We start from the raw sequence: 106,016 nt of genomic DNA on the forward strand, positions 1-106,016 counted from the left end.
ATCTCGACAGGCGTGAGGTCGGAGATTGGCCTCTGCATGAGCGGCTTTGCGTGGGCAATCCGCTTGCGCATTCCGGCGATGGTAGCTGGTGCCTTGCCTTCCCGCTGCTTCTTTCCGATCAGCTCCTCAACGATCACCGAGAAGGTCACCGCGCTCGCTGCGACACGCTCGCGCTCCAGGCGCTGCTTTTCCTCGCTGGGATCTCTCCCGGCTGCCAGGACACCCAACGCTTCATTGCGTTTGCTGCGAGCCGCAGCCAAACCGACCTCAGGATATCGGCCAAGGGAAAGTAGCTTCTCGCGTCCTTCGAAGCGATATTTCCAGCGCCAAAGGATCGAACCGCTTGTGGCGACCTGTGCAAAAAGACCGTCGCCGTCGGTCACCTTGTAAGGCTTGTCCTTGGGCTTGAGCGAACGCAGCTTGGCATCAGAGAGCGGCATACGTAGTTCCCCTTGGGGTATCATCATCAGGGGTATAGTGACGATACCCCCAAATTATACCCCCAGCCCAACTTGCTCGCAAGCGAACGCCAACAAACTGCCTTGAACGACAGTCGAGCGTTATGTCATGATTTTTAAGGAGATTTTTGACGTCTCAGTGGACTTTTCCGAACCACCGCGAACGCTCTCAAACGGAAACTTGGTGCCCCAGGCCGGACTCGAACCAGCACATCCTCGCAGATAACAGATTTTGAGTCTGCCGCGTCTACCATTTCGCCACTGGGGCAGCGGTGGCGGACTATAGCCAGAGGCGGTCGCGCGTCAATAGCCAAGCGGCGGAGAAAATGTCGATTGTGACGGTGACGAGCGCGCCGAACCGTGCGGTTAAACCAAAGTAAAGAACAAGAGCGTAAAACGAGCGAAAAAGCGCGTCAGTTGCGAGTCCGCCATGCTCAATCTCGTTCGTCCCCACACGTCGCCCGAGGCAAGGGCCCGGCAACCGGACCGTTTGGGCGCCAAGCAGTTGGCCGTGCTGGGCCATGAGTTGCGCAATCCCTTGGCCGCCGTCAGCGCACTGACCGAGCTTCTGGCGCACAAGCCGCTGGATGCCGACACCGCAAATCTCGTGCAGCTCATCCGCCTTGCCACCACGCAAGCCATTGGCGTCGCCGAGAATTTCGTGACCGATGGAGCCCTTTCGGCCGGGCGGCTGCGCCTCAACCCCACTGACGTGGAGCCCGCGGCGATGGCGCGCGAGGTGGCCGGCCTGTTCGCCCCCGTGCTGCAGCTCAATGGCCGCGCCATCCACGTGGAGATTGCCCGCGGAACGCCGAAGACGATCGTCACCGATCCTGTCCGCCTGCGGCAGGTGCTCCTCAATCTCGTCTCCAACGCCATCAAGGCGAGCGCGGACGGCAACATCACCTTGCGCGTCACCAAGGCGCCCAAGCGCATGCGCATCGCCTTCGAAGTGGAAGACACCGGACCGGGCCTGCCCGACGATTTCGCCATCGTTCCCTTCCAGGCATCGGCCAACCCCACGGGCACCGGCCTCGGTCTCTGGATTTCCTCCTCCATCAGCAAGGCTCTCGGCGGCGGCCTCGAGTTTGGCTCGGCCGACAGCGGCGGCACCATCGCCCGTCTGTCGATCCATCGCGCCCTCGACCGCCTGCTCGGCCGCAAGACCCAGCGCCAGGGCAAGCCGGCCGAGCCCGCGCCTGCGGATGCCGATGACATCAGCGCGGCGGATGCCGACGGTCCCTTGAAGGCGCTGGTGGTTGACGACAGCCCGGTCGCCTGCATGCTGATGACCGCCATCCTCGAATCCTTCGGCATCACCGCCCTGCTCGCCGCCTCCGGCGAGGAAGCCCTGACACAGCTGGAGACCGAACAGCCCGACGTGATCTTCATGGACTGGGCCCTGCGCCAGGAGACCGGCGAGGACGTCATCAACCTCCTGGCCGACAGTTGCGGCGGTACGCTGCCGCCGGTGATCGTGACCTCGGCCAGCGAACAGGTGCCCTACAATCCGCATGTGAAGGCCTTTCTGCGCAAGCCCTTCACCCCGCGCGAACTCTACGCCCTGCTGGAAGACGTGTTGTCCGCCGACGGCCGCAGCGTTCTGGCCGGCTGAAGCCCCTTGGCCGGCACGCCGAAGGAAACTTGATGCTCACTCCCTTCAAGTTCCTGCCTGGGATCCTGCGCGCTCCGCTCGAAGCATTGCGCCGCGCCGTGCCGCAGAGCGCAGGCACGGCGCTGGCTGCCTTCTGCATTCGTGTCGCCGGCGCCGCCATTGCCTATCTCACCCAGATCCTGCTCGCCCGCTGGCTGGGGGCCGCAGAATATGGCCTCTATGTCGTGATCTACGTCTGGATCACCATCCTGAGCCAGATCGGCAACCTCGGCTTTTCGAGCGCCGCCATCCGCTTTGTCCCGGAATACCGCACCCGCAACGAGCCGGCCCTGCTGCGCGGCTTCCTGCGGGTGAGCCGCCTGTCGGCCCTCGCCTTTTCGTCCCTGTTTCTGATCGCCGGCGGCGTCGCGGTCGCCGTGGCACCGACGGGATTGTTCCCGAGCAACACCGCCGTGCTGCTCGCCGGCGGCCTCACCCTGCCGCTCTTCTGTCTGACGGAGGTGCAGGATGGTCTGGCGCGGGCCTATAACTGGATATCCCTCGCCTTCGGCCCAACCTATATCTGGCGGCCGCTGCTGATCATCGCCCTGCTGGCCGCAGCGCTCGGCGCCGGCATCGAGGCCACCGCCCTGACCGCCTGCATCGTCACGGCCGTGGCCACCTGGATCACGGCGCTGACGCAGGCCGTGGCAATCTGGCGCCGCCACCCGGTCGAGGCCGGCCCCGCGGCCTATGATCTCCGCCACTGGTTCGCCACCGCCTTGCCGATTCTCGCGGCGGACGGCTTCTATGTGCTGCTGACCTCGGTCGACGTGGTGATGGTCTCCTGGCTTGCCGGACCGAAAGAGGTGGCGATCTATTATGCCGCCACCAAGACGCTGGCACTGGTCCATTTCGTCTATTACGCGGTGCGCGCCGCCTCCGGCCCGCGATTCTCGGCCTTGTTCCACGGGGGCCAGCAGGAGGATCTCGCGCGCTTTGTCCGGCAGACGGTACGCTGGACCTTCTGGCCGTCCGTCGGTGTCTCCATCGTCGTCCTCGCCTTCGGGCGCCTGCTGCTCAGCCTGTTCGGCGGCGACTTTGTCGAAGGCTCCATGGTACTCGCCATCCTCGTCACCGGCATTCTCGCCCGCGCTTCCGTCGGAACCTCCGAAACGCTGCTGACCATGGCCGGTCACCAACGTGCGGTCGCCGGCATCTTCGGCATCGCCTTCCTGTGCAATCTTCTGTTCTGCAGCCTGCTGATTCCGCAGTTTGGTCTGCTGGGCGCAGCCACCGGCACGGCACTGTCCCTTGCCGTCGAAGCAGGCCTTGTCGCAACGGCCGTACATAAGTATTTTGACATAAGTGTCTGGATCTTCCATCCGGACAACTGGTCCGCGCGTCCTGCGGGCGAAGAGCGCGCGGATGACGAAATATGACCGAGCCCCCCCAGCCAGCGCCGTCGCTCGCCTTTCGCTGCGAACCGCTGGAAACCGCCATTTACTCCATGGAACGCTGGTACGAACTCGCCGACACGGCGATCGAACCCAACATGTTCATGGAGCCCGCCTTCGTCGCCACCGCTGCCGGGCGCATCGAGCCCGCAGAATGGCTGATTGCCTCCGTCGGCCGGGAGGACGATCCCTTGAGCGGGCTGCTGGTGGTGCGCGAGCGCAGCGGCCTGCCCGGCTATCTGCCTCCCTGGCTCGATGGCTTCAGCAGCGCCTACGGCCCACTGGGGACGCCCCTGCTGCGGCAACCGCACGATGGCGCCGCGCTTGTGGAGGGCCTTGCCACGCTCGCTCCCCTGCTGCGCCTGCGGGACGTCAACCTCGATGGACCGGTCGCTCGCGGTCTGCTGGACACCCTCAAGGCACGCAACTGTCACGTGGTGACCATCGGCGAACACGCCCGCGCGGAACTCGACGCCGGCGCCACACCGGACAAGGCACTCGGCAACGACCTGAAGGGCCGACGGCGCCACGATCTCAATCGCCGCCTGCAACGGCTTGAAGAGACCGGCCCGGTCACCTGGAAGCTGGCCACCTCGGAGACCGACGTCGATCACGCCCTCGGGGCCTTCCTGCGCCTCGAGGCCGGTGGCTGGCGCAAGCGATCGGGGCTGGCAGCGCATTTCAAGCGGTTGGATTTCGCCCAGCGCTTCCTGCCGGAGCAGGCCCGCCGGGGTCGCGTCCGTTGCGACGTCCTGCTGCATCGTGGCACGCAGGTGGGCGTGCTGATCAGCCTGATCGCCGGCCGGCAAGCCGCCATCTGGAAAGTGGCGCATGACGCCGACGCCGCCTTCGCCTCGCCCGGCGCCCAGGTGCTGGCCCACGCGACCGAGGCCTTTCTCGCCAGTCCCGACATCGACCGCGTCGACAGCCTTGCCGTCGAGGGCCATCCCCTCATCGAGCGGCAATGGGCCGGCCGCAAGCGCATGGGCACGCTGATCGCGGCGCTCGATCCCGATGCCAACGATCTCGTCGATCGCCTGGCAGATGTAATTAGCCGGATAAATAACATGCGAACCAGCCTGCGCAACCTGCTTCGCCGGTCATGAGTTGTCGCGGAAATGGCGCCGGATCAGCTTGCCGGACGTGGTGATGGGGATGTGATCGACGAAATCCAGTTCGCGCGGATATTCGTGTGCCGACAGCCGCGAGCGCACGTGCAGCTGGATCTCCTGCCGCAACACGTCAGACGGCACTTGGCCCTCGTTGAGCACGACGAAGCCCTTGACGATCTCCGTTCGGATCGGGTCGGGCTTGCCGACGGCGACCGCCAGCCGCACGGCCGGATGCGACATCAGGCAGTCCTCGATCTCCCCTGGACCGATGCGATAGCCTGAGGAGGTGATCACGTCGTCGTCGCGGCCGATGAAGTGGAAATAGCCGTCCTCATCCATCATCGCCGTGTCGCCGGTGGTCATCCAGTCGCCCTTGAACTTGGCAGCGGTTGCCTCGGGATCGCCGGCATAGCCGAGGAACATCACCGGATCGGGCCGTGCGACGGCGATCTCGCCGGCGGTGCCCGGCGGAACCTCCTTGCCAGCCTCGTCGATGATCGCAACCACATGGCCGGGGATCGCCTTGCCCGTGGCGCCGGCGCGACCGCAGCCGAGCGCATGCGCCGAACCGATCACCGCATTGCACTCGGTCTGCCCGTAGAACTCGTTGACCGGAAAGCCGAAGGCCTCGGCGGCCCAGTCATAGGCTTCGCGCCCCAGCGCTTCGCCTGCCGAACCGATGGCCCGCAGCGCAAGCGGGTGGCGCCCGCGGATGTCACCCAGCTGCCGCATCAACTTGAGCGCCGTCGGCGGCAGGAAGCTGTTGGTGACCCGATGCGTCGCCATCAGCTTGAGGGCGAGATCCGGATCGAACTTGTCGAAGCGATGGGCCAGCACGGGAACACCGGCATGGAGCGCCGGCAACAGCGCGTTGAGGAGCCCGCCCGCCCAGGCCCAGTCGGCCGGCGTCCACATGAGATCGCCCGGCCGCCCCAGCATGTCCTGCGCCAGATTGATGCCCGGCAGATGCCCAGCCAGAACCGATTGGCCGTGCAGGGCCGGCTTGGGATTGCCCGTTGTGCCCGAGGTGAAGATCATCAGCGCCGGATCGAGCGGCCCGCTGCCAACCGGCGTGAAGGCATCCGATGCCGCCTCGATGAGGGCGGTCCAGCCAAGGGACGAGGGGCCGACGCCATCGGTGGTGATCACACGGGCGAGCGCTGGCAAGCCGCTCCTGAGCGGCTCGATCCGTTCCGCCCCGGCCACCGTGGTGACCACCGCCTTCACCTCGGCCCGCCGCAGCCGATATTCCAGCGCGTCGGCGCCGAACAGGATGGACAGCGGCAGGGCCACAAGCCCGCCCTTGTAGGCCGCCACATGCGTTGTCACCGCCTCGACGGTCTGCGGCAACAGGATTGCCACGCGATCGCCGACACCGAGCCCCAGTGCCGCGAGGGTGTTGCAGAGGCGGTTGGAGGTGAGCGCCAGCTCCCGAAAGCTGGTCAGCCCATGCCGGCCGTCGTCTGCGTGGGTGATGATGGCGACGCGATCCGGATCGCGGACGGCCCAGGCGTCGGCCACGTCGACGCCCATGTTGAGACGCTCGCCGAGCGACCAGCGAAAGGCCTTGCGATAGTCATCGAAGGCCGTCCATTTCTGCAGATTGTCAGCCATTTGCCCGATCCTCCTCGATCGGTTCGCGGCTGCGAATGTGCACTTGTGCGGCGCACAAATCAAGGACCCGCCGCTACACCCTTCGCCCTAGCATCGCGCGCCGGCGTTCGCCCAAGAAGGCGCGAACCGCAGGGTCCGTGGCAAGACAAAGCGCACGGTCATAGGCGCGATCTGCCTGCTCGACCTGCCCAAGCCGATCGTGGAACGCCGCACGCGCCGCCCAATAGGGCTGGTAGTCCGCTGCCAGGCTCTCGTCGATGGCGGCCAGCGCTTGGCCTGCCCGGTCAAGATCATCCATCGCCAGAAGGCATGCGAGCCGACCGACCAGCGCCCCGACACTCGGCGCGAGCGCGACAAGCCCGTCGTAGAGCAGAATCATCGCGTCATCGGGCACCACCGAGCCCAGGCGCCGGCAGGCGTGAGCCGACTGGATCGCCGCCTCCAGCTGGAAACGTCCCGGCACCCCAAATCGCGACGCCGCAAGCAGGAGCCTTTCGGCTTCGGCGATCATCCCGGCGTCCCAAAGCGCGACGTCCTGAGCATCGAGCGGCACATAGCCGATCTCGGGGTGAAAGCGCGCCTTCCGCCTTGCGGTGCCATGCAGCATCAGCGCGAGCAGTCCCTTGACCTCCGGCTGATCGGGCAGCAGCCCGTCGACCACGCGCGCCAGCGACAGCGCCTCCTCGCCGAGCCAGCGCATGCGGAGATCGGCACCGGCAATGTCGTCCTGTGCCGCACCGAAAGCCACGTAGATGGCGTCGAGCACGCCTGCCAGCCGCTCGGCCAGGCGACCGGACTCGGGGATCTCGAAGGCAATGCCGGCCGCCTTGATCTTTGCTTTCGCGCGCGACAGCCGCTGCCCCATGGTTGCGGGCGCGACGAGAAAGGCGGCGGCAATGGCCGCCGCGTCGAAGCCGAGCACCACCTGCAGCATCAAGGGCGCGTGCACGGCGGGATCGATGGCCGGATGGGCGCAGGCGAACATCAGCTCCAGCCGCCAATCCGGCAGGCGGTCAACCTCCCCGCCGAGATGGTCGCCGACCGACAGCAGCGGCAACAGCGACAGCGCCGCCTGCGCCGTTTCGCGCCGCCGTCCGCTGTCGATCAACCGACGCCGCGCCGTCGTCATCAACCACGCCTCCGGCGACACGGGGACGCCGGTTTCGCCCCAGCGCTCCAGCGCGATCCGGAAGGCATCGGCCAGCGCGTCTTCGGCAGCCGCGACATCGCGCGACTGCCGGCTGAGAAAGGCGACCAGTCGCCCGTAGCTCGTGCGGGCGACCCGCTCCACTTCGGCTGCGGGCGAGACCATGTCAGTTCGGTCCGACAATGGCGGGGCGCACCTCCATCACGCCACCGTCAGCGATCGGGGACTTTCCCGCCCATTCGATCGCCTTGTCGAGGTCAGGCACATCGATCTGGAAGAAGCCCGCCAGTTGTTCCTTGCTGTCCGCGAACGGCCCATCCTGCACCTGAACCTTGCCAGCCGCCTTGCGCACGGCGGTCGCCGTCTCAGGCAGTTGCAGGCCCGCGCCGCCGGCGAAGACACCGGCGTCCACCAGCGCCTTGGCATAGGCGCCCCAGGCGCCCATATACGGGCCGCAGCGTGCCGGATCGCGCAAGGTCGCAAGACCTTCAGGCCCTTCGTGCACAACCAGTACATATTTCATCTCTGTGCTCCCTCAAGGATTCGGACATGATCTCTGTCCGCCACTATGACGCAGCGCCGACCGTCATTTCGACAGCGCGCGCGCCCGGCGGCAGACTTTTTTTGCCGTCGTCCCGATGTCCCCCGGACATTTGACCCAGACGGCCTCCCTCCGGACAAAGTGTCGCCGCAGACAAGAGCCACCGCCATCCGCGAAATCGTGAAGAGCCGTTAACCATTCGTTGGGTCTCTTCGTGCCAAACCCGGCTCACGTATCCTGAAACCCGGAGTTCTCCGTGTCCTACCGCGCCCTTCTGCTCGCCGCCGCCGCGGCTCTCTCGCTTGCCGCCTGCCAGAGCGAGCCGCCGCCGAGCCCCAAGCCCAGCTTCTACGAGGATCTGGCCTCGCCCACCGCCCAGATCGACCAGCGCAAGATGCTGGAGATGATCAACCAGTATCGCGCCCAGTCGGGCATTGCGCCGCTGCAGCTCGATCCGCGCCTCAGCCAGATCGCCGCCGACTATGCGCGCAAGATGGCCGCCCTCGACGACCACGGCCACAATGTCGACGGCCATTCCATGCTGGGCGACCGGCTGAAGTCCTACGGCTATGCCTTCGCCAATGCCGGCGAGAATGTCGCGGCCGGCTATCACACCATCGCCGAAGCCTTCTCCGGCTGGCGCCAGTCGCCGCCGCATGACCGCGGCATGAAGGACCCGGAGATGACCTTGATGGGCATCGGCACGGCCTACAACCCCAACTCCAAGTACAAGGTGTTCTGGAGCCTGATCTTCGCCCATCCGCCGATCACTCCGCCGGGCGCCCCCGTCGCCGCCGCCGTGATGCCGGTGACGCCGGGCAAGACCACCGTCACCTTCGGCGGTGCCGTGGTCAACTGAGCCCCGGCAAAGGGAGAAGCCGGCCGAGGTCGGCTTTTCCCTTTGCTTTCAGCCGTCCGTCGCCTATGAAGAGCGCCATAGCCTTCAGCCCTCGGACCGCTCTCCCATGACCGACACCGCTCTTCGCCCGACCCCTCGCTCCGGCATCCTCGACATCGACATCTACGTGCCCGGCGCCTCCAAGGCCGCCCCTGGCAAGAAGCTGCACAAGCTGTCGTCGAACGAAACGCCGCTCGGACCGAGCCCCAAGGCGATCGAAGCCTATGGCGACGTGGCCCGCGCGCTGGAACTCTACCCGGACGGCAACTCGACCGCTCTCCGCGCCGCCATCGCCGATACCCACGGCCTCAACGTCGATCGCATCATCTGCGGCAACGGCTCGGATGAACTCCTGCACCTGCTGGCCGAGTGCTACCTGTCGCCGGGCGACGAGGGCATCTTCACCGAACATGGCTTCCTGGTCTATCGCATCGCCATCCTGGCGGCTGGTGCCACGCCGATCGTGGTGCCCGAGCGCAACCTGACCACCGATGTCGACGCCATCCTCGCCGCGGTCACCCCGCGCACCCGCATCGTCTTCCTGGCCAATCCCAACAATCCCACCGGCACCTATATCCCCATGTCGGAAGTGCGCCGCCTGCACGCTGGCCTGCCGGGCAACGTGCTCCTGGTGCTGGACGCCGCTTATGCGGAATATGTCCGCCGCAACGACTATGAGAGCGGCCTCGAGCTGGTCGCCTCCTCGGGCAACGTGGTGATGACCCGCACCTTCTCAAAGGTCTACGGCCTTGCCGCTCTGCGCATCGGCTGGGCCTACGGCCCCGACGCCATCATCGGCGTGCTCAACCGCGTGCGCGGCCCCTTCAACCTGTCCGCCGCCGCCATCGCCGCCGGCGCCGCCGCGGTCAAGGACAAGGCTTTCATCGCCGCCGCTGTCGATCATAACGAGACCTGGAACGGCTGGCTGACGGCCGAACTAACCAAGCTCGGCCTCAAGGTCACCCCGTCGGTCGGCAACTTCCTGTTGGTGCATTTTCCTGAAGGCGCCAGGAATGCCGACGCCGCCAACGAGCATCTGCTCAGCGAGGGCATCGTGGTGCGCAAGGTGGCAAGCTACGGCCTGCCCGGCGCCCTGCGCATGACCATCGGCTCGGAAGAGGCCAATCGCGCCATCATCGCCGCGCTGACCGCATTCATGGGCGGCAAGTGATGGCACCCGCGCTTTTTCGCAAGCTGACGGTCATCGGCATCGGCCTGATCGGCTCGTCCATCGTGCGTGCGGCGCGCGCCTATGAACTGGTCGAGGAAATCACCATCGCCGATCGCGACCCCGCCCATCTTGAGCGGGCGCGCGAACTGGGCATTGCCGACCGCTACTGTCTTGACGCCGGCGAGGCGGTTGAGGACGCCGATCTCGTGATTGCCTGTGTGCCCGTCGGCGCGGTCGAGCAGGTGGCGCTGGCCATAAAGGACCATCTCAAGCCCGGCGCCATCGTCTCCGACGTCGGCTCGGTGAAGGGTTCGGTGGTCCGGCAGATGCAGCCGCACCTGCCCGCCGGCGTGCATTTCATCCCGGCCCACCCGGTGGCCGGCACCGAGTATTCCGGTCCTGATGCCGGCTTTGCCGAGCTGTTCCAGAACCGCTGGTCCATCGTCTGCCCCTTCGAGGACAGCGATCCGGCCGCGCTTGATCGCCTGGTCGGCTTCTGGGCCGGCATGGGGGCGAATGTGGAATGCATGAGCGCCGAGCGCCACGACCTGGTGCTGGCGATCACCTCGCACCTGCCGCATCTCATCGCCTATAACATCGTCGGCACGGCTGCCGATCTCGAGAAGGTGACCGAGGGCGAGATCATGAAGTTCTCCGCCGGCGGCTTCCGCGACTTCACCCGCATCGCCGCCTCCGACCCGACCATGTGGCGCGACGTCTTCCTGCACAACAAGGACGCGGTGCTGGAAGTACTCGGTCGCTTTCAGGAGGATCTCTTCGCCCTGCAGCGGCAGATCCGCTGGGGCGAGGGCGACAAGCTGTTCAACCTGTTCACCCGCACCCGCGCCATCCGCAAGGGCATCGTGACCATGGGACAGGACGCCGCCGCCCCCGACTTCGGCCGTTCCGGCAAGAAGTAACGCGACCGGACAGAACCGCTTCAGAACAGCGGCGCGACACGGCCAAGGGCCATGGCGCCCGCGCTCACCTTGCCGCCATCGGCGATGGAGAGATCGATCTGCCGGTCGCCATTCACCGGCTTGCCCATCAGCAGCATCGCCGTGCCAAGCCCTGCCACCGCCGGATTGAGCGGCTTGCCGGATGTCTTGGCCAGTGCGATCAGCGCCTCGGGCTTGTGGCCGGTCAGCGTAACGCTGCCCGTGGGATAGCCGTCGGCGTCCACACCGCCCTGCCCCACCGCCTTGAACGTGGTTTCGCCCAGCGACAGCGTCACGTCCCGCACCAGCAACTGCCCTCCGGCCGCGCTCCAGCTGGGCAGATCGCCACCGGCGACCATGACCTTGGTCAGGGACAGATCGGCGCTGCCGTCCGCCGGTGCCGGCAGCAGCGTGTCCGGCGCGCGACCAATGGTCAGCCCCTTGAAGCTGGCGGCAAGATCGGCGTCTTCCGGCTGGTCCGGGTTGCCGCGCACATGCGCTTCGGCATGGGCCATGGCCGTGGCGAAACGGCCCGCGCCGGCCACCTCGCCCTCCACGTCCAGACCGTCGCCGGCGAGCGACAGGCGCTCGAGCCGCTCCTTCTCGAAACGCAGGCTCGCGACCAGGGAAGAGAAGGTGGCAACGGCCGTGCTGCCGTCGGGGGCCGCCACACGCACCGGCGCCTCCACGGCAAAGCGCAGGAGATGCCAGTCGTCGATGACGCCGGTGCCCACAAGGCGCGCCATTTCCACATGCGTGCCGTCGGGCATGTCGACGGTGGGATGAAGGCAGGTCAGATCCATGCGGAAGGGCCAGCCGGAGATCTCGCGCTGCGGACAGGTGAGACGCACGCCGGCATTGCGCTCCAGATCGGTCAGGAAGGGCTCCACCTGGCCGGCGAGCCAATGTCGGGCATAGAGCCAGGCCCCCGTCCAACCGCCCGCAACAACGACGATCGCTCCGGCGAGCGCAATCCACTTTCCACGCATTCGCTGTCCCGTTTCCACTCAAGCGCCGAACTTCCGGCCCTCAGACCAAGCCCGGGGCCTTTTCCGGATAGCCAAGGTGATGTAGGAGATCGCGCCTGCGACAGCCGGTCACCGACGTTCATCCCTGACATTGCAAATCAGCCCGTTGAAATGTCTGATATAGAGGTGTTGCGGCGAAAGGAAGGTCATGAGCGACAATCTGTGGGTCTTCGGCTATGGCTCGCTGATGTGGAACCCCGGCTTTGCCCATCGGCGTGCCGTCAAGGCGAAGCTGCATGGCGCGCACCGGCGCCTGTGCATCTATTCGACCCACTACCGCGGCACCAAGGAAAAGCCCGGCCTCGTCTATGGCCTCGATCGCGGCGGCAGCTGCATCGGTCTGGCCTTCGAGGTTGACCATGCCGAACGCGAAGAGGTGGTGGACTATTTGCGCAAGCGCGAGCAGATCTCCGACGTCTATCTCGAGGTCCTGCGCCCCGTGCGTCTCGCCGATGGCGCCATCGTCAACGCCATGACCTATGTGGCCAATGCCGCCCATCCGCAATATGCGCCGCAGATCGCCCACGAGGCGACCGTCGACATCCTGCGGCAGAGCCGCGGCATCGCCGGCCCCAACTGTGATTACGTGATCGCCACAGCCCTGCAGCTTCGCAAGCTCGGCATCGTCGACCGCAGGACCGAAGCCCTTGCCCGCGAGCTTGAACGGACCCTTGAGGCCTGATCAGGCCGACGGTGCCTTGAGCGCGTCGACACGGGCGAGGGCCGACGGCGGCAGGTCGTCGCCGCGCGCAGCCGCCTCCAGAATGAGACGATCGCAACCGGCTTCGAGATCGGCCTGCAGACGCTTCAGCATCTCCTTGAGCCCCAGACCGGGCGGAATGGGCGCCAGCACTTCGGCAACGATGGTCCCGCGCCGGTGCACCAGCGCCTTGCGCGGCCAGCAGGTGCCCGAGTTGAGCGCGATCGGCACAACGGGCACCTTGAGCTCGCCATAGAGAAAGGCGATGCCGCTCTTGTAGGCCGGCTCTGCTCCGGCCGGGCGCCGCGTTCCCTCGGGAAACAACACCACCTTCTGCCCGGCGTTGACGCGTGCGCGCGCTTCCTCCGTCATCTGCTTCATGGCGGACGCGCCCTTGCCGCGGTTGACCGGAATCATCCGCGCCGCCGCCAGCCACCAGCCGAACAGCGGAATCCATGTGAGCTCCCGCTTCAGGATGAAGGCGGGGTCGCCGATATGGGGCATCAGTGCAATGGTTTCCCATGTGGACTGGTGCTTGATCGCCAGGATCGCGCCGCCCTTCGGCAGACGGTCGAAGTTGCGGAACTCATGGCGAATGCCGGTGATCACCTGATGACCGCCCATGATGATCCGCGCCCACAGCCGCGCCGCGGCCATCGCGCCCGACCTGCCGAACAGCATGGCCGGCGAGAGGAGGATCATCAGGACCAGCGTGCCCACAAAGAAATAGACGCTGTAGAGGAGGGAGCGAACGAGCATTGCAGGAAATCCAGGGACGTAAGACAAACCAGGCGATCGTCGGGCCGGCGACTCATCCCGCCGCGTTGGCCAGCGCCTCCGCAAGCCCTTCGATGCCGCCGAGGCTGAGACGAACGCGTGTGGCCATATACTTCACGTATTCGGCCAAGAGAAGGGTCATGGTCTCCTCATTGCTATACCAGCGGTCGAGGCCCAGTCGCTGTCGCGACACCGGATAGGCAATGAGGCGAATGTCCGGCATGGCATGCGACAGTTCCAGCATGGCCCGCGGCATGTGATAGGCCGATGTCACCACGATCAGCGACAGAAAGCCGTTGCGACGCGCCCATTTGGCGGTCTCCAGCGCATTGCCGACGGTGTTGGCGGCGCGGTGATCGAGATCGACGCAGCATTTCATGATGTCGGGGCCGGCATCGACCATGCGCCCGATCTGCCGGGCATTGGTGTCCGGATGCACGCCGGAGATCAGGAGGCGCCGCGCCTTGCCTTCGGAGATGAGCTCCACCGCGCCGGCGATGCGTTCGGCCCCGCCCGTCAGCACCACGATGCCGTCGGCCACCAGCGGATCGGGCGGCACCTGGGACGCCACGATATCGGCGAACTTGAAGAAGCCGCCGATGAAGAAGCCGGACAGCACCAGACCAAGACTGAGAAGAAAGGCGGCCAAACCCCTCAGAAGATGCCGCCGGGACGACCGCGGCGGCTCTGCCGCCACCCCGCGCGCACCCGTCCCGACGTCGGGGACGGCGGGCGAATCAGGGCCGGTCTGGTCGGGCGCCGAAAGCATCATGGCCAACATGATATGAAATGCCCGACCCGTTGACAAATCGGGCGGGATACCGTGGGTCGCCAGCCTGCCTCAGGCCATGGCCTGCAACGAACGGCGCACCGCAAGGCGCGACGTGGCGGCCGTCAACGCCGCCACCGCCACCACCAGTGCGCCGATCCAGCCATAGGCACGCCAGCCGATTTCGAAACTGCCGACCAGCGCTTCGATCTGATCGGCACCTGGGCGGCCGGCCGCCCCGCTCAGCCACCAGCTGAGCAGCCCCAGGACAGCCACGGCACTGCCGCCGCCGATCGCGCCGCCCTTCATGCCCAGCAGCAGGAAATGCCGCTGGAACTCGCCGGCAATGAAGCGATCCTCGGCGCCGCAGAAATGCAGCACCTCGATCACGTCGCGGTTGCCGGCCATGGCCGCGCGCGTGGCAAAGACGATCGACAGCACCATGGCCGTCAGCATCAGCACCAGCACGCCGAGGCCGGCGAACACCATGGAATTGGCCATGGCCGCCAGACGGTCCACCCAGATCGCGTGGTCATCGACACTGCCGCCGCGCACCTGCGCCGTCACCTGGGCCGCCAGATCCTTGACGCTGAACGCTCCGGGATCGTCGATGGTGACAACGACCAGACGCGGCACCGGCAGGCTGCCGAGATCGACGCCCGCCCCGAGCCAGGGCTCGAGAAGCCGCGAGGTCTCCTGATCGGTGAGGCCATGCGCACTGCCCACGCCCGGAAATTCCTGCGCCAGCGCCACGGCCTTGGCCACCTCGGCGGACATGTCGCTGCCGTCGATGGGGCGCACCTCGATGGTCACCTCCCGGCCGATCTCGGACTCCCAGCCTTGCGCCGCCTGCGAAACCAGCGACACGCCGGCAATGGTCAGGCCGGCCAGAAAGGCCATGATGGAGATCACCAGCACCAGCGCCCGCCCGGCGATGGTCTGTGGCGGCACCAGCGGCAGACGCCCGCGCTGCGGATGTTCGACCGCCTTGACCGGGCGCGCCAGCTTTTCGGAGGCCGGCTTGCTCATTCGTAGATCTCCAGCCGTCCATCGGTGAGCACGAGACGGCGTGCGTCCACCTGCTCCATCAGCGTCAGATCATGGGTTGCGATCACCACCGCCGTCCCGAGGCGATTCATCTCGTAGAACAGGCGCAGCAGCCGCTTGGCGAGCGGCGGATCCACGTTGCCGGTCGGCTCGTCCGCCAGCAGGAATTCCGGCTTGGTGATCAGTGCCCGCGCAATCGCCGCCCGTTGCTTCTCACCGCCCGACAGGACCGGCGGGTAGACATGCTTGCGGTCCCCAAGGCCCACCCAGTCAAGAAGATCCACCACGTCGGCGCGATAGCTTGCCTCATCCTGCCCGAGCACGCGGTAGGGTAGCGCCACATTCTCATAGGTGGTCAGATGGTCGAGCAGGCGAAACTCCTGGAACACGACACCGATACGACGGCGCAATCCGGGCATCTCGCGCGGCGTGATGCGCGCCGTGTCCTGATTGAAGATGGAGATCAGCCCCCGCGTCGGCTTCAGGTTGAGAAACAGGAGCCGCAGCAGCGTCGTCTTGCCCGCACCGGACGGCCCGGTCAGAAACTGAAAGGAATGCGGATCGATGCGGAAGGTGAGATCACTCAGCACTTCCGGCCCCATCCCATAACGCAAGCCGACATTCTCAAAGCGAATCACAGTCTGGTCTCGTCCCGGCTGGCCCGTCGCGCGGCAAATATCTTGACGTCAATGTCGCTCCCAACCGCGCCGAATCGATGGCCGGCGCAGCGGAAGCCGCAGGATTTTATCCTTCGGGCATTGTTCTTAACGTTTCATTAAGCATGTTCGCTCTCCTTGGACACAAGTCAGAAAACCGTGTGCGCGCGGGCGTGATTCGCGTGCGGCGATCAACCAGGCAGGCGAGCCGGCGGATGAGGATTGTTTGCCCAAGTTGCGAAGCAAGTTACCAGCTGGCCGATGGCGCTCTGGGCTCCACCGGCCGCAAGGTGCGATGCGCCCGCTGCGGCAACGTCTGGCACGCCTTTCCGGCCGAACAGCCACCGCCACCTGAACCCGACGCCTGGGCCTCAGCCTTCGAATCTGCCCCTCAGCCGGAGCCGTCGGACGACGAGTGGAAGGAAGCGATTGCCGGAGATCAGCAACCGACCCGCAAATCCGATCCCTTCGACGATATCGACGTGGACGCCGAGCCGGATGCGGCCGCAAGCGAGCCAGATCCCCTGCCTCCCGTGCCATCGGCTCCGGTCCCGGTTGCCCCTGCGGTCTTTGGCAATGCAGCCGGCGACACCGACGAGGCTGCCGGTCCGGACGGGCCGACCATCGAGCCCACACCGGCCGGCTTCGAACCGGAAAAGCGCATCAAGCTCGGGGCAAGGAAGAAGAAGTCGTCCACGCGCCAGCGCAGCGCCGCCGCCGTCTGGGCCATAGACAAACATCTCTCGACGCCGGTGGCAGGCGCGCTGCTGCTCGGCTTTCTCATGATGCTGGTCGTCACCGCCCTGTTTGCGCGGGTCAGCATTGTCCGGGCCTTCCCCGACTTCGCCGGCCTCTATGCGTCGGTTGGCCTGGAAGTGAACCTGCGCGGCATGCGCTTCGACAGTGTGCAGACCCATCGCGAATCCGATGGCGCCACCCCGGTGCTGGTGATCGACGGCAACATCCAGAACCTCACCGTCGACACCCAGAAGCTGCCCGCCCTGCGCATCACCCTGAAGTCGGCCACCGGTCGCGACGTCTACGCCTGGAACTACGCCCTGCCGCAGACCACGATCGATCCGGACGCCACCTTGCACTTCAAGACACGCCTCATGGCCCCGCCCGATGCGGCCACCATGGCGGAAGTGCGGTTTACAGACGATCGTGCGCCGTAATATAGCTCTGCCATTGTGGCTGACGGTCAAGGATATGTGATGCCGGCGAAAAAAGTGGACGTGCTGTTTTCGGAAGACGTGATTTCCGAGCGCATCAATGCCTTGGCGACGGATATCGCCACCTGGGCGCCCAAGGATCTGATGGTCATCGCCATCCTCAAGGGCAGCTTCATGTTTGCCGCGGATCTGCTGCGCGCCCTGCATCGCGAGGGCCTGGAGCCGCAGGTGGAGTTCATGATGCTCTCGAGCTACGGCACGGGCACCACCTCCTCGGGCATCGTCAAGATCGTCCGCGACATCGACACCGACGTCGCCGGCCGCTCGGTGCTGATCGTCGACGACATCCTGGAATCGGGCCGCACGCTGGCCTTTGCCAAGCGCCTGACCGAGGAACGCGGCGCCAGCAACGTAAAGATCGCCGTGCTGCTCGACAAGCCGGGCAAGCGCAAGGCGGCCATCGAGGCGGATCTGGTGGGCTTCGAATGCGCCGACGTCTTCGTTGTCGGCTATGGCATGGATGCTGCACACGCCTATCGGCAGCTGCCGTTTGTCGGTGTCGTGCGCGAAGGCTAACCTGCCTTTAATCATGCCGATCTATTGGGGTTTGATAAAAGCTGGCTCATAATGGGCGGCGCAAACACGGTGGAGACAAGGCAATGGCGCGCATTCTTCTGACCGAGGACGACGAATCGGTTCGCGCCTTCGTCAAGAGAGCGCTGGAGCTCGACGGCCATGACGTCACGGCCGCCGAGGACGGCGGCATGGCGCTCGAGATCCTGCAGGAGCGCCGCGCCGACTTCGACCTCTTGCTGTCCGACATCATGATGCCGGTGATGGACGGCATTGCCCTGGCGCTTGCCACCGCCCGCGACTGGCCCGATCTCACCATCCTCCTGATGACCGGCTTTGCCGACCAGCGCGAGCGCGCCCATGGTCTCGACGCGCTCGTCCATGACGTCATCCCCAAGCCCTTCACGCTGAGTGAGATCCGCCGGGCCGTTGCCAGTGCGCTGGCGGCCACCGACGAGACCTCCATGCTGCGCTCTGCCTGAACGGCGCCCCTTCGCCTCAGCGCGTCTGCCCGGGCACCCAGAGCACGTCCCCCGCTCCTTGGGCATTGACCCAGCGGCTCGCCACGAACAGGAAGTCCGACAGGCGGTTGAGATAGCGGACCGCATCCGGGTTGACCCGCTCGCCGGCAAGCGAGGCCAGTTCCACCGCGTCGCGCTCGGCGCGCCGGCAAACGGTGCGGGCCAGATGCAGGCAGGCTGCCGCCGGAGCGCCGCCGGGCAGCACGAAGGATTTGAGCGGTTCGAGATCGGCGTTGAGGAGATCGATCTCCTCTTCGAGCCGCTCCACCTGCGCGGCCACGATGCGCAAGGGCTCCCACTTGGGCGGCTCATCGCTTTCCGGCAAGGACAGGTCGCCGCCGAGATCGAACAGATCGTTCTGGATGCGCCCGAGCATCCCATCGAGGTCCGGCATCGCCGCCGTATGCAGGCGCACCAGACCGATGGTCGCATTTGTCTCGTCAACCGTGCCGTAGCAGGCCACGCGCAGATCATATTTCGGCCGGCGCTCGCCCGAGGAGAGCCCCGTCGTACCGTCGTCGCCCGTGCGGGTATAGATGCGGTTGAGACGAACCATCAGTCTTGTCCTTCCACCTGACGCCTGTCGACCAAGCTCACTTGTTCATCAGCCACAGCGTGATCATGATGATCACCACCGCGACGAACTGCAAGCCGACACGCCAGCGCATCAGCATCTGCGACCGGGTTGCCGGGCCGCGACGCAGCATGTTGGCCAACCCCAAGAGCAACACGATGGCGACGGCCGCAAGGGCGACCGGCACCAGATAAAGCATGAAAGTCGTCATGGTCCCTCCTCCTCGACGACACTAGAACATCCGCCGATCCTGTTGAACCAACATGATCGGAAAGCGGCTGCTCGAACTTTTGAATCCGGAGCGATTTCCTTTCGATCAGGTAAGTCCACCTGATCGGAAAGCGCTCCGGGCTGCGTCGGCCGCAGCCTCAATGCGTCATGGCGATCGCGGCAGGGCGATGTCAAGGGCACCCCCGATCGCCTCGAGGCCGAGCACCAGACCGGCATGGTCGATGCCATGACCGAGACCGGGCCGCAGATGCAGCCGCACGGGAATGCCGGCAGCCTCCAGCGCCTTGGCGGCGCTCTCGCTGCTGCGCACCGGCAGCACCTGATCATGCGTGCCATGCACCAGGGTGATGGCCGGCTTGCCGGTGGCCTCGTGCAGGTGGTCGGCACCGGCGAGATAGCCCGAATAGCCGACGATCGCCGCCGGCGGCACCGGCCGGCGCAATCCCACATGCAGCGCCATCATCGTGCCCTGGCTGAAGCCGACGAGAACCAGGCGATCGCCCGTCAGGCCATGGCGCGCCAGTTCGGCATCGAGAAACGCATCGAGCGACGGACGCGCGTCGAGCACCCCGTCCCAACGCTCCTCGTCGTCGCGCAAGGTGAGCGGAAACCACTGCCGCCCCATGGGGGCCATGCCGCAAGGCTGCGGCGCATGCGGCGAGACGAAGACCACGCCCGGCAGATAGGGCGCCCAGGATTGACCAATGTCGATGAGATCGTTGCCGTCGGCACCATAGCCGTGCAGGAACACCACGAGCGCCGTCGGGGCGCCGTCTTCGGGCATTATGCGCGGTCCGTCGATTTCAGTCATACAGGCAGCTCCTCGCCGGATGAATCAGGCGGGAAGCGCGGCGCGCCCTTCCCGAACCGCCTTGTAATAGGCCCAAAACAGCTTGGCCGCAACGCCGCGCCAGGGGCTCCAAGCCTCTGATATCCGTCGCATTTCCTTCTCGCTTGGCCGCGTTTCCAGACCGAGCCCTTCCTGTGCGGCGATCTGCAGCGCAAGATCCCCCGCCGGAAAGATGTCCGCATGGCGGGCACAGAACAGCAGGAAAATGTCGGCCGTCCAGCGTCCGACCCCGGGCAGGGCCGTCAGGCGGGCGATGGTGACGTCAGGCGCTTCCCCGGCCAGGCCCTCGAGATCAAGCCCCGCCTGAGCTGCCTCGGCTGCCGCCCGCAAGGTCCGCACCTTGCCGCCCGACAGGCCGCAGGCCCTGAGGTCCGCCTCTTCCATGGCAAGAAACCGTTCCGCCGTCACGCATCCCGTCCCGAGCAGCGCCTCGTAGCGCTGCCAGATGGCCGCGGCGCTGGCCACCGACAGCATCTGGGCCACCACGATGCGCGACAGCCCCTCGAAGCCGGGCGGGCGATAGCGGATTTCGACCGTGCCGGCCACGGCCCGGACGCTCTCAAGGCGCTTGTCGGCCGTCACCAGCCAATCCAGCCCCTCGCGCATGTCGTCGTCACAGAGCAGCAGGCGCATGCAATCCTCCCCGGCTTCCCGATGGTCCCCGCATGCTATATGACCTTGCCCATCGCGCAAACCTGTCAGCAGACTGCCTGCCAATCCCGCCATGGCCGCCGCCCCCGTCTTCCGCTTCGCGCCCTCGCCCAATGGCCCGCTGCATCTCGGCCATGCCCGATCGGCCCTCCTCAATCACGACATGGCCCGCGCCATGGGCGGACGGTTCCGCCTGCGCATCGAGGATGTGGACGGAACCCGAGCCCGCGCGGAGCATGTCGCCTCCATCCTCGCCGACCTCGACTGGCTTGGCCTTGCCTACGAACGTCCGGTGCGCCGACAGTCCGAACACAGCGCCGACTATCGCGCGCAGCTCGACCGCCTCCAGGCCATGGGTCTCGTCTACCCGTCCTTTCTGAGCCGTACCGCAATCAAGGCCGCGGTGGATCGGCTGGAGGCCGCGTCCGGCCAGCCCTGGCCGCGCGATCCCGACGGGGCGCCCGTCTACCCCGGCACCGAGCGCGATCTTGCGCCAACGGTTGCCACCACGCGGATCGCCGCCGGCGAGCCCTTTTCGCTGCGCCTCGACATGGTCGAAGCCCTGAAGCGCGTCGGGCCCCTCACCTGGACCGAATACCCGGATGGATTTGCAGCGCCACCGAAAACCATAGCCGCCGATCCGGCCGCCTGGGGCGACGTGATCCTTGCCGGCAAGTTCACGCCGGCAAGCTATCATCTCGCCGTCGTCACCGACGACGCCATCGAAGGCGTCACCCATGTGGTACGCGGTCACGACCTCTACCCTGCGACTTCCGTGCATCGCCTGTTGCAGACCGTGCTCGACCTGCCCGAACCGGTCTATCACCACCACAGCCTGATCCTTGACACCGACGGTCGCAAGCTGTCCAAGTCCCGCGGTTCGCGCGCCCTTCGCGCCCTCGCCGACGACGGGCTGACACCGGACGATGTGCGCCGTCTTGCCGGTCTCGGCGGCTCCTGATGGCGGCGGATGTTGCACAACATATGCATCCTGCATACAATTGGTAGACTTTTAATCAACCTGAGAAATAATGCGGTCGCCGGCAATTGCCGCCTCTCCCGATCGGCAGGATAATGCGGCACGTAGGATCCGATGAACCCTACGCCGGCCGTGGTCCCCATCTCGGGGGATCGGAGGTGCCCCATGCGCGTTGCACGATCAGCCCTGCTCCTCGGTCTCCTCTTCGCGAGCCCCGCGTTCGCCGGCGAGTTCGACGCGCCGCCGCTGCGCGAATGCGGCCCCACCTCGGACTCCAGTTGCGCCTATGAGCGGCAGGTGCTCGCCGACCAATGGCCGAAGGCGCTCGGCGGTGACTATCAGTCCCAGCGCAACATCGCCTTCTGCCTGTCCGACGGCTGCTATGACGCCATGCAGGTGGACAAGGTGGCCGCCTGTGCCTGGCGCATGGTGATCGTCGCCAGCGGCGATCCCTCCGTCGAGCGCGGCGATCTCGACAATTACGTCAGCGCCTGCCGCATGGGCCTGTCGACCGACGAACAGCAGGCCGCCAGAACGACGGCCGAGCGCATGTTCATCCTGATCTACGCTCGCCGCCTGCCGCAGTTCAACGAGTGAGCGCGGCGGTGATGACCGCGGTCCGGCTTTGCCCCGACGGCGTTTTTCCCCGTTTGGCTTGACATTGCCCGTCGGCGCTTCATAGCTTGCCGCCCCACCGACATGCGGAAGGCCGGACACCGTTCATGCAGGATACCCTCGAAACCGACACCGACGCGCAGGAAAACCTGCGCCAGCGCGAGGCCGATCATCCCACTAGCCTCGTCATGCGGTTCGGCATGGAGTCCCCTCTGCAGCTAGACGGCGGTGCGTCGATCGCCCCCTGGCAGATCGCCTACCAGACCTACGGCACGCTCAACGCCGACAAGACCAACGCCATCCTGGTCTGCCATGCCCTCACTGGCGACCAGCATGTGGCGAGCGTCAATCCGGTGACCGGCAAGCCCGGCTGGTGGAGCCAGATGGTCGGCCCCGGCAACCCCATCGACACCGAACGCTTCTTCGTCATCTGCTCCAACGTGCTCGGCGGCTGTCTCGGCACCACCGGACCGGCGTCGACCAATCCGGCGACCGGCAAGCCCTATGGCCTCGACCTGCCCGTCGTCACCATCCCCGACATGGTGCGCGCCCAGGCCGCGCTGGTCAGCGCGCTCGGCATCGACCGACTGTTCGCCGTGATCGGCGGCTCCATGGGCGGCATGCAGGTGCTGCAATGGGCCTCGGCCTATCCCGACCGGGTGTTCTCCTGCGTCGCCATCGCCACCAGCTATCGCCATTCCTCGCAGAACATCGCCTTCCACGAAGTGGGGCGTCAGGCGGTGATGGCCGATCCCGACTGGCTCGCCGGCCATTACCTCGACGACGGTCGCAATCCGCGCAAGGGCCTCGCCGTGGCCCGCATGGCCGCGCATATCACCTACATGTCCGAGCAGTCGCTGCACCAGAAGTTCGGCCGCAACCTGCAGGATCGCGAGCGCCTGACCTTCGGCTTCGACGCCGACTTCCAGATCGAAAGCTACCTGCGCCACCAGGGCATGACCTTCGTCGATCGCTTCGACGCCAACTCCTACCTCTATGTCACGCGCGCCATGGACTATTTCGACCTGGCAGCCGCTCACGGCGGCGTGTTGGCCAACGCCTTCCGCGCCTCCAAGACGCGCTTCTGCCTGATCTCCTTCACCTCGGACTGGCTGTTCCCCACCTCGGAAAGCCGCGCCGTGGTGCATGCGCTCAATGCCTCGGGCGCCTCGGTCTCCTTCGTGGAAATCGACAGCGACCGCGGCCATGACAGCTTCCTGCTCGACATCCCCGAACAATATCGCATCATCAGGGGCTTCCTGACGGGCGCCGCGCGCAGTGCCGGCATCCCGGGCCCGACACCGTTCAGCGAGGAGAGCGCGCGATGACCGACCTTCTCGATCCCATCCTGTCCGACGTTCGCGTCGACCTGAAAGAAATCGCCGCCCTGGTGGAACCGGGTTCGCGTGTCCTCGACATCGGCTGCGGCGACGGCGATCTCCTGGAACTGCTGACCCGCACCCGCGACGTCGACGGCCGGGGCATCGAACTCAGCCAGCGCGGTGTGAACGACGCCGTGGCGCGTGGCCTCTCCGTGATCCAGGGCGACGCCGACAGCGATCTCTACCAATATCCCGACCAGAGCTTCGATTACGTCATCCTCAGCCAGACCATCCAGGCGACGCGCAACACCAAGCTGGTGCTGCAGGAGATGCTGCGGATCGGTCGGCGGGTGATCGTGTCGCTGCCCAACTTCGGCCACTACGACGTCCGCCTGCAGCTGATGCTGCGCGGCCGTATGCCCGTGTCCAAGCGCCTGCCCTACTCTTGGTACGACACGCCGAACATCCACTTCTGCACCATCCGCGATTTCGTGGAACTATCGCAGGAGGTGGGCGCCACGGTGGAAAAGGCGCTGGCCTTCAACGGCGCCGCCAAGAAGCTGCCCTTCAACGCGCCCTGGTGGGTGTGGAACCTCATCGCCACGCAGGCGGTGTTCCTGCTGTCGGGACGTTGATGCCCTCCCGGTGCGGCGTCGGCAGCGGCGCCGGCAGCAGAACCGGCCGGATCGGCTCGGCCACCTTCAGGCGGCGGATGTTGGGAATGCCCTGGTAGAGATGCTTGGTCGCCTCCACCATGATCACGCCGGCAAAGGCCGGCCACAGCCGTGCGCCCACCTTCTCCCAGCGCGCGCCTGACTTCAGGAAGCGCTGGCGCGGCACCGGCATCATGTAGAGCGCCTCATCCCAGCCATTCGGCGAAAACATGGTCTGGCGCAACAGGTTGGTGAGCTGCCGCCGCGAATAGGGGCGACCGTAGCCGAAGGGCGAGGTATCCACCCGCGCCCACAAGCCGCGCCGGTTGGGCACGATCGCCAGCATGCGGCCGCCGGGCGACAGCACCCGCCAGATCTCCTTCAGCATGCCCTCGGGATCGTTGACCATCTCGAGCGCATGCACCAGCACCACCCGGTCGACCGACGCGTCCGGCAGCGGCAGCATGTCCTCGACCACAAGCGACACCGCATTCGGTCCACCGGTCGGCCAGTTCACCGCCCCCTGCGTCGAGGGCATGAAGGCGATCACCCGTTCGGCTTCGCCCGAGAACTGGCCGATATAGGGCGTCGCAAAGCCGATGCCGAGAACGCGATCGCCCGACACCTGCGGCCAGATCTTGCGCACATGCCCCGCCAGGATCGGCTGCACCACCCGCCCAAGCTCACCGGAATAGAAGTCTCTGAGGTCGACAACATCTAGGAACATGGCTCAGGTGATCAGCTTTCCGATTGGCAGACGGACCCGTCAGCCCCATATTGGACGACAATCGTGCCGAAGCAATGGGATTGCCCAAAAATGTCCGCCATCGAAATCGTCACCGTTCCCTGTCTCTCGGACAACTACGCCTATCTGCTGCACGACACGCAGAGCGGGGCCACAGCCGTGATCGATGCGCCCGAGGCCGCCCCCATCCTCGCCGAACTCGAGCAACGCGGTTGGCGGCTCGACCACATCCTGATCACCCACCATCACGCCGACCATATCCAGGGTGTCGCCGACATCCTCGCCCGCCACAAGGCCTCGGTCACCGGCGCCGCCATCGATCGGCATCGGCTGCCCCCGCTCGATCGCGCCCTCGCCGACGGCGACTGCTTCACCGTCGGCACCGTCACGGGGCGCATGTGGGAAACGCCGGGCCACACGCTCGGCCACGTCGTCTATTACTTCGAGGCGGCAGGCGCCGTCTTCACCGCCGACACGCTGTTCGCCCTCGGTTGCGGCCGGCTGTTCGAGGGAACGGCCGCGCAGATGTGGCAGTCGCTCAGTCGGCTCGCCAGCTTGCCTGAGGACACGCGCGTCTATTGCGGCCACGAGTACACCGCGTCGAACGCCCGCTTCGCCCTGACCATCGAACCCTTCAATGCCGAGCTTGCCGAACGCGCCAAGTCGATCACGCTGTTGCGCGCAGAAGGGCGACCGACGGTGCCCACCACCATCGGCGAAGAGAAGGCCACCAACCCCTTCCTGCGCGCGGGCAACGAGAGCATGTCCGCGCGGCTCGGCCTGACCGACGCCACGCCGGATCAGGTCTTTGCCGAAATCAGGCGGCGGAAGGACGTCTTTTGAACAGCATGTCCTTGGCGGCGATCAGCGCGCCGACGGTCACCAGCAGGCTGGCAAGCGCTGTGACCGTGTTCAGCGTGCCGTAACCGGTTGCCGCCAGCAGCAAGGTGGAGAGCACCGGCGCCGCATAGGCCGCCGCGCCCAGCACCTGGATGTCGCCATTCTTGATGCCATAGTCCCAGACGAAGAAGGCGAGCCCCACCGGGAAGATGCCGAGCAGCGCCACCATGGTCCATTCGGTCGCCCCCTGCGGCAACACGGTGGTTTCAAACAAGAAATGCGCCGCAAGACTGAGCAGCGCCGTCAGCAGGCAGAAGCCGCTGACCGCCTCGGTCGGCACCTTGGCCATGCCGCGCGAGATCACCGAATAGCTCGACCAGGTGAGCGCCGACGCGATGGCCGCGCCATAGCCGAAGGCGTAACCGCTGTCGATCGACAGCACGCCGCGCGAGGCGATCAGCAAGGCAGCCCCGGCAAAGCCGACCGCGACACCGATGAGATGATGCGGCCGCAACCGCTCGCCCGGCAGCAGGCCCGACATCAGCACGATCAGCAAGGGCCAAAGATAGTTGATCAGATTGGCTTCCAGCGCCGGCGCATTGCGCAGGGCCGTGAAGTAGAGCGCATGGAAGCCGAACAGGCCGCCCGTTCCCACGATCCAGACCTTGAGCGGCTGGCGCAAAAGGCCGATCCGGCCGGAAGCGGCGAGCCAAGACACAGACAATCCGCCGGAAATACCGAAGCACAAGGCATTCAGCAGGAAAGGGGGGACATGCCCCGATCCCGCAGTGAAGACCCCGAGCAGCGCCCACATCAAAATGGCGAGCATTCCCAAGGCGGTTGCAGCTTTGCTACCAAATTGCAAGATCTCATCCCCTATAATGCGCTCTCAGCGGACCGGCTTCGTCTCCCATTAACGAAGTGGGACGTATGTGGATAGCCACATGTGATGAGGATATCAGGTGCTTTCGGCTCGAAACAGGTGGGGGGAGTTTGTCTTTGGGGTGGCCCTCCCGGCCGCCCTGACCGTATTTGCGACAATTTCTGTCATCTACCTCGCATTGAACCGCATGGCGACCGAGGTCAATGAAGTTGATTCCGCCCATCTTCATCGCTCGGTCGAAGTCCTGAAATCCGAGATCTTGAACCAGCTCGGCAACTCGGTCAGCGACTATGCCGTCTGGGACGAGGCGGCCAAGGCCTTCTACGGCCCCATCGACCGATCCTTCGCCGAGAGCAACCTGAAGGCGAGCAGTGCCACAGGGATTCTGTTCGATGCGGCAGTCGTCTTTGATGAGACCGGCCAACTGCAGATCGGCTATCGCAATGGCAGCGACATTACTCCGAATCAGCCCTTCATCGATCCCAAGGACGTCCTCGCCCTGATTGCCCTCCAGACCCGGCAACCGGACGAAGCAGCCACCGCCTTTGTCGACTCCACCACCGGGCCTGTGCTGGCGGCGCTCAGAACCGTGCTCACCAACTCTGGAGAAGCCCCCGAGGGCGTCAAGCCCCGCTACCTCCTGGTGACGCAGACACTCAAGCAGCAGCGGCTCGCAGCCCTCGCCGCCCTGTTCGGCGTGGAACAGTTGTCGCTGGTGAACGGCGAAAGCAGCTCCAAGGGCAACTCCATCGACATCGTCTCGCCGTCCGGCCAGACCATTGGCGCGCTGGCCTGGACCAAGGCAGATCCGGGCAGCCTCGCCTTCAATCGGGCCAAGGAACCGCTCTATGTGGTCCTCGGCCTACTGATGCTGGTGATCGGCTTTCTGGTGCTCACCATCTGGAAGATCCTCGCCGCCATGCAGCGCGGCGAGGATGACGCCCGCCGCGACGCCAACCATGACCCGCTGTCGGGCCTGCCCAATCGCGCCTCCTTCAACAAGGCGCTGGAGAGCATGGCGCAAAAGTCGGGCCTGTCCATCCTGACCGTGATGTTCGTCGATCTCGATGGCTTCAAGGAGGTGAACGACACCTTCGGTCACGAGGTTGGCGACCGCCTGATCAAGACCGTGGCGGCAGGCTTCCATTGCCTGGTCAACGGCAAGGGCATTCTCGCCCGTCTGGGCGGCGATGAGTTCGCCCTGGCCCTGCTCGGCCAGGACTCCCTGTCGGAAGCAACCGAACTTGGAACGCGCATGATCGAGTTCCTCGCCGAACCCTTCGATTTCGAGGGGCGCATGGTGAAGGTCGGCAGTTCCATCGGCGTTGCCTCCACCTATGACGGCCCCCTGTCCAACATCGAACTCATCCGACAGGCCGACGTCGCCATGTACGCGGCCAAGGCCGCCGGCAAGAACCGGGTAACGCTCTACGACGCCAACATGGACGCGGACCGCAAGCATCGGGCCGAACTTGAGCTGGCCTTGCGCGAAGCCCTCGACCGCAACGAACTGCAAGTGCATTTCCAGCCCACGCTGCGCGCCTCCGACAACCGGATCGTCGCCGTCGAGGCCCTGCTCCGCTGGATCCGTCCGGGCGTGGGACCGGTCAGCCCGGCCATTTTCCTGCCTGTCGCAGAAGAAGCCGGCATGACCGATGCGCTCGGCACCTGGGTGCTGCGCCGCGCCCTGCGCGAAGGCAAGGCCTTTGGCGACTGCCGCATCGCCGTCAACATCTTCAGCGCCCAGTTCCGCAACCCGCTGTTCAACGACCAGCTGGCCGCGCTGCTGAAGGAAGAGGACTTCCCCGCCAATCGTCTTGAGCTCGACATCAACGAGAGCTATCTCGTCGCCTATCCCGAGCGAGCCCAGCGCGTGATCTCGATGCTGCATGATCTCGGGGTCCACGTGGCGCTCGATGACTTTGGCACCGGCTTCTCGTCGATCGGCTACCTGCGCCGCTTCGCCTTCGATCGCGTCAAGATCGACCGGTCCGTGGTCATCGACGTGGCGACGGACCCAGCCTCGCAACAATTCGTCGAGTCTACCGTTGCCCTCGCCGATACCCTCGGCGTCGAAGTCACCGCCGAGGGCATCGAACGGCCTGACGAAGCCCAGGCGCTCCGTAAGGCCGGCTGTCACGAGCTGCAGGGCTTCCATTTCGGGCCGCCCACCGTCAGCGAGGAAATCCTCCGCCGCCTCAAGCAGCAGGATGCCCGCCTCGCGCGGCAGCCGGCGGACGATCGCAAGCTGGCCGTCGGCGGCTAACCCTATCGGGAGAGGGTCAGACCGCCAGATCCGGAATGTCGGTGATCAGCGTTTGCGCCCCGCCGGCAATCAGCTGGCGTCCTCGTGTCAGATCGTTGACCACGGCCAGCCCGTATTCGATGCCGCTCGCAGACACGCGCGCCTCGGCATCGGCGTCAAAGAGATCGACGATGCAGTGCAGCAGCTGGCAGCGGGTCTCCTCGAGGAGGGCACGGGGATCGCGCGGCGGCACGCAGACGGCAAAGCAGCGCGGCACCTCCGGCATCAGCCGCGCCGCGGCATGGATCGACCGGATCGAGAAGCTCGACACGAACAGCCGACCACGCGAGGCGGGCCAGATGTCCTTGAGCTGCGCCAGTGCCACTTCCGCCGTCTCCACATCGTCGCCGGCCGTCGGCTTCAGCTCCAGCTGCAAGCCGAGGTCGAGCTCCAGCACGGTCTCCAGGAGTTCGCGCAAGGTCGGGATCTGGATCCCGGCAAACTCCGGGCCGAAATGCGCCCGCGCGTCCAGCCGGCGAATGTCCTCGAAGCCGAGACCGGCCACAAAGCCCTTGCCATTGGTGGTGCGGTCGACCTTGTCATCGTGAATGATCACCGGCTGGCGATCGGCCGTCAGCTTGACGTCCACTTCCACCCAGCTCGCCCCGGCAGCGGCCGCGGCCCGGATGGCGGCAAGGGTGTTTTCCGGCGCCACACGCGGCGCGCCGCGATGGGCAATGACGCGGGTATCCACAACAACCGACGGCCTGGCGGTGTTACCGCCACCCAACTCTGAACGCATGCTTGATCCTGCCATTCGACAAAGGGAATGGCAGCGCTATAGGAGCCCTTCGTGACAGCGCGATCACAGACCCGCTCACCGTGAAAATTACGGATCGAGTTCGGCGTCCCAGTAGAGGAAGTCGAGCCAGCTGTCGTGCAGGTAATTCGGCGGGAACAGCCGGCCGTTATTGTGCAGATCCTGCACCGACGGCGCAAAGGGATGGCTGTGCAGCGTCATGCCCACTTCCATCACCGTCTTGCTGCCCTTGCGCAGATTGCACGGCGAGCAGGCGGTTATCACGTTCTCCCAGGTGGTCTGGCCGCCCTTGGAGCGCGGGATCAGGTGATCGAAGGTCAGGTCATCCTTCGAACCGCAATACTGGCACTGGAAGCGATCGCGCAGGAACACGTTGAACCGGGTGAAGGCTGGATGCCGCGACGGCTTGATGAAGGTCTTGAGAGACACCACCGACGGCAGGCGGAACTCGAAGCTCGGGCTGCGCACCAGCACGTCATATTCCGAGACGATGTTCACACGGTCAAGAAAGACGGCCTTGATCGCGTCCTGCCACGACCAAAGCGACAACGGATAGTAGCTCAGCGGACGATAATCCGCATTCAATACCAGCGCCGGGTGTGCGTCCGGCGAGACGGCTATCGTCACCTTACGCTCTCCATAACCGGAGCGGCGGCCGTTCCGCCACGCCGTATGGACGATACTGTACGCCCATCATGTCGGAGATGTGAAGGTCCAAAGACTCATAATATTCGCGTGACAAACAATTTCGCCACACCGGTAAACACTGACGCCGTTGCAGCCCGGTACGCCGAATTATTGTTTCAAAATGAGACCTTGAAGCAAAAGCCGGCTCACGTCTCGCGCGAAGCGGCCCAGGCACTGAAGGCGATGAAGGCGCGCGCAGGCAACAGGCGCTTGACGACCGCCATGAACTTGGTCTGCAGCGTCACGCGGTAATAGGGCTTCGGACGAGCCGATTCGCAGGCGTGGATCAGGCATTTGACCACCGCTTCCGGCGGCAGCTTGAAGGCCGACGCGCCGCCGCGCCCCATGCGGTTGAGGCGCTGACGATAGACCTCGCGAAAGGCCGAGGCCTCGATGTCGATGTTCTCGTGGAACTTCTTCATCGATGTCTTCACGAACTGCGTGGCGATCGGCCCGGGCTGGATGCTGATCACCTCGATCCCCGTGCCGCGCAGCTCAAGGCGCAGCGTGTCGGTCAGCCCCTCCACTGCATGCTTGGCGGCATTATAGGCGCCACGATAGGGCATGGAGACAAAACCGAGGATCGACGAGCATTGCACGATCCGCCCGTGTCCCTGCCGTCGCATGATCGGGATCACCCGCCGCGTCAGGTCATGCCAGCCGAAGACGATGCTGTCGAACTGCTGGCGCAACACGTCAACGGTCAGATCCTCGACCGCGCCCGGCTGCCCGTAGGCGCCGTTGTTGAACAGGGCATCGATGCGTCCGCCACCCTTGGCGAGCACTTCCTCGAGCGTCGCCGCGATGGTCTCCGGACGGCCGTAGTCGAGGATCGTCGCGGTGACGCCGGGGATCGCCTCCAGCTTCACCCGATCGGCCTCGGTGCGAACGGTGGCGAACACCTTCCAGCCGCGCGCCGCAAAGTCGCGCGCCGAGGCATAACCGATACCGGTGGATGCCCCTGTGACCAGGAGAACGCGGGGGTCTGACGACACGGAGCTCATTCTTCCACCTTCAGTGACAAAGCGTCTTTCTCAGCACACCGCTTCTTACTATATGAAGAAGTCCCGGAGAGAGAAGCGCGTGCTGGATCATCACGATCACGATCACCAGAAATGCCACGACGACGCCCTGCGGCGCGCCGAGGCCCGCTGCCAGGCCGAAGGCCTGCGCCTGACCGCGCAGCGCCGGCAGGTACTCGACATCATGCTGGAAAGCCACGCCCCGATCACCGCCTATGAGATCATCGACCGCATCGCCGCCGTGGCGCGCCGGCCGAGCCCGATCTCGGTCTATCGCGCGCTCGACTTTCTGGTGGCCAATCACTTCGTCCATCGCATCGAGAGCCGCAACGCCTTCCTCGCCTGCAGCCACGATCACGGCCCGGCCAGCGCCGATCGCGAGCCGGTGCTGATGTTCCTGCTCTGCGAGGCCTGCGGCGCTGCCATCGAGGCCGAGCCGCCGGCACTCACGAGCCTCATTTCCGACGTGTCGGCGGCAGCCGGCTTCACCGTCACCTCCTCCGTGCTGGAAATTCGCGGCCTTTGCGCAAGCTGCCGCACCGCCGGACGCCACGCGCCGCACGCCACCCCGCATGCCGACGACCACGAGGATCATCCATGAGCTTCCTGACCGCCCCCCTGCCCCGCCGCCGTTCCGTCGCGGTGAAGGTCGGCCATGTCATCGTCGGCGGCAACGCCCCCGTCGTTGTGCAGTCCATGACCAATACCGACACGGCCGACATTGACAGCACCGTCGCCCAGGTGGCGGCGCTCGCCCGCGCCGGTTCGGAACTCGTGCGCATCACCGTCGACCGCGACGAGAGTGCCGCCGCCGTGCCGCGCATCCGCGAGCGGCTTGACCGCCTCAACGTCGACGTGCCGCTGATCGGCGACTTCCATTACATCGGCCACAAGCTCCTCGCCGACTTTCCCGCCTGCGCCGATGCGCTCGCCAAATACCGCATCAACCCCGGTAACGTCGGCTTCCGCGACAAGCGGGACAAGCAGTTCGCCGACATCATCGAGATCGCCATCAAGCATGACCGGCCCGTGCGCATCGGCGTCAACTGGGGTTCGCTCGATCAGGAGCTGCTCACCCATCTGATGGATGAGAACCAGGCCCAGGGCTCGCCGCTGACGGCGCAGGAAGTCATGCGCGAGGCCATCGTGCAGTCGGCGCTTCTGTCCGCCGCCCGCGCCGAGGAGATCGGCCTTTCGCGCGACAAGATCATCCTGTCGGCCAAGGTCAGCAACGTGCAGGACCTCGTCGCCGTCAATGTCGAGCTCGCCAAGCGTTCGGATCATGCCCTGCATCTCGGCCTCACCGAAGCGGGCATGGGCACCAAGGGCGTCGTGGCCTCATCGGCCGCCATGGGCATCGTGCTGCAGCAGGGCATCGGCGACACCATCCGCGTGTCGCTGACCCCCGAACCGGGCGGCGACCGCACGCGTGAAGTGCGCGTGGCGCAGGAGCTGTTGCAGACCATGGGCTTCCGCTCCTTCGTGCCCATCGTCGCCGCCTGCCCCGGCTGTGGCCGCACCACCTCCACGGTGTTCCAGGAACTGGCCAAGACCATTCAGGATCAGATCAACGACGCCATGCCGCTCTGGCGCACCCGCTATCCCGGCGTCGAGGAGCTGCAGGTGGCGGTGATGGGCTGCATCGTCAACGGCCCCGGCGAATCCAAGCACGCCCATATCGGCATTTCCCTGCCGGGCACCGGCGAGACGCCGGCCGCCCCCGTCTTCATCGATGGCGTCAAGGCCACCACCCTGCGCGGTCCCCGCATCGCCGAGGATTTCCAGGCCATGGTGCTCGACTATATCGAGAAGAACTACGGGCAGAAGTCCGACGCCGCCGAGTGATCCGAATCCGGCAAAGGGGTTGCTTTGCCGGGTAACCGGTATCAAGCGGAACGGTGCGCGATGAAATGGGCGGCTGCGGCCAGCATCTCGGCAGCGGCCCCATAGGGTGACAGAAGCTCGGACGCTTCGCGCACCAACGCGTTGAGTTCCGCCTCCACCGCCGCGATCCCCATCAGCGACACCAGCGTCCCCTTGCCCGCCGTCGCGTCCTTGGCGGTTGCCTTGCCGGCCACCTTGGCGTCGCCGGTGGCGTCGATCAGATCGTCGGCCAGCTGGAAGGCAAGACCGACGATTTCGCCATAGCGCGTCAGCCGGGCAACGTCCTCGGCGGTTCCTTGCGCAAGGCGCACGCCCATGACGCAGGACGCGCGGATCAAGGCACCGGTCTTCATTGCCTGCAAGGCCCGGATCTCCGTCCCCGTCAGCGGCGTGGCCAGCCCGAAACGGCCTTCGGCGGAGAGGTCCAGCATCTGCCCCCCCACCATGCCGCCGGGACCGCTGGCGCGCGCCAGATCCAGAACCAGGGCGGCCCTTACAGCCGGATCGGGATGGCAGGTCGGATCGGCCAGGAGATCGAAGGCCAGCGTCTGCAAGCCGTCGCCGGCGAGAATGGCCGTCGCCTCGTCAAAGGCCCGATGCACCGTCGGGCGACCGCGCCTGAGATCGTCATTGTCCATGGACGGCAGATCGTCATGGATCAGAGAGTAGCAATGCAGGCATTCCACCGCTGCGGCGGCCACGAGCGCCGCCTTGTCGTCGCTTGCTGGATCGATGAGCCGCGCCGCTTCCACCACCAGGAAGGGGCGCAGCCGCTTGCCGCCGCCGAGCACCCCGTGCTGCATGGCGGCGAGCAGGCGCGGCGGCACCGCCCGTTCAGCACGGCGCGCCAACCCGTCGAGACGGCCGGCCAGCACCGCTTCCACGGCGCTCGCCACCCCTGCAAGCCGCTGTTCGAAATGGCCCATCCTGCCGCCCTCGCCCATATGTGTCCGGGCTGAGAGCTATCCCCACGCTCCCCGGGCGTCAAGACATCGCCGGCTACCCGTCACAAGGGCAGGGCCGTGGTGTTCTTCACCTCTTCCATCACCGGGTAGGTATGGGTTTCGCGCACGCCCGGCAGCGCCATCAGCACGTCGGACAGAAATTCGCGATAGGCCTCCATGTCCCGCACGCGCGCCTTGACGAGATAATCGAACCCCCCGGCAATCAGGTGGCATTCCAGCACCTCCGGCGCCTTGGTCACCGCCGAGGCGAAGGTGGTGAACACTTCCGGGTTCATGCGGTCGAGCTTGATCTCCACGAAGACCAGCAGCCCCCGCTGAAGCCGCGTCGGATCAAGCCGCGCGGTATAGCCGGCAATGAACCCGTCACGCGACAGCCGCTTCACCCGCTCCGCCGTCGCCGTCGGGGAAAGGCCCACCTTGTCGGCAAGCTCCAGATTTGTGATGCGCCCATCCGCCTGCAAGGCGCCGAGAATCCGCCGGTCGATCTTGTCGAGACCGGGAATATCCGTGTCGATGCGCTGACTTTGTCGATCCGTGGTCCACGAACTCACTTTTGCCCCTCCTCCCGACACCCTGCCGCCTGCCCGCGGCGCGTGTTCTCGTTACTCTGCCTGCGCCCAAAACCTCTGTCGAAGCCGACCAACGTCCTGTTCTGACACGTCTCCCGCCTGTCACCGCTGCCGTCGCCAGCTGTCAGGGCATTCCGCCAAGACAGGCTGCAAGGATACCAGAGAAGCACGAACGCGTGCAGGCCGCCATGCGACACGTCCGAACGCTCGTGGTCCCGCTGTTATCCCCTGATCGCCGCATGAAAGGCAAACGGCCCCGCGCCCGGAGGATCGATGCCGTTCAGCGGGAGCCTTGCGGTCGCAACGAACTGCCAGCCTCGCCACCCGAAACCGCATGGATCTCACTCAGGACGTGCCCCAGCCAACGGCCAAAGCATCCTCGAGACGCGCAAACATCGATCTAATCATATGAAAACGCTCGATATTCTATACGACGCAATCTAGCGCAAAATGAAGCGGTCTCAAGAGCAGCTCCGTCCGCACACGCCGCTGCCGCAGGCTCGACCGACTGCCAATGTCATGCGGACCCCTTTGGCTTCAACACGACGATCAGCACATCGACCAGGCCTATGAGGCAATTGGTCGCTGCTCAAAAAAAGACAGGCCGGTGTGGCCGGCCTGAGTTCTGGGAGGAAAGCTGGAGTGCCACGAACAGATCAGGAGGGCGATCTGCTTGCTGGATAACCGGCGGGTAGCGCTCACAGGTTCAATGTCTCATTCTGCCTCAAAACGCGCCATGTCAAACTTTATGCACGCCCGCCCAAATGGCCGGCATCTGCTCAAATTTTTAGCTCCGGAGGCAACAAACCTGAGACTGGTCCACTTAAATCCCCCGATTGCCCGAACAATGCACCCGCAGTTTTCACCTGAAAGCAGGCATTTCCGGCGTTACATCCCTTTGTCAGGCGGCATGATTGTTTTATGAATGCAGCTGAAACGGGGATGGGCGGGCATAGATGAGCAGCGGCGACGACACTATCGCCCTCGACGGCACGGTCGAAGGCGACGAGGGAGACACTCAGGCAATGGCCGCACGCTCAGGCATGAGAAAATGGCTGCGCCTCGCTGCCCGCATTGCCGTCATCGCCATCGCCCTGCCGATCCTGCTGACGCCGGTCTACCGCTTCGTGCCGCCGATCTCCACGCTAATGCTCTGGGATCTGATGACCTTCCAGGGTTATTCCCGCTCCTGGGTCTCGCTCGACGACATCTCGCCCAACATGGTGCAGTCGGTGATCATGGGCGAAGACGGCAAGTTCTGCAGCCACGACGGCGTCGACTGGGACTCGCTGATGTCGGTGCTCAAGCATGCCGGCAAGGACGGCCCCTCGCGCGGCGCCTCCACCATCACCATGCAGACCGTCAAGAATGTCTATCTGTGGAACTCGCGCAGCTATGCGCGCAAGGCGCTGGAGATTCCGCTCGCCCTTTACACCAATCTCGTCTGGCAAAAGCGGCGAACCATGGAGATCTATCTCAACATCGCCGAGCTCGGCCCCAATCTCTATGGCGTCGAAGCCGCCTCGCGCGCCTATTTCAACAAGCCGGCCTCGCAGTTGAGCCGGCATGAGGCCGCGCTGATCGCTGCGGCCCTGCCCAATCCCGCCTTGCGCAATCCCAAGAAGCCGAGCAGCGAGCAAAAGATCTATGCCCGCACCATCGAGCGACGGGCCGCCATGTCCGGCGCTTACGTCACTTGCATTTACGACTGACCAACCCTGCGGCTTGGTACAAACCCGGCTTTAGGCTTTTGCGTCAGAAAAATCGCGTCAGCCTCTGGCAAAATGCGTCTGTCCTCTGTATAAGGCCGCATCTTTAGGAACGAGCGCCCGCGCGCCCGGCAGATTGCGTATGGACGCAATCGTCACAATGCGGGGCGATGGAGTTAAGAGAATGGCAGTCCCCAAGCGAAAGACCTCGCCGTCCAAGCGCGGCATGCGTCGCTCCGCCGACGCGCTGAAGCAGCCGACCTACGTGGAAGACAAGACCTCGGGCGAGCTGCGCCGTCCGCATCACGTCGACCTGAAGACCGGTATCTACCGCGGCCGTCAGATCCTGACGCCGAAGGAATCGGCCTGATTGTTTCCGGCCGCGTGCAACGCGGTCGAAAGCCTTCGCCTACAAGACCGGCGCCAGCGCAAGCTGCGCCGGTTTTGTTTTTTGGCAAAGGCGCAGCAGCCGGCAAGAACCGGTTCAAGTCAGAAAGAGGAAACCGGAAGGGTTCAGTAGACGACGGTCGAGAGGAAGCCGGGCTCGATCGCCGTGTTCAGCCGTCCGACCGAGCGATAGGCCGCCTCGGCGCGCCCGCTCACCAGCGACACATCGCGCCGGACCCGCCGTTCGCCGCTCGCCGCATCTCCGAGATGCACGGCCGCCAACTGCGCCATGAAGCCGGCGGACGCCAGCGTCTTCACATAGGACTCGGTGGCGGAAAACTTGGCCTCGCCCTCGGCAGGACCTGCGTCTTGAGAGCTGCCGGAGGACGCGCGGAAGCGCTCGTCCTGGGTATCGCGGCTGCCCGACGAGGCGTGAACACGACGACCCGCCACAAGGCTGGTCCCCTGTCCCAACGTTCCCGAAGAGCCGATCGCCGAGATCACCGTCTTGCCTGCCTTGCCCGTCTCGTTTTGACACGCTTTCCGCGTCCCGAACGAATAACTGCAACAGGCGCGCCAACCCACAATATGGTTAACGTTTCGTTAACGCACAAGGCCCTGACAAATATACCTATAAGTAGATTTTCGACCGGGCGTTAAGACTATGCCAATGACAATGCGCTATAATTTGTCCTTGAAAAGCATATTGCAAAAATAACACTTGCCCAGGATGGGCCCGCCCCGGTCGCGACGCCGCTGCCCTGTCGAGCGGTGAAGCACCGAATAACGGACGATCCAGACATGGACGAACCCCTTTCCATCGCCTCGTCTTCGAACCGCCATCAACTGGAAGCGGCAGATTGGGCCACGGCTGCGGAGGCCCTCGGCTACGCGGCCTATGAACTCGACTATGTCGGCGATCGCATGATCTGGTCGGCAAACGCCCACGAAATCCTGGGCGTGCACCCCTATGAAGTGCCCCGCACCGGCCGAACCTTCGCCCGCTTCCTGTCGCCTGGCGCCGCGTCGGCGCGCCTGCCGGCAACCCCGCCGGCCACCCTTCCGCAAGCGCCGGAAGACCGACGCTTCCGCGTCGCCTATGAACTGCTGCCGCGCGGCGGCCGCGCCTATGGTGTCTACCTTGAAGAGGAAGGCTACTGGTTCGGCACCGACGATGGCCGCGTGACCGGCTGCCGCTGCATGCTCCGCTCCGTGGTTGCGACCGTCACGCCCGCCGCCGACGCGACACGTGCGGCGAGCTCCGATGCCCTGATCAATCGCGACGAGCTTCTCAACATCCTCGACGGCGTGGTTCGCAATCTCGCGCGCGACGGCACCGGCTCGGCCGCCTTCATGATCATCGCCGTCGCCGGCCTCGCCCGCATCAACGCCAATCTCGGTTACGAGACCGGCAACACCGTCATCGACGTCACGGCACGCCGCATCCAGCGCCGCATGCGCCAGGGCGACATCATCGGCCATCTCTCCGGACACAAGTTCGGTGCCATTCTGCTCAACTGCAGCGAACAGTCGGTCGGCATCGCCGCGGAGCGCTTCCGTCAGGCCATCGTCGACGAGCCCATCGACGCCGGCCACGCGGTCATCCGCGCCGACATCGCCATCGGCGCGGTCGTGCTGCCGCGCCATGCCGACAGCGCCGGCCTCGCGGCCATCCGCGCCGAGGAAGCGCTCGCCGAAGCCCGCAGCGATCCGGATGTGCATCTCAAGATCTACGAACCGTCGCCCGCCCGCGACGCCGAGCGTCGGCGCAATCTGGAAATCGCCGACGAAATTCACCGCGGCCTCGCCGATGATCGCTTCGTGCTCGCCTACCAGCCGGTTGTGGACGCCAAAAGCCGCAAGACACTGTCCTTTGAAGCGCTGCTGCGTCTGGCCCGGCCGGACGGACAGATCGTTTCCGGCGGGCCTTTCGTTGCGGCCGCCGAACAGCTGGGCCTCATCCGTCGCCTGGACATCCGTGCGCTGACGCTGGTGCTCGCCGACCTCACGGCCAATCCGCGCCTGCGCCTGTCGGTCAACGTGTCGACGGACACCATCCTCGATTCGTCCTGGCTCTCGACCCTGATCGAGGCGGCCCGCGCCAACCAGAACGTCATGCGCCGCCTGACCATCGAGATCACGGAGACAGCCGCCATCGCCAGCATTGGCGATCTCGTGCACATCTCCGGCACGCTCCGCGACATCGGCTGCCGCATCGCCATCGACGATTTCGGTTCCGGCCACACGTCCTTCAAGATCCTGCGCGACCTGAAACCCGACTGGCTGAAGATCGACGGCTCCTATGTGCGCAACATCACCACCGATGCCGACGACGCCGTCTTCGTGCGCGCGCTGGCAACGCTGGCCGATCATTTCGGCATCCGCACCATTGCCGAGTTCGTGCAGGATGAGGAGGCCGCGCAAATGCTTGAGAGCATGGGCATCGCAGCCCTGCAGGGACGCCTGACTGGCGAGCCGGCGCTGCGCATCAGCGATCAGACGCGCTCGATCCTCAAGGGCGCCACGCACTTGCGCTCGGCGCGAGAGTCCGACGGCTATGCCGCCTATTCGGCCATCCTGGACGGCCCGCTGGAAGTCGACATTCTCTGACAGCGGATTGGCCGGACGACAGCATCGCGCGCCCGGCCGTCACACTCACTTCTTCTCGGGCGCCAGCTGATCGAGCCGGCGCTGCATGGCTTCCAGCTGAGACTTCAGGGCATCGAGATCGTCGGCGCGCTTCTCCGGCGCCTTGGCAGCGGCCGGCGCTTCCTGGGCGGCATTGCCGAAGGGCAGGAACATGCGGAAGGCGCGTTCGAACACTTCCGTATTGCGGCGAATGGTCTCGTCCATCGCTTCGAAGGCCGGCGCATTGCCGAAGGCCTGGCCGAGCTGCTGGCGGAACTTCTCCTGCTCGCGCGACAGCTGGTCCATGGAATGCTCGAGATAGCTCGGCACCATCGCCTGAATGCTGTCACCGTAAAAGCGGATCAGCTGCCGCAGGAAGGTGATCGGCAGAAGGTTCTGCCCCTTGTTCTCCTGCTCGAAGATGATCTGCGTCAGCACCTGATGCGTAATGTCTTCCGCGCTCTTGGCATCATATACGACGAAGTCCTCGCCAGCCTTCACCATGGTCGCCAGATCTTCCAGCGTCACATAGGTGCTCGTGCCCGTGTTATACAGCCGGCGGTTCGCGTATTTCTTGATGATCGTGGGTTCTTCGGCCTTGGCCATGATTGCTTGCTTCCCCCCAAAGTCCAGCCCGCGTAACAGCCCTCGCTCGCGGATCATTCCCGGCATCTTGGATCGGCGCGGGATGAATAAACATAAGATCATTTGTGCGCCGCAGCCAAATGTTTTTTGCGCAGCAAAGTTGTGATTGTGCAGCGCCGGTATCAGGCACCAAACCCACTTTCCTTGCCCCGATGTGAGGCTCCGTCATTTGGGACTACACTCACGATATGATTCGCGCCGGCAACAGCTCTGGAGCGAACCGGGGCGCGGGCATTGCCGTTCGCGGGGGGAAGACTGATGCGCAGATTGATCGCCGTCCTCATCGGGCTGCTGGCCCTTGGCGTGGCACTGGTGGCCGCCATTCCCCTCCTCGTCTCCTCCGACTGGATCCGTGATCGCATCCTCGCTCAGATCGAGAGTGCCACCGGCCTTGCCGTCAACATTGACGACGCCTCCCTGTCAGTCTTCCCCTCGATCGCCCTTGAGGTGAACAACGTCGTTGCCGCCGTCCCCGGCAAGGCGCCTTTCGCCAAGGCGGAAAGCCTGCGCGTCGGCCTCGCCGTCGGCCCGTTGCTCGAGGGACGAGCCGAAATCACCGGCATCTCCCTGATCGTCCCGCACCTGGACCTCGCCATCGACGCCGCCGGCACACCCAACTGGAAGCCGGACCAGCCCGCTGGCGCCCCCTCCTCAGCCGCGCCATCCGCCGATGCACCGGCCAGTGGCGCACGCCTGCCGATCGCCATCTCCGGCCTGCGCATTCTAAACGGCAGCCTCACCTGGAGCGACCAACGCACCGGCACCAGCCAGACCGTCACCGACATCAGCCTCGACACCGCGCTGGTCCCCGACGCCCCGCTGAAGGCCACCGGACACCTGGTCACCCAGGGCCTCGCGCCTGACTTCGACATTGCCGTCGCCGAACCGGACGCCCTCCTCGCCTCGGGGACGAGCGCCATCGAGCTCGCCCTCAGCCAAGGCAAGACGAGCCTCAGCGCCAAGGGCGAACTTGCCCTGTCGCCGCCAGCCTTCGCCGGCCATGTGGAGGCTGCGAGCGGGGACGTGACGGAACTTGCCTCCGCCTTCGCCCTCACGCTGCCCGTCACCATCGACAAGGCCGGCCTCGCCGCCGACCTGCACTATGGCGGCAGCCGCGTCGAGCTGACCAATGCTTCGCTCACCGCCGGCTCTCTGTCCGGCACCGGCGAGGCCGCGCTCGACACTTCCGGCGCCCGCCCGCGCATCGACCTGCGCGCCCGCCTCGACACGCTGGATCTTCAGGCGCTCTCCGATGGTGCCGCTTCGGCAAAGACCGCCAGCCCCTCCAAGGGCGAGGGCAGCTCGCCGCTCGACCTCAGCCCTCTCGCCGCCTTTGACGGTGGCGTCGACCTCTCCGTTGCTCAGCTGAAGCTGCCCATGGCCGAGACGGCCGCCCCGGCCGGGCTGCATCTCATCGCCGTGGTCTCCAATGGCGCTCTGCAGGTGGCCGTCGACAAGCTGGCCTTCGCCGGCGGATCGGCGGGCGGCCAGCTGGCGCTCGCACCAGCCGGCAAGGCCGTGCGCCTGACGGGCAAGCTCAACGCGAAAGGCCTCGACCTGGCCGCACTCGCTGCCCTGGCCGGGCAAAGCCCGCCGCTCACCGGCAACGTCGGCGCCGCACTCAACCTCGACGCCCGAGGCCGGACGTCGGCCGAACTGATCGCCGGCCTTGGCCTCTCCGGAACGCTCTCCCTCGACAAGGGCGAAGCCTCTGCGCTTGGCCTTGCGATAGCCTTCGACGATCCCGCCGCCGACAAGCTGCACAACATCTCCGCCGACGTCACGCTCACCAGCCTCACCGCGCCGGTCGACGTCTCCGGCAGCGCCGACTTCCGCAAGGAGCGGCTCAACTTCGCCCTCACCCTGTCGCCGCAACAGATCATCGATGGCTCGCGCACGGCGATTTCGGCACGCCTCGGCGGCAAGCGGGTCCAACTGGCCTTCGATGGCGACCTCAGCCTCGGCGAGTCCGCGCTCTCCGGCCATGTCAGCGTGAAGTCCCCGTCCGCCGGTGCCTTCGCCGCCTTTCTCAACCGCCCGGCAACCGGTCTCCCCGCAGATCCCCTGAGCCTTGATGCCAGCCTCGATGCCAGCCCCGCTCGCGTCCGCCTGAGCGACGCCGCCTTCGTCTTCGGTGGCAACGAGATCGACGGCCTGATCGAGTTCACCGCCGGTGATCGGCCCAAGATCGTCACCCGCCTGTCCGGCAACAAGATCGATCTCGGCAGCCTCATGGGCGCCGGCGCGTCCGGCGGCGCAAACGCCAAGCCCGCGCAATCCAAGGGCTGGAGCCAGGAGCCTTTCGACCTTGCGATGCTCCGGGCTGTGGATGTCGATGCCACCTTCGACGCCAACTCCATCGCCTTTGGCACCATTGCCACCGATCGCGCCAAGGCCGCCCTGAAGATGGCAAGCGGCAAGCTCACCCTTTCCATGCCCACCTTTGGCGCCTATGGCGGCACGGGTTCGGCCAAGCTGGCGCTCGACGCCAGCGGCAAGGTGCCGACCCTCGCCACCACCGCGACCCTGGATGCCGTCCGGCTGCTGCCGCTGCTTCAGGCAAGCCTCGGCACTGGCCGGATCGACGGACAGGCCAGGATCGCCTTCGACATCCAGGGTTCCGGGGCGAGCATGGCCAGCCTGATGGGCGGCCTCTCCGGCACCGCCGCCCTCGACGTGGCCAAGGGCCAGTTCAACGGTGTCGACCTGCCCGCCTTGCTGCGCAACATCGCCGTCTCCGTCGTCACCGGCTTCGGCCAGTCGCCGGACGCCGTGACGCCCTTCGATCGCCTCGGCGCCAGCTTCGCGATCGACAAGGGCGTGGCCCGCACCAAGGACCTCGCCTTCAAGAGCGCCGTGCTCTCCGCCACCGGCAACGGCCTGGTGGACATCGGCGCCAAGGCCGTGAACCTCACGCTTTCGCCCAAGCTCACGCTGCCCAACGGCAAGAAGTCGAGCGAGTTCGAGGTGCCGATCCGCATCGACGGCCCCTGGGCCGCTCCGCGCATCTATCCGGATATCCAGGGCATCCTCGACAACCCGGCCGCCGCCTTCGACAAGCTGCAGTCCATGGGCGGCATGTTCGCCTCCATCGGCAAGCTGCCCAAGGGCGCCAATCTCGACAGTGCCCTCAACGCACTGGCGCCTGGCCTCGGGGCACTGACGGGTACCGCCCCGCAAGGCGGTGGTACAGCCGACCCCATCGCCGGGGTCGTGGACACGCTGGCCGGCAACACGGGCGGGGGCGACGCGCTCGGCGGTCTCGTCAACCAGCTGGCCGGCGGCAATCAGACCAATGACCCGACGCAGGCCGTGGCCGGCCTCGTCGGCGCTCTCGCCGGTGGCGGCAACAATGACCCGGGCGCGGGCGCCCTCGACGCCCTGGTCTCCGGATTGGCCGGCCCTTCGGCCAAGGGAGGCGTGCGCTATCCCGACGGCCGGATTCCCACGCCACCGCCACGCCCGGGAGAAATCGCCCGTTCGAGCGCGCCCGGTCAACAGGCCGTCGACGCCCTCCCCCCGCTCGATGCACCGGCCGACGTGGCACCGGCGGCCCCGAACAAGCCCGCCAAGCCCAAGCCAAACAAACCGGCGGACAAACCGGCGGACAAACCGGCGGACAAACCGGCGGACAAACCGGCGGACAAACCAGCGGACAAACCAGCGGACAAACCGGCGGACAAACCGGCGGACAAACCGGCGGACAAACCGGCGGACAAACCGGCGGACAAACCGGCGGACAAACCGGCGGACAAACCGGCGGACAAACCGGCGGACAAACCGGCGGACAAACCGGTCAAGGCTGAAAAGCCTCCGAAGGCCGATAAGCCCGCCAAACCGGACGCGCCAGTCAAATCCGACAAGCCGGTCAAACCCAAGCCTGACAAGCCGCAAACCGAAAAACCAAAGACCGAGAAACCCAAACCGGCCAAGCCTGCGGCCCCCAAACCGGACGCAGCCAAAGCCGGCATCGACAGCGCGCCTCTGGCGCCGCCCTGCGTGGTCGATGCGCAGGGCGCCTGCGTCGCGCCGCAGTAACGGGAAAAACAAGCAAGCGCAGCTCCCGGCAACAGGCGCTGCGCTCTCGCGTTCAGGTTCCAGGCAGTCAGGCGGCGCTGCGGGCGCGGGCGATGATTGCGTCCCCAAGGCTGTCGGCCGACATCCAGGCCGCTTCAAGGCGCGGCGCAATCAGCCAGTCGCCGCAACAGCCGAGCCGACCATCGGACGACAGCAGGAAGCTGGTGCCAACCGGCACTTCGGTGAAGGCATCGTCCCAGAAATAGACCTGCGTCGCCTGCGGCCACGCGGTCTGCCCCAGCAGATTGCCGAGGGCCGCGACCAGGAGATTGCGCGCCTCATCCGGACTCACGGAGCGATGCGCCTCCGACCAGTCGGTGCTCGCCTGCGCCACCCAGTGGCTGCCGCTGCGCTCCGGCCGCGAAGCATTGCGCGCCACCCAGGTGAAGGGCCCCTGGTGCCGCAGAATGTCGAAATCGACGTCCACTTCGCCATAGTCGGCGGTCAGCGTCCAGCAGGGGCGCATCACCGCCGCCTTGGCCTGATCGAACGGGGTTCCGAGCGGTCCGAGCAGCCGCTTCACCGTCTTGGCAGGCGCCGCCACCACCACCCGATCAAAGCCGGCGGCAACGCTGCCGTCGGCAAGTTCGAGCGCGCAGCCCTCCTCGCCGGATGTCACGCCGACCACTTCGCTGCCGGTCTTGAGCGTGAAGGAGTCGGCCATCGACCTGAGCAGACCGCCCATGGCCGGCAGGCCCACCAGCCATTCCTCGTCCGAGGTCTTGCCGCGCGGCGCCCAGGCGGTAACCACGCCCTCGGCCTTGGCGCGCGCAACCCAGGCCTTGAAGGCCGGCAGCCGCGCCGTGAAATACTGCGCCCCGCGATCGGCCGTCACCGCCGACGGATCCGCCGTGCCGAGCCGGCCGCCAACCGCATCGGACGCCTCGAACACCGTCACCTCAGCGCCCGCACGCACCAGCTTGCGCGCAACGGTCAACCCGGCAAGCCCCGCTCCCACGACCGCAGCCCGCGTGCCCGCAAGCGTCATTTGACCCAGATCCGACATGGCTTCGCGTTCCCTTCCCCGTGGCCCGCCGGAAATGAGCTCCGACGTCGGCCGCCTCCATTCGAAACTTACGGGCAGCGCCCCTGCCCTGCAAGCAAACCTTGAACCCTGGCACCCACGCGTTCAGCACAAAATTCCTCAGGGCAGCCGTGGCTTCCAACGCGTCAGCAGCCCGGCATTGCTGACCACCGACACCGAACTCATGGCCATCGCCGCTCCCGCCAGCGCCGGCGTCAGCAGGCCAAAGGCAGCAAGCGGAATGCCCACCACGTTATAGACGAAGGCCCAGAACAGATTTTGACGGATCTTCAGCGACGTTGCCCGCGCCACGTCGAGCGCCGCGCCCACCAGGCGCGGGTCCGGCCGCATCAGCGTGATGGCCGCCGTTTCCATCGCCACATCCGTGCCCGATCCCATGGCAATGCCCACATCGGCCGCCGCCAGTGCCGGCGCATCGTTGACGCCGTCCCCCACCATGGCGACCCGCTCCCCGCTCGCCCTCAGTGCCACGACCTCGGACGACTTGCCATCGGGCAGAATACCGGCCCGCCAGGAATCGAGCCCCAGCTGTCCGGCGACAACGGCTGCGACAGCGCCATTGTCCCCCGTCAGCATCAGCGTCCTGATCCCGCGCGCCTTCAGCTCCCGCACCGCCGCCAGCGCCGTGTCGCGCAAGCGATCGGCAAAGCCGAGCCGGCCGATCAGCCGTCCGTCCGCCGCCACGAAGGCCACCGTCAGCGCGTCCTCCGCAGCGCCGAGATCACCCAGGTCGATGCCGCGTGACGCCATCAGATTGGCGGTGCCCACCAGAACATTCACGCCCTGCACCGTCGCCTCGATCCCGCGCCCCGGCAATGCCGTGACGGCACTCGCCGGGCTCACGGTCAGGCCGAGCGCTTCCGCCCGCCGGATCACAGCCCGCCCGAGCGGATGCTCGCTGCCCGTCTGCGCGCTGGCCGCCAGCGTCAGGAGCTCGGCCTCCTCTGTGCCCGCGGCGAGCACCGTCGAAACGAGCTCCGGCCGCCCCTCGGTCAGCGTCCCCGTCTTGTCGAATACCACTGCGCTCACCCGCGCCGCCCGCTCCAGCGCCTCGATGTCCTTGATGAGAATGCCGCTGCGCGCCGCCGCTCCCGTGCCGGCCACCAGCGCGGTCGGCGTCGCCAGCCCCAGCGCGCAGGGACAGGCGATCACCAGCACCGCCACCGCCGCCGCCATGGCCGGCTCGAAGCCATGCCCGCTCGCCATCCACAGGACAAAGGTCAGAACCGCCACGCCCACCACCGTCGGCACGAAGATCGCGCTGATCCGGTCGACGAGACGCTGCAGCGGCGCCTTGCCCGACTGGGCATTCTCGACCAGCCGCGTGATCTTGCCCAGGGTCGAATCCTCGCCCACCGCGTCCACGGACACCGTGAGCGCGCCCTCGCCATTCATGGCGCCGGTCACCACCTTGTCGCCCGCCTTGCGCAACACCGGCAGGCTCTCCCCGGAGATCACGCTTTCGTCGCAGCTGCTGGCGCCCTCGTTCACCGTGCCGTCGACGGGAACCCGCTCGCCCGGCAGGATCTGCACCCGATCGCCCGGCAGGATCGCCGTCACCGGAACGAGCTCGACCGCCCCCGACGGGGAGATCCGGCGGGCGGTCTCAGGCCTCAGCGCCATCAGCGCCCGCACCGCCCGCGTCGTGGAGGCCTTGGCCCGCTCTTCCAGAAGCTTGCCGAGCATGACCAGCGTCAGCACCAGGGCGGAAGCCTCGAAATAGAGATGCCCCATGGCCGCCATGGAGCCGAGCGCGATCAGTTGATAGACCGAAAAGCCGTAGGCCGCGGATGTCCCCACGGCGACCAGCACGTCCATGTTGGCGCTACCGCCGCGCAGACTGTTGAAGGCACCGCGATAAAAGCGCGTTCCGGCCAGCACTTGCACCCCGCTCGCCAGCACGAACTGCGTCAGCGGCGCAAGTTCCCATGCAAGACCGAGCGCCATCGCCGCCATGGCCGCAAGGAAGGGCAGTGACAGAGCCGCCGACACCGCCACGATCACAAGCGTCCGGCGATGGCGCACCCGCTCCTGCGCTTCGCGCGCTTCCCGCTGCTGGCGCGCGAGCACAGGATCGCCGGCCCGCAGCTCGGCGGTGAAGCCCGCACGCTCGACGGCAGCAATGATGGTCTCGGCCTCGCAGCCCTCGATGGCCGCAACGTCGGCCCTTTCCAGCGCCAAGTTCACGCGCGCGTCGGCGACGCCCGGCGTCTTGCGAAGCACCCGTTCGATGCGGGCGGCACAGGCAGCGCAGGTCATTCCCTCGATATTGAAGCTGCGCGTCTCGACCGCATCTCTGGCTACGGAAACGCCGTCCACCATCGTTCTAATCCTCTACACTTTGTTCGCATTCGCGCGCCGGCCTCAGGATAAACGGCGTGGAAAGTGCGTCGCCTGTTCTCATCTATTCGCTTTTTGTTCCAAACGGTCGATTTAAATATGGATAATCTCAATATGTTAGAACGTTCTCCAAAATGTATCCGAAGTTCCGCATATGGCTCCTGGAAACGTTTCATCTTTGTTCGAATGTGATCACATCAGAACAACTCTTGATTTGCTCTGCAAAAATCTACAAGGACGCCCTTCCTGGAACCGGAGCGCCCTGAAAACTACCCATAGCGCTCCGTCCATTGCCAATCACGGCTTCGCGACCTTTTTGGGCGCAGTGCCTCACACCGCTTCCAGGAACCGGCGCGCCGCCTGCCCGTGTTCCCGGCGCAGTCTCGCCACGTCCACACCGAGCGGCGCTCCGTCCACCACGGTCCAGCGTCCCTTGATCATGACGCGGTCGGCCGCCGTCGCTCCGCACAGCACCAGCGCCGCGATCGGATCGCCGGCGCCGGAGAAGCGCAACTCGTCCAGCGTATAGAAGGCGAGATCGGCCTGCTTGCCCACGGCAAGGGTCCCGATATCCTCCCGCCCGAGGCATTTGGCCGACCCTTCGGTCGCCCAACGGAAAGCATCGAAATGCGTCACCGACGCCGCATCATAGCGGATCCGGTTCAGCATCATCGCATGGCGCACCCCTTCCATCAGATTGGAGTTGTCGTTGGAGGCCGACCCGTCGACGCCGAGGCCCACCTTGGCGCCGGCAGCCTCCAGTTCCTTGGTACGGCACATGCCCGAAGCCAGCACCATGTTGGACGTCGGGCAATGGCAGACGCCCACCTTGTGCCGCCCGAGCCTCGCCACTTCCTCGTCGTTGAAATGAATGCCATGGGCGAGCCAGGTCCGCTCGGTCAGCCAGCCGCAGTCCTCGATGTAGTCAACCGTGGTGCAGTTGAAGCGCTCGCGGCAATAGACCACCTCGTCGCGCGTCTCGGCCAGATGGGTGTGCAGTCCGCAGCCATGCTTCAGCGCCAGTGCGGCGGTCTCGGTCATCAGCTGCTTGGTCACGTTGAAGGGCGCGCAGGGGGCGAGCGCCACCTGCAGCATCGCCCCTTCCGAGGCGTCGTGATAGCGATTGAGCACCCGCTCGCAGTCGGAGAGGATGGTGTCGATGTCCTGCACCGCGCCGGCAATCGCGTTGCCGCCGTCCTCCACCGTCATGTTCAGCGAACCGCGCGTCAGCGTCATGCGCATGCCGAGCGCTGCCGCTTCTTCCGCCTGGATGTCCATGGCGGCGTCGAGCCCGGGCGGGAACAGATACTGGTGATCGGAGACGGTCGTGCAGCCCGACAGCATCAGTTCGGTCAGCGCCAGCCGCGTGGCGAGCCTCAGGTTCTCCGGCGTCACATTGCGCGCCCAGATCGGGAACAGCGCTTCGAGCCAGGGGAACAGCTCCTTGTTGATCGCCGACGGATGCGCCCGCGTCAGCGTCTGGAACATGTGATGATGGGTGTTCACGAGCCCCGGAATGATCACATGCGCGCTGGCATCGAACACCTCGTCGACCGCGGTGCCGGGCTGCTGCCCGGCGCCGACATGTTCGACGATCTTCCCATCCTCGACCACCAGCCCGCCTTCGGCGCCGGTCGCGAGAATGGCAAGCGGGGTCTTGATCCAGAGACGCATGAAGTCCTCCCAGTGACGGCATGGATATGTCTGATCACACTATGCAGGTTTCCCGCCAATTGCGAAGCCGCTTGACCTGAACCTCGAAAAGCAGGAAGCGGCCTTGCAGGAGCGCGACTTGCCCCTGCACGCCATCGGGTGCATCAATCGGCAGGAAAAGCCGCCAGGACAGAGGTTCCTCTGCCGGCGGATCGCATGCAAAGGGTTGGTCATGTCGCATCTTCTCGTCGCCCACGCCATTGAGCGCCGCTTTGACAATGGCGTGCTGGCGCTGGAGAAGGCGAGCTTCCATCTTGAGCAGGGTGAAGTGCTGAGCCTGCTGGGTGCCTCGGGATGCGGCAAATCCACCTTGCTGCGCCTCATCGCCGATCTGGATGTGGCCACCGGCGGGCGCATCGATTGGCCGGGCGGCAAGCCGAAGATCGGCTTTGTCTTCCAGGACCCGACCCTGATGCCCTGGGCCACCGTCTTCGACAATGTCTGGCTGCCGCTGCGCTTTGCCGGCGTGTCCCGCAAGGCCGCCGAGGCGGACGTACGCGCGGCGCTCGATCTTGTCGGCCTTGAGGACGCGGCCGACCTCTACCCGCGCGAACTCTCCGGCGGCATGCGCATGCGTGTCTCGATCGCCCGCGCCGTGGTCGACCGTCCCGGCCTTCTGCTGATGGACGAACCCTTTGCCGCCCTCGACGAGATCACGCGCCAGCGGCTCAACGCCGACCTCCTGGACCTGCGCGCCAAGCTCGGCGCGTCAGTCCTCTTCGTCACCCACTCGGTCGCGGAGGCCACCTTCCTGTCGGACCGCATCGCGGTCATGGCCCCGCGCCCCGGCCGCATCGTCGCCGTCCACGCCGTGCCCTTCGGCCGGCGCGACGAGGCGCTGCGCACCGACGTCGCCTATGCGCGGCTGTCGGCGGAGGTCTCCGCCAGCCTGCGCGCCACCATGGAGCCGCTTACGCGCGCCAATGCCGGTCGGTGAGCTGCAGCCCGAAGCTGTCCGGTCGCCGCGCGAAATCCTCAAGGCCGGCCAGCGCCGGGCGCTCGTGCACGATGATCGCCGTCGCCATGGAAGCCAAGAGGCCGAAATGCGGATACTTGTCCTCGAAGGCGGCGCGGAAGCGGCCCTCGCGCAGCACATGGGCAATGCGCGGTGCAATGCCGCCGGCGAGATAGACACCGCCGTGGGCCAGGAAGGTCAGTGCGAGATTGCCGGCAACGCGGCCTAGATGTTCGGCAAACAGCGCCACGGTTTCCACCGCCGTCGGATCGCCGGCCTCGGCCGCCGCGGTCACCTCTGCAGGGGTCGAGCAGACCGAGGCAATGCCATCGGTCGCCGCAACCGCATGATAAAGCCGCAGCAGGCCTGAACCGCAGATCAGCGTCTCGCCGGTCACCCGCCCGGTCGGCCGATCGATATGCGGCCAGATCTCAAAGTCGCGCGGCGTTACCGGCGCCAGATCGATGTGGCCGCCTTCGCCCGGCACCGGCACCCAGAGACCCGCCGCATCCACGAGACCGGCCGCCCCAAGGCCCGTTCCCGGACCGATGACGACCTTGGTTCCACGCGCCGGCGGCACCAGATCGCCGATGATCGTCAGGTCATCGCCGGCGAGCCCGGGCAGGCACAGCCCCAGCGCCTCGAAATCGTTGAACAGGATCACCTCGGTGAGACCGAAGCGGGCGATCAGATTGCGCGGCGTCACCACCCAGGGGCAATTGGTCAGCTGCGTGCTGTCCGGCTGGATCGGGCCGGCAAGGGCGAACACCATCGCCTTGGGATGCGCCGCGCCGCTGTCCACCACAGTCGCCTGAATGGCATCCTCGATCGTGGCAAAGCCACGGGTCTCCACCGTGTCGAAATGGCGCGTCACCCCGTTGGGCTCGGTCAGCAGGGCAAAGCGGGCGTTGGTGCCGCCGATGTCGGCAAACAGCACCGGAAACGCGATCTCGGAAAGCTTGTCAGGCATGAGCACCTTCATTCACGAATTGGACTCGGCGCCGCACGGCGGCTGAGGAAATCCCTGGAAACGATCATGAACTCCGCCGTCGCCCGATTGAGCGCCATCGGCAGGTCATAGACGAGGGCCAGGCGGGTCAACGCTTTGACGTCCACATCATGCGGCATCGGCGACAGCGGATCCACAAAGAACACCAGGGCATCGAGACGCCCCTCGGCGATCATCGCGCCGATCTGCTGGTCACCGCCAAGCGGGCCGCTCTTGAGGCGCGTGACCGACAGCGTCGGACAGGCCGCAGCAACGCGCCCACCCGTGGTTCCCGTGGCGAACAGGCGAAACGTCGAAAGCTGGGCCTCATGCGCACGCGCGAAGGCAACCATCTCGTCCTTCTTGGCATCATGGGCAACGAGCGCTACGGCGGGCCTGTCCATTGTCACTTCCATTCAACCGGTGTCGGCATCAGGCAAGACCATACGACGCGCGCCCTTCCGGACGCGGCGCAACCTGCCACAAGCGCTATCCTCTAGCCGCTTTTGGCAGGAAGCGGAATCGGTTTTGACACCATTGGCAGGATCCTCCACGAAATTGCCCGCCCGCGAGTATTGCCACTGCCTCTTCCTTGCACAGGCCAGAGGCACTGATAAGTATTTGTATCAGGCGCCGTCCCTTTTTGCCGCGTGCGCAAGCAATCTGAGCCCGAGTTGCAGGCTTTGTGCAACAAAATTGTCCAGATGGTCAAATTTAATAAGAAAGACGATGCAATTCGCTTCAATCCATGCTTAGTTAGCCCCACTCGGAGGGGGCCGGGTCGCAAGACGGGGACGCGCTCTCGCCGAAACAGCCCTGAAATGGGCACCTTCCAATAGGGTGAGGCTTCAAACATGATCAAGACTCTGATCAGCGCTGCCTTCGCAGCTTCCATGCTCGCAGGCACGGCTCTGGCAGGCGACGTCAAGCCGGCGCTTGTCTATGGCACCGGCGGCAAATTCGACAAGTCCTTCAACGAGGCTGCCTTCAACGGCGCTGAGAAGTTCAAGGCTGACACCGGCATCGCCTATCGCGATTTCGAGCCGAAGGACGACACCCAGGGTGAGCAGGCTCTGCGCAATTTCGCGAGCAAGGGCTACAACCCGGTCGTTGCCATGTCCTTCGCCTGGACCTCGGCTGTTGAAAAGGTTTCGGCCGAATTCCCCGACACCAAGTTCGTCATCGTCGACTCCGTCGTTGAGAAGCCGAACGTCCGCTCGGTGGTCTTCAAGGAAGAGGAAGGCTCCTACCTCGTCGGCGTCGCCGCTGGCCTCGCCTCCAAGACCGGCAAGGTCGGCTTCGTCGGCGGCATGGACATTCCGCTGATCCGCAAGTTCGAATGCGGCTACGAGCAGGGCGCCCGCGCTGCCAACGCCAAGATCGAAGTCTTCCAGAACATGACCGGCACCACCGGCGCTGCCTGGAATGACCCCGTCCGTGGCGGCGAGCTCACCAAGAGCCAGATCGACCAGGGCGCGGACGTGATCTACGCCGCCGCCGGCGCCACCGGTATCGGCGTGCTGCAGACCGCTGCCGACCAGGGCAAGCTGTCGATCGGCGTCGATAGCAACCAGAACTACCTGCATCCGGGTTCGGTGCTGACCTCCATGGTCAAGCACGTCGACCTCGCCGTCTACAACGCCTTCACCGACGTCAAGGACGACAAGTTCTCGACTGGCCTGCAGGTGCTGGGCGTCAAGGAAGGCGGCGTCGACTGGGCGCTGGACGACAACAACAAGCCTCTGATCACGGCCGACATCCAGGCCGCCGTCGAGAAGGCCAAGACGGACATCGCCGCCGGCACCGTCAAGGTGCACGACTACATGTCGGACAACGCCTGCCCGAAGTGACCTGATCTAGTGACCCGGGCGCATGGCGGACCTTTCCTTTTCCGCCATGCGCCCTTTTTCATATCCTGACGACAGTCCGGAGCCTCCGCCGTGTCCTCACTGCCTGCCATTGAACTCAAGGGCATCGACAAGAAATTCGGTGCCGTGCATGCCAACAAGACCATCGATCTGACAGTTGCCAAGGGCTCGATCCACGGCATCATCGGAGAGAACGGCGCCGGCAAGTCGACCCTGATGTCGATTCTCTACGGCTTCTACCAGGCCGACAGCGGCGAGATCCGCGTCAACGGCCAGCCGGTCCACATCAAGGACAGCCAGGCGGCCATCGCCGCGGGCATCGGCATGGTCCATCAGCATTTCATGCTGGTCGAGAATTTCTCCGTCCTCGAGAACATCATGCTCGGCGCCGAAGGCGGCGCGCTGCTCAGCAAGGGCGTGAGCCATACCCGCAGTGCGCTCAAGCGCCTCGAGGAAGACTATGGCCTCGAAGTCGATCCGGACGCCATCATCGAGGAACTTCCCGTCGGCCTGCAGCAGCGCGTCGAAATCCTCAAAGCGCTCTATCGCGGCGCCGACATCCTGATCCTCGACGAGCCCACCGGCGTGCTGACCCCGGCCGAGGCCGATCACCTGTTCAAGATCCTGGGCATGCTGCGCGACCAGGGCAAGACCATCCTGCTGATCACCCACAAGCTGCGCGAGATCATGGCCATCACCGACACCGTCTCGGTCATGCGCCGCGGCGAAATGGTGGCCACGCGCACGACCTCGCAGACCACCGTCGAGGAACTGGCCGAGTTGATGGTCGGTCGCCGCGTGCTGCTGCACGTCGACAAGGGCGAAGCCAATCCGGGCGCCATCGTCCTGTCGGTGAAGAACCTCACCGTCAAGGACGGGCGCGGCGTCACCATGGTCGACAACGTCTCCTTCGACGTGCGCGCCGGCGAGATCGTCGGCATAGCGGGCGTCGCCGGTAATGGCCAGTCCGAGCTGCTCGAAGCGCTCTCGGGCATCCGCAAGCCGCATGCGGGCGAGATCCTCATCGACGGCAAGCCCATCGACAAGGTCGATCCGGCCCGCCTGCGCGAACTCGGCCTCGCCCATATCCCCGAAGACCGCCATCACATGGGCCTGGTCCTCAAGTTCGACGAAGCGGAAAACTCCATCCTCGGCTATCACCGCGACGCCAGATATGGCCGCGGCCCGATGCTCGATCTGAAGGCCGTCGAGAAGGACGCCATCGCCAAGATCGAGAAATACGACATTCGCCCGCCGAACCCGCATCTGAAGACCGCCAACTTCTCCGGCGGCAATCAGCAGAAGATCGTCGTCGCCCGCGAGATCGAGCGCGATCCGCGCCTGATGCTGGTGGGCCAGCCCACCCGCGGCGTCGACGTCGGTGCCATCGAGTTCATCCACCGCCGCATCATTTCCATGCGCGATGCCGGCAAGGCCATCCTGCTGGTATCGGTGGAACTCGACGAAATCCGCTCCCTTTCCGACCGTATCCTCGTGATGTTCGCCGGCCATATCGTCGGCGAGAAGACCGCGGATGCCGGCGAACAGACCCTCGGCCTGATGATGGCCGGCATTGCCGCGTGAGGTCATCTTGAGTACTGCATCGGTCCCGTTGCCCAATTGGATCACCTACGGCCTCCTGCCGCTCATCAATCTGGTGGTTGCCTTCCTCATCTCAGGCCTTGTGGTCTGGTTCATCGGCGAAGACCCGATCCAAGCCGTCACCTTGATGCTGCAGGGTGCGCTCGGCCGCGGCGAAGGCATCGGCTTCACGCTGTTCTACGCCACCAACTTCATCTTCACGGGTCTGTCGGTGGCCGTCGCCATCCACGCCGGCCTGTTCAACATCGGCTCGGAAGGCCAGGCCTATCTCGGCGGCCTCGGCTGCGCGCTGGTGGCGCTCGCGCTTGATAATTACGTGCCCTGGTACGTGACCATGCCCTTCGCGGTGATCGGCGCCGGCCTGTTCGGCGCCGCCTGGGCCTTCATTCCGGCCTGGCTGCAGGCCAAGCGCGGCAGCCACGTGGTCATCACCACCATCATGTTCAACTTCATCGGCTCGGCGCTGATGGTGTACCTGCTGGTGAACGTGCTGATCGTGCCGGGCAAGATGGCGCCGGAAACCCGCACCTTCCTGCCGGGCGGCACCCTGCCTGACCTTGGCTGGCTGATTGCCCTGTTCGGCGGCAAGATCGGCGCGGCGCCCTTCAACGTGTCCTTCCTGATCGCGCTGGTGATGAGCTTCGTCGTCTGGGTGCTGATCTGGCGCACCAAGCTCGGCTACGAGATCCGCACGCTCGGCATCTCGCCTTCGGCTGCCGTCTATGCCGGCATTCCCTACTCGCGCACGGTGATCGTCGCCATGCTGCTGTCGGGTGCCATGGCCGGCATGATGGCGCTCAACGTGGTGATGGGTCAGTCGCAGCGCCTGCAGGTGGAATTCGTCGGCGGCGCCGGCTTCGTCGGCATCGCCGTGTCGCTGATGGGCCGCAATCACCCCTTCGGCATCATCCTCGCCTCGATCCTGTTCGGCGTGCTCTATCAGGGCGGCACCGAACTCTCCTTCGACATGCCCAACATCACCCGCGACATGATCGTGGTGATCCAGGGCCTCGTCATCCTGTTCGCCGGCGCGCTGGAATACATGTTCCGGCCGGCCATGGTGCGGGCTTACCAGAAATTCGTCAAAGCCTGAGGAGCCCACACATGGATGTCGCTTACTTCGATCTCCTGATCTCGGTGCTGGGCTCGACGATTCGCCTGTCGATCCCGCTGCTGTTCACCGCCCTTGCCGGCCTCTTTTCCGAACGGGCCGGCATCTTCGACATCGGTCTTGAAGGCAAGATGCTCGCCGCCGCCTTCGCCTCGGCGGTCGCCGCCTATGGCACCGGCTCGCCCTGGATCGGCCTGCTCGCCGGCGTCGGCGTCTCCGTCGCCTTCAGCCTGGTGCATGGCTTTGCCTCCATCACCAACCGTGGCAACCAGATTGTCTCGGGCGTGGCCATCAACTTCGTCACAGCCGGCCTCACCGCCGTGCTGGGCAATGCCTGGTTCAGCCAGGGCGGCCGCACGCCGCCGCTTGGCGCCTCGGCCCGCTTCGGCGAGATCGTCCTGCCGGGCGCGGAAGCGGCCAGGGACATGGGTGTCATCGGCCATTTCTACGCCAACGTGATTTCCGGCCACAACATCCTCACCTATCTGGCCTTCGCTGCCGTGCCGCTCAGCTGGTGGATCCTCTACCGCACCCGCTTCGGCCTGCGCCTGCGCGCGGTCGGCGAGAATCCGGGCGCCGTCGACACCGCCGGCATTTCCGTCACCTGGCTGCGCTACCGCGCCACCATCTGTGCCGGCATCCTCTGCGGCTTCTCCGGCACCTATCTGGCGGTTGCCCAGTCGGCGAGCTTCATCACCAACATGTCCGCCGGCAAGGGCTATATCGCGCTCGCCGCGCTGATCTTCGCCAAGTGGCGGCCGGTGCCAATCATGCTGTCCTGCCTGCTGTTCGGCTTCCTCGACGCCTTCGCCAACTTCATGCAGGGCAAGAAGGTGCCCGGCATCGGCGAGGTGCCCGTGCAGATCTTCCAGGCCCTGCCCTATATCCTCACCTGCATCCTGCTCGCCGGCTTCATCGGCGTGGCCAATGCGCCCAAGGCCGGCGGCGTGCCCTATGTGAAGGAACGCTGAAATGAGCGATTTCGACCGCCTCTTCGCCGCCGCGGCCGCCGCCCGCGCCAAGGCGCACGCCCCTTACTCGAAATATCATGTGGGCGCCGCGCTCCTCGCCGACGACGGCAACATCTACGCCGGCTGCAACATCGAGAACGCCGCCTATCCGGAAGGCTGGTGCGCCGAAACCACCGCCATCGGCCATCTGGTGATGGGTGGCGCGCGCAAGATCGTCAAGGCAGTGGTGATCGCTGCCCGCATCGATCATGAGCGCGTGCCCGGCGGACGCTTCTGCACGCCCTGCGGCGGCTGCCGCCAGCGGCTCAGCGAGTTCGCCGCCTCGCCCTCGACCGAAATCTGGGCCGCCGACCCCGACGGTGCCAGCCAGCATTTCACCATGGCCGAGCTCTTGCCGGCCGGCTTCGTTCTGGAGACCTGACATGTCCGCCCTCAGCCATGGCGCCGAATGCGCCGCCCTCGTTCAGGCCCGCACCGCCATCAAGCCGGTGATCGGCCTCGTGCTCGGTTCCGGCCTCGGCGACTTTGCCGACACCGTCGAAGGCGCCGTCCGCATTCCCTTCTCCGAGCTGGCCGGCTTCCCCATATCCACCGTGTCGAGCCACAAGGGTGAACTGATCGTCGGCAAGGTGGCCGGCGTTCCCGTCGCCGTCCTCTCCGGCCGCGGTCATTTCTACGAGCACGGCGACCCCAAGGTGATGAAGACGCCGATCGAGACGCTGGCGGCCCTCGGCTGCAAGGGCGTCATTCTCACCAATGCCGCCGGTGGCCTCAATCCGGACATCGGTCCGGGCGAACTGATGCTGATCACCGATCACATCAACTATGCCGGCACCAACCCGCTGATCGGCGAAATGGGCGACCAGCGCTTCGTCGGCCTCACCCAGGCCTATGACCTGCGCCTGCAGGGCCTGTTCAAGAGCGCCGCCGCTGAGGAAGGCATCAAGCTCGGCAGCGGTGTCTACATGTGGTTCAACGGCCCGTCCTTCGAGACGCCGGCTGAGATCCGCATGGCGCGCATCCTCGGCGCCGATGCCGTGGGCATGTCCACGGTGCCGGAAGTCATTCTCGCCCGTTACTACGGCCTTGAAGTTGCTGCCGTTTCGACGGTGACCAACTTCGCCGCCGGCATGACCGGCAACGAGATCAGCCATCTCGAGACCAAGGAAAACGGCCCCAAGGGCGCCGAAAAGCTCAAGAAGATCCTGCCGCGCGTCATCGCGGCCTATGGTGCATGAGGAAAGCCGGCTCAATACCAACCGTCTTTGAAAAAGGCGGTTGGTATTCCGCCTTCGAATGTCTCACGCCCAGACGCCCATGAGACATTCGAAATGAAATCAACGCGCCGATGCCTCGGCATCAGGGATGCGTTGCTAAAAAGGCCGCAAGCAAGAAGAACAAGATGACCTATCTCCCCCAGGAAATCATCCGCCGCAAGCGCGACGGTGCGACGCTGACTGCACCCGAAATCGCCTTCATGGTCGAGGGCCTCACCGCGGGCACCGTCACGGAAGGTCAGGTCGCCGCTTTCGCCATGGCCACCTTCTTCCGTGGCATGGCCATTGAGGAACGCGTGGCGCTGACGCTCGCCATGCGCGATTCCGGCACCGTGCTGGATTGGTCCGACCTCAATGGTCCCGCGCTCGACAAGCATTCGACCGGCGGCATCGGCGACACCGTCTCGCTGATGCTCGCGCCGGCCATTGCGGCCTGCGGCGGCTATGTGCCGATGATCTCCGGCCGCGGACTTGGCCACACCGGCGGCACGCTCGACAAGCTGGATTCGGTCAAGGGCTACCAGACCCAGCCCGACAACGCCCTGTTCCGCAAGGTGGTCAGGCAAATGGGCTGCGCCGTCATCGGCCAGACCGCCGATCTTGCGCCCGCCGACAAGCGCTTCTACGGCATCCGCGACGTCACCGGCACGGTGGAGAGCATCGACCTCATCACCGCCTCGATCCTGTCCAAGAAGCTCGCCGCCGGCCTGCATGGCCTCGTCCTCGACGTCAAGACCGGCACCGGCGCCTTCATGGCCACTCTCGACGCGTCGCGCGCGCTCGCCGACAGCCTGGTCAAGGTGGCCAACGGCGCCGGCCTGCCCACCGTCGGCGTCATCACCGACATGAACGAGCCGCTCGGCACCGCCGCCGGCAACGCGGTGGAAGTGCAGCTCGCCGTCGACTTCCTCACCGGCAAGCGCATCGACCCGCGCATGTGGGACGTCACCGTCGCGCTTTCGGCGGAAATGCTGGTGCTCGGCAAGCTGCAGCCCGATTACGCCAGCGCCAAGGCCGCCATCGAGACGGCCTTCACCTCCGGCAAGGCGGCAGAAATCTTCGGTCGCATGGTCGCCGCCCTCGGCGGTCCCGCCGACTTCGTCGAGAAGGCCGACAGCTATCTGGACCGTCCGGCCATCGTCAGGCCGATCCACGCCGAGACCTCCGGCACCATCACCGCCATCGACACCCGCGCCATCGGCGTCGCGGTCGTCGCCATGGGCGGTGGCCGTGTGCGCGCCGCCGATCCGATCGACCACGCCGTCGGCTTCACCACGCTGGCCGGCCTCGGCGAGACTGTCGACGCAAGCCGCCCGCTCGGCGTCGTCTACGCCCGCACCGAGGCTCAGGCCGAGGCCGCCGCAGTCGCCCTGCGCCAGGCCTATGCACTCGGGTCTTCGCCCGTTCGCGGCCCCGCCGTCATTGAACGCGTCACCGGCTGATCGCCTGAGGAGAGAGCCATGCCCCGCGCCATCGTCATCGTGCTCGACAGCTTCGGCATCGGCGGAGCGCCGGATGCCGAGAAATTCGGCGACAAGGGCTCCGACACGCTCGGCCACATCGCCGCCGCCTGCGCCACCGGTGCCGGCGACCGCGAGGGCCTGCGCGCTGGCCCGCTCCGCCTGCCCAACCTCGAACGGCTCGGCCTCGGCCTTGCCGCCGAACAGGCGACCGGTAACCGTCCGGTCGGCTTTGCGCTGACCGAGGCGCAAGGCCGCTACACGGCGGCGGCCGAAACTTCCAGCGGCAAGGACACCCCGTCCGGTCACTGGGAGATCGCCGGCGTGCCCGTGCCCTTCGACTGGGGCTATTTCCCCAACGAGATCCCTTGCTTGCCCCAGGAGCTTATCGACGCGTATATCCGTGAGACCGGCGTGCCCGGCGTCCTCGGCCTGCGCCACGCGTCCGGCACCGAAGTCATCGAAAGCCTCGGCGAGGAGCATATCAAGACCGGCAAGCCGATCCTCTACACCTCCGCCGACTCGGTACTGCAGATCGCCGCCCATGAGACCCACTTCGGTCTCGATCGCCTGCTCGAACACTGCCAGATCGCCCGCAAGCTGGTGGACCGCTACAATATCGGTCGCGTCATCGCCCGCCCCTTCCTCGGCGAGACCGCATCGACCTTCAAGCGCACATCCAACAGGCGCGACTATGCCGTGCCGCCGCCGGAGCCCACCGTGCTGGCTCGCGTCGAAGCCGCCGGCGGCCGGGTGATCGGCATCGGCAAGATCGGGGACATCTTCGCCCACACCAACATCACCGAGCTGCGCAAGGGCAAGAATAACGACGACAACATCGACCTGACGCTGGCCGCCATGAATGACGCACGCTCGGGCGACTTTATCTTTACAAACCTGGTCGACTTCGACAGCAGCTTTGGACATAGGCGTGACGTTCCAGGCTATGCCGCCTGCCTTGAATCCTTCGACCGCCGGTTGCCGGAGGTTGAGGCGCTGTTGCAGCCGGACGATCTCCTGCTGCTCACCGCCGATCACGGGTGCGATCCCACCTGGCCCGGCACCGACCACACCCGCGAGCGCGTGCCGGTGCTGATGGCCGGTGCCCGCGTGGTGCCCGGTTCGGCCGGTCCGTCCGAAACCTTTGCCGACATGGCCGAAACCATCGCCGCCTGGCTGGGCCTTCCCAAGGGTCCCCACGGCAAGAGCCTGATCTGAAAGACATTCCATGACCGCACACCTGCCGAAGGCCGAGCTTCATGTCCACCTTGAAGCGACGGCCTCTCCCGAACTTGTACGCCGCAACGCGGAACGCTATGGCGTTGACGTCTCGCGCCTTTTTGATGCCGAAGGTCGTTATCGCTGGACCGATTTCTCCACCTTCATCGCCTCCTACGACGTCGCGGCCTCGGTCTTCCGCTCGGCCGAAGACTTCGCCGAACTGGTCGAAGGCTATCTCGTGGGGCAGAGCCAGGTCGGCTGCCTCTACACCGAGTTCTTCATTTCCCCCGACTTTGCCCGCCGCAACGGCCTGCCCTATGCCGATTATCTCGGCGGCGTCGCCGAGGGCATCCGCCGGGCCGAGGCCAGGACCGGCATCGTCGGTCGCATCATCCCCTTGATCGAACGGCACTTTGGCCCGGCTGATGCCATCGGCGCCGCCAAGGTCGCCGTCGACAATCTGATCCCGGAAGTGGTCGGTTTCGGCATGGCCGGCGACGAACGCGTCTTCGAGCCCTGGGACTTCGTCCCCGCCTTCATGATCGCCCACGAGGCTGGCCTGCCGCTCACCTGCCATGCCGGCGAATGGCAGGGCTGGGACCACGTCGAGGACACCCTCAACGCCCTGCCCCTCAAGCGCATCGGCCATGGGGTGCGGTCGATCGAGAACGCCGATTTCGTGCGGCGCCTGGTTGACGAAGGCGTCCATCTGGAGATCTGCCCGGGCTCCAACATCGCCCTCGGCGCCTTCACGGATTTCGCAAGCCACCCCTTGCGCACCTTCTTCGACGCGGGCGTCCGCCTGTCGCTCAACTCCGACGATCCGCCATTCTTCTGGTCGTCGATCGATCGCGAATATGCCATTGCGGCCGAGCATTTCGGCTTCACCGACGCCGAGCTCCTGCGCGTCACCCGCATGGCCATCGAGGATGCCTTCTGCGATGCGGCCACCAAGGCGAAACTGCTGGCGCGTCTGTGACCGAATCCGGTGGAGATCAGCGCTTTTGCCGGTTTCGCACGGCGCCTCAACTGGCTAAAGTCGCGCCAGCTCAATTATTCAGGACGAGGATCTCATGAACGGCGTCAAGGTGATCGACCATCCGCTGGTGCAGCACAAGCTCACCATCATGCGCAAGAAGGAAACGTCGACGGCAAGCTTCCGCCGCCTCCTGCGCGAGATTTCCACGTTGCTCTGCTATGAAGTCACGCGCGATCTCAAGCTGATGGAAGTCGAAATCGAGACGCCGCTGGAGCCCATGATGGCGCCGACGCTCGAAGGCAAGAAGCTGGTTTTCGCCTCGGTCCTGCGCGCCGGCAACGGTCTTCTCGAAGGCATGCTCGATCTGGTCCCGGCCGCCCGCGTCTCGCATATCGGCATCTACCGTGACCATGAGACCTTGCAGCCGGTCGAATATTACTTCAAGGCGCCCGCCGATCTCAGCGACCGCCTGACCATCGTCGTCGACCCCATGCTCGCCACCGGCAACTCCTCCATCGCTGCCGTCGACAAGCTGAAGGAACGTGGTGCCCGCGACATCCGCTTCGTCTGCCTGCTGGCCGCCCCCGAGGGCGTCAAGCACTTCACCGAAGCCCACCCTGACGTTCCCGTATTCACGGCGGCCATCGACAGCCATCTCAACGAGAAGGGCTACATCGTCCCCGGCCTCGGCGACGCCGGCGACCGCATGTACGGCACCAAGTAAGCTTCGGTTCCACCAACGGAAAATGAAAAGGCCCGGCAGATGTCCGGGCCTTTTTCGTGTGGGTGACGAGCACCTGGGGGTCAGTGCATCGACGTGATCTTGATGATCGCCGGCGACATGATCACCGCAAACAGCACGGGCAGGAAGAACACGATCATCGGCACCGTCAGTTTCGGCGGCAGCGCGGCGGCCTTCTTCTCCGCTTCATTCATGCGCATGTCGCGGTTTTCCTGGCTGAGCACGCGCAGCGTCGTGCCGAGCGGAGTGCCATAGCGCTCCGACTGGATCAGCGCCAGACAGACGGCCTTCACCCCGTCCAGACCGACGCGGTTGGCAAGGTTCTCATAGGCTTGCCGCCGATCGGACAGATAGGACAGTTCGGCCGTCGTCAGGCTGAGCTCTTCGGCCAGTGGGATGGACTGGGCGCCAATTTCCTCCGACACCTTGCGGAAGGCCATTTCGATCGACATGCCCGATTCCACGCAGATCAGCAGCAGATCGAGCGAGTCGGGGAAGGCGCGCTTCACCGAAAGCTGCCGCTTCTGCACCGCGTTGGACACGAAGAGCACCGGAACAACAAAGCCGAGGTAGCCGGCGCCGATGCACATGAAGATCCGCATCGGCAAGGGCCGGTCGATCTTCAGGATCACGAAGACATAGAGAGCGGCGATGGCCATGAACAGGAAGGGCAGCACGAAGCGGGCGAACAGAAAGGTCGTCGTGGCCGCTTCTGACCGGAAACCGGCCTGCTTCAGCTTCTCTTCGCCCTTCTTGTCGAGCAAGGCATTGCGCAGCGACAGCCGCTCCACAAGGTTGCGCATGTAGCGCTTGGATTCCTTGCCCCTGATCGAGGTGCGCTGGGTCTCGGCCTGCAGCCGGGCCCGTTCGCGCGCGCGGATCTTCTCGCGCTCCACCGACACGGCCTTCATGCGGGCGCCGAGCTTGTCGGACGAGAAGAGCGGCAGGGTAAGGGTGATCACCGTCGCGAAGATCGCGATCGACACCAGCACCGACATGAGCACCACGGGATTCGTGGCCGTTTCCATGAACTTTTCCATGCCCGCCTCAGAAGTCGAAACTGATCATCTTCTTCATCACGAAGACGCCGATGCCCATGCACAGAGCCGAACCGCCCAGCACGAAATGTCCCTTGGTGGTGGTGAACAACACCATGATGTAGTCAGGACTGGTCAGGTAGACGAGGGTGGCAACGATGATCGGCAGCGCGCCGATGATTGTCGCCGAAGACTTGGCCTCCATGCTCATGGCCTGGATCTTGGCGCGCATCTTCTTGCGCTCGCGCAGCACCTTGGCGAGGTTGCCCAGGGCTTCCGACAGATTGCCGCCGGCCTTGCTCTGGATCGCGATGACGATCGCAAAGAAGTTGGTCTCCGGCAGTGGCACGCGCTCGTACATCTTGCCGATGGCCTCGTCGATGGGAATGCCCAGCTGCACCGAATCCATGACCGCCTTGAACTCGGAGCGAACCGGCTCCTTGGCCTCGGACGCGATCATACGCAGGCAATCGTTGAGCGGCAGACCGGCCTTGACGCCGCGCACGATCACCTCGACGGCATTGGCCAGTTCCTCGGTGAAGGCATTCTGGCGACGACGGCGCAGAAAGTTGACCACATAGCGCGGCAGGCCGAAGGCCCCGACGAAGGCGACGCCCACCATGAGCGGCAGGGACATGCCGAGAATGAAGCAAACCACAAACAGACCGAGCCCCAACAGCGCGCTGTAGACATAGAACTGCTTGGTGGTGATCGTCAGGCCGGATTGCTGCAGCCGCAGCGACAGTGGCGGATTGGTGGATTGCGAAGCCTTGTGCTTCTGCTTGACTTCAATGTCCTTGAGCGTGTCCTGCACCGTCCGGCGGCGGGCGGAACCGGGTTCGGCCTTTCCATCCTTGCCGCGTGGCGCCTCGGCCACCTTGCCCAGACGCTTTTCGGCGGTCGCCTGCTGCTCGATGCGACCATAGAGCAAGGCGTAGAACAGAGCCGCCGCGGCAAAGCCGGCCAGCGCGATCATCGCCAAAATGGTTGTGCTTACGCCAAACAGCATGGACCCACTCCAAGGCGAACACTGCCCGTTCGCGCCTCAACTCCAACCTGACTAGCCATAGGCGGCATCCGGCCCGACTTCCGAGGCGTCGATGGCCGCCGCGAGCCGCTTCTCTTCTCCGTAATAGCGCGCGCGATCCCAGAACTTGGGACGCCCGATGCCGGTCGACTTGTGCCGGCCGATCAGCTTGCCGTCGGCATCCTCGCCGACGATTTCGTAGACGAACAGATCCTGGGTGATCACCACGTCGCCTTCGAGACCCACCACCTCGGTGATATGGGTGATGCGGCGCGAGCCGTCGCGCAGACGCGCCGCCTGGACGATCACATCGACAGATGCGACGATCATCTCGCGCACGGTCTTCGCCGGCAGCGTGAAGCCACCCATGGAGATCATGGATTCGATACGGCCAATGGCCTCGCGCGGGCTGTTGGCGTGCAGGGTTCCCATCGAACCGTCGTGACCGGTGTTCATGGCCTGGAGGAGGTCGAAGGCCTCCGGGCCGCGCACTTCGCCGACGATGATGCGTTCAGGACGCATGCGCAGACAGTTCTTGACGAGATCACGCATGGTGATCTGGCCTTCGCCTTCCAGATTGGGCGGGCGCGTTTCGAGGCGCACCACATGCGGCTGCTGCAGCTGCAGTTCCGCCGCGTCTTCGCAGGTGATGATGCGTTCGGTGGGTTCGATATAGGCGGTGAGGCAGTTGAGCAGCGTCGTCTTGCCCGAACCGGTACCACCCGAAACGATGACATTGCAGCGGGAACGACCGATGATCTCGAGGATGGTCGCACCCTCGGGCGTGATCGACCCGAAGCGGACCAGCTGCGGCAGCGTCAGCTTGTCCTTCTTGAACTTACGAATGGTGAGCGTGGGACCGTCGATCGCAAGCGGCGGCGCAATCACGTTGACGCGCGAACCGTCGGGCAGGCGCGCGTCGCAGATCGGCGAGGCTTCGTCGACGCGGCGGCCGACCTGGCTGACGATGCGCTGGCAGATGTTCATGAGCTGGAGGTTGTCGCGGAACCGCACCCCCGTCTTGATCATCTTGCCGGCCACTTCGATGAAGGTGGCGTCAGCGCCGTTGACCATGATGTCGGCGATGTCGTCGCGGGCCAGCAGCGGCTCCAGCGGACCATAGCCGAGAACGTCGTTGCAGATGTCGTCGAGCAGCTCTTCCTGCTCGGAAATCGACATCACCACCGCCTTCAGCGAGATGATGTCGGTGACGATGTCGCGGATTTCCTCGCGCGCCGTCTCAAGATCCAGCTTGGCCAGCTGGCTGAGATCGATGGTCTCGATCAGCGCCGAGAAGATGGACGACTTGGTGTCGTAATAGCCTTCGGACTTGCGCCGTTCGCCGGTATCGACAACGGCAGGCGGCCGGGCCTCGGCCGCAGGTTTGGCTGCAACCGGGGCCGCCGGTGCGGGCGCCCGCTCGACGGGACGTGGCGCCGCAGGAGGCGGGAGCCCCTTGTTGTCGCCTCCGGTTCCGAAACTGCCGCGCTTGCCAAACATCGTTGATCTCCGCCGACTGTCAGCTGGCCTTGCGGCGCATCTTTGGCAGGCGTGCCAGCAAGGGCGCCAGAGCGCTCTTCTTGCCGACGCGCGACGTTTGCCGTCCGGTGAGGAGCCCCGCCAGTTGATCGAACTGCGAGGCCACCGGGCTCTTGGCATTGACCTCGGCGATCATCTGCCCGTTGTTGGTGGCCGTTCCGAACAGTTGAGGATCGAAGGGCAAGGCCATGGTGATGTCGAGCCCCAGGGCCTTCTTGAAGTCGTCCGGCTTGATCTCCGGACGCTTGGGCATGCCGAGCTGATTGATCACCAGCTTGGGGGCCGAGTCATTGGGGCGCAGCGGCTTGAGCTGATCGACAAGGTTCTTGGCATTGCGCAGGGACGCAAGGTCCGGACCGACGGTGATCACCACCTCATCGGCCACGGCCAGCGTGCGGCGCACCCAGGACGTCCACATGTGCGGCATGTCCAGAACCACCGCAGGAACACCGTTGCGGACCACGTCTATGATCTGGGTGAAGGCGTCCTCACCATGGTCATAGGCCTTTTCCAGCGTCGCCGGTGCCGCCAACAGCGCAAGGTTTTCCGCGCACTTGGTCAGGATGCGGTCGAGGAACACGTCGTCGATGCGCTCGGGCGAATTCACCGCGTCGGCGATGCCCTGGGTCGGGTCCTGGTTGAAGTCGAGACCAGCGGTGCCGAACGGCAGGTCGAGGTCGGCGATCACCACATCGCCCTCGAACAGGCGCGACAGGGCAAAGCCCACATTGTGGGCCACGGTCGAGGAGCCGACACCGCCGCGCGCGCCGATGAAGGCAATCGTTCGGCCGATGGGCTCCGAGTTGCTGCCGAGGAAGATTTCGCCGACTTCCCGGATCACGTCATAGAGATCGAAGGGCGTGACCAGATAATCGCTGACACCACGCCGCAACAACTCGCGGTAAAGCGCCACGTCATTGCTGTGACCGATCACGATCACCTTGGTGCCGGGATCGCACACCGAAGCAAGCTTGTCGATCTGCTCGAGAATGCCTTCGCGGCTGTCGCGGCTTTCGATGAACAGGAGGTTTGGCGTCGGCGCGCTGGTGTAGAAGTCGAGCGCTGCCGCAGGACCGCCCATGTGGATCTTCACATGCGCCTTGGACATGCGCCGATCAGCCGCCGCCTGTTCAAGCACGGAGGCAACTTCCGGCGTGTCGCAGAAAGCCTGGATCGCAATGCGGGGCACCGGGCGCAGCGAGGCGTTTTCCTCGATGCGGGCCGCGTTGCGGGTGGAAGAGATGTCGTCGTTCATCATGGGAAAGGCAAACCTTGCATGCTCGACGTGACTTAGGACCCGGACGATGCGCCGCCGGACTGATAGGACTGCATCACCTGCCAACGCCGCCACATGGGCACCGGAGTCTCGGCGCGCGGCGTGATCAGGTCATTGGGATTCTCAACCATGGCGGCGAGATTGGCCTGCGTCGAGCAGCCGAACTCGGCCCCATCGCCGCCCTTCGAATCGTCAGGGACAGCATCGCTCGTCCATTGTCCGCAGGGCGGGCTCACGGCCTTGATCTTGTTGAACGACAGGCGCAACGGCGCATTCACGCCGGGATTGCCGACGGAATAGTTGCGCGTTTCGATCATGCGTTCCGGCAGGCCGCCTTGGCGCAAGACGCGATGTACGTCGCGCGCAACATAGGAGGCAACCATCTGATTGCCTGAGCCGGCCGGCGTCAGGATCACCACCGTTCCGGTCGCATTGTGGACCGCGTCGTCGGCGAAGGACAGAACGATGTCGCGCATGAAGGGCTGCAGCGACGTCGCACCGGAGCCGACGGGAATGTCGAGATTTTGCGGCGCCTCGGCCACCGCGATCGGGTAGCGGGTCCGATAGCCGTCGGTCGGCAGCCCCTCGGTGATCACCTGCCCCTGCGAGTTGCACCCCGCAAGCGCCAGACCGGCAAGCAGCACGAGGGTGCTCCTTTGCAGAACCCGCGTCACGCGAGCCTTGCTGGCCTTGGTCGGAAGAAATTCTGCCATGACAATGCTCCGTTCGCGAGGCGCGCTCATTCGTAGCTGAAGCCCACGCGGCCGCTGTAGGCCCCGTTCGCCGCCGCGCCGTTGGCCCGGTAGATTCGATTGATCTGGTGCAGGAAGTAGCCCTGCGCGTCCGCCTGGAAGTTCAGGTTCTGGTCCGGGCGGACCATCTCCTGCGGATCGACAGGCTTGACGAGATAGGGGGTGACGAAGATCACCAGTTCGGTCTGCTGGCGCTTGTAGGATTCGCTCTTGAACAGGGCGCCAAGGATGGGAACATCCGTCAGCCCGGGAATGCCCGAACTTGCCTTGGTGATATTGTCTTTCAACAGACCGCCGAGCGCGATTGCGCCGCCCGAGGGCAGTTCCACCGTCGTCTGCGCCTGACGCTTGGTCAGGGCAAAACCGCCGTTGACCGTCAGCGTGTTGTCGACGTCGGAGATTTCCGTGTTGATGGTAAGGCTGATGCGGCCCGACGACAGCACCACCGGCGTGAACTGCAGCTGGATACCATAGTCACGGAACTCGGTCGTCGTCTGTGTTCCCGAGGTGGTGATGTAGGGAATTTCGCCACCGGCCAGGAACTTGGCCGTCTGCCCCGAGACAGCGGTCAGATTGGGTTCAGCCAGCGACCGCAGCACACCCTCGGTCTTGAGCGCATCGACCACGGCGGCAAAGTTGCTGGTACCGATGCCGAAGGCGCCATTGGCCGTTCCATTGGCGACCGTGTACAGCGTGTTGGCCTGCCCACCGATGGTGCGGTTTGCGATGTTGGCGAGGTTGTAGCTCAGCGAGTTCGATGGCGCCGAGATCGGCGCAAAGGTCACGCCGCCGACATTGGCCAGGCCCACCATGTCGACACCGAGCTTGCGCGCGGTATTGCGCTGGACTTCGGCCACGACGACACGCAGGTTGACCTGGTCGGACCCGGCGACGGTCACCGAGTTGATCACCTTTTCGGGTGAACCGACGAACTTGGCAGCGATGTTGGCCGCAATCGCCACGGATTCCGCTGACGTTGCGGTGCCGCTGAGAACCAGGGAATCTCCAAGCGACTGCGCCCGAATCTTCGAACCGGGAACCGAGTTTGCAATCGTGCTCTCGAGCGCCGCCGTATCGCGGCCAACCGACAATTCGAACTGGGCCAGCTGGCGATTGCCATTGGCGAACAGGAACACGTTGGCTTCGCCGACCGACATGCCGATCAGATAGATCTTGCGCGGGGTGCGCACCACCACGTCCGCGATGGCCGGATTGGACACCAGCACATCCTTGATGTCCTCAGGCAGATCGATGATCATCGACTTGTTGAGCCCGAGGTTGACCACCTTTCCCTGCAGATCGGCAACATCGGTCAATCCCACGGCGGCATCTGCAGCGAAAGCGGATTGTGCCGCCGCGCAGGTGCCAATCGCGAGAGTGGCTGCTAGGAAAAGGCTCTTGAGGATAAGGTTCATGACCTGATGTCCCTGGAATTGCCGAACTGCTGTCTGTGCAGCCTATTGCTGACCCGAGACGCGGGAGACCACGCCGAACTTGACCATTGATACGCCGCGAGCCTTGCGCTCCTCCGACGCTTCCGCCGCGGGAGCGTTGGCGTCGGCAATCGAGCGCAGCACAAGCGACAGATTGCCCATCTGCTGGGCCTGCAGAACCAGTTGCGTCTGGTCCGGCGTCAGCTCCAGCGTTGCCGTGTTCTGGGCGACGATGGTGGCATTCTTGTCCTCGCCGGTCTGTTCCACCTTCTGATCGATGGCCAGAACCCGGATGTTGCTGAGCAGGACCTTCACGTTCGGCCCGCTCTTGCCGTCATTGCTGACAAGCATGATGTCGACGCGGTCTTCCGGCAGCACGAAGCCGCCAGCCGTCGAGGCGACATTCACGGGCACCGCCACGGCACGCATGCCCGAAGGCAGGATCGCCGACAGGAAGCCGCGATCGGACCGCACCAGCCGCGCCTCCCGGATCGGCTCACCGGCCAGGATCGGCGCGCGGGCCAGCATGCCCTTCATTTCGGAGACGGCATCGGGGCGCTGGGAGCGCACGACATAGCCTTCGGCCACACCGCTCTTGGGCCATTCGGCCCATTTCACGTTGAGATCGGACAAGCCGCCGCCGATGCTGACATTCTGCGAAGCAACGAGAACCTCTTCGGTCTCGATGTTCGGCACCACAGGCTGGCCGGCAACAGGCTGCTCGACGGGGGGGCGGTCGCTGATTTTCATCGCCAGAAGGCCCGCCCCACCGGCAGCTCCAAGAGCGACCAGAAGAATCACCAATTGAATGGGTCGCATGTTCTTGCCCCGCGCCTCAAATCCTTTGAGCACCGTACGTCTCAGGACACTACACGCGACAAGCTCTGAATTTATGGTTAATGCGAGGTTTGAAATTGTCCCATTTTGCCCGGTGGATTCAGAATTTAGAAGGAAATGTCACAAGAAGCCGGCATTTCGGCATCCGAAATTTTATCAATTACTCGTGCAACCAAAGCGACAGAGCACATGTCAAAACCGACATGAAACTCAAAAATCTGTGTTATTTTGCAAGGATATGAAGCGCTTGAGCCCGCGGGTCGCATCGCGCGACACCGGCACGGAACACCCGAAGGGATGGAAGAGCGCAGCCCGCCCTCAGAGCACCGCTGCCAACAGCTTGAACCACTGCGTTTCAGGAAAGGCAACCATGGCGCCAGCGGCGAGCGCGATTCCATAGGGAATGTCGCCGCCGTCCTGATGCAGACGCGCGATCCATTCAACCGCGGCGAGACGCGGCGGCAGGATATACTTGCGGAAGCCAAGAATGGCCAGCGACAGGCCACCGCCAAACAGGGCCGTATAGATCAGGAACACGAACACCTGGTCCGTGCCGAACCACAAGGCTGCCACCGCCGCCAGCTTGGCGTCCCCTCCGCCCAGGAGATTGAAGGCAAACATCGTGAAAGTGGCGATCAGTACGATGAGGCCGATCACCATGTGCCAGCCGATCATCGGATAGGGCATGCCGGCCAGAAGTGCCGCCGCGAAGAATCCGCCGAACAAGATCATGGAGATCTTGTTGGAGATCGTCATCGTCATGAGATCGCTGACAGCCGCCACGGTCATCATGACAGGGAAGATCAGAATTCCAACTGTGGCGAGCGCAGCTATCACGGGGCATCCTCGATGTCTTGTGTGTCGCCTTGAGGCTCCCGCCGTTCGGGTTGACCCAAAATCACCGGCAAGCGGGTAGCCTCAAGCTATCGCTGAAACCGTTAAGCTCGAATTGACCGGAATAGCGGTTTGGCACAGGCAAAAAAAAAGACGCGTTGCCGCGTCCCATTCATCAGTCGAAGGAGTGGGGCGACCGGCGTTCCGGTCGCCCCGAGCAGTATCAGCGCAGCTGGTTCTTCACGTTGGTGAAGGTGTTGGCGATACCCGAGCCAAGGCTGGTGGCAGCCGTGATGATCGCAACGGCGATCAGCGAAGCGATCAGGCCGTATTCGATAGCGGTGGCGCCGGACTCATTCTTGACGAAACGCGAAACGAGGTTCTTCATGGTTTTCTCCTAGCTCACTTCTTTTGACAGCACAGGTTCGAAGGTCTTTTTTGTTTGCCCGACCCGTCTGAACCGAAGTCGACATTAGGGCATACCCGTTGCCACGAGGTTAAGAGGAACGCATAAACAGCGCCATTACTGCGATTATGATCCGATGGTTAAAGTAAACTGAACCAACGACCATGTAACAGTCGGTTAACTCTATTTGGGCCGCCGATCTATTGCTTTCCGTGGACTCTGCCCGAAAAGCGGCCTTCTGGCTCAGGACCCACGCCCTCGTCGCAGGCCGGTATTTCGACACAGGCAATTGGCCGCCGGCCTCGTGGCCTGCCGGAAAACAGGCAACTGCAACCGCCTTTCCCAAAAATTTACCAAGAGCGGTCATGATCAGGGTGAAGACTTCGTTACCGGAGATGGAAATGTCACCCCTCGCCTTCAGACTGCCGCTGGCCTCCGCGCTTCTGCTTGCCGCCTCCACCCTAACGGCGCAGGCGTCGGAAGAGGTTGATGTCCAGCTGGATCAGGCGAAGATCTTCCGCGTTGCCGCCCCTGCCGGGACGATCATCATCGGCAACCCAGGCATCGCCGATGCCACCATGCAGGACCCGCAGACGCTGATCATCACCGGACGCGGCTACGGCCAGACCAACATGATCGTCCTGGACGAACAGGGCGAGACCATTTCCGACACCCAGATCATGGTCACCGAGGCGGTGGACAACTATGTCACTGTCTACAAGGGGGCCCTGCGCCAATCGCTCACGTGCCATCCCATCTGCCAGGCCGCCGTCGTGCCGGGCGACGACAGCGGCCACTTTGGCGGTGCCATCAGCCAGAGCGGGGCACACTCGAGCCTGGGCGCCAGTTCGCAGACGACGTCCGCCGTGGCTACCGCTGCGCCGTCGCAGGATCAGCAGGGACAGCCGCCCAAGATCGATCACTGACCTTCGAAGCGCACAACAATCCGGCGCCCCGTCAAATTTTACCGACAGGGATAAGTCTTCCTTGGCGCCCTGTGGCGCTCAATTGTCTGCAGGACTTCGGCTGAGGATGGCCTGAGAGTGTGCAGATCAGCAGGACAGAGGACTCGGCGCCCCGAAGCGGGCCAACGCAACCGGCTTGCGGCGATGTTCGCCCGCTATCTCGCGTCGCAGGGCGGATCGACGGCCATCGAGTTTGCACTCATCTCGATCCCTTTCGTTGCCCTGCTGTTTGCCATCTTCGAGTCGGCCCTGATGTTCTTCATGGGCGACGTGCTTTCCACCGCCACAAGCGACGCGGCCCGCCTCATCCGTACGGGAGAAGCCAAGGCCAGCGGCATGTCGGCCGCGCAGTTCAAGGACACGGTCTGCGCTGGCATGTACAACCTGGTCGATTGCCAGGGCCATCTCTACGTGGATGTCCAAGCCTATACCTCGTTCAACACCTACACTCCGACAAGCCCCGTCGACAGCCATGGCAACATTGCGGCCACCCATTTCACCGCCGGTGAAGCCAACCAGATCGTGGTGGTGCGCAGCTTCTATGACTGGCCCATCTATTTTGACTTCCTCGCCGCGTCGACGAGCGGCCTGACCGATGGCCGTGTCCTGATCGGCTCCGTGGTCGCCTTCCGCACGGAGCCCTTCCCATGGTGAAGCTGGCACTGAAGCGGCTGCGAACAGGCCCCCATCGAGTTCTCGCCTGCCTGTCCCCCCCATGCGCGTCGAACCCGTTGCCCCGAGCTCTTGAGCGCGCGGTTTCCATCGTCCGCCGCTTTCGCCACTGCCAGGCAGGTGTGTCCGCCGTTGAATTTGCGCTGTTGCTGCCGCTGATGCTGATGCTCTACGCCGGCTGTGTCGAGACCACCACGGCCCTGTCGCTGGATCGCAAGGTGAGCCGTTGCGCCAGCACCATTGCCGATCTGGTTGCCGAGGAGACGACGATCAGCTCGGCCGAGATGTCCGACATCTTCGACGCGACCGCCGCCATCCTGGAACCCAACAACCCGGCGTCCGCATCGATCGACCTGCTCGTCATCCAGATCTCCGGCTCCAGCCAGACCATCGCCTGGTCGGCACAGCGCAACGGCACGACCTATGCCAACGGGGCAGCAAGCCCGGTCGAAGTACCTGCGTCCTACGCCATTGACGGCAGCGAAGTCGTGGTCGGCCGCGTGAGCTATCCCTACAGGAGCCCTTTCAATGCGCTGCTGACCCTGCTGTTCCCGGAGGGCAGTCTGCAACTGTCTCACGTCTTCTATCTGACACCCCGGCAAGGCGGAGTGATCACATGGCAGTAACCCTGTAAAAATTGCCGACTACTGCGTTCGGTAGCTTAATGTTAACGCCAATGAAACATTACCGAAGTTATATGTTGGATCAATTGGATCCCTGCGTGCCCTTGCTCCAGCTGCCTGCCAGATAGAAGCCAACAGCCTTGTCGATCTTCGCGTTCCACAAATCAATTGTCGGCAGAGCGGCTGCGATTTGTTTCGTGGTCGTCGCGGGAGCCATGTATCTGTCAGTGGTTACCCTGCGGGTCGCCGATACCGCGCGCTTCATCGACCGTCGCTATGCCGACATGCGCACAACCATCCAGGCTGCCATCGATCCCCGCTTTCAGAACAAGGCCGACGAAATCTCCCGCGTGGCCGAACGCCTGGTGGTCATCGACGCCATCAAGGGCGGCGCCTTGTTCGATGCCTCGGGCCATCTTCAGGAAACCTTCGGCGAACCGACGGAAACCAGCTTCCAGTCCATCGTCCAGACCGGACGCAGCATCTTCAAGCAGTCGAGCACGGACCGGGTGGAGTTCTACTATTCCCCCGAAACCACCGGCACGCCCTTCCACATTCTCGTTCGCGTCGCGACGGGCGAGATCACCGACCTTGAAGCCTTGCGCGATGGCCGCACCCTGATCCTGGTCGCCATTGCCGGCGGTGCCGCCGCCACGGCAATGGCGCTGATCTTCATCTTCTTCGTTGCCTGGCCCCTGCGGCGGATCGCCAGAACCATGCAGAAGACCTTGGCCGATCCTGCCAGCGCTGACCTCGGAGCCCCGCTCCACACCAGCGACACCGAGGTGGGACAGATCGCCCTCGCCGTGGAACGCCTGCGTTCGTCTCTGGCCGAGATCTGGCGGACCAAGGTCATGGTCGCCGACGCCATCCTTGAGCACTCACCTTTCCCGATCCTGCAAATGTCGGCGGACGGTTCGCCGATGTTCGCCAATCCCGCCGCCAACGAGATCTTCGCCCGGGACGTGGTGAACACCTTCGGCACAGCGCCTCTGGTGGTGCGCGACATTGAGAGTGGCGACAAGACCAACATCAAGGTCTACCTCGACGACCACCGCGACGCCGCCCACCTCGTGGAAATTCCCACCCAGAAGAAAAGCCGCTTTGCTCTTCTCGGCAGCCTGATTGTCGGCGCCGAGACACGCACCCCGACCACCGTGGCCATGGCCTCCGACGTGAGCGCCATCCACCTCGCACGCCTCAAGGCGGAAGCCGACCTCCAACAGAGCGTCAAGCAGGTCCACAACGCGGCACGGCGCGAGTTCGAACTGAAGTTGATGCTGGAAAGCTGCATCTCTCTGCTCGGCAACGGCAAGGCGCCGGAGGTGCATATCGACATCACGGCCTTCGCCCGCGAGTGGGTGCAGAGCGCACAGGACGTCGACCTCATCGGCACCGTCCAGTCCTCCGACGAAGCCCCGCAAGTGGCCGGCGCGCGCGAGGATCTGCGCGCCGTTGTCCGCCTTGCCATCCTCGCCACCTATGCCCGCCTGGGAACCACCCCGGTCGATCTCATCGTGGACATCAAGGGCATCAGCTTCGAGACCGTCGGCCTCGTGGTAACCGCCCGACCATCCGCGGCTGGCAACACCGAGCGCAGCGTGGCCGACGCCAATCTCGCCTTGGCAGCCTTGCGCGCAGCCAGCAAGCGCATCGGCGCGCAACTGGGCGAAGTCGTCAGTACCGAAGAAGCCACCACCCTGCGCATGACGCTCCGCGGTGCCGCCGAGCGCATGTCGACCGGCATGAAGGCCGGCGGTGGCGGCGCAAGAGCGTCCTGACCGCCGCTTGTCTCCTCGATTGTCTGACCGTCAGCCGGCGCCGAGCCGATCTTCCACGAGACGCACCCACCAGCTCGCGCCATGAACGATGGCATCGTCGTTGAAGTCATAGGCGGGATGGTGCAGGCCGGCTGATGGGCCATTGCCCATGAAGATGAACGCACCCGGTCGCCGTTCGAGATAGTAGGAGAAATCCTCCGCACCCATCATCGGCACGGTATCGGCGTCGACACGGCTTTCGCCCGCCACAGTGCGCGCCGCCGCTGCGGCAAAGCCCGTGGCGTCCGCATCATTGAGCGTCACCGGATAGCCGCGCACATAGGTCAGCTTGGTGCGCGCACCGAACATCTCGCCAGCCGCCTGCACCACGCCGTGCAGCCGCGCCTCCAGTTGATCGCGCACAGCCGGATCGAGCGCCCGCACCGTCCCGGTCAGGGTCGCCGACTGCGGAATGACGTTCTCCGCCGTCCCCGCATGGAAGGTGGTGATCGACACCACCGCCGAGGCGATCGGGTCCACATTGCGCCCGACGATGGACTGGACGGCGCTGACGATATGCGCGCCCACCAGGATCGGATCGATGGTCTCCTGCGGCCGGGCCGCGTGACCGCCCCGCCCGGTGATCTCGATGGCAATGCGATCGGTCGACGCCATGATGGCGCCGGAGCGAATGGCGAAATGGCCGATCGGCAAGCCGGGCATGTTGTGAAGGCCATAGATCTCATCGACCGGGAAACGCTCGAACAGGCCGTCCTCGATCATCTTGAGCGCACCGCCGCCGCCTTCTTCCGCCGGCTGGAAGACGAACACCACGGTCCCCGCGAAGTTGCGCGTTTCCGAAAGATGGCGGGCCGCCGCCAGCAGCATGGCCGTGTGCCCGTCATGACCGCAGGCATGCATGATGCCCGGGACCTGCGAGCTCCATTCAGCGCCGGTGATCTCCTCGATCGGCAAGGCATCCATGTCGGCCCTGAGGCCGATTGCCCGTCCGGGCGACTTGCCCCGCAACACGCCGACCACGCCTGTCCGGCCGATCCCCGTCACCACCTCGTCGAGGCCGAACCCTCTGAGCCGTTCGGCCACCACGGAAGCCGTGCGATGGACCTCGAACATCAGCTCCGGATTGCGGTGCAGATCGCGACGCCATTCGGCGGCTTGAGGGGCAATATCGGCAATGCGGTTCAGAACGGGCAAGGCAGCAGCTCCGGTCATTCTTGACAGTGCCAGCAATCTATAGGGCGCCTCTCGCAAATGCGAGAGGGCGTCGCACGCCCGACCCAAAAAGATGCTGCACCCTTCAGGTACCCAGAAGCCAGGCCCAGGCAGATACGGTCACCACGCCAACCGCCGTGGTCAGCGTGATGGTCGACGAGGCGAGGCCATGGCCCACACCGAAGTGATTGGCAATCAGCCAGGCATTCACGCCCGTCGGCACCGCCGACGTCAGCACCAGCGCGGCGGTCCAGTTGGGGCTGAGCCCCAGCAGATGGCTGGCCGCAAACACCGTCGCCGGCAGAAGCACTAGCTTGAAGGTCGACGTGACCAAGGCCGGACGTACACCGTCGCTGAGCCCGTATTTGTTGAGCGCCATGCCCAGCGAGATCAGCGCCGCCGGCCCGGCAATACCGGCAATCTGGTCGACCACCACCTTGATCGGCCCGGAGAGCGGCATGCCGCCCAGGTGAAACAACGCCCCCAATACCAGACCGACCACCAGCGGATTGGTCACCAGATTGTGTCCCACCGTGCGCAATACCTTACCGATCGGTTGGGCCTCCGCCCCGCCGGCAATGCGCTCGGCCCGCTCCATCAGCAAGGTTCCGGCGATCATCATCACCGGCAAATGCACCGAGAGCAGGATCGACAGCGCCACAACGCCCTGATCGCCGACGATGCGCGACACCAGCGGCAGGCCGATGAACACGTTGTTGGCGAAAGCCGAGGAGACGCCGGCCAGCACGCCGATGCGACCATCCTGACCGAACAGGCGTGTGACCGCGAAATGGCCCATCGTCCAGGTCACCGCCACTCCCGAGAAATAGGCGACCCACAGGCTCCAGGGCGATTGCCCCTGGAAGTTCGCCTCCGCGATCGTGCGGAACAGCAACACCGGCACCGCGACGCGAAAGACGAAATCACCAAGACCATCGCCGACCGAAGCCTTGAGAAGGCGCGTCCGCACGAGCGCCCAACCGATCAGGATCAGCAGAAAGATGGGCAGGACATTCAGGGCAATGGAGGACAAGACAGGGACTGCCGTCGGAGTTGAGAAACAGGATTGCCGGCAGAACCGACCGACTGGGCGCATCCCCTTGGGGCGCCTCACCCATCCGTCCTTGTGCACCGTGCCGCCCGGCTTGACAAGGCAGGAACATCCCCCTTCGCCCGGCGATCGTGGCAGGGCCCACCCGCTGCAAAATTTGCTAGTCTTGCAGCAGCCCCGAATCATCGGCTGCCCCATGTGGCCGAGGGAGACCCGTCATGTCGAAGAAACCCTTCCTTGCAGCCCCGCTTCTGGCCGCTTTCGCCCTGGCAGGCTTCAGCGCGCCCGCAGCCGCCGACGACTTCCTTCTCGACACCGCCTGGGGCCGGACGCCGCCCTGCAACACCGGCAGCCCCCATCTCATACCCAATCCCGCCTTTGCGTTGAGTGGCGTACCGCCCCGCACGCGCGTTCTGGTCTTCGAGATGCTCGATCTCAACGCACCGGGCTTCAAGCACGGCGGCGGCACGGTCCGCTACAAGGGGCAACGGCTGATTGCGCCGGGCGCCTTCAGCTATCTCGGCCCCTGCCCTCCGGCCGGTGAGACCCATCGCTACATCTGGACCGTCTATGCCAAGGACGGCCCCGGCACCTTCGCCACCGAGCTTGGCAAGGCCGAAGTGGTAAAATCCTTCCCCCGCTGAGCCCTGCCGCTAATTGCGCGAGGGCGCCAGCTTGAGCTCCATCAGCTCATCCGCCGAGGCGAAGGCCTGCACCAGCTCCGCCTGTCGTCCCGGCGCGCGCGTCTGCAGCACCATGGTGTAGCTGAAGGCATGGCCGGCACGATGGCTGTGATAGGCAAGATCGAGGACGCGATAGCCAAAGCTCTCGATGCGCGCCCGGACGGTCGCCTCGTCAGGCTGATGTCCCAGTTCGTAGACCAGGTTGAAATGGGCGTTGCATTGCTGCGGCAGCTGGTTCTCCACCAGGCGGAAGCCGCTCATGGCCAGCATGGTCAGCCCGGTCGCGGCAATCGCCGTTCCATAGAAACCAAGCCCCACCACGATGCCGATGGCCGCCGTCATCCAGATGGAGGCCGACGTGGACAGGCCGCGGATGGTGAACCCCTCCTTGATGATCACACCGGCACAGAGAAAGCCGATGCCGGTCACCAGCCCCTGCACCACGCGCGTCGGGTCGGACACCGTCGGTGCCTGCCCGAGCCCTCCGTACCAATGCGACGGATAGGCGTTGATCACGATCAGGATGGTCGAGGCGGTGCAGACCAGCGCATAGGTGCGCATGCCCGCGGCGTGGCCGTGGAAGGTTCGCTCGTAGCCGATCAGGGTACCGAGCGCGAAAGCCCCGAGAATGTGAAGAAACAGGACGGCGTTGATGAACAGCTCGTCTTGCGACCAGTAAGCGTGCACGAAATCGGCCATGATCCGGCCCCTGAGCTTGCCGCGGGAAAAATCCGTTTCCCCACGCAGGTGCCGATGATAGGACTAGCCGATTGATTTTTCGTTCAGAACGCCGAAGGGCACGCAAATGGCAGACGAGACAGACCACATCGCGCGCATCGAGAAGCTCGAGGTCCAGCTCGCCTATCAGGACCAGACGATCGAGGACCTCAACGCTGCCGTCACCGCGCAGTGGAAGGAAATCGACGTCCTCAAGCGCCTCGTCTCCGGACTGATCGACCAGATGGGCGAAATGGAGCTGGCGGCCCGTGCCAACACCGGCAAGGAACCGCCACCACCCCACTATTGAGCCGATCAGGGCCGGTTCACGCCCGTAGCCGAGAAGCCGATCGTGCAGCCCGTGGTGTCGCCGAAGTTGGTGATGTTGCCGAGGATGGCAAGCGTCGGGCTGGTCGCCGTCGGCGTTGCCGGCGTCTGCTTGGTGATCTTCATGGTCGGGCTGAAGGCATAGCCCGTCCGCCCCACATGCGTGCCCTTGACCGCCTTGAACGTGGTGCCCACCAGGCTCCCGGTCGCAAGTTCGTAATTGTCGGCAAAGGCCGGCCCGAGCAACGTGAACTCGGTCGAAGGACCATTGGTCCCGAGATTGCGCGGCGAATAGCGCATGGTGAAACAGTCGCCCACGTCCCAGCCGTCGGCCGTGCAGGCGGTGGTCTTGCTGGTCAGGCAGATGGCGCCGCGGAACTCCACCACCGCCGCATGGGCGCTAGCAACCGACAGTCCGCCGAGCGCGGCCAGAAACACTCTCTTCAACATGATGGATGCCCCCTCAATGTGGCCGCCTTGCGCGCCACATCCCCCGTGATCGCGAGTGTCATGGAAAATGACCTCGACATTCCGCTTTCGGATTCCTCATATCATTGAAGAAAATGAGAAATTCGAAACACTCCCAATGAGCCGATGCGTCAGCATCTTCGGCAGAACTGGTATGAAAGGCGCCCCGCCGCCACTCTGCCGGCGGGGCAGAAGCCGTCACTTGTCGCTGTCGCCGCCGTCGCTGTCGGAGCCTTCATGCTCTGACTCGCCCGAATGATGGCTGGAGGCATCCGCGCCGTCATGCTCATCATGATCGTCGTCGCCGCCATGGCTGTGGCTCTCTTCCGACGAATGATCGGAATCGTCACTGGTGTCGGTCACATCCTCGCCGTCGTCGTCCGAGCCGTCATTGGTGTCGACGCTGTTGTCGTCGGTCCCGTCGGTGGGATCCACGCCATTGTCGTCGGAGTTGTCGGTTGGGTCGACGCCGTTGTCATCGGTCCCGTCATTGGCATCGACGCCATTGTCGTCGGAACCGTTGTCGTTGAGGCCCTGATCGTCCTGACCCTGCTGGTCGACGGACACGTTGTCTCCACCATGCGAACGCGCCATCAGCATCTCGTAAATGCCGGCATGAGCGTCGACCGCAGGCAGGAATCCGAGCGAGGCGATGAAAGTGAATCCAAGAAAATGCTTCTTCAACATGGCTTGTTGTTCCCGATGCTTGCAGTTCAAGAAAGTCTCCCCAGCGCACAAGATGACCGGATACTGCGGCCACAACACTGAGATCTCTCCTGACCAACCCGTCCCTGCGCCGCCCAACAAAGTTCGACCGGCCCAGCATCAGGAAAACGCCTGACGGAAACGTCTATTCCATTCTCAAAAAAGAAAACCATGCATGGTGAACATTGCCTTGCGCGCAAAGGACAAACTGGATCGAATCCGACCAGCGGCAATCTTCGCCGCCGGTCCCACGTCGTGGCCTGCAAAGCTGCCCTACAGTCACCTACCCCCTGAGCCCGCCAGCCTCTTCGATGAAGGTCACCACCGCGTCCACATTGTGGCCTGCACGCACGTTGGTGAACACGAAAGGCTTGGCCTTGCGCATCATCCTGGCATCGCGATCCATCACCTCGAGCGAGGCGCCCACATAAGGGGCGAGATCGATCTTGTTGATCACAAGCAAGTCCGAGCGGGTGATGCCCGGTCCGCCCTTGCGCGGGATCTTGTCGCCGGCCGAAACGTCGATGACGTAGATGGTGATGTCGGCAAGTTCGGGCGAGAAGGTTGCCGCCAGATTGTCGCCGCCGCTCTCGATCAGGATGACGTCGAGATCGGGGAAGCGGGCGTTCATCTCCGCCACGGCGGCGAGATTGATCGAGGCGTCCTCGCGGATCGCCGTATGCGGGCAGCCGCCCGTCTCGACGCCGGCGATGCGGTCTGGCGTCAGCGCGCCCGAGCGGGTCAGGAACTCGGCGTCTTCCTTGGTGTAGATGTCGTTGGTGATGGCCGCGATGTCATAGCTGTCGCGCAGCGCCTTGCACAGCGCATCCATCAGCGCCGTCTTGCCGGATCCGACCGGACCACCGACACCGACGCGGAGCGGACCATTCTTCGACTTCGTCATGAGCGGAACAACCTCGTATACTGGGTTTCGTGAAGCATGGAGGCGACGTCGGCCCTGAGCGCGCAGCCGCCGACATCGTCGAGGCAAGCCAGCAACGCCTGGGACGCCACGGCGGCGACAGTGGGGGCGAGATCGCGGATCACCCGCTGCCCGTCGGTCTGGCCAAGCGGCACGGCGCGCACCGCCGCCGACGTGAGATTGGCGACGAAGGCGGTGAGAAAAGCCTCGACGGTCGCCGCCTTCGGCAGCCCGTGATCGGCCGCCGCCGCGCCCACCGCCACCGCGTAGGTCACCGGAACGGGCTTGAGGCGCTCGGCCAAGGACAGAAGCGTCGGCGCACCCCAGGTGTCGCCAACCGCGCGCGCGAAAGCCATTCCCTGCGCGCCGGCTTCAAGGCGGCGCTCCCTAGACGGCTGCAGGGCGTGGGCAAGTTCCGCCACCTCGAACAGCCGGTCCATCTCACCGGCGCGGCTCGCGTCGTAGGCAGCCGACAGCAGGATGGCGTCGCTCCGGCCGGCGCCAAAGGCCAGGACCTCGGCAATCCAGGCGCGCAGGGCCTCGGCTGAGGTTACCGTCCCCTCCTCGATCGCCCATTCAAGACCGTGGCTGTAGGTGAAGGCGCCCACCGGAAAGGCCGGCGACAGCCAGGTCATCAGCCGGACAAGGGCCGCGCCGTCCCAACGGCCTTCCGCTTCAGTCATGCTTGTGATCGTGCCCGTGGCTGTGGCCATGGGAATGGTCGTGGCCGCAGCCGCAGTCATCACCGTGGGCATGGTGGTGCCCGTGGCCATGGTGATGGTCTGCCTCATGGGAGTGCCCATGGTCATGGCCACAGTCGCAAGCCTCGCCGTGCGCGTGATGGTGGCCATGGTCATGTTCGTGTTCATGGGCATGACCGTGATCGTGCCCGCAGCCGCAATCCTCCCCATGGGCGTGGTGATGCCCGTGGTCATGATCGTGATCATGGCCGTGGTGCCCCCCGTGCCCATGATCATGGTCGTGCCCCTGCACGCTGCCATGGCCGTAAGCACCACCCTCCGGATCGAAGGCGGCAAGGATATGCTTCACTTCGGCCCCGAGCTTGCCCAGCATGTCCTCGATCACATGGTCTTCGCGAATGCGCAGCTTGTCGCCCTTGAACTGGGTCGGCAGATGCCGGTTGCCCAGATGCCAGGCAACGCGCACCAGATCGGCAGCGCTGGCCGCCGTGATCTCCAGAAGCGCTTCGGGCACCGCCTGCACCAGGATCAGGCGCCCGTCCTCAAGCTCCACCGCGTCCCCATCCTTCAGCACCTTGGCTTCCGGCAGATCGAGAAGGAAGACGGTCTTGCCCGAGCAGCGCATGACGAGCCGGCGACGATGGCGGTCATCACGGTCCAGCGTCAGCGTGTCGGCGGGCATGCCGGACCAGGTGCCGGCGGGGAGGATGCGGGTCGCAGTGATCATGACAAGGCCTTCATTCAGGAATGCTTTGCGCACATGCTAGTGGATGGCTTGGGACAAATGAATGCCAAATGTCATGAGCACCTTGTCGGATCGAACAAAACTGCGCCGAAGCTGAGCGTCGGCCTCGGGGCAGGCACGCCAGCGAGCGCGCCGCACCAGACAAGACAGGCTCCCCGATCCTTCGCAATGGGCCAAATGACGGTGTTGCCGGCGACAACACACAAGCCGCCCAGACGACCTTTCATTCTCGTTACCTGACAAGCAAACATCAGATATAAGGGATTTCACGTGCTCTGGAGGAAAGCACAAGCCAACGAACCCGCCACAGGAGAGGAGCTCACCCATGCCCGGAACCGTCAATCTTCACCGCGTGCTGACCACCACGCCGGAGAAACTCTACCGCGCCTTCACGGAAGCAGACGCTCTCGCCAAGTGGCTGCCGCCCGATGGCTTCGTGGCAACGGTCCATAGCCTCGACGCCTCGGTCGGCGGCTCCTTCCGCATGAGTTTCCGCAACTTCACCACCGGAGCCAGCGACAGTTTCGGCGGGACCTATCTCGAACTCGTCCCCGGCAAGCGCCTGCGCTACAATGACAAGTTCGACAATCCCGCGCTCCCCGGCGAGATGACCGTCACGGTGGAGCTCAAGGCCGTCGCCTGCGGCACCGAACTCACCATCTGCCAGGAGGGCATCCCCGACGTCATCCCGGTGGAGATGTGCTATCTTGGCTGGCAGCAGAGTTTGACCAATCTGGCCAAGCTGGTGGAGCCCAACATCGAGGGATGATCGCCGGACAGGCGCGGGATCGGCCCAAGGTCATCCAAGCGGGGCGACGGTTGTCACGTCCGCCCCGCGTTCCAGCCGCTTGAGCCAAAGGGCGGCCACAAGCGCCACCACCATCAAGGCACTGCCGGCGGCCGCCGCGACACTGGCGCCGCCGCTCTCCACAAGCGCCATGAACACCACCGGCGCTATGGCATTGGCAACGCTCTGGAACAGGGCCAGCCGGCCGGACAGGCGCGCGAACTTGTCAGGAGGAAAGAAGGCGAGCGGCAGCACGGCCCGCGTCACCGCGGCAATGCCGGCCCCAAGCCCATAGAGCACGACGAAGGCGGCTAACAGACCGATGGCGCCCGACCCGAGCAGGGCAAAGCCCGCTGCCATCAGCAACACGGCGATCATCCCTTGCAGCACCGGTCCGGTGCGACCGCCGACCAGAAGATCGGCCGCCCGCGCACTGATGCCCAGCACCGGCCGGATCGACCCGAGCCAGAGCGCCGTCTCCGGCGAAGCCCCCGCCGCGCGCAGCAGTTCAAGAAAGGACGCCGCCAGTCCGAAGGTCGTGAAGCTGCAGCTCACCGAAAAGGTCGAGATCAGCACGAAGGCCAGGCGCTGCTGCGACGCCGTCAAGGCAAGGGCATCCTCCGGGCCTGCAGGCGCAGGCGAATCGGCGGATACGGCCAGCACCTTGGGCAGGCCGAAGAGATGCAGCGGCACGCAGACGAAAAGATTGAGACCGGCCATCAGCCAGATGGCCGCCCGCCAACCCATGGCTTGGGTGGCGGCCTCGAGAATGGGCCAGAACACCGTGCTCGACAGGCCCGTGAAGATCATGAGGATGCCGATGGTCCGCCGCGCGGCAGCCCCTTCCCGTTCGACGGTGGACGCATAGGCCGGCATCGACAGCCCAAGCCCGCCGCCGACGCCGATCACCGTCCAGGCCGCGAAATAGCCGATCGGCTCAAAGGCCTCCGCGAGCATGGCCAGCCCCAGCGCCATCACCAGCGAGCCGAGCGCCAGCACGCGCGCCGCACCGATGCGCTCGATCAGCGCGGCAATGCTCGGCCCGGCGAGGCCGCCGATCAGCATCATCGCCGTCAGCCCGGCAAAACTGACGCTGAGCGTCAGTCCGACATCCGGCGCCATGTGGCGGCCCATCACGCCGGGCATGTCGAATGTGGTGCCCCAGCCGATGATCTGGGACAGGGCAAGCACACCGATCAGACGACTGCGGCGCACCAGCGGCCTATCAAGAATGGACATTTTGCACGCGGGGCGCCGATTTGAGATCGGAGCAGGGAAGGAAGGACAAAGTTCAGTCTGACGGCACCACACGGCAAGATTGGGGCAGCACCGCCGCCGTCCTGATCTTTTGCAACTCAACGCACCGTCGGGTCACCCCCGCGACAGCGCCATCGCCCCGCCGGCGGCAATCAGGGCGCTGCCGACCACGCGATTGAGCCAGATGAACACATTGCGCGATCGCAGCACGCCGCGCAGCAACGCGCCGGCCAGCACGTAAAGCGCAACGGCGCCCACTTCCATGACCAGGAAGGCGACGCCCATTTCCGTCAGCTGTTGCCAGACCGGCCCATCGGCGGTCAGGAACTGCGGGAAAAAGGCGGTGAACACGGCGATAGCCTTGGGATTGGTGATGGCCATGGTGAAGTCGCGCCGCATCAACTCGCGCACCGACGTGTCGGTCGACTGCACGTCGGCCAGCACCTTGGCCTTCATCAGCACCTGCACACCGACATAGACGAGATAGACGGCGCCAAGGATCTTGACTGCGAGAAACGCCTCCGCCGACGCGGCAATCACCGCGCCGAGCCCCATCACGGTGACGAAGATCAGAAAGGCAAAGGCCGGCATCCGCCCCAGGCCGCCCAGGAGGGCCGGCACAAACCCCAGCCGCGCCGCATTGGTCAGCGCCAGCATGTTGTTGGGACCTGGAGCGCAATTGAGCGCAAAGCAGGCGGGAATGAAGAGAGACCAGGCGATCACGGCAAGCGCTCCAGGGAGGAAGCCGCGATCATCGCCGAAGCGGCGCGCCCGATCAAGATGGCAAGGCGATCTGCGCCGCCTTGCCACTCAAGACAGCGCTCAGAACATGAAATACCTTTGCGCCATCGGCAGAACCTCGGCGGGCTCGCAGGTGAGCAGTTCGCCATCGGCCCGCACTTCATAAGTCTCCGGATCCACCTCGATCTCGGGCGTCGCGGAGTTGTGCACCATGGAGGCCTTGGAGATGCCGCCGCGCGTATTCTCCACCGGCAGCACCACGCGATCGAGCCCAAGGCGGTCCTTGATGCCGTGCTCGTAGGCATATTTCGACACGAAGGTGACCGACGAACGGGTCATCGCCTTGCCGAAGGCGCCGAACATCGGCCTGTAATGCACCGGCTGCGGCGTCGGGATCGAGGCATTGGGATCGCCCATGGCGGCGGCGGCGATGGTGCCCATCTTCAGCACCATATCCGGCTTCACCCCGAAGAAGGCCGGCGACCACAGCACGAGGTCGGCGAGTTTGCCCACCTCGATCGAGCCCACATGCCTGGAAAGGCCATGCGCGATGGCCGGGTTGATCGTCACCTTGGCGATATAGCGCTTGACGCGGAAATTGTCGGCGCCGGTGCCGATATCCTCGGCCAGGCTGCCGCGCTGCACCTTCATCTTGTGCGCCGTCTGGAAGGTGCGGATCACCACTTCGCCGATGCGGCCCATGGCCTGGCTGTCGGAGGAGATGATCGAGAAGGCGCCCATGTCATGCAGGATGTCCTCGGCGGCAATCGTCTCCTTGCGGATCCGGCTTTCGGCGAAGGCCACATCCTCGGGGATCGAGCCGTCCAGGTGATGGCAGACCATCAGCATATCCAGATGCTCGTCGAGCGTGTTCCGGGTGTAGGGCCGGGTCGGATTGGTCGACGACGGCAACACGTTCGAAAGACCGGCCACCTTGATGATATCAGGCGCATGCCCACCGCCGGCGCCCTCGGTATGATAGGCGTGGATGGTGCGCCCCTTGAAGGCGGCAACGGTGTCCTCGACAAAGCCGCTCTCGTTGAGCGTGTCGGTGTGGATCATCACCTGCACATCGAACTCATCGCCGACGCTGAGGCAGTTGTCGATGGTGGCCGGCGTGGTGCCCCAGTCCTCGTGCAGCTTCAGCGCACAGGCACCGGCCTTCACCTGTTCTTCAAGTGCCGCCGGCAGCGCCGCATTGCCCTTGCCGGCAAAGGCGAGATTCATCGGAAAGGCTTCTGCCGCCTCGATCATCCGCTCGATATGCCAGGGTCCCGGCGTGCAGGTGGTCGCCGCCGTTCCGGTCGCCGGCCCCGTACCGCCGCCGAGCATGGTGGTGATGCCGGCATAGAGCGCCTCGTCCACCTGCTGCGGGCAGATGTAATGGATATGCGTGTCCAGAGCGCCGGCGGTGAGGATCTTGCCTTCGCCGGCGATGATCTCGGTGCCCGGCCCGATGATGATGGTCACCCCCGGCTGCACATCGGGGTTGCCGGCCTTGCCGATGCCGGCGATGCGCCCGTCCTTCAGCCCCACGTCCGCCTTGACGATGCCCCAGTGGTCGATGATCAGCGCATTGGTGATGACGGTATCGACGGCACCGTCCGCGCGCGTCACCTGGCTCTGCCCCATGCCGTCACGGATCACCTTGCCGCCACCGAACTTCACTTCCTCGCCGTAGAGGGTGAAGTCCTTCTCCACCGTCACCAGCAACTCGGTATCGGCGAGGCGCACCTTGTCGCCGACAGTGGGGCCGAACATGTCGGCATAGGCAGCGCGGGACATCTTGAAGGACATGGATCTTCCTCAGCTCAGAGGGGTAAACAGCGGAGAGTTGGCAGCCTTGCCATCGATCGTCACCGTCGTCGTGACTCCAGCGGCAAGATTCAGTTCGGCAATCAGATAGTCGGCGAAACCTGCACCACCGATCTCGTAAGACCGCAGCGCCCGCGCCACCAGTTCGGCCCGTTCGACAACGATATTTTCGGCGGCCAGCAATCCGGCAATGACTCTCGCCAGCTGCGCCCGACCGAGCTTGCCGGTCTTTCGCAAGGTCCACACGAGTTCGACCAAGGTGACCTGATTCACATATCCCGGCTCAGCGGCGGACAGACGCTGCGTCAAGAACGTCTGGGCGATCGGCGTCCAGACGGGATCGTCCTCAAGGATGGCGCGGGCCAGCACATTGGTGTCGATGCCGATCAAACGTCATACTCCGTTCGATCGGGCCGGTTGCGCGCCCAGACGGCCTCTTCGATCGCCTCGTCGACATCGATCGGACCGTCGATCGGACCAAGCAGCCCGAACAAGTGACTGATGTCCTTGCGCTTGGCGACGATCCGCACTCCACCCTCGCCGTCGGTGACGAACTGAACCGAGCCACCGGGCTCCAAGCCGATCATCTGCCGGATCTCCGCAGGAATGGTCACCTGCCCCTTGGACGAACTCTTGGCGTCGAGCCGCAAAACCTCATGTTTGCCCATCGCGCGACATCCTTTCCCTACATATCCCGCGATTTCCTACTTTATCAGAAAAGTAGGGCGCTCACAATTTTCCCATCACCGCCTGGCGGAAACCGTAGACCTCGCGCTTGCCGCCAAACGGCACCAGCGTCACCGACCGGCTTTGGCCCGGCTCGAAGCGCACCGCCGTGCCGGCGGGAATGTCGAGGCGATAGCCGCGCGCCTTGTCGCGGTCGAAGGCGAGGCCCGGATTGGTCTCGGCGAAATGATAATGGCTGCCCACCTGCACCGGGCGGTCGCCGGTATTGGCCACCTCCAGCGTCAGCGTCGGCAGGCCGGCATTGAGTTCGATGTCGCCCTCGGCGGCGAAGACCTGTCCTGGAATCATGGTCTGATATCCCCTCACCGAATCGGTTCGTGCACGGTGACGAGCTTGGTTCCGTCGGGGAACGTCGCTTCCACCTGCACGTCATGGATCATCTCGGCAATCCCGGGCATCACCTGTTCGCGCGTCAGCACGCGGGCGCCTTCGGCCATCAGTTCGGCCACCGAGCGGCCGTCGCGCGCGCCTTCCACCACGAAGTCGGTGATCAGCGCCACCGCCTCGGGATGATTGAGCTTCACGCCCCGGGCGAGCCGGTTGCGCGCCACCATGGCGGCGAGACTGACCAGCAGCTTGTCCTTTTCACGCGGTGTCAGGTTCATGGCATCCTCGGCTCAGACGGACCAGGCGCGCGGCAGCGCCTCGCCGGTCAGGAGTTCGATCAGGGGTTCCAGTATATCGCGCAGGGCACGACCGTCCTGCGCCATTAAACGTATTGACAACAAGCCGTCAAACGCACTCGCGCCGCCTTCCGCACCACCGCCGGCAAGGCGTTGGCCCAGGAGATCCCGCACCCCGGCAAGGCGGACTTCGGCCTCGGGTCCGGCCACCAGCAGGCTTGCGACAGCCCGCGCTCCGCCCCCTGTGGCGCCTCCGCTCAGGATCTGACGCGAGTCGCCGTCAAGGCGCAGCGCATCGGCATAGACGAGCCGCCCGCCGCGCGTCACGCGCCAGGACTCATCGAGCGATATCTCCCGCACGTCCTCGCCCATGGCGGTCCGCCCGAGCACGATCGCCTCGCAGGCGATCAAGGTCGCGTCGGCGAAGAGATCGATGTCGAGCCGGCGCTTGAGGCCGGCGCGATCGAAGATGATGGTTTCCTGCGGCAACCAATGGGCCGTGGCCCCGGCGCCCACAGTGAGGCGGTTGACGATATGCCCGACCCCCTCGGAGCGTCGGTAGATGCGCTCGGCCGCCTGGGTCGTCACGGTGGCGCGCGTACCCGCGCCCCAGCCAGCCTCATAGGTCAGCCGGTCGCCGCCGGTCACCCCGCCGGCCGAGTTGATCAGCACCGCCACCGGCCCGCCGTGGCCATAGGCGCGCGGCAGCCGCACCTTGCAGCACCCATCCTGAAAGAGATCGTCGAGCCGCGTTTCCTCGGCACCGTTGACCAGGCGCCGGACGAAGCTCACGCGCGCGCGCCCTTCGGCCCGCTGCATTCCGGGTGGCGACACCACCGCCGCACCTGTTACACCTGCCCCCATCGTCCCCGCCATCCGCTCGTTGCCCACATGCTAGGCAAGATCGAAAAGCAATGCGAGACCAAAACATGAGCACCCTGACCACGCCTGAGGCTGTCGTTGCGGCACAACTCCTTGCCTACAATGCCAAGGATTTGGAGGCTCTCCTGTCCCTCTATGCCGAGGACGCCGAGCAATACGAGCACCCGAACACCTTGCTCGCCAAGGGCGCGACGCCCTGCGTCCGCGCTTTGCCGCCCGCTTCGCCGAACCGGATCTCCACGCCCACCTCATCAGCCGCACGGTGATGGGCGCGATGGTGATCGACCACGAACGGGTCGACCGCAACTTCCCCGAGGGCAAGGGCAGCATGGAAATGGTCTGCGTCTATCAGGTGACCGGAGCGGTCATCGCCAAGGCCTGGTTCATCTTCGGTGAAAAGCGGCTGGCATGAGCCGCCTTTCGCGCGCAGCCAGCACTCAGCCGAGCCAGTCCGGCACCACGTCGAGCCCGATCAGGTCGTCATAGCTCGTGCGCGGACGGATCACCGCCCACTTGTCGCCATCCACAAGCACTTCCGGCACCAGAAGGCGGGAGTTGTAGGTGCCCGCCTGCACGGCGCCATAGGCACCGGCAGAGAAGACGGCAAGGAGCTCGCCCGCCTCCATCACCGCCATGTCGCGCGACAGCGCCAGATAGTCGCCGGTCTCGCACACCGGCCCCACCACGTCGGCCACCTCGCGCTCGGCTCCCGGTGCCCGCTCGCGCACCGGACGAACCTCGTGATGCGCCTCATAGAGCGTCGGACGGATCAGGTCATTCATGCCGGCGTCGACGATGACGAAGGTCTTGGCCGCGCCGCGCTTCACATACTGCACCTCGGTTACGAGGAGACCGGCGTTGCCGACGATCAGCCGGCCCGGCTCGAACAGCACTTCGCAATCGAGCGCTTCCGTGTGCTTGCGCACGACGGCCGCATAGGCGGTCGGGTCGGGCGGCGGGGCGTTGTCGTCCTTGTAGGGAATGCCGAGGCCACCGCCGAGATCGATGTGATCGATGGCGTGACCATCGGCCCGGAGCCGGGTGATCAGCTCGCCCAACCGGGCAAAGGCCGCATCGAACGGCCCGAGCTCGGTGATCTGCGAGCCGATATGCATGTCGATGCCGGTCACCTTGATGCCCGGCAGCTTGGCCGCCTCGGCATAGACGCGCGGCGCATCCACCCAGGGAATGCCGAACTTGTTCTCGCTCTTGCCGGTGGAGATCTTGGCGTGCGTCAGCGCGTCAACGTCGGGATTGATGCGGAAGGACACCGGCGCCAGCTTGCCCATGCGGCTCGCCACCGCAGAGAGCCGCTTCAGCTCCGGCTCGCTCTCCACGTTGAAGCACTTGATGCCCGCCTCGAGGGCAAAGGCCATCTCGCCTTCAGTCTTGGCAACGCCCGAGAACACCACCTTGTGCGCCGGAATGCCCGCCGCCAGCGCACGGCGCAACTCGCCTTCCGACACCACGTCGGCGCCAGCGCCCAGCGCCGCCAGCGTGCGGATCACCGCCTGGTTGGAGTTTGCCTTCATGGCATAGAAGACTTCCGCCTTAAGTCCCTTGAAGGCGCCGGCAAACACCTCGTAGTGCCGGCGCAAGGTGGCAGCGGAATAGATGTAGACCGGCGTGCCGACGGCGGCGGCGATGGCAGCGACGGCCACCCCTTCGGCGTGAAGTTCGCCGTCCCTATAATGGAAATGATGCACTCACGGGCTCCGTCAGATCAGCGGATCGAGGAAAAACGGCTTGTCCGGCGCCTTCTGCGGCTCGGGCTGCACGGCACCCGGATCGGACGACGTCGCAGGCGCCGGCTCGGTGGCATTCGGCCGATCGAGGTCGCCACGGCGCCCGCAAGCGGCGAGCGATAGGAGGACAAGCAAAAGCGTGAGTACCCGGCGCTGCATCTTCGGCCTTCTACAAATGCCAAATCTGAACGACTCCCTCTCATCTCACTCAGAGATTGAGACAGGGACCCGATCATCGTTGTCTATGACTACCAGCCTCACCGCCGTTGGCAAGAGGCAGAGCACGCCTAGCCGCCAATTGAGTTGGCACTCACTGATTGCATCATGCCGAAAATGCGCGCACGACTCTGATTTCCCCGACGATGGCAGCGTTGAACTGGTTTAGCTCTTCTGCGGGTATCCAATACTCTCGATGCAGCCGACCGCCCGCATCTTGAATGTCATATTGTTGCAAGAAATCCGACTTCACATCGAACTCTGTTACATACCCGGCCCCGCTCTCAGGGACATTCCAGTCGCGCGCAATCTTCTCCGCATAGTCGAGCGACAATACAGGGTAAAAGATTGGTTGTTCAGGCAAGCGCGGAGGAAAGGCACGCATGCCGCTTGCCTTGATGAGCTCAAGTTCCTTGGGGCCGACAGGGCGCCAGAGCGTTACGGTCAGCGGCATCAATCGCCTCCGAGCTAGTCATTCCAAAAGACTGTGCCTTTACCCCAGCATGTCCTGCCAGCGCTTCACCTGCGCCGCCACATTGTCAGGCGATGTGCCGCCATAACTCTTGCGCGAGCTGACCGAGGCCTGCACCGTCAGCACGCCATAGACGGCATCGGTGATGCCGGCATGCACTGCCTGCATGTCGGCAAGCGGAATATCCGCAAGCTCGATGCCGCGCTCCGAGGCGATGCCGACCAGCTTGCCAGTCACGTGATGGGCGTCGCGGAAGGGCAGCCCCAGCACGCGCACCAGCCAGTCGGCAAGATCGGTGGCCGTCGCATAGCCCGACCCCGCCGCCGCGGCCATGCGCTCCACATTCGGCGCCATGTCGCGGATCATGCCGGCGGTGGCTTCCAGGCAAAGCGACAGGTTCTCGATGGCGTCGAAAGCCTGCTCCTTGTCCTCCTGCATGTCCTTCTGATAGGTCAGCGGCAGGCCCTTCATCACGATCATCAATGCATTCATGTCGCCGATGATGCGGCCGGACTTGGCGCGCACCAGCTCGGCGGCATCGGGATTGCGCTTCTGCGGCATGATCGACGAGCCCGTCGAGAAGGCATCCGACAGCCGCACGAAACCGAACTGCGCCGACGACCAGATCACGATCTCCTCGGCCAGACGCGACAGGTGGATGGCGATGATCGAGCCGGCAGCCATAGCTTCCAGCGCGAAATCGCGGTCCGATACGCTGTCGAGCGAGTTGGCGGTCGGCCGATCGAAGCCAAGCGCCTCGGCCGTCGCATGCCGATCGATCGGGAAGGACGTGCCGGCCAGCGCCGCCGCTCCCAGCGGGCACTCGTTCATCCGCTTGCGCGCGTCGGTCACGCGGCTGCGGTCACGGGCGAACATCTCCACATAGGCCATCAGGTGATGGCCGAAGGTAACCGGCTGCGCCGACTGCAGATGGGTGAAGCCCGGCATCACCGTATGCGTATGCTCGGCGGCGCGGACGACCAGCGCCTTCATGAGGTCGGTGAGTTGGGCTTCCAGATGATCGAGGCTGTCGCGCACCCACAGGCGGAAATCCACCGCCACCTGGTCATTGCGCGAGCGCGCCGTGTGCAGCCGGCCCGCCGGCGTACCGATGATGTCTTTCAGGCGCGATTCCACGTTCATGTGGATGTCCTCGAGGGCGCGCGAGAAGGTGAAGCTGCCGCTCTCGATTTCGCCCTTGATCGCATCGAGGCCTTCGGCGATCTTGCGCGCGTCGTCCTCCGGGATGATGCCTTGCTTGGCGAGCATGGCCGCATGCGCCTTCGAGCCCTTGATGTCCTGGGCGTAGAGCTTGCGGTCGAAGTCGATCGAGGCGTTGATTTCTTCCATGATGGCGGACGGGCCGGTCTTGAACCGTCCACCCCACATGCGATTGCTCATCTTGCTATCTCCTCGACGCCGACAGGACCTGAAATGACGCAAATGCCCACGAAAAGCCGACCGGTCCGCCTGCTGGCCATTGCCGCGATCGCCGGTCTCGCCGTGGGTCTCGCTGGCGTATACGTGACGAAATGGTCCCCTGTCCACAGCGCAGGCGGTTGCGAGGCCTCGCAACAGGCTCTCGACGCCATCAAATCGTCGGCGCATGGGCAACTGGCCGGCCTGATCCCCGCCGAAAGCCCGGCCGACCTGTCGACGTTGGCCTTCCAGACCGCCGACGGCAAGCCCACCGGCATCGCGGAACTCAAGGGCCGTTTCGTGCTCCTGAACCTCTGGGCCACATGGTGCGTGCCCTGTCGCAAGGAAATGCCGGCGCTCGACCGCCTCGCCGCCGCGCGCAACGGTCCGGACTTCACGGTCGCCACCGTCAACATGGACGTTGGCGATCCCGCCAAGCCGCGCACCTTCCTCGACGAGATCAAGGTGGCGGCGCTGCCGGACTACCGTGACCCGAAGATGGCGCTCTTCACGTCGCTCAAGACCCGGGGCCTTGCCTTCGGCCTGCCGACGTCACTGATCCTGGACCGCAAGGGCTGCCAGATCGGCGCGCTCAACGGGCCGGCGGAATGGGATGATCAGGCCGTGCTCGATCTCGTCGATCGGCTTGTCGCGATCCACTGACGGGGCGACGTGTGGCGCAGCTGACGCCATGCGGCCGAAGCAAAGGTCGGGTATTCCGACCGCCGCGATAGGCGCGCAAGGGATGGCAGGAGCCGGGCTCAGGCGCGGTGCTGGCCGATCCCGGTGATCCGAGGAAGAACGCGGCCGACCCAGCCGCGCAGGCGTTCGAACTGAACACCCCGGCTACGAGCTTGGCGAGACACCGCAAGGCTGCGACGTTCGACGCTGGTCAGCGCATTGAAGCGCGACACCGCCGCACTCGGCGACATTTCCAGAACACGCACGACCAGCACTTGGTCGCCGTCGACGCAGGAAAAGAGATAAGGTTCGGGCTTCGCAAACGATGTAGGCAACGGACGTTCCTTCCAACGGCTCCAAACCACGTGCTGCCTGCCAAATCAATGGAGGCACCACCTTCCGCTCCCCAGCTTCTGGCCGTTATAGTTAATGCTTGGTTAACGTGAAGAAAAGCCGATTGTGCAGCGCAAAGAGCGGCGCGCTTCCCATTGTGAATCGTCACAAGGATTCAACGGCCTGCCCTGTGAATTCCAGGGAAAACCCTGTGGAAAACCCGTCTCAGACGGTCATGTCGAGCTTCTGTCCCATGCCTTCGGGCGGGGGCGGCGACGCCGCGGTGGACTGAGCCAAGCCCTTGTCGATCATCGACAAAAGCTGCTGGTCCTGTTGCTGGCTCATCTTCATCACGGCCGTCGCCACGTTGAGACGCGTGTTCTGCTGCTGCGATGCAACAAGAAACGAGGCGATAGAGGCGGTGTCCATGGCAGCTCCCCCCGTGAAACGAGGTATGAGCCGCCATCCTTGCATCAAATTGTTTCTGAAGCCTTTACGAGGCCTTAACGCTCAACGACGCAGCGACGGCGGCGTGAAGCCCGACAGAGCCAGCGGGCTGTCGGTCATGGCCGCACTGTCGGCCGTATCGGGCGCCAGCGTGCCGGCAAAGGCGTCGAACAGCTTGCGCACGAAGGCCTCTTCCAGATCGCGCGTGATGAAGACGAGCCGCGTGCGCCGATCGGAGTCCGGCCAGGCGGCAAGCCGCAGGGGCGGATGGAAGATGTCCTGCACGCCATGCACCACCAGCGGCCGGTCCGGGTCCTCGGCAAGGCGCACGATCCCCTTCATCCGCAACACCTTCGGCCCATGCGCCGACCGCAGGAGATCAAGGAACATCTCCATCGCCCCGGCGGGAACCGCCCGGTCCGTGGCCAGCGCGAAGGCGCGGATATGCGCGTCGTGGCGGTTGGCGTCGTGCTGGTGATCGGGATGGTCGCAGGCTTCACCCTGGCAGTCATGGTCATGATGATGGCCATGATCATGCGCGTGGTCGTGGTCGTGGTCGTGGTCGTGGTCGTGGCCATGGTGCCCATGGCCGGCATAGGCTTCCTCGTTCAGCCAGCGCCGCACATCCGCCGTCTTGCTCGCCGGATCGTAGAGACCGCTGTCGAGCAGCCGGCTTGCAATGGCCTCTCCCGACGCCGCCACCAGCACCGGCGCGGCGGGATTGAGCTGGTGGAGCCGCGCCACGAGCCGCTCGGCCCGTGCCGCACCCTCCGGCAGATCGGTCTTGGTCAGCACGATGCGATCGGCCACCGCCGCCTGCTTGACCGCCTCCACATGCTCGTCGAGCGTCCGCCCGCCGTTGACCGCGTCTACGACGGTGATCACCCCGTCGAGGCGATAGCGCATGACGAGATAGGGATGCGCCATGATGGTGTGCAGCACCGGGGCCGGATCGGCCAGACCGGTCGTCTCGATCACGATGCGCGTCAGCGTGTCGATGCGGCCGTTGTCGAGGCCGCGCAGAAAGTTCTCCAGCGTCGTCACCAGCTCGCCGCGCACGGTGCAGCACAGGCAGCCCGAACTCAGCTCGACGATGCCGTCATCCTTGGCCTCGACGAACAGGTGGTCGAGACCGATGTCGCCGAATTCATTGATGATGAAGCCGGTGCCGGCCAGAGCCGGGTCCTTGACCAGCGCGTTGAGCAAGCTGGTCTTGCCCGCACCGAGAAAGCCGGTCAGCACGGTCACGGGGATCGGGGGCTTGGGGCCCCGCGTTTCTGGCGAAGACGTCATGAAGGCGAAGCCCCGTTGTATCCGTGGTTCATCGTGTCGCCGCGCCGCGCAGCTTGCCAGTCCTGAGCGGATTGGGCAGCGGCAGTGGCGGCAGATCGGCGCTGGCAAAGGCCAGATCCCGGCTCGACGCCGCGGCAGCAGCCGGGGTCACAACCGCCGGCGTTGCGACCGGCATGTCGCGCGCGCCGCCCAGAACGATCGGGATCGGATCCATCACCTTGAAACGCGGCACCAGATAGGACGCGGTCTTGCCGGCATCGCCCGCGTCATCGTCATCGCCGAGATCCTCGGTCACGGCCTTCTTGTTGCGCTTCTTCGGGCAGGCGAGATCGTGCATGTCCGCCGGCGCGCTCGCCACGGCCGCCCGCGGCCGCAGGCTGTCGAGCGTGATGCCGCTGTGGCTGTTGGGCGACTGGAAGGCATACTCGAACAGCTTGGCCGCCAGTTCGTCGCGCGCCTTCGCCGTCTCGCCGCCCAGCACCACGGCCAGCACCTGCCGTCCGTTGCGCGAGGCGCTGGCCACCACATTGAAGCCAGCCGCGCAGATGAAGCCGGTCTTCATGCCGTCGGCGCCGGGATAGCGTTCGAGGAGATTGTTGTGATTGGGGATGACCTTGCCGCCGAGCGACAGAGCCGTGATGTGGTAGAGGTCGCGGTAGGCCGGAAACTCGCGCAGCAGCGCCCGCGCCAGGATCGCGTAGTCGCGCGCCGTGGTATACTGGCCCGGCGATGGCAGGCCGTTGGCATTGTCGAAATGCGTGCCGACCATGCCGAGCGCCCTGGCCTCGGCATTCATCCGCGCCACAAAGGCCGGCAGGCTGCCGCCGACGCGCTCGCCCAGCGCCATGGCCACGTCATTGGCCGATTTGACCATGATGATCTTCAGCGCCGTGTCGATGGTAATCACCGTGCCGGGTTTGAACCCCATCTTCGACGGCGGCTGCCTGGCTGCCGCGGCGGTCATCGGCACGCCGCTGTCGCCATAGAGCTCGCCGGATGCCACGGCCTTCAAGGTCACATAAGTCGTCATCAGCTTGGTGATCGACGCCGGATACCAGGGATCGAAACTCTGGTTCTCGGCAATGACTTCACCACTCTTCAGGTCAACGAGCAGATAGGGGCCGGCCACCGCGCCACCCATCATCGGCACCAGCGCAAGGGCGCTGGCAATGGCCGTAGCGACACAGCGGCGCAAGAAACCGCGAAAGCCGATATGCATCTCGGAAAATCTCTTCCTGTCTGAACGGAGAAGATAGGACAATCCTGTCCATTCTAGTGCCCCAGCCGGCCCCTCCGCAAGGGCCGAGTCACGGCTCAACCGAATTTCGGAGCCGCCATCATGCCAGCGATTTCAATGGATTAGTTGACATGAGCACGCAACCTGGCCGATGCGGCCGTCCATCGTCCCTCGATAGCCGGAACCGATGGGGCAAGGCGATGCCGTCTTGGCCTGCAAAGGTCAAGCGCCGAATGCGCCCTGGGCCAACACAGCTGCGTGAATGCCCCTCGCGACTATTTTGGAAATCGCCCTTAAAATCGACTCCGTTGCCGACTATGCTGATCCAGCTATGAGGATGTCGGCTCAGCGTGCAAGCAGCTGGTGCCGCCCTCGCAGCATCGAATGATGTTTGAAGATCAGGACCATCAAAGCCCATGGCCGCACCCGGCAAGCCGCAGACCACCGTGCCCGATCCGCTTGACGCGGTTGCCGGCCAGGTGCGTCTGGCCCGCTTCGCGCTCGCCTGGGAGCGCCTCTGGCCGCGTCTGGCGCTTGCCCTCAACATCGGCGTGCTCTTGCTGGTGCTGAGCTGGACCGGCTTCCTCGATCGCCTGCCGGACCTCGTCCGTCTCGGCGTCGTCGGCATCATGGCACTGGCCTTGATCGCGGCACTTGGCTCCGCGCTGCTGGTCCGCCTCCCCACGCGCCGCGAGGCCCTGCAGCGGCTTGAGCGCGACAGCGGCCTGGCGCACCATCCCCTCACCACGCTCGTCGACCAGCCCGCCATCGGTGACCGCGACCCCGTTGGTCGCGCCCTGTGGCAGGCGCATCGGCGCCGCGTCATGGCCGAGGCCGCAGGCGCGCGCGCCGCCGCGCCGTCTCCCCGGCTCGACAAGGCCGATCCTTACGCCTTGCGCGCCCTCGTCTTCCTCCTGGCAATCATCGGCTGGCTGGCGACACCGGATCATGTGGACCCGCTGCGCTCTGCCTTCCGCCTGCCGGAAAGCCCGCGGCCGGACCTGCGCATGGACGCCTGGGTGGCTCCGCCCGCCTATACCGGCGCCGCCCCGCGCTACCTGCCCACCGACCAGACCGCCGATGCCGCGCCGATCCGCGTACCCGCCGGCAGCCTGCTGACCCTGCGCCTCAATGGCGTTTCCGATGTGGCCGCCACCTATGCCGGCGCCAGCGGCACCGAGGGCAAGGACGTCGCCGTCAGTCAGGTCGCTCCCAAATCGGTCCCCGCTCCGGACACGCACGAGCCCACGGCCTTTGAGTGGCCGCTTGAAGCCTCGGGCACGCTGACCGTGACGAGCGGCGAAAGCGTCCTCACCCGCTACCGCTTCGACGTCGTGCCGGACAAGCCGCCGGTGATCCGCCTGACCGAAGAGCCCGGTGCCACGGCCAAGGGTGCCCTCCACCTTGCCTATGAAGCGCTCGACGACTATCGCGTCGCCTCCGCCGTCGCCCATTTTGCCCCCGAGGGGGTGAGCGCGAACGCCCGGCCGCTCGCAACCCTGTCCGACCTGCCGCTGACGACCCCGGCCAAGGGGGCGCCGACGCCAGCCGCGTCACTCACGCGCGACTTCGCCGCCAATCCGCTGGCCGGCAGCCTCGTCAAACTGACACTCGAGGCCGTCGACGAGGCCGGACAGCATGGCACCTCGCCGCCGCTCCTCATGCGTCTGCCTCAGCGGACGTTCCACAACCCGCTTGCCGCCATGCTGGTGGAACAGCGCCGCCGTCTCGCCGCGGACGCCAATCAGGCCCTCGACGTCGCCAGCAGCATCGAAACCGCCAGCGATCTCGGCGCCGACTATATCGGCAGGGCCGCGCCCATCATCGGCATGCGCGTCGTGATCGAGCGCATCCGCTACGCGCGCTCCGACGACGATCTCCGCAGTGCCATGGATCTGCTGTGGTCCATGGCGCTCGCCATCGAGGCCGGCGACACCTCCGACGCCGAGCAGCATCTGCGCGACGCGCGCAACGCCTTGCGCGACGCCATCGAACGCGGCGCCAGCAAGGAAGAGATCGCCCGCCTGATGGACGAGGTGCGCAAGGCCCTCGACGACTACATGCAGGCGATGGCCGAGCAGCTGCGCAACAATCCCGACCGCATGCGCGAGCTGGCCCAGCGCAAGCCCAACCCCTCGCAAGTCATGAAGCCCGAGGACCTCGACAAGCTGCTGAAACGTCTGCAGGAACTGAGCGAGCTCGGCCAGAAGGACGCCGCTCAGCAGCTCCTCTCCCAGCTCGACGACCTCATCGACAACATGCAGATGATGCCCTCCGACCAGGCACAGGGCCAGCAGGGCGGCGAGGACAAGGCGCTCGACGCGCTCGCCAACATGATCCGCCGCCAGCAGGAGCTGATGAACAAGACGCACAAGTTCACGCCCGAAGGCCGCACCGACGAAACCACCAACATGGACGGCAACCAGCAACAGCAGGCGCTCGGCGATCTGCAGAGCCAGCAGCAGCAGCTGGAAAAGCAGTTGCAGGACCTGCTCGGCCAAATGCAGCAGCAAGGGCGCGATGGCCGCGACCAGCTGGGCGAAGCGGGCAAGAGCATGCGCGGTGCCGGCGAACAACTCGGCCAGGGCGATCCCGAGACGGCGCTTGAGCGCCAGGGGCAGGCGCTTGACGCCATGCGCAAGGGCGCCCAGCAGATGGCACAGGGCAGCGAGGGCGACGGCACCGGCCAGGGCAAGGGCACCCGCAAGCCCGGCGACAGCCAGGCCGAGGCCACCGATCCGCTCGGTCGTCCGCAGCGCCGCACGGGCCCGGATTTCGGCGACACCACCTCCGTGCCCGGCGAGATCGAGGTTCAGCGCGCCCGCAAGCTGCTCGACGAGTTGCGTCGCCGCTACTCCGACCCCAACCGGTCGCCGCTGGAACTGGATTATCTCAAGCGCCTGCTCGGAACCTTCTGAGCACCGATCGCAGCGCAGGCCTCTGGCCGAGCCGTCCTGTGGACGACCTCAAAGCTCGAACAGATCCTTGACCCCGGCCACCGCTTCGCGCGGCTTGCTGGCGCGTGACCGCTGGCCAAGCGCCGTGCGCGACAAGGTCCAGTGCACTTCCGGCGTTACCCGCGCCCGTCCGGGCAGCACGATCTGCAAGGTCTTGCGCCGGCCGTGCACGTCCGAAAGATAGACGCTGTCTTCGAGCTCCGGCGGAATCATCGGGCAGGAAAATGTCCACGCCTCCCCGTCGGGGGCCAGCAGCAGCACGTCGCCGCCGGCCGTGCGGGTGGCGCGGATGGACGGGTGCAGGTGGAAGCGGATGGCAAACCGATCCTGACGCGCCGACCGGCCGGCCATCAGCACGCGATCCGTTCCGAGAATTTCCGCCCCATCCGCCGAAAGCGTCAGGCTGCGCTCATGCTGCGCAGCAAAGGCTGCGGCATAGCCGTCATGCCGCGCGGCGACCACCGTGCCCTCGGCCCGGTCCTCGCGCTTGACCAGCACCTGCCGCGCGCCCGACGGCATCACCGTCCCGATGCGCCGCGCCAGCCGGCCGCTGTCGAGGAAGCTGGCGGAGGACGCATCCTCGAGCACCAGGGTCGAATGCGCCGGCGTGCTGCGCGCCGCGTCTCGCCAGCGCGGTTCGAGGCTCGAGCCGCAGTTGATGATGAAGCGATGCCCGCCCGACGACATCTCGAAGCTGAGGCAGCCCGCATGGGCGTGCTGGCTCACCCCGAGCGGCGGGATGGCCCCCGTATCCATCAGCACCACGGTGCCCGCCGCATCGAGCCGCTGATAGCCCGAGTGGCTGGCGTTCTGCACCGGCACGCCGCGCGTATCGTCATAGGCGTGCAGGGTGGCCAACTGGTCGGCCTGACTCGCGCCCATGCCGTTGAAATGCGCGAAATGCCCGTCCGCATGCCGGAAGAAGCGCAGCATGGGCATCATCCGGTCGATGGACGACACCAGCGCCGCCGGTGGCGTGACGCCGCGCGTCGCATAGGCTTGCCGGAGCGGCAGCAACTCGGTGAGGATATCGACGATCACGCCGGGCTGGCGGCTCACGTGGCCGCCGTCGGGCAGCACCTGCCGGACAAGCTCCTGCTCGAGCCGCTGGCTCGCCTGGCGGATCAGCCGCTGCTGCCCCTCGACCGACAGCGCAAACTCGGCCACCGCAATGGCGGCGATCAGACGCGGATAGCCGTCCGGCGCATCGAAGAAGCGGATGCGCAGGCGGCGCACCTGCCGCACCAGCGAGCGCACGAAGCGCCGATAGAAGCCACGATCGGCCTCTTCCAGAATGAGCGGCGACTGCGTCACCCAGGCGATCACGCGCTGGGCGAGGATTTCCGTCGCAAAGGCCAGCGGCGGGGCCTTGGCTTCCTGGTTGATCCAGTCGGCCACCAGCGCCCGCGCATTCTGCCGGGCCAGCGCATTGTCGGCGGCGCGCAAATGCCGCAGCCAGCCGAAGCTGTGCAACTGCCGCGCCCAGCATTCCGACGGCGCTTCGAGATCGAAGGGCGAGCGCCCCGATGTCTCGATCACCTTGCCGGCGAAGGCGAAGACGCCGGCGTAGATGTCCGCTGCAATGGTGGGATCGGCGGTGCGGATATCCTGCGGAGCAATGACCAGCCGTTCCGGCGTGGCCCCAGGCCAACGCCAGCGCGAGAACGGGCCGCGTTCCAGTGAGACGATGGCCCGCCGAACGGCCAGTTCCGTCGCAAAGAACATGAGGCGGGTGGTGCTGGTCAAAAGCCCCCGCATCGCGTGATTGCCTCCAGGAGCCGGCAAGGGTGCCAAAGGGCACGGACCGGTCGATCAAGCCTTGATAGGACGCGCCGTCCGGTTACCAATTGGTGACCGAACATCGTTAATGTTGATTAAAATTTTAACCGTCGCCCGAGCGCCACGCAATTGCCGGAGAACACGGCAATGTCGCAGCAGGCGGGCCTCGCAAGCCCCGCCTGTAACGCTCGATGGGATCGGTTGCCGGCCTCAGACCCGCTTGCGCAGCCGCGCGGCAAAGAAGCCGTCGAGGCCAGAGAGCCGCGGATCGGCATTTTTCAGATGGCACGGCAGCGTGCGCACATAGCCCTCGGACGTGATCACCTCTTCAAGGCCGAACACGTCCTCCGCCGTCACCGGCACCACGTCGAGCGGCGCATCGATCAGCATCAGGCGGCGGATCTGGTCCGGCCCTTCCTCCGGCTCCAGCGAACAGGTCGAGTAGACCAGCAGGCCGCCGGGCCGCAGCATGCGGATGGCCTGATCGATCAGCTTGCGCTGCACGGCGGCAAGGCCGGCCACGTCGGCCGGCTTCTTGCCGAGCATGCCGTCCGGATGCCGGCGCAGCGTACCGGTGGCCGTGCAGGGCGCGTCGAGCAGCACCATGTCGAAGGTCCCGCCCAGCCATTCGGTCGCGTCGGCCTTGACGATGTTGGCCTTGAGACCCAGCCGGTAGAGATTGCGCTCGAGCCGCTGCAGGCGGTGATAGGAAATGTCGAGCGAGGTCACCTCGGCGCCGAGTTCGGCCAGCAGGGCCGTCTTGCCGCCGGGTGCCGCGCAGAGGTCGGCCACCTTCTTGCCCTTGAGGTCGCCGAAGAGATAGACCGGCAGCGCGGCGGCGGCATCCTGCACCCACCACTGCCCCTCTTCGTAACCATCAAGCTTTTCCACCGCGCCGGTCACGGCAATGCGCACCGTACCCGTCGGCAGCACGATGCCGCCGAGGCGCGCCGCCCATCCTTCCGCATCCGATTTCACGGTGAGATCCAGCGTCGGCTCGATGGCGTTGGCCTCGGCGATGGCGCGCGCCGTCTCGGCGCCATAGGCCGCCGTCCAGCGCTCCATCAGCCAGGCCGGCGTGTTGAGCGTCACGGGATCCTGCTCGGCGAGGATGGCCTGCTTGTTGTCGGCAATGCGCCGCAACACGGCATTGGCCAGCCCCTTGAACGCCGCCGCCCCGCGATCGAGCGCGGCAAGTTCCACGCCGAGGGCCACCGCGGCATGATCGGCTACATCCATGAACAGGATCTGCGCGGCGGAGATCGCCATGATCGCCTTGAGCGAACCGGCATCATCCGGAAGCGGCCGGGTCAGGAAGCGGCTGATGGCCTCCTCGATCTGGCCGTTGCGACGCAACGTGAAGCCGACAATGGCGCGCGCCAGACCGCGATCGCGCGGATCGAGCGCCTGATACTTGGCCGCCGACGGACCTTCATCAAGCAACTGGTCGAGCAGCTTGCCCTTCATCACGCCGGCGATCAGGTCGGCGGCGACGACACGGGCCTCCATGCCCTGTACGCGCTTGGGCCGTCCGCCGCCGGGCGTCGCCATGCGCGCGCCGAAGGGCGCACCGCCGCGCGGCCCGCCCTTGAACCCGCCGGGACCTTCCTTGCGGGGACCGTCGCCGAACGAACCCTTGGGCTTGTGAAAGCCGCCACCGGGCTTGCCGGGTCCGCGTTTGCCGCCGGACGGGCCTTTCGGCCCCCTGCCGGTCCCACCATTTCCTTCACTCATCCCCACGGTCCGCGCTGCTGGCGCTGTCCCGGGTTGCTCGGACGCCTGCTGCCCCACGGCCCCGCCGCCTGAGAGGCAGGGGGCGCGCTAAACGCACCGGTCTCGCCGGCCATGGCCACGAGCGCCTTGATGCGGTTTTCCGTATCCGGATGGGTCGAAAACAGGTTGTCCATGCGCTGCCCAGACAGCGGATTGACTATGAACATATGCGCCGTAGCAGGATTTTGCTCCGCTGTCATGTTCGGTACGTGATGGGCAGCCCCCGAAATCTTGTTGAGCGCGGCGGCAAGGGCCAGCGGTTGGCCCGAAATTTCGGCGCCGCGCCGGTCGGCGGCATATTCGCGGCTGCGCGAAATCGCCATCTGCACCAGCATGGCCGCCATCGGCGCCACGATCGCCGCCAGCAGCACGCCGACGAAACCGAGCGGATTGTTCTGGTCGCGCCGCCCGCCGAAGAACAGGCCGAAGTTGGCCAGCATGGAGATGGCGCCGGCAAAGGTCGCCGTGATCGTCATGGTCAGCGTGTCGCGGTTCTGCACATGGGCAAGCTCATGGGCCATCACGCCCGCCACTTCCTCGGCCGACAGCATGTTCAATAGGCCCGTCGTCGCCGCGACGGCGGCATTCTGCGGGTTGCGCCCGGTGGCAAAGGCATTGGGCTGCGGATTGTCGATCACATAGACGCGTGGCATCGGCAGGCCCGCGTTGGCGGCGAGACGCCGCACGAGGCCGTAATACTCGGGCGCCGTCCGTTCATCCACCTCGCGCGCCCGGTGCATGGCCAGCACCATCTTGTCGGCGTTCCAGTAGGAGAAGAAGTTCATGCCGGCCGCCACGACGAACGCGATCATCATGCCGCCCTGGCCGCCGATCAGGAAGCCGAGCCCCATGAACAGCGCCGTCATGGCCGCAAGCAGAAGGCTGGTCTTGAAGAAATTCATCGCTTTGTCCCATTCCGAGCGAGTGCTATATGGCCACCTGGTGCATCGACCCAATCGCATGGTCCGGCCTGTAAGGGCCAGTCCGATTGGACATGTCGCGGCACAAACAAGAAAATCGAGTGCACGGAATACCGTTCAAGGTGACTCCTCTGACTGAATCAGTGCACTTGAGGTCGTCCGCTCAGTCTCCCATAGAATGGGAAGCGGCCCGGTGAAGATCAAGGATCACGCCATGACCGACGAAACCAAGTCTCCCGAGGCGCGCCGTCGCATCGAAGACCTGCCGCCCGCCGCCCAGCGCGCCCTCGCGGAAGCCGAAGAGCGCCGCCGGACCGCCGTCGCAGCCGAACAACCCAAGGAGTTGCACGGCCGCAAGGGTCCTGAGCCGGTGCGCTATGGCGACTGGGAGCACAAGGGCATTCTCTCGGACTTCTGAGAGCGTCCTTTCCCCAGTGTATCCCGTGGAAACAAATCGATCACGAAGCTCTGATGGATTTCACAATTCCGCCGCCTTTCGGCCATTGGGGGAACATGGGGCATAGGCAGCATTCTCCGCGTTGCCCCGGTGAACACCGGTTTGAATAGGCCCCGGCTCAATCCAGCCCCCCAGCCCCCCGGGTCCTGCGTATCGCCGGTGAACGTGCGTTCCCGAGAACGGGAACAAGCGGCCGGGGCACACAATTTTCTCTGAGCTCGAGCCGACCGCAATGACGATGGCCTCCGATGCGAGGACACGATGACGGCGCCTGATCCCGGCAGCCGCCCCGGAGC

General features: G+C 65.2%; 108 protein-coding genes and 1 tRNA gene (1 of these 109 cut by a window edge). 45 read left to right on the forward strand and 64 right to left on the reverse strand.

What is annotated here, in order from left to right:
• On the reverse strand, positions 1-440 hold the 5' end (the start) of the coding sequence (locus L2I41_RS09520) for a tyrosine-type recombinase/integrase (protein ID WP_237153312.1). It extends 793 nt beyond the left edge of the window; only the first 440 of its 1,233 coding nucleotides appear in the window; its start codon is at positions 438-440; its stop codon lies beyond the left edge, outside the window.
• 200 nt (positions 441-640) lie between these two features.
• Positions 641-726: transfer RNA gene (locus L2I41_RS09525), tRNA-Leu, on the reverse strand.
• 162 nt (positions 727-888) lie between these two features.
• On the opposite strand from L2I41_RS09525, the gene L2I41_RS09530 reads away from it, so the two are divergent.
• The 3 genes from L2I41_RS09530 to L2I41_RS09540 are packed head-to-tail and all read left to right on the forward strand — an operon-like array spanning position 889 to position 4,615.
• Entirely contained in the window at positions 889-2,073 is a 1,185-nt protein-coding gene (locus tag L2I41_RS09530) for a hybrid sensor histidine kinase/response regulator (protein WP_237153313.1), read from the forward strand.
• Between the two features lie 32 nt (positions 2,074-2,105).
• Positions 2,106-3,494, forward strand: coding sequence for a lipopolysaccharide biosynthesis protein (locus L2I41_RS09535; RefSeq protein ID WP_237153314.1), 1,389 nt, complete (start codon positions 2,106-2,108; stop codon positions 3,492-3,494).
• A complete protein-coding gene (locus tag L2I41_RS09540; RefSeq protein WP_237153315.1) occupies positions 3,491-4,615 on the forward strand; it encodes a GNAT family N-acetyltransferase in 1,125 nt (374 codons plus the stop codon). The genes L2I41_RS09535 and L2I41_RS09540 overlap by 4 nt, the downstream gene beginning before the upstream one ends.
• Here the strand turns inward: L2I41_RS09540 and L2I41_RS09545 are convergent.
• From L2I41_RS09545 to L2I41_RS09555, 3 genes are all read right to left on the reverse strand, one after another.
• A complete protein-coding gene (locus tag L2I41_RS09545) occupies positions 4,610-6,235 on the reverse strand; it encodes an AMP-binding protein (RefSeq protein ID WP_237153316.1) in 1,626 nt (541 codons plus the stop codon). The two genes, L2I41_RS09540 and L2I41_RS09545, sit on opposite strands and share 6 nt — an antisense overlap.
• Positions 6,236-6,308: 73 nt before the next feature.
• Positions 6,309-7,547, reverse strand: a complete 1,239-nt coding sequence (locus L2I41_RS09550) for an RNA polymerase sigma factor (protein ID WP_237153317.1) — start codon at positions 7,545-7,547, stop codon at positions 6,309-6,311.
• A 1-nt stretch (position 7,548) separates the two neighbouring features.
• Positions 7,549-7,905: a YciI family protein gene (locus tag L2I41_RS09555; protein ID WP_237153318.1), complete on the reverse strand. Its 357-nt coding sequence runs from the start codon at positions 7,903-7,905 to the stop codon at positions 7,549-7,551.
• Between the two features lie 274 nt (positions 7,906-8,179).
• On the opposite strand from L2I41_RS09555, the gene L2I41_RS09560 reads away from it, so the two are divergent.
• From L2I41_RS09560 to L2I41_RS09570, 3 genes are all read left to right on the forward strand, one after another.
• Positions 8,180-8,782, forward strand: a complete 603-nt coding sequence (locus L2I41_RS09560) for a CAP domain-containing protein (RefSeq protein WP_237153319.1) — start codon at positions 8,180-8,182, stop codon at positions 8,780-8,782.
• A gap of 106 nt (positions 8,783-8,888) precedes the next feature.
• Positions 8,889-9,992: a histidinol-phosphate transaminase gene (hisC, locus tag L2I41_RS09565; RefSeq protein WP_237153320.1), complete on the forward strand. Its 1,104-nt coding sequence runs from the start codon at positions 8,889-8,891 to the stop codon at positions 9,990-9,992.
• The gene (locus L2I41_RS09570) at positions 9,992-10,912 is read left to right on the forward strand and encodes a prephenate/arogenate dehydrogenase family protein (protein WP_237153321.1); all 921 of its coding nucleotides are present in this window, start codon (positions 9,992-9,994) and stop codon (positions 10,910-10,912) included. The genes hisC and L2I41_RS09570 overlap by 1 nt, the downstream gene beginning before the upstream one ends.
• A gap of 20 nt (positions 10,913-10,932) precedes the next feature.
• Here the strand turns inward: L2I41_RS09570 and L2I41_RS09575 are convergent, their stop codons facing one another.
• Complete coding sequence (locus L2I41_RS09575) at positions 10,933-11,919, reverse strand: DUF2125 domain-containing protein (protein ID WP_237153322.1); 987 nt, start codon at positions 11,917-11,919, stop codon at positions 10,933-10,935.
• 187 nt (positions 11,920-12,106) lie between these two features.
• Between L2I41_RS09575 and L2I41_RS09580 the strand changes: the two genes are divergently transcribed.
• Positions 12,107-12,640 carry a gamma-glutamylcyclotransferase gene (locus L2I41_RS09580; RefSeq protein WP_237153323.1) on the forward strand — a complete coding sequence of 178 codons (534 nt, stop codon included), beginning with the start codon at positions 12,107-12,109 and terminating at the stop codon, positions 12,638-12,640.
• On the opposite strand, the gene L2I41_RS09585 is transcribed toward L2I41_RS09580, so the two are convergent.
• The 4 genes from L2I41_RS09585 to ftsE are packed head-to-tail and all read right to left on the reverse strand — an operon-like array spanning position 12,641 to position 15,889.
• Positions 12,641-13,417 (reverse strand): lysophospholipid acyltransferase family protein, encoded by a 777-nt coding sequence (locus L2I41_RS09585; RefSeq protein ID WP_237153324.1) that lies wholly within the window; start codon positions 13,415-13,417, stop codon positions 12,641-12,643. It lies immediately after the preceding gene.
• Positions 13,418-13,469: 52 nt separating this feature from the next.
• Positions 13,470-14,216, reverse strand: a complete 747-nt coding sequence (locus L2I41_RS09590; protein WP_237153325.1) for a YdcF family protein — start codon at positions 14,214-14,216, stop codon at positions 13,470-13,472.
• 60 nt (positions 14,217-14,276) lie between these two features.
• A complete protein-coding gene (locus L2I41_RS09595; protein ID WP_237153326.1) occupies positions 14,277-15,233 on the reverse strand; it encodes a cell division protein FtsX in 957 nt (318 codons plus the stop codon).
• Positions 15,230-15,889 (reverse strand): cell division ATP-binding protein FtsE, encoded by a 660-nt coding sequence (gene ftsE / locus L2I41_RS09600; RefSeq protein WP_237153327.1) that lies wholly within the window; start codon positions 15,887-15,889, stop codon positions 15,230-15,232. The genes L2I41_RS09595 and ftsE overlap by 4 nt, the downstream gene beginning before the upstream one ends.
• A 233-nt stretch (positions 15,890-16,122) precedes the next feature.
• Between ftsE and L2I41_RS09605 the strand changes: the two genes are divergently transcribed.
• From L2I41_RS09605 to L2I41_RS09615, 3 genes are all read left to right on the forward strand, one after another.
• Positions 16,123-17,082 carry a zinc-ribbon domain-containing protein gene (locus L2I41_RS09605; RefSeq protein WP_237153328.1) on the forward strand — a complete coding sequence of 320 codons (960 nt, stop codon included), beginning with the start codon at positions 16,123-16,125 and terminating at the stop codon, positions 17,080-17,082.
• A 39-nt stretch (positions 17,083-17,121) separates the two neighbouring features.
• Positions 17,122-17,655, forward strand: coding sequence for a hypoxanthine phosphoribosyltransferase (hpt, locus tag L2I41_RS09610; protein WP_237153329.1), 534 nt, complete (start codon positions 17,122-17,124; stop codon positions 17,653-17,655).
• An 83-nt stretch (positions 17,656-17,738) separates the two neighbouring features.
• Positions 17,739-18,134 (forward strand): response regulator, encoded by a 396-nt coding sequence (locus tag L2I41_RS09615; RefSeq protein ID WP_237153330.1) that lies wholly within the window; start codon positions 17,739-17,741, stop codon positions 18,132-18,134.
• 16 nt (positions 18,135-18,150) lie between these two features.
• On the opposite strand, the gene L2I41_RS09620 is transcribed toward L2I41_RS09615, so the two are convergent.
• The 4 genes from L2I41_RS09620 to L2I41_RS09635 all read right to left on the reverse strand — a co-directional run bounded on the left by L2I41_RS09620 (position 18,151) and on the right by L2I41_RS09635 (position 20,461).
• Entirely contained in the window at positions 18,151-18,729 is a 579-nt protein-coding gene (locus L2I41_RS09620) for a cob(I)yrinic acid a,c-diamide adenosyltransferase (protein WP_237153331.1), read from the reverse strand.
• A gap of 37 nt (positions 18,730-18,766) precedes the next feature.
• A complete protein-coding gene (locus L2I41_RS09625; protein ID WP_237153332.1) occupies positions 18,767-18,958 on the reverse strand; it encodes a twin transmembrane helix small protein in 192 nt (63 codons plus the stop codon).
• Between the two features lie 165 nt (positions 18,959-19,123).
• Entirely contained in the window at positions 19,124-19,789 is a 666-nt protein-coding gene (locus L2I41_RS09630; RefSeq protein WP_237153333.1) for an alpha/beta hydrolase, read from the reverse strand.
• A 24-nt stretch (positions 19,790-19,813) separates the two neighbouring features.
• Complete coding sequence (locus L2I41_RS09635) at positions 19,814-20,461, reverse strand: DNA-3-methyladenine glycosylase family protein (protein WP_237153334.1); 648 nt, start codon at positions 20,459-20,461, stop codon at positions 19,814-19,816.
• A 91-nt stretch (positions 20,462-20,552) separates the two neighbouring features.
• On the opposite strand from L2I41_RS09635, the gene gluQRS reads away from it, so the two are divergent.
• The 4 genes from gluQRS to metW all read left to right on the forward strand — a co-directional run bounded on the left by gluQRS (position 20,553) and on the right by metW (position 24,030).
• On the forward strand, positions 20,553-21,440 hold the full coding sequence (gene gluQRS, locus L2I41_RS09640) for a tRNA glutamyl-Q(34) synthetase GluQRS (RefSeq protein ID WP_237153335.1): 888 nt from the start codon (positions 20,553-20,555) through the stop codon (positions 21,438-21,440).
• A 183-nt stretch (positions 21,441-21,623) separates the two neighbouring features.
• Entirely contained in the window at positions 21,624-22,055 is a 432-nt protein-coding gene (locus L2I41_RS09645; RefSeq protein WP_237153336.1) for a hypothetical protein, read from the forward strand.
• Between the two features lie 125 nt (positions 22,056-22,180).
• Complete coding sequence (gene metX / locus L2I41_RS09650; RefSeq protein ID WP_237153337.1) at positions 22,181-23,401, forward strand: homoserine O-acetyltransferase MetX; 1,221 nt, start codon at positions 22,181-22,183, stop codon at positions 23,399-23,401.
• Positions 23,398-24,030, forward strand: coding sequence for a methionine biosynthesis protein MetW (gene metW, locus L2I41_RS09655; protein ID WP_237153338.1), 633 nt, complete (start codon positions 23,398-23,400; stop codon positions 24,028-24,030). The genes metX and metW overlap by 4 nt, the downstream gene beginning before the upstream one ends.
• Here metW and L2I41_RS09660 read toward each other — a convergent pair.
• Positions 23,990-24,775, reverse strand: a complete 786-nt coding sequence (locus L2I41_RS09660) for a class I SAM-dependent methyltransferase (RefSeq protein WP_237153339.1) — start codon at positions 24,773-24,775, stop codon at positions 23,990-23,992. The two genes, metW and L2I41_RS09660, sit on opposite strands and share 41 nt — an antisense overlap.
• A 90-nt stretch (positions 24,776-24,865) precedes the next feature.
• Here L2I41_RS09660 and gloB point away from each other — a divergent pair, with 90 nt between their 5' ends.
• A complete protein-coding gene (gene gloB, locus L2I41_RS09665; RefSeq protein ID WP_237153340.1) occupies positions 24,866-25,636 on the forward strand; it encodes a hydroxyacylglutathione hydrolase in 771 nt (256 codons plus the stop codon).
• Here the strand turns inward: gloB and yddG are convergent.
• On the reverse strand, positions 25,611-26,498 hold the full coding sequence (gene yddG / locus L2I41_RS09670; protein WP_444875207.1) for an aromatic amino acid exporter YddG: 888 nt from the start codon (positions 26,496-26,498) through the stop codon (positions 25,611-25,613). The genes gloB and yddG overlap by 26 nt on opposite strands.
• 205 nt (positions 26,499-26,703) lie before the next feature.
• On the opposite strand from yddG, the gene L2I41_RS09675 reads away from it, so the two are divergent.
• Positions 26,704-28,782 (forward strand): bifunctional diguanylate cyclase/phosphodiesterase, encoded by a 2,079-nt coding sequence (locus L2I41_RS09675; RefSeq protein ID WP_237153342.1) that lies wholly within the window; start codon positions 26,704-26,706, stop codon positions 28,780-28,782.
• A gap of 16 nt (positions 28,783-28,798) precedes the next feature.
• Here the strand turns inward: L2I41_RS09675 and L2I41_RS09680 are convergent, their stop codons facing one another.
• The 3 genes from L2I41_RS09680 to L2I41_RS09690 all read right to left on the reverse strand — a co-directional run bounded on the left by L2I41_RS09680 (position 28,799) and on the right by L2I41_RS09690 (position 31,272).
• A complete protein-coding gene (locus L2I41_RS09680; protein ID WP_237153343.1) occupies positions 28,799-29,563 on the reverse strand; it encodes a glycerophosphodiester phosphodiesterase family protein in 765 nt (254 codons plus the stop codon).
• A gap of 87 nt (positions 29,564-29,650) precedes the next feature.
• Positions 29,651-30,208, reverse strand: a complete 558-nt coding sequence (locus tag L2I41_RS09685; RefSeq protein WP_237153344.1) for an HNH endonuclease — start codon at positions 30,206-30,208, stop codon at positions 29,651-29,653.
• Positions 30,209-30,414: 206 nt separating this feature from the next.
• Positions 30,415-31,272, reverse strand: coding sequence for an SDR family NAD(P)-dependent oxidoreductase (locus L2I41_RS09690; protein ID WP_237153345.1), 858 nt, complete (start codon positions 31,270-31,272; stop codon positions 30,415-30,417).
• 79 nt (positions 31,273-31,351) lie between these two features.
• Between L2I41_RS09690 and L2I41_RS09695 the strand changes: the two genes are divergently transcribed.
• Positions 31,352-31,891, forward strand: coding sequence for a Fur family transcriptional regulator (locus L2I41_RS09695; RefSeq protein ID WP_313791134.1), 540 nt, complete (start codon positions 31,352-31,354; stop codon positions 31,889-31,891).
• Positions 31,888-33,135: a flavodoxin-dependent (E)-4-hydroxy-3-methylbut-2-enyl-diphosphate synthase gene (gene ispG / locus L2I41_RS09700; RefSeq protein ID WP_237153347.1), complete on the forward strand. Its 1,248-nt coding sequence runs from the start codon at positions 31,888-31,890 to the stop codon at positions 33,133-33,135. Before L2I41_RS09695 ends, ispG begins: the two co-directional genes overlap by 4 nt.
• Positions 33,136-33,176: 41 nt before the next feature.
• Here ispG and L2I41_RS09705 read toward each other — a convergent pair whose 3' ends face one another.
• Both L2I41_RS09705 and L2I41_RS09710 read right to left on the reverse strand, forming a co-directional pair.
• The gene (locus tag L2I41_RS09705) at positions 33,177-34,100 is read right to left on the reverse strand and encodes a polyprenyl synthetase family protein (RefSeq protein ID WP_237153348.1); all 924 of its coding nucleotides are present in this window, start codon (positions 34,098-34,100) and stop codon (positions 33,177-33,179) included.
• Positions 34,101-34,180: 80 nt separating this feature from the next.
• Complete coding sequence (locus tag L2I41_RS09710; RefSeq protein ID WP_390634071.1) at positions 34,181-34,690, reverse strand: Lrp/AsnC ligand binding domain-containing protein; 510 nt, start codon at positions 34,688-34,690, stop codon at positions 34,181-34,183.
• Positions 34,691-35,664: 974 nt separating this feature from the next.
• Between L2I41_RS09710 and mtgA the strand changes: the two genes are divergently transcribed.
• The gene (gene mtgA, locus L2I41_RS09715; protein WP_237153349.1) at positions 35,665-36,420 is read left to right on the forward strand and encodes a monofunctional biosynthetic peptidoglycan transglycosylase; all 756 of its coding nucleotides are present in this window, start codon (positions 35,665-35,667) and stop codon (positions 36,418-36,420) included.
• A 181-nt stretch (positions 36,421-36,601) separates the two neighbouring features.
• Positions 36,602-36,787: a 50S ribosomal protein L32 gene (gene rpmF / locus L2I41_RS09720; RefSeq protein ID WP_237153350.1), complete on the forward strand. Its 186-nt coding sequence runs from the start codon at positions 36,602-36,604 to the stop codon at positions 36,785-36,787.
• Positions 36,788-36,930: 143 nt separating this feature from the next.
• Here rpmF and L2I41_RS09725 read toward each other — a convergent pair whose 3' ends face one another.
• Positions 36,931-37,257, reverse strand: coding sequence for a hypothetical protein (locus L2I41_RS09725; protein WP_237153351.1), 327 nt, complete (start codon positions 37,255-37,257; stop codon positions 36,931-36,933).
• A gap of 348 nt (positions 37,258-37,605) precedes the next feature.
• On the opposite strand from L2I41_RS09725, the gene L2I41_RS09730 reads away from it, so the two are divergent.
• Positions 37,606-39,414, forward strand: a complete 1,809-nt coding sequence (locus L2I41_RS09730) for an EAL domain-containing protein (protein WP_237153352.1) — start codon at positions 37,606-37,608, stop codon at positions 39,412-39,414.
• Positions 39,415-39,459: 45 nt separating this feature from the next.
• Here L2I41_RS09730 and phaR read toward each other — a convergent pair whose 3' ends face one another.
• Positions 39,460-40,038, reverse strand: a complete 579-nt coding sequence (gene phaR, locus L2I41_RS09735) for a polyhydroxyalkanoate synthesis repressor PhaR (protein WP_237153353.1) — start codon at positions 40,036-40,038, stop codon at positions 39,460-39,462.
• Between the two features lie 297 nt (positions 40,039-40,335).
• Here phaR and L2I41_RS09740 point away from each other — a divergent pair, with 297 nt between their 5' ends.
• Entirely contained in the window at positions 40,336-44,115 is a 3,780-nt protein-coding gene (locus L2I41_RS09740) for an AsmA family protein (RefSeq protein WP_237153354.1), read from the forward strand.
• A gap of 67 nt (positions 44,116-44,182) precedes the next feature.
• Here L2I41_RS09740 and L2I41_RS09745 read toward each other — a convergent pair whose 3' ends face one another.
• From L2I41_RS09745 to L2I41_RS09755, 3 genes are all read right to left on the reverse strand, one after another.
• Positions 44,183-45,160 carry an NAD(P)/FAD-dependent oxidoreductase gene (locus L2I41_RS09745; RefSeq protein WP_237153355.1) on the reverse strand — a complete coding sequence of 326 codons (978 nt, stop codon included), beginning with the start codon at positions 45,158-45,160 and terminating at the stop codon, positions 44,183-44,185.
• Between the two features lie 138 nt (positions 45,161-45,298).
• Positions 45,299-47,521, reverse strand: coding sequence for a heavy metal translocating P-type ATPase (locus tag L2I41_RS09750; protein ID WP_237153356.1), 2,223 nt, complete (start codon positions 47,519-47,521; stop codon positions 45,299-45,301).
• A 348-nt stretch (positions 47,522-47,869) separates the two neighbouring features.
• The gene (locus L2I41_RS09755; protein WP_237153357.1) at positions 47,870-49,213 is read right to left on the reverse strand and encodes an 8-oxoguanine deaminase; all 1,344 of its coding nucleotides are present in this window, start codon (positions 49,211-49,213) and stop codon (positions 47,870-47,872) included.
• Between the two features lie 211 nt (positions 49,214-49,424).
• Here L2I41_RS09755 and L2I41_RS09760 point away from each other — a divergent pair, with 211 nt between their 5' ends.
• Positions 49,425-50,189 (forward strand): ABC transporter ATP-binding protein, encoded by a 765-nt coding sequence (locus L2I41_RS09760; protein ID WP_237153358.1) that lies wholly within the window; start codon positions 49,425-49,427, stop codon positions 50,187-50,189.
• Here L2I41_RS09760 and L2I41_RS09765 read toward each other — a convergent pair.
• Together L2I41_RS09765 and L2I41_RS09770 are read right to left on the reverse strand one after the other, a co-directional pair.
• Positions 50,164-51,177 (reverse strand): glucokinase, encoded by a 1,014-nt coding sequence (locus tag L2I41_RS09765; RefSeq protein ID WP_237153359.1) that lies wholly within the window; start codon positions 51,175-51,177, stop codon positions 50,164-50,166. The two genes, L2I41_RS09760 and L2I41_RS09765, sit on opposite strands and share 26 nt — an antisense overlap.
• A gap of 8 nt (positions 51,178-51,185) precedes the next feature.
• Positions 51,186-51,599 (reverse strand): methylglyoxal synthase, encoded by a 414-nt coding sequence (locus tag L2I41_RS09770; RefSeq protein ID WP_237153360.1) that lies wholly within the window; start codon positions 51,597-51,599, stop codon positions 51,186-51,188.
• Positions 51,600-52,049: 450 nt separating this feature from the next.
• Here L2I41_RS09770 and L2I41_RS09775 point away from each other — a divergent pair, with 450 nt between their 5' ends.
• From L2I41_RS09775 to upp, 10 genes are all read left to right on the forward strand, one after another.
• Entirely contained in the window at positions 52,050-53,045 is a 996-nt protein-coding gene (locus L2I41_RS09775) for a BMP family lipoprotein (RefSeq protein ID WP_237153361.1), read from the forward strand.
• Positions 53,046-53,135: 90 nt separating this feature from the next.
• Positions 53,136-54,647: an ABC transporter ATP-binding protein gene (locus L2I41_RS09780; RefSeq protein WP_237153362.1), complete on the forward strand. Its 1,512-nt coding sequence runs from the start codon at positions 53,136-53,138 to the stop codon at positions 54,645-54,647.
• 7 nt (positions 54,648-54,654) lie between these two features.
• Positions 54,655-55,758: an ABC transporter permease gene (locus L2I41_RS09785; RefSeq protein WP_237153363.1), complete on the forward strand. Its 1,104-nt coding sequence runs from the start codon at positions 54,655-54,657 to the stop codon at positions 55,756-55,758.
• A gap of 11 nt (positions 55,759-55,769) precedes the next feature.
• Positions 55,770-56,747, forward strand: a complete 978-nt coding sequence (locus L2I41_RS09790; RefSeq protein ID WP_237153364.1) for an ABC transporter permease — start codon at positions 55,770-55,772, stop codon at positions 56,745-56,747.
• A 1-nt stretch (position 56,748) separates the two neighbouring features.
• Positions 56,749-57,168, forward strand: a complete 420-nt coding sequence (gene cdd / locus L2I41_RS09795) for a cytidine deaminase (RefSeq protein ID WP_237153365.1) — start codon at positions 56,749-56,751, stop codon at positions 57,166-57,168.
• Between the two features lies 1 nt (position 57,169).
• The gene (locus L2I41_RS09800; protein WP_237153366.1) at positions 57,170-57,985 is read left to right on the forward strand and encodes a purine-nucleoside phosphorylase; all 816 of its coding nucleotides are present in this window, start codon (positions 57,170-57,172) and stop codon (positions 57,983-57,985) included.
• 164 nt (positions 57,986-58,149) lie between these two features.
• Positions 58,150-59,466: a thymidine phosphorylase gene (deoA, locus tag L2I41_RS09805; RefSeq protein WP_237153367.1), complete on the forward strand. Its 1,317-nt coding sequence runs from the start codon at positions 58,150-58,152 to the stop codon at positions 59,464-59,466.
• 18 nt (positions 59,467-59,484) lie between these two features.
• Positions 59,485-60,702: a phosphopentomutase gene (locus L2I41_RS09810; RefSeq protein WP_237153368.1), complete on the forward strand. Its 1,218-nt coding sequence runs from the start codon at positions 59,485-59,487 to the stop codon at positions 60,700-60,702.
• Positions 60,703-60,712: 10 nt separating this feature from the next.
• The gene (add, locus tag L2I41_RS09815) at positions 60,713-61,684 is read left to right on the forward strand and encodes an adenosine deaminase (protein ID WP_237153369.1); all 972 of its coding nucleotides are present in this window, start codon (positions 60,713-60,715) and stop codon (positions 61,682-61,684) included.
• Between the two features lie 94 nt (positions 61,685-61,778).
• On the forward strand, positions 61,779-62,408 hold the full coding sequence (upp, locus tag L2I41_RS09820; protein WP_237153370.1) for a uracil phosphoribosyltransferase: 630 nt from the start codon (positions 61,779-61,781) through the stop codon (positions 62,406-62,408).
• 80 nt (positions 62,409-62,488) lie between these two features.
• On the opposite strand, the gene L2I41_RS09825 is transcribed toward upp, so the two are convergent.
• The 9 genes from L2I41_RS09825 to L2I41_RS09865 all read right to left on the reverse strand — a co-directional run bounded on the left by L2I41_RS09825 (position 62,489) and on the right by L2I41_RS09865 (position 71,549).
• On the reverse strand, positions 62,489-63,454 hold the full coding sequence (locus L2I41_RS09825; RefSeq protein ID WP_237153371.1) for a type II secretion system F family protein: 966 nt from the start codon (positions 63,452-63,454) through the stop codon (positions 62,489-62,491).
• A 19-nt stretch (positions 63,455-63,473) separates the two neighbouring features.
• On the reverse strand, positions 63,474-64,469 hold the full coding sequence (locus L2I41_RS09830) for a type II secretion system F family protein (RefSeq protein ID WP_237153420.1): 996 nt from the start codon (positions 64,467-64,469) through the stop codon (positions 63,474-63,476).
• Positions 64,470-64,523: 54 nt separating this feature from the next.
• The gene (locus L2I41_RS09835; protein WP_237153372.1) at positions 64,524-65,990 is read right to left on the reverse strand and encodes a TadA family conjugal transfer-associated ATPase; all 1,467 of its coding nucleotides are present in this window, start codon (positions 65,988-65,990) and stop codon (positions 64,524-64,526) included.
• A 19-nt stretch (positions 65,991-66,009) separates the two neighbouring features.
• Positions 66,010-67,287 carry an AAA family ATPase gene (locus L2I41_RS09840; RefSeq protein ID WP_237153373.1) on the reverse strand — a complete coding sequence of 426 codons (1,278 nt, stop codon included), beginning with the start codon at positions 67,285-67,287 and terminating at the stop codon, positions 66,010-66,012.
• 32 nt (positions 67,288-67,319) lie between these two features.
• A complete protein-coding gene (locus tag L2I41_RS09845) occupies positions 67,320-68,018 on the reverse strand; it encodes a CpaD family pilus assembly protein (protein WP_237153374.1) in 699 nt (232 codons plus the stop codon).
• 26 nt (positions 68,019-68,044) lie between these two features.
• Positions 68,045-69,379, reverse strand: coding sequence for a type II and III secretion system protein family protein (locus L2I41_RS09850; protein ID WP_237153375.1), 1,335 nt, complete (start codon positions 69,377-69,379; stop codon positions 68,045-68,047).
• 135 nt (positions 69,380-69,514) lie between these two features.
• Positions 69,515-70,309 carry a Flp pilus assembly protein CpaB gene (cpaB, locus tag L2I41_RS09855; protein WP_255720136.1) on the reverse strand — a complete coding sequence of 265 codons (795 nt, stop codon included), beginning with the start codon at positions 70,307-70,309 and terminating at the stop codon, positions 69,515-69,517.
• Between the two features lie 336 nt (positions 70,310-70,645).
• Complete coding sequence (locus L2I41_RS09860) at positions 70,646-71,164, reverse strand: A24 family peptidase (protein ID WP_390634079.1); 519 nt, start codon at positions 71,162-71,164, stop codon at positions 70,646-70,648.
• A 220-nt stretch (positions 71,165-71,384) separates the two neighbouring features.
• Positions 71,385-71,549, reverse strand: a complete 165-nt coding sequence (locus tag L2I41_RS09865) for a Flp family type IVb pilin (protein WP_237153377.1) — start codon at positions 71,547-71,549, stop codon at positions 71,385-71,387.
• Between the two features lie 419 nt (positions 71,550-71,968).
• Here L2I41_RS09865 and L2I41_RS09870 point away from each other — a divergent pair, with 419 nt between their 5' ends.
• The 4 genes from L2I41_RS09870 (at position 71,969) to L2I41_RS09885 (ending at position 75,608) form a co-directional block, all read left to right on the forward strand.
• Complete coding sequence (locus L2I41_RS09870) at positions 71,969-72,493, forward strand: pilus assembly protein N-terminal domain-containing protein (RefSeq protein ID WP_237153378.1); 525 nt, start codon at positions 71,969-71,971, stop codon at positions 72,491-72,493.
• Positions 72,494-72,676: 183 nt separating this feature from the next.
• Positions 72,677-73,186 (forward strand): TadE/TadG family type IV pilus assembly protein, encoded by a 510-nt coding sequence (locus L2I41_RS09875; RefSeq protein ID WP_237153379.1) that lies wholly within the window; start codon positions 72,677-72,679, stop codon positions 73,184-73,186.
• 140 nt (positions 73,187-73,326) lie between these two features.
• Positions 73,327-73,830 (forward strand): TadE/TadG family type IV pilus assembly protein, encoded by a 504-nt coding sequence (locus L2I41_RS09880; protein ID WP_237153380.1) that lies wholly within the window; start codon positions 73,327-73,329, stop codon positions 73,828-73,830.
• 194 nt (positions 73,831-74,024) lie between these two features.
• On the forward strand, positions 74,025-75,608 hold the full coding sequence (locus L2I41_RS09885; RefSeq protein ID WP_237153381.1) for a hypothetical protein: 1,584 nt from the start codon (positions 74,025-74,027) through the stop codon (positions 75,606-75,608).
• Between the two features lie 30 nt (positions 75,609-75,638).
• Here the strand turns inward: L2I41_RS09885 and L2I41_RS09890 are convergent, their stop codons facing one another.
• Together L2I41_RS09890 and L2I41_RS09895 are read right to left on the reverse strand one after the other, a co-directional pair.
• Positions 75,639-76,802, reverse strand: a complete 1,164-nt coding sequence (locus tag L2I41_RS09890; protein WP_237153382.1) for a M20 aminoacylase family protein — start codon at positions 76,800-76,802, stop codon at positions 75,639-75,641.
• 103 nt (positions 76,803-76,905) lie between these two features.
• Positions 76,906-77,853: an AEC family transporter gene (locus L2I41_RS09895; protein ID WP_237153383.1), complete on the reverse strand. Its 948-nt coding sequence runs from the start codon at positions 77,851-77,853 to the stop codon at positions 76,906-76,908.
• A 236-nt stretch (positions 77,854-78,089) separates the two neighbouring features.
• Here L2I41_RS09895 and L2I41_RS09900 point away from each other — a divergent pair, with 236 nt between their 5' ends.
• Positions 78,090-78,515 (forward strand): YbhB/YbcL family Raf kinase inhibitor-like protein, encoded by a 426-nt coding sequence (locus L2I41_RS09900; RefSeq protein ID WP_237153384.1) that lies wholly within the window; start codon positions 78,090-78,092, stop codon positions 78,513-78,515.
• A gap of 9 nt (positions 78,516-78,524) precedes the next feature.
• On the opposite strand, the gene L2I41_RS09905 is transcribed toward L2I41_RS09900, so the two are convergent.
• Positions 78,525-79,253 (reverse strand): MgtC/SapB family protein, encoded by a 729-nt coding sequence (locus L2I41_RS09905; protein ID WP_237153385.1) that lies wholly within the window; start codon positions 79,251-79,253, stop codon positions 78,525-78,527.
• Positions 79,254-79,359: 106 nt separating this feature from the next.
• Between L2I41_RS09905 and L2I41_RS09910 the strand changes: the two genes are divergently transcribed.
• Positions 79,360-79,581, forward strand: a complete 222-nt coding sequence (locus tag L2I41_RS09910; RefSeq protein WP_237153386.1) for a SlyX family protein — start codon at positions 79,360-79,362, stop codon at positions 79,579-79,581.
• Positions 79,582-79,586: 5 nt separating this feature from the next.
• Here the strand turns inward: L2I41_RS09910 and L2I41_RS09915 are convergent, their stop codons facing one another.
• The 5 genes from L2I41_RS09915 to L2I41_RS09935 form a co-directional block, all read right to left on the reverse strand.
• Positions 79,587-80,048 carry a hypothetical protein gene (locus L2I41_RS09915; RefSeq protein WP_237153387.1) on the reverse strand — a complete coding sequence of 154 codons (462 nt, stop codon included), beginning with the start codon at positions 80,046-80,048 and terminating at the stop codon, positions 79,587-79,589.
• 216 nt (positions 80,049-80,264) lie between these two features.
• The gene (locus L2I41_RS09920; RefSeq protein WP_237153388.1) at positions 80,265-80,753 is read right to left on the reverse strand and encodes a hypothetical protein; all 489 of its coding nucleotides are present in this window, start codon (positions 80,751-80,753) and stop codon (positions 80,265-80,267) included.
• Positions 80,754-81,054: 301 nt separating this feature from the next.
• On the reverse strand, positions 81,055-81,675 hold the full coding sequence (gene ureG / locus L2I41_RS09925) for an urease accessory protein UreG (RefSeq protein WP_237153389.1): 621 nt from the start codon (positions 81,673-81,675) through the stop codon (positions 81,055-81,057).
• Positions 81,672-82,484 carry an urease accessory protein UreF gene (locus tag L2I41_RS09930; protein WP_237153390.1) on the reverse strand — a complete coding sequence of 271 codons (813 nt, stop codon included), beginning with the start codon at positions 82,482-82,484 and terminating at the stop codon, positions 81,672-81,674. Before L2I41_RS09930 ends, ureG begins: the two co-directional genes overlap by 4 nt.
• On the reverse strand, positions 82,369-83,121 hold the full coding sequence (locus tag L2I41_RS09935) for an urease accessory protein UreE (protein ID WP_237153391.1): 753 nt from the start codon (positions 83,119-83,121) through the stop codon (positions 82,369-82,371). The genes L2I41_RS09930 and L2I41_RS09935 overlap by 116 nt, the downstream gene beginning before the upstream one ends.
• 343 nt (positions 83,122-83,464) lie before the next feature.
• Here L2I41_RS09935 and L2I41_RS09940 point away from each other — a divergent pair, with 343 nt between their 5' ends.
• Positions 83,465-83,908 (forward strand): SRPBCC family protein, encoded by a 444-nt coding sequence (locus L2I41_RS09940; RefSeq protein WP_237153392.1) that lies wholly within the window; start codon positions 83,465-83,467, stop codon positions 83,906-83,908.
• 30 nt (positions 83,909-83,938) lie between these two features.
• Here the strand turns inward: L2I41_RS09940 and L2I41_RS09945 are convergent, their stop codons facing one another.
• The 8 genes from L2I41_RS09945 to L2I41_RS09980 all read right to left on the reverse strand — a co-directional run bounded on the left by L2I41_RS09945 (position 83,939) and on the right by L2I41_RS09980 (position 89,973).
• Positions 83,939-85,165, reverse strand: coding sequence for an MFS transporter (locus tag L2I41_RS09945; protein WP_237153393.1), 1,227 nt, complete (start codon positions 85,163-85,165; stop codon positions 83,939-83,941).
• Between the two features lie 132 nt (positions 85,166-85,297).
• Positions 85,298-85,906, reverse strand: coding sequence for a LysE family translocator (locus tag L2I41_RS09950; RefSeq protein WP_237153394.1), 609 nt, complete (start codon positions 85,904-85,906; stop codon positions 85,298-85,300).
• A gap of 99 nt (positions 85,907-86,005) precedes the next feature.
• Positions 86,006-87,721 carry an urease subunit alpha gene (ureC, locus tag L2I41_RS09955; RefSeq protein ID WP_237153395.1) on the reverse strand — a complete coding sequence of 572 codons (1,716 nt, stop codon included), beginning with the start codon at positions 87,719-87,721 and terminating at the stop codon, positions 86,006-86,008.
• Positions 87,722-87,730: 9 nt separating this feature from the next.
• Positions 87,731-88,129 (reverse strand): type II toxin-antitoxin system VapC family toxin, encoded by a 399-nt coding sequence (locus L2I41_RS09960; RefSeq protein WP_237153396.1) that lies wholly within the window; start codon positions 88,127-88,129, stop codon positions 87,731-87,733.
• Positions 88,126-88,407, reverse strand: coding sequence for an AbrB/MazE/SpoVT family DNA-binding domain-containing protein (locus L2I41_RS09965; protein ID WP_237153397.1), 282 nt, complete (start codon positions 88,405-88,407; stop codon positions 88,126-88,128). Before L2I41_RS09965 ends, L2I41_RS09960 begins: the two co-directional genes overlap by 4 nt.
• Positions 88,408-88,468: 61 nt before the next feature.
• Positions 88,469-88,774, reverse strand: a complete 306-nt coding sequence (locus tag L2I41_RS09970) for an urease subunit beta (RefSeq protein ID WP_237153398.1) — start codon at positions 88,772-88,774, stop codon at positions 88,469-88,471.
• 14 nt (positions 88,775-88,788) lie between these two features.
• Positions 88,789-89,091, reverse strand: coding sequence for an urease subunit gamma (locus tag L2I41_RS09975; RefSeq protein ID WP_237153399.1), 303 nt, complete (start codon positions 89,089-89,091; stop codon positions 88,789-88,791).
• A 12-nt stretch (positions 89,092-89,103) separates the two neighbouring features.
• A complete protein-coding gene (locus tag L2I41_RS09980; protein WP_237153400.1) occupies positions 89,104-89,973 on the reverse strand; it encodes an urease accessory protein UreD in 870 nt (289 codons plus the stop codon).
• A gap of 65 nt (positions 89,974-90,038) precedes the next feature.
• On the opposite strand from L2I41_RS09980, the gene L2I41_RS09985 reads away from it, so the two are divergent.
• Together L2I41_RS09985 and L2I41_RS09990 are read left to right on the forward strand one after the other, a co-directional pair.
• Positions 90,039-90,257, forward strand: a complete 219-nt coding sequence (locus L2I41_RS09985) for a hypothetical protein (protein WP_237153401.1) — start codon at positions 90,039-90,041, stop codon at positions 90,255-90,257.
• Between the two features lie 8 nt (positions 90,258-90,265).
• Positions 90,266-90,403, forward strand: a complete 138-nt coding sequence (locus tag L2I41_RS09990; RefSeq protein WP_237153402.1) for a hypothetical protein — start codon at positions 90,266-90,268, stop codon at positions 90,401-90,403.
• 25 nt (positions 90,404-90,428) lie between these two features.
• Here L2I41_RS09990 and lysA read toward each other — a convergent pair whose 3' ends face one another.
• From lysA to argH, 4 genes are all read right to left on the reverse strand, one after another.
• The gene (gene lysA, locus L2I41_RS09995; protein WP_237153403.1) at positions 90,429-91,697 is read right to left on the reverse strand and encodes a diaminopimelate decarboxylase; all 1,269 of its coding nucleotides are present in this window, start codon (positions 91,695-91,697) and stop codon (positions 90,429-90,431) included.
• 12 nt (positions 91,698-91,709) lie between these two features.
• Positions 91,710-91,895: an LPS translocon maturation chaperone LptM gene (gene lptM, locus L2I41_RS10000; protein WP_237153404.1), complete on the reverse strand. Its 186-nt coding sequence runs from the start codon at positions 91,893-91,895 to the stop codon at positions 91,710-91,712.
• Positions 91,896-92,058: 163 nt separating this feature from the next.
• Positions 92,059-92,406 (reverse strand): ADP-ribosylation/crystallin J1, encoded by a 348-nt coding sequence (locus tag L2I41_RS10005; protein WP_237153405.1) that lies wholly within the window; start codon positions 92,404-92,406, stop codon positions 92,059-92,061.
• A 39-nt stretch (positions 92,407-92,445) separates the two neighbouring features.
• Entirely contained in the window at positions 92,446-93,825 is a 1,380-nt protein-coding gene (argH, locus tag L2I41_RS10010) for an argininosuccinate lyase (RefSeq protein WP_237153406.1), read from the reverse strand.
• Between the two features lie 42 nt (positions 93,826-93,867).
• Between argH and tlpA the strand changes: the two genes are divergently transcribed.
• Positions 93,868-94,506: a thiol:disulfide interchange protein TlpA gene (tlpA, locus tag L2I41_RS10015; RefSeq protein WP_237153407.1), complete on the forward strand. Its 639-nt coding sequence runs from the start codon at positions 93,868-93,870 to the stop codon at positions 94,504-94,506.
• Positions 94,507-94,604: 98 nt separating this feature from the next.
• Here tlpA and L2I41_RS10020 read toward each other — a convergent pair whose 3' ends face one another.
• The 4 genes from L2I41_RS10020 to L2I41_RS10035 all read right to left on the reverse strand — a co-directional run bounded on the left by L2I41_RS10020 (position 94,605) and on the right by L2I41_RS10035 (position 97,816).
• On the reverse strand, positions 94,605-94,859 hold the full coding sequence (locus tag L2I41_RS10020; RefSeq protein ID WP_237153408.1) for a hypothetical protein: 255 nt from the start codon (positions 94,857-94,859) through the stop codon (positions 94,605-94,607).
• 223 nt (positions 94,860-95,082) lie between these two features.
• Entirely contained in the window at positions 95,083-95,286 is a 204-nt protein-coding gene (locus L2I41_RS10025; RefSeq protein WP_237153409.1) for a hypothetical protein, read from the reverse strand.
• A gap of 81 nt (positions 95,287-95,367) precedes the next feature.
• A complete protein-coding gene (locus L2I41_RS10030; protein ID WP_237153410.1) occupies positions 95,368-96,597 on the reverse strand; it encodes a CobW family GTP-binding protein in 1,230 nt (409 codons plus the stop codon).
• A 28-nt stretch (positions 96,598-96,625) separates the two neighbouring features.
• Positions 96,626-97,816, reverse strand: a complete 1,191-nt coding sequence (locus L2I41_RS10035; protein ID WP_237153411.1) for a D-alanyl-D-alanine carboxypeptidase family protein — start codon at positions 97,814-97,816, stop codon at positions 96,626-96,628.
• Positions 97,817-98,250: 434 nt separating this feature from the next.
• On the opposite strand from L2I41_RS10035, the gene L2I41_RS10040 reads away from it, so the two are divergent.
• Positions 98,251-100,752 carry a TIGR02302 family protein gene (locus L2I41_RS10040; protein WP_237153412.1) on the forward strand — a complete coding sequence of 834 codons (2,502 nt, stop codon included), beginning with the start codon at positions 98,251-98,253 and terminating at the stop codon, positions 100,750-100,752.
• A gap of 48 nt (positions 100,753-100,800) precedes the next feature.
• On the opposite strand, the gene L2I41_RS10045 is transcribed toward L2I41_RS10040, so the two are convergent.
• From L2I41_RS10045 to htpX, 3 genes are all read right to left on the reverse strand, one after another.
• Complete coding sequence (locus L2I41_RS10045) at positions 100,801-102,549, reverse strand: heparinase II/III family protein (protein WP_237153413.1); 1,749 nt, start codon at positions 102,547-102,549, stop codon at positions 100,801-100,803.
• A 231-nt stretch (positions 102,550-102,780) separates the two neighbouring features.
• Positions 102,781-104,121 carry an RsmB/NOP family class I SAM-dependent RNA methyltransferase gene (locus L2I41_RS10050; RefSeq protein ID WP_237153422.1) on the reverse strand — a complete coding sequence of 447 codons (1,341 nt, stop codon included), beginning with the start codon at positions 104,119-104,121 and terminating at the stop codon, positions 102,781-102,783.
• A 179-nt stretch (positions 104,122-104,300) separates the two neighbouring features.
• On the reverse strand, positions 104,301-105,245 hold the full coding sequence (gene htpX, locus L2I41_RS10055) for a zinc metalloprotease HtpX (protein ID WP_237153414.1): 945 nt from the start codon (positions 105,243-105,245) through the stop codon (positions 104,301-104,303).
• A gap of 232 nt (positions 105,246-105,477) precedes the next feature.
• Here htpX and L2I41_RS10060 point away from each other — a divergent pair, with 232 nt between their 5' ends.
• Positions 105,478-105,681 (forward strand): DUF1674 domain-containing protein, encoded by a 204-nt coding sequence (locus L2I41_RS10060; RefSeq protein ID WP_237153415.1) that lies wholly within the window; start codon positions 105,478-105,480, stop codon positions 105,679-105,681.
• Positions 105,682-106,016 lie beyond the last annotated feature (335 nt).

Source organism: Oryzibacter oryziterrae (assembly GCF_021864535.1).
GTDB classification, from domain to species: Bacteria; Pseudomonadota; Alphaproteobacteria; order Rhizobiales; family Pleomorphomonadaceae; genus Pleomorphomonas; species Pleomorphomonas oryziterrae.

Bases quoted from the DNA above. Each gene is read 5' to 3' on its own strand.
- L2I41_RS09905 (WP_237153385.1), bottom strand. From the start codon at position 79,253: ATGGCCGATTTCGTGCACGCTTACTGGTCGCAAGACGAGCTGTTCATC.
- L2I41_RS09800 (WP_237153366.1), top strand. From the start codon at position 57,170: ATGTCCGCCCTCAGCCATGGCGCCGAATGCGCCGCCCTCGTTCAGGCC.
- L2I41_RS09825 (WP_237153371.1), bottom strand. From the start codon at position 63,454: ATGGAAACGGCCACGAATCCCGTGGTGCTCATGTCGGTGCTGGTGTCG.
- L2I41_RS10040 (WP_237153412.1), top strand. From the start codon at position 98,251: ATGGCCGCACCCGGCAAGCCGCAGACCACCGTGCCCGATCCGCTTGAC.
- mtgA (WP_237153349.1), top strand. From the start codon at position 35,665: ATGAGCAGCGGCGACGACACTATCGCCCTCGACGGCACGGTCGAAGGC.
- L2I41_RS09930 (WP_237153390.1), bottom strand. From the start codon at position 82,484: ATGAGGCAGACCATCACCATGGCCACGGGCACCACCATGCCCACGGTG.
- L2I41_RS09985 (WP_237153401.1), top strand. From the start codon at position 90,039: ATGAGCACCCTGACCACGCCTGAGGCTGTCGTTGCGGCACAACTCCTT.
- L2I41_RS09630 (WP_237153333.1), bottom strand. From the start codon at position 19,789: ATGACTGAAATCGACGGACCGCGCATAATGCCCGAAGACGGCGCCCCG.
- L2I41_RS10005 (WP_237153405.1), bottom strand. From the start codon at position 92,406: ATGCCGCTGACCGTAACGCTCTGGCGCCCTGTCGGCCCCAAGGAACTT.
- L2I41_RS09730 (WP_237153352.1), top strand. From the start codon at position 37,606: ATGGACGAACCCCTTTCCATCGCCTCGTCTTCGAACCGCCATCAACTG.
- L2I41_RS09865 (WP_237153377.1), bottom strand. From the start codon at position 71,549: ATGAAGAACCTCGTTTCGCGTTTCGTCAAGAATGAGTCCGGCGCCACC.
- L2I41_RS09770 (WP_237153360.1), bottom strand. From the start codon at position 51,599: ATGGACAGGCCCGCCGTAGCGCTCGTTGCCCATGATGCCAAGAAGGAC.
- L2I41_RS10035 (WP_237153411.1), bottom strand. From the start codon at position 97,816: ATGCATATCGGCTTTCGCGGTTTCTTGCGCCGCTGTGTCGCTACGGCC.
- L2I41_RS09910 (WP_237153386.1), top strand. From the start codon at position 79,360: ATGGCAGACGAGACAGACCACATCGCGCGCATCGAGAAGCTCGAGGTC.
- L2I41_RS09555 (WP_237153318.1), bottom strand. From the start codon at position 7,905: ATGAAATATGTACTGGTTGTGCACGAAGGGCCTGAAGGTCTTGCGACC.
- L2I41_RS09845 (WP_237153374.1), bottom strand. From the start codon at position 68,018: ATGGCAGAATTTCTTCCGACCAAGGCCAGCAAGGCTCGCGTGACGCGG.
- L2I41_RS09965 (WP_237153397.1), bottom strand. From the start codon at position 88,407: ATGGGCAAACATGAGGTTTTGCGGCTCGACGCCAAGAGTTCGTCCAAG.
- metW (WP_237153338.1), top strand. From the start codon at position 23,398: ATGACCGACCTTCTCGATCCCATCCTGTCCGACGTTCGCGTCGACCTG.
- L2I41_RS09765 (WP_237153359.1), bottom strand. From the start codon at position 51,177: ATGCCTGACAAGCTTTCCGAGATCGCGTTTCCGGTGCTGTTTGCCGAC.
- L2I41_RS09760 (WP_237153358.1), top strand. From the start codon at position 49,425: ATGTCGCATCTTCTCGTCGCCCACGCCATTGAGCGCCGCTTTGACAAT.
- L2I41_RS10045 (WP_237153413.1), bottom strand. From the start codon at position 102,549: ATGCGGGGGCTTTTGACCAGCACCACCCGCCTCATGTTCTTTGCGACG.
- L2I41_RS09645 (WP_237153336.1), top strand. From the start codon at position 21,624: ATGCGCGTTGCACGATCAGCCCTGCTCCTCGGTCTCCTCTTCGCGAGC.
- L2I41_RS09545 (WP_237153316.1), bottom strand. From the start codon at position 6,235: ATGGCTGACAATCTGCAGAAATGGACGGCCTTCGATGACTATCGCAAG.
- argH (WP_237153406.1), bottom strand. From the start codon at position 93,825: ATGAGCAATCGCATGTGGGGTGGACGGTTCAAGACCGGCCCGTCCGCC.
- L2I41_RS09675 (WP_237153342.1), top strand. From the start codon at position 26,704: ATGGCGACCGAGGTCAATGAAGTTGATTCCGCCCATCTTCATCGCTCG.
- L2I41_RS10030 (WP_237153410.1), bottom strand. From the start codon at position 96,597: ATGACGTCTTCGCCAGAAACGCGGGGCCCCAAGCCCCCGATCCCCGTG.
- L2I41_RS09755 (WP_237153357.1), bottom strand. From the start codon at position 49,213: ATGCGTCTCTGGATCAAGACCCCGCTTGCCATTCTCGCGACCGGCGCC.
- L2I41_RS09945 (WP_237153393.1), bottom strand. From the start codon at position 85,165: ATGTCCATTCTTGATAGGCCGCTGGTGCGCCGCAGTCGTCTGATCGGT.
- cdd (WP_237153365.1), top strand. From the start codon at position 56,749: ATGAGCGATTTCGACCGCCTCTTCGCCGCCGCGGCCGCCGCCCGCGCC.
- add (WP_237153369.1), top strand. From the start codon at position 60,713: ATGACCGCACACCTGCCGAAGGCCGAGCTTCATGTCCACCTTGAAGCG.
- tlpA (WP_237153407.1), top strand. From the start codon at position 93,868: ATGCCCACGAAAAGCCGACCGGTCCGCCTGCTGGCCATTGCCGCGATC.
- L2I41_RS10050 (WP_237153422.1), bottom strand. From the start codon at position 104,121: ATGGCGACGCCCGGCGGCGGACGGCCCAAGCGCGTACAGGGCATGGAG.
- ispG (WP_237153347.1), top strand. From the start codon at position 31,888: ATGAGCTTCCTGACCGCCCCCCTGCCCCGCCGCCGTTCCGTCGCGGTG.
- L2I41_RS09590 (WP_237153325.1), bottom strand. From the start codon at position 14,216: ATGTTGGCCATGATGCTTTCGGCGCCCGACCAGACCGGCCCTGATTCG.
- L2I41_RS09620 (WP_237153331.1), bottom strand. From the start codon at position 18,729: ATGGTTCGTCTCAACCGCATCTATACCCGCACGGGCGACGACGGTACG.
- L2I41_RS09775 (WP_237153361.1), top strand. From the start codon at position 52,050: ATGATCAAGACTCTGATCAGCGCTGCCTTCGCAGCTTCCATGCTCGCA.
- L2I41_RS10060 (WP_237153415.1), top strand. From the start codon at position 105,478: ATGACCGACGAAACCAAGTCTCCCGAGGCGCGCCGTCGCATCGAAGAC.
- L2I41_RS09920 (WP_237153388.1), bottom strand. From the start codon at position 80,753: ATGTTGAAGAAGCATTTTCTTGGATTCACTTTCATCGCCTCGCTCGGA.
- L2I41_RS09540 (WP_237153315.1), top strand. From the start codon at position 3,491: ATGACCGAGCCCCCCCAGCCAGCGCCGTCGCTCGCCTTTCGCTGCGAA.
- L2I41_RS09625 (WP_237153332.1), bottom strand. From the start codon at position 18,958: ATGACGACTTTCATGCTTTATCTGGTGCCGGTCGCCCTTGCGGCCGTC.
- L2I41_RS09915 (WP_237153387.1), bottom strand. From the start codon at position 80,048: ATGTTGAAGAGAGTGTTTCTGGCCGCGCTCGGCGGACTGTCGGTTGCT.
- L2I41_RS09550 (WP_237153317.1), bottom strand. From the start codon at position 7,547: ATGGTCTCGCCCGCAGCCGAAGTGGAGCGGGTCGCCCGCACGAGCTAC.
- htpX (WP_237153414.1), bottom strand. From the start codon at position 105,245: ATGAATTTCTTCAAGACCAGCCTTCTGCTTGCGGCCATGACGGCGCTG.
- hpt (WP_237153329.1), top strand. From the start codon at position 17,122: ATGCCGGCGAAAAAAGTGGACGTGCTGTTTTCGGAAGACGTGATTTCC.
- L2I41_RS09750 (WP_237153356.1), bottom strand. From the start codon at position 47,521: ATGGTGGACGGCGTTTCCGTAGCCAGAGATGCGGTCGAGACGCGCAGC.
- upp (WP_237153370.1), top strand. From the start codon at position 61,779: ATGAACGGCGTCAAGGTGATCGACCATCCGCTGGTGCAGCACAAGCTC.
- L2I41_RS09840 (WP_237153373.1), bottom strand. From the start codon at position 67,287: ATGATGAACGACGACATCTCTTCCACCCGCAACGCGGCCCGCATCGAG.
- L2I41_RS09535 (WP_237153314.1), top strand. From the start codon at position 2,106: ATGCTCACTCCCTTCAAGTTCCTGCCTGGGATCCTGCGCGCTCCGCTC.
- L2I41_RS09810 (WP_237153368.1), top strand. From the start codon at position 59,485: ATGCCCCGCGCCATCGTCATCGTGCTCGACAGCTTCGGCATCGGCGGA.
- L2I41_RS09935 (WP_237153391.1), bottom strand. From the start codon at position 83,121: ATGATCACTGCGACCCGCATCCTCCCCGCCGGCACCTGGTCCGGCATG.
- L2I41_RS09740 (WP_237153354.1), top strand. From the start codon at position 40,336: ATGCGCAGATTGATCGCCGTCCTCATCGGGCTGCTGGCCCTTGGCGTG.
- L2I41_RS09690 (WP_237153345.1), bottom strand. From the start codon at position 31,272: ATGAGCTCCGTGTCGTCAGACCCCCGCGTTCTCCTGGTCACAGGGGCA.
- phaR (WP_237153353.1), bottom strand. From the start codon at position 40,038: ATGGCCAAGGCCGAAGAACCCACGATCATCAAGAAATACGCGAACCGC.
- metX (WP_237153337.1), top strand. From the start codon at position 22,181: ATGCAGGATACCCTCGAAACCGACACCGACGCGCAGGAAAACCTGCGC.
- cpaB (WP_255720136.1), bottom strand. From the start codon at position 70,309: ATGCGACCCATTCAATTGGTGATTCTTCTGGTCGCTCTTGGAGCTGCC.
- L2I41_RS09530 (WP_237153313.1), top strand. From the start codon at position 889: ATGCTCAATCTCGTTCGTCCCCACACGTCGCCCGAGGCAAGGGCCCGG.
- L2I41_RS09585 (WP_237153324.1), bottom strand. From the start codon at position 13,417: ATGCTCGTTCGCTCCCTCCTCTACAGCGTCTATTTCTTTGTGGGCACG.
- L2I41_RS09990 (WP_237153402.1), top strand. From the start codon at position 90,266: ATGGTGATCGACCACGAACGGGTCGACCGCAACTTCCCCGAGGGCAAG.
- deoA (WP_237153367.1), top strand. From the start codon at position 58,150: ATGACCTATCTCCCCCAGGAAATCATCCGCCGCAAGCGCGACGGTGCG.
- ureC (WP_237153395.1), bottom strand. From the start codon at position 87,721: ATGTCCTTCAAGATGTCCCGCGCTGCCTATGCCGACATGTTCGGCCCC.
- L2I41_RS09870 (WP_237153378.1), top strand. From the start codon at position 71,969: ATGTCACCCCTCGCCTTCAGACTGCCGCTGGCCTCCGCGCTTCTGCTT.
- L2I41_RS09940 (WP_237153392.1), top strand. From the start codon at position 83,465: ATGCCCGGAACCGTCAATCTTCACCGCGTGCTGACCACCACGCCGGAG.
- L2I41_RS09635 (WP_237153334.1), bottom strand. From the start codon at position 20,461: ATGCGCCTGCTGCTCTGTGACGACGACATGCGCGAGGGGCTGGATTGG.
- L2I41_RS09745 (WP_237153355.1), bottom strand. From the start codon at position 45,160: ATGTCGGATCTGGGTCAAATGACGCTTGCGGGCACGCGGGCTGCGGTC.
- L2I41_RS09980 (WP_237153400.1), bottom strand. From the start codon at position 89,973: ATGGGGGCAGGTGTAACAGGTGCGGCGGTGGTGTCGCCACCCGGAATG.
- gluQRS (WP_237153335.1), top strand. From the start codon at position 20,553: ATGGCCGCCGCCCCCGTCTTCCGCTTCGCGCCCTCGCCCAATGGCCCG.
- L2I41_RS09970 (WP_237153398.1), bottom strand. From the start codon at position 88,774: ATGATTCCAGGACAGGTCTTCGCCGCCGAGGGCGACATCGAACTCAAT.
- hisC (WP_237153320.1), top strand. From the start codon at position 8,889: ATGACCGACACCGCTCTTCGCCCGACCCCTCGCTCCGGCATCCTCGAC.
- ureG (WP_237153389.1), bottom strand. From the start codon at position 81,675: ATGACGAAGTCGAAGAATGGTCCGCTCCGCGTCGGTGTCGGTGGTCCG.
- L2I41_RS09975 (WP_237153399.1), bottom strand. From the start codon at position 89,091: ATGAACCTGACACCGCGTGAAAAGGACAAGCTGCTGGTCAGTCTCGCC.
- L2I41_RS09580 (WP_237153323.1), top strand. From the start codon at position 12,107: ATGAGCGACAATCTGTGGGTCTTCGGCTATGGCTCGCTGATGTGGAAC.
- L2I41_RS09680 (WP_237153343.1), bottom strand. From the start codon at position 29,563: ATGCGTTCAGAGTTGGGTGGCGGTAACACCGCCAGGCCGTCGGTTGTT.
- L2I41_RS09595 (WP_237153326.1), bottom strand. From the start codon at position 15,233: ATGAGCAAGCCGGCCTCCGAAAAGCTGGCGCGCCCGGTCAAGGCGGTC.
- L2I41_RS09900 (WP_237153384.1), top strand. From the start codon at position 78,090: ATGTCGAAGAAACCCTTCCTTGCAGCCCCGCTTCTGGCCGCTTTCGCC.
- L2I41_RS10025 (WP_237153409.1), bottom strand. From the start codon at position 95,286: ATGGACACCGCCTCTATCGCCTCGTTTCTTGTTGCATCGCAGCAGCAG.
- rpmF (WP_237153350.1), top strand. From the start codon at position 36,602: ATGGCAGTCCCCAAGCGAAAGACCTCGCCGTCCAAGCGCGGCATGCGT.
- L2I41_RS09575 (WP_237153322.1), bottom strand. From the start codon at position 11,919: ATGCGTGGAAAGTGGATTGCGCTCGCCGGAGCGATCGTCGTTGTTGCG.
- L2I41_RS09875 (WP_237153379.1), top strand. From the start codon at position 72,677: ATGTTCGCCCGCTATCTCGCGTCGCAGGGCGGATCGACGGCCATCGAG.
- L2I41_RS09835 (WP_237153372.1), bottom strand. From the start codon at position 65,990: ATGTTTGGCAAGCGCGGCAGTTTCGGAACCGGAGGCGACAACAAGGGG.
- L2I41_RS09615 (WP_237153330.1), top strand. From the start codon at position 17,739: ATGGCGCGCATTCTTCTGACCGAGGACGACGAATCGGTTCGCGCCTTC.
- gloB (WP_237153340.1), top strand. From the start codon at position 24,866: ATGTCCGCCATCGAAATCGTCACCGTTCCCTGTCTCTCGGACAACTAC.
- lptM (WP_237153404.1), bottom strand. From the start codon at position 91,895: ATGCAGCGCCGGGTACTCACGCTTTTGCTTGTCCTCCTATCGCTCGCC.
- L2I41_RS09660 (WP_237153339.1), bottom strand. From the start codon at position 24,775: ATGTTCCTAGATGTTGTCGACCTCAGAGACTTCTATTCCGGTGAGCTT.
- L2I41_RS09705 (WP_237153348.1), bottom strand. From the start codon at position 34,100: ATGGGCCATTTCGAACAGCGGCTTGCAGGGGTGGCGAGCGCCGTGGAA.
- L2I41_RS09605 (WP_237153328.1), top strand. From the start codon at position 16,123: ATGAGGATTGTTTGCCCAAGTTGCGAAGCAAGTTACCAGCTGGCCGAT.
- L2I41_RS09790 (WP_237153364.1), top strand. From the start codon at position 55,770: ATGGATGTCGCTTACTTCGATCTCCTGATCTCGGTGCTGGGCTCGACG.
- L2I41_RS09570 (WP_237153321.1), top strand. From the start codon at position 9,992: ATGGCACCCGCGCTTTTTCGCAAGCTGACGGTCATCGGCATCGGCCTG.